This window comes from Kribbella steppae, assembly GCF_004342025.1.
GTDB classification, from domain to species: Bacteria; Actinomycetota; Actinomycetes; order Propionibacteriales; family Kribbellaceae; genus Kribbella; species Kribbella steppae.
Genome location: NZ_SLWN01000001.1, coordinates 1 through 115343 on the forward strand (window position 1 = coordinate 1; position 115343 = coordinate 115343).

Genomic DNA, 115343 nt, shown 5'->3' on the forward strand with positions numbered 1-115343 from the left:
CGCCCTCATCGCCCTCGCCATGCTCACCCTCGGCGGCTACCGACCACCCCTCCCCGGCCGAAACTGACCCACACATCAGACAGGAGAGCCGGTTAGCCCCCGAGGTTGTGGGTTGCCCACTGAGATTCCGAGTGGGCAACCCCCAACGTGAGTGGATAACCCCTGAGATTGGGGGTTGTGCGGCAGGGCCGCGGTGGGGGTGGGGTGGCTTAGGTGAGGTTGGTGATGGTGCGGACGGCGCCCTTGTCGGCGCTGGTGGCCATGGCGGCGTAGGCGCGGAGGGCTTGGGAGACCTTGCGGTCGCGGTTCTTCGGGGCGTAGACGCCGTTCAACTCGGCGCGGCGGGTCGAAAGCTCCTCGTCCGAGACCAGCAGCTCGATGGAGCGGTTGGGGATGTCGATGCGGATCTGGTCGCCGTCCCGGACCAGGGCGATGGTGCCGCCCGACGCGGCCTCCGGGGAGGCGTGACCGATGGACAGACCGGAGGTGCCGCCGGAGAAGCGGCCGTCGGTGACGAGCGCACAGACCTTGCCGAGGCCGCGGCCCTTCAGGAACGACGTCGGGTAGAGCATCTCCTGCATGCCGGGGCCGCCCTTCGGGCCCTCGTAGCGGATCACCACGACGTCACCCGGCTGGACCTGCTTGGCGAGGATCTTCTCGACCGCCTCGTCCTGCGACTCACACACCACCGCAGGACCCTGGAACGTCCAGATCGACTCGTCCACACCGGCCGTCTTCACTACACAGCCGTCGACGGCCAGGTTGCCTTTCAGCACCGCGAGTCCACCGTCAGCGGAGTACGCGTGCTCGAGGTCCCGGATGCATCCGCCGGCCGCGTCCGTGTCCAGCGTGTCCCACCGCTCCGACTGCGAGAACGCCGTCGCCGACCGCTTGCACCCCGGCGCCGCGTGCCACAGCTCGACGGCCTCCGGCGACGGCGATCCGCCGCGCAGGTCCCACGTCTTCAGCCACTCGTCGATCGAGTCGCTGTGCACGGTGTGCACGTTCTCGTTCAGCAGTCCGGCCCGGTGCAGCTCACCGAGGATCGCCGGGATGCCGCCGGCCCGGTGCACGTCCTCCATGTAGTACGTCCCGCCCGGTGCCACGTTCGGCGCGACCTTCGCCAGGCACGGCACCCGGCGCGACACCGCGTTGATGTCGTCCAGGTCGAAGTCGACCTCCGCCTCCTGCGCGGCCGCGAGCAGGTGCAGGATCGTGTTCGTCGACCCGCCCATCGCGATGTCCAGCGCCATCGCGTTCCCGAACGCCTCCCGGGACGCGACGGTGCGCGGCAACACGGTCTCGTCGTCCTGGTCGTAGTACCGCTTGGTGATCTGTACGACGGTCTCGCCGGCCTTCTCGTACAACGCCTTCCGCGCGGTGTGGGTCGCCAGCACCGAGCCGTTGCCCGGCAGCGACAGCCCGATCGCCTCGGTCAGGCAGTTCATCGAGTTCGCGGTGAACATGCCCGAACACGAACCGCAGGTGGGGCAGGCGTTCTCCTCGATCCGCAGGATGTCGGCGTCGGAGACGTTCTCGTTGACGGCCTCGGACATCGCGTCGATCAGGTCGAGTTTGCGCACCGTCCCGTCGACCAGCGTGGCCCGGCCGGCCTCCATCGGACCGCCGGAGACGAACACGGTCGGGATGTTCAGCCGGAGCGCGGCCATCAGCATGCCCGGGGTGATCTTGTCGCAGTTCGAGATGCACACCAGCGCGTCGGCGCAGTGCGCCTCGACCATGTACTCGACCGAGTCCGCGATCAGGTCCCGCGACGGCAGGCTGTAGAGCATCCCGCCGTGGCCCATCGCGATCCCGTCGTCGACGGCGATGGTGTTGAACTCACGGGCGATCCCGCCGGCCGCGTGGATCGCCTCGGACACGATCCGGCCGACCGGCGCGAGGTGGGTGTGGCCGGGGACGAACTCGGTGAAGCTGTTCGCCACCGCGATGATCGGCTTGCCGAAGTCCTCCCGGGCGACCCCGGAGGCCTGCATGAGCGCGCGGGCGCCCGCCATGTTGCGGCCGTGGGTGACGGTACGGGACCTCAGTGCAGGCACGACGACATCTCCTTGCGTTGGCCGGACGACTCATCTGCCTGACCACGCGGTGGGGTGGGGCAGATTTCAACATGGTGCCATGAGCGTCCAGATGGCGGTACGCCGGTCCCGCATCGCGGAGGAAGTGAAAGTGTCCACGGACAGACCTAGCCTGTGAACATGACGGGGTTCGAGTTCCACTCGCGGCGAGTGCACCCCGCTCTGCGCCCGTACGTCGCCGAGGTCACCGGCTACGCGTATCCCGGCGAACTGCCCGCACTGCACCGCGGCCTCCCCTCGCAGTACCTGACGCTCGTCATCACCCTCGACGAACCGCTCGGCCTCGCCTGGCCGGGCTCCCCCGTCAGGATGTTCGACACCGTCGTCGGCGGGCTGCACTCGACCGCCGTCCACATCAGCCAGTCGCCCAATCGGTCCGGGATCCAGCTCGCCCTCCGACCGGCCGCAGCGCGGGCTCTGCTCGGCCTGCCGCCCGGCGAGCTCGCGTCGATGGTGGTGGAGCTGGACGACATCCTCGGCAGCCCGGCGCACGTTGTCGGCGAGCGATTGCGGGAGGCGAGGACCTGGGTCGAGCGCTTCGACCTGGTCGAGAACCTGCTGCTCGAGCACTGGGCGGACGAGCCCGCGCCGGAGACGCGGGCCGAGCTCGGCTGGGCCTGGCGGCGACTCCGCGAGACGGCCGGGGCGGTCGGCGTCGAGGACCTGGCTTCAGAGGTCGGGTGGAGCCGACGGCATCTGACGGACCGATTCACCAATGAATACGGGCTGGGGCCGAAGGTGGCTGCCCGGGTGATGCGGTTCGAGCAGGCGGTCGGGCAGCTCCGGCGGTATCCGAAGCTCCGGCTGGCGGACCTGTCGGCCGAGCTCGGGTACGCCGACCAGGCCCATCTGACCCGGGAGTGGAACACGATCGCCGGCTGCTCGCCGCGACAGTGGCTGACCGAGGAGGTCCTCCCAAACGTTCAAGACGAGACGGTCGGTGCAGGCGCAGAGTCGGGGGTATGAATACGACAACAGAGAACAAGATCGTCGTCGGCGTCTGGCCGACACTGGTCTACCACGACGGCCACGCAGCCTTGAAGTTCCTCACCGAGGGACTCGGCTTCACTCAGGTCTGCCTGTACCCCGGCGAGACCGAAGGATCGATCGCGCACTCCGAGCTGGCCTGGCCGGCCGGTGGCGGCGTGATGGTGAGTTCGGTCGGGCGCCAGCAGGAGCCGGACGACTTCTCCTGGCTGGCCGATCATCCGCAGTCGGTCTATCTCGTCGTCGACGAGGACCCGGACCAACTGCTGTCGCGTGCGATCAGCGCCGGGGCGGTCGTCGTCCGCGGGCTACGGGACGAGGACTACGGATCGCGCGGTTTCACCGTGAAGGATCACGAGGGCAATCTGTGGAGTATCGGCACGTATCGCGGGGAGATCGTCGAGTAATCCACAGGTTCCAGCTCGGCACCCTTTGTCGTCTCGTGGATCTCACTAGAATCGCCGGGTGACCGAGACAGCCACAGTCCTGGACGAATCCGCCGGCGAAGCACTGCAGGTGCTCCGCCGGGTGTTCGGGTACGACGCCTTCCGCGGTCAGCAGGCCGACATCATCGACACCGTCGTCGCCGGTGGGGACGCGTTGGTGCTGATGCCGACCGGCGGCGGGAAGTCGTTGTGCTACCAGATCCCCGCCCTGGTCAGATCCGGCGTGGGGGTGGTGATCTCGCCGTTGATCGCGCTGATGCAGGACCAGGTGGACGCGCTCACCGCGCTCGGTGTGCGGGCCGGATTCCTCAACTCCACTCAGGATTTCGAGCAACGGCGAGAGGTCGAGCAGGCCTTCCTGGCCGGTGAGCTGGACCTGCTGTACCTGGCGCCCGAGCGGCTCCGGGTCGAGGCGACGGTGCGCTTGCTCGACCAGGGCAAGATCGCGCTGTTCGCGATCGACGAGGCGCACTGTGTGTCCCAGTGGGGCCACGACTTCCGGCCCGACTACCTGATGCTGTCGGAGTTGCACGAGCGCTGGCCCGACGTACCGCGGATCGCGCTCACCGCGACGGCGACCGAGGCGACGCACCAGGAGATCGCGACCCGGCTGAAGCTGGCCGACGCGAAGCATTTCGTGGCCAGCTTCGACCGGCCGAACATCCAGTACCGGATCGTCTCGAAGGACAGCCCGCAGCGGCAACTTCTCGATCTGCTCCGCACCGAGCACGCAGGCGACGCCGGCATCGTCTACTGCCTGTCCCGCAACAGTGTCGAGAAGACGGCCGAGTTCCTGACGAAGAACGGTATCGAGGCGTTGCCGTACCACGCGGGTCTGGACAACCGGACGCGCGCGGCCAACCAGGCCAGGTTCCTGCGCGAGGACGGCCTGGTCGTGGTCGCGACGATCGCGTTCGGTATGGGGATCGACAAACCTGATGTGCGCTTCGTCGCGCACCTCGATCTGCCGAAGTCGGTCGAGGGCTACTACCAGGAGACCGGGCGCGCCGGCCGGGACGGACTGCCGTCGACGGCGTGGCTCGCGTACGGGCTGCAGGACGTCGTACAGCAGCGGAAGATGATCGACACGTCCGAGGGTGATCTCTCCCATCGCCGCCGGTTGAGCGCGCATCTCGACGCGATGCTGGCGTTGTGCGAGACCGTGCAGTGCCGTCGGTCGCAATTGCTCGCGTACTTCGGTCAGCACGGGGACCCGTGTGCGAACTGCGACACCTGCCTGACGCCGCCGGAGTCGTGGGATGGGACGATCCCTGCGCAGAAGCTGCTGTCGACGGTCTATCGGTTGCAGCATGAGCGCGGTCAGAAGTTCGGCGCCGGTCAACTGATCGACATCCTGCTCGGCAAGGAGACGGAGAAGGTCAAGCAGTTCCGGCACGAGCAGCTGACCGTGTTCGGGATCGGCACGGAGCTGACGGATTCCGAGTGGCGCGGCGTGGTCCGGCAACTGCTCGCGCAGCGGTTGCTCACGGTCGAAGGCGACTACGGCACCCTCGTGCTCACCGAGGAGAGCGGCGAGGTGCTCAGCCGTCGGCGCGAGGTGATGATGCGCCGCGAGCCGGAGCGGGTCGGCCGCTCGTCGAGGTCGTCCGGCTCGAAGAAGAAGGCCGCTGCGGACCTCTCCCCCGAGGCCGCCCCGGTCTTCGAACGCCTGCGGACCTGGCGTGCCGGCGTCGCCAAGGAGCAGGGCGTTCCGGCCTACGTCATCTTCCACGACGCAACCCTCCGCCAGATCGCCACCGACCTCCCGAGCACACTCGCCGAGCTCGGCAAGATCAGCGGCGTCGGCGAGAACAAACTGGCCAAGTACGGCGAAAGCCTCCTGGAGGCACTCGTCGGCGAGTAGCACCACGGGTGGGGTGGTGGTGGTGGCGCTGGACGAGTTGCAGATCGACCAGGTTCCGGTCCTGTTCGGCCGCTACTGCGTCCACCGCTGATGCGTCGGACGACGCGAAGGGTCTGGGCTGTGCACCGGGCCTCGCCGGATGGGAAGTCTGGGCAAGAGGGCGGGGACACGGGCGGCGTAGTCGTCGTACGACGCTCCAAAGGTGTTGCGGAGGTCGCGCTCCTCGAACCTGATCCCAACGGCGATGTAGCCGGTCGCGGCGAGAGCGAAGAGAAGATGCGATGCGCCCATCCGTGGTGTCGCCCAGAAGGCCAGCACCAGCCCCGTCATCATCGGGTGCCGCACGACGGCGTAGAGACCGCCGACATAGAGGTCAGAGGTGAGACCGGGGTCTCGGGCGGCCGCCCATCCGGCCTGCCGCAGCCCAACGAGTTCGAGGTGATCCACCGCGAAGGTAGCGGTGATCGCCAGCACCCAGCCTGCAGCGAAGAGTGACCAGGCGATGACCGCGACCGGGCCCTCGACGTGCCAGATCTGCTCACCCCAGGGTTGCCAGAGCACCAGCAGGAGCGCGAGGCAGATGTCTGTGACGAGCACGTAGTAGGTACGTTCGAGCGCCGCCGGGATCCGCCGACTCAGCCATGACTTCACCTGACGACGCGCCATCACCGAGTGCTGGACGGCGAAGAACAGCAGGAGCGCCAGGTCGATGGCGACCGCGCGAGCGGTCGTCGTGCGGTCGGGTCCGTCGACGGTCCTGGGGACGACCACGCCGGCGAGGAAGGCGATCGTCCACACGGTGACAACGAAGAACCCCAGCCAGGCGGCGGCCGAGAGGAGGAGATGGGCAGGGCGTCGGGTCATGTCTCCATGCTGCGGGGGCGGCCGTCCCCGGCGCAGCCGTGGAACTACCTCACTTGTGGGGGTTTCGCGCGACGTACCAGGCTGCGACCTGGGAACGAGATCTGAACCCGAGCCGCAGCCGGATCCGCTCGAGGTGCGACTCGGCGGACCGTTCGGTGATGCCCAGGCGATCCGCCAACTGGCGGTTCGTGAGGCCTTCCGCCACGAGGGCCGCGACTTCTGTCTGGCGGACGGTGAGTCCCGTGGGAACGGTCCTTCGTAGTCGTGGCAGTCCGAGGAAGCGTCGCACCTGTTCGACCAGCGACTCCACATCCCCGATGGCAGGAAGGTGCGAGCGGCCCACGAGCTCCACGAGCTGGGCGCCCGGGATCGCGTCGGCGAGCACCCTGCTCTGCTCGAACGGAGCGGCTCGGTCTCCGCTCCGGTGCAGCACCAGCGTCGGCGCCTGCACCCGCGCGAGGCTCGGAAGCACGTCCAGGGCGTAAGCGAGACGCAACAAGGAGACCGCTGTCTCGGGCGAGGAGGCTGCGCGCTGGTAGCGGGCGAGCGCGTGGCGGGTGCCGGCATCAGCCTCGGGTGCGAAAAGATCGGTGAGCAGGTCTGATCCCAGACCCCAGTGAGAGGCAAGCAGGCCCAGCATGTGCCGCTTGCTGTCCTCGTCGCCGATCGCGTCACCGGTCGCCCAACCGCCGTAGAGCACCAGACGCGAAACCTTCTCCGGCTGATCGGCAGCCCACTGCGCGGCCACCGCCGCCCCAAGCGACCAGCCCAGGACGTCACAGCGGGTAATGCCGAGCGCATCGGTCACCGCGGCGATCGTGGCAAGCTCGAGCGCCATCGTGCGAGGGCCGTCGTAGGCGTCCGAGAGGCCACAACCAGGGCGGTCGTAGCGCACCAACGTGCGGCCCGACGACAGCGACTCGTGGAACATGCGCTCGGCGGGGATGGCCCATCCGAGCTCGAGATGACTGAGCCATCCCGGCGCAACCAGCAGGAACGGCCCGCTGCCTGTCAGGGCATAGGCCACCCGCCCGCCATCGGCCAAGTGCGCCATCCCCAGGCGCTGATCCTGCGCAACCACGACACCAGTGAACAGCAGTTGTGCGCGGATCGCGGCAGCTGAGCAGACGTGTGTCGATACCGTGGTCCCGCAGACGACCTCCGGAGAAGCGATGACTCATCCACCGTTGATCCTCACGGGTGGGCCCGCGGTAGGAAAGAGTGTGACAGCGCGTGCCCTGGCGGAAGGTCGCCCAAGGTGTGCCTTCATCGATGTGGATGACGTACGCCAGTTCGTCGTCACCGGCGCGGCCGCTCCGTGGGAGGGAAAGGAAGGCCGGGAACAGCAACGGCTCGGTGTGACAAACGCTTGCGGCCTCGCTCGCAATTTCCTGGCCATGGGCATTGAGGTCGTCGTCGCTGACGTGCTCACGCCAGAGACCTGCGACTTGTACAGGCGGGAGCTACCCGGGTGCCTGATCGTGCACATGACGCTCGGTTTGCCAGAGGCGATGCGGCGTGCGGCGTCCCGCAAGATCTGGCTGACTGACGATGAGTTCCGAATGCTCCACGAGGCGGACGCTGCGAACCCCCCGGACGCCGATCATCGCATCCAGGTGGACGCACTCAACGTGCAGAACCAGACCGAAAAGGTGGCAAGGCTCTGGGCAGAGGGTCGATGATCCGCCGAGGAAGCACCCGAGCTGGCGGACCAGCCGCGCACCGCACCCGGCCAACGCGAACACCAACACCGCAGCGATCCCCCACCTCGTCATCGCCACATGCTGCCATCGGGAAAGCCCCATCGGCGGTGCCCGATCGGGCAGATCAGGTCTGGGGTGTCCAGTCGACCGTGACGGCGAGCTCTGCGAAGTCGTAGATGAGGCGGGAACGGCGGGATGCCATCCAGGCCAGGCAGACCTTGTTGGCGGCGATGTCGGTCACCGGTACGGCGGCCACGTCAGGGCGTTGGTAGAAGGTTGCTACCGACAGCGGGATGATCGAGACGCCACTCCCGGCCGCGACGTGCTCCATCTTCTCCTCGACGCTGCGCATCTCCGGCACCGGCTTCGCCTGGCCGGTGCGCAGTTCCAGCGCGATGTCCCGCCACTCGGGTACGGCGTCCGGAGGCTGCAGCAGATGCTCGTCGGCGAGATCGGCGATGTCGATCTCCGGTTTGCCGGCCAGCCGGTGGTCGGACCGGAGCATCGCGACCCGCGGCTCCTCGAACAGCGGCCGGATGCTCAGCCCCTCCTGGACGATCGGCAGCCGGACGACGCTCACGTCGACCCGGCCGTCGTGCAGCACGTCCACCTGGTCGACCCAGGTCGTCCGGATCACCTCGACCTCGACGTCGGGATGGATTGCGCCGAACGCCCGGACAGCCGGAGTCACGGTGATCCCGGGCATGAAGCCGATGGTGAACGTCTTCGGCCCGCGGGCCGCCTGGACCACGCGCCGGCGCATCGCCTCGGCCGAGGCGAGCAGCGGCCGGGCGTCGTCGAGCAACTGGCGACCGGCCTCCGTCAGCTCGGTCGAACGCTTGGTGCGCGCGAACAGCTGGACCTTGAACTCGTCCTCCAGGGCGCGGATCTGCCGGGACAGCACGGGCTGGGCGATATGCAGGCGATCGGCGGCCCGGCCGAAGTGCAGTTCCTCGGCGACCGCGACGAAGTACCTGAGCTTGCGGAGGTCGACATCCATAATACCTTCAGAGTATTACAGACGCCCGAACAGGTCTTGGACCGCTGCGGTCGTGCAAGCGCAGTGTGGAGGAGAGATCCCAACCACGAAAGGCAGTTCCTCCATGACTCTGCAGGACCAGCGCGTTGTCATTCTCGGCGGTACGTCGGGGATCGGACTGGCGACCGCACAGCTCGCCGCCGATCAGGGCGCGACCGTTATCGTTGCCTCCAGCAACCCGGAGTCGGTGAAACGCGCACTCGAATCCCTGCCCTCGTCGGCGTCCGGCAAGGCACTCGACCTGACCGACGCCGAGGCGGTCACGGCCTTCTTCGATGGCCTCGAACCCTTCGACCATCTCGTCTTCACAGCCGGCGAATCGCTGACCTTGCTCGCGGTCGCGTCGATGGATCTGGCGCGGGCTCGTCAAGCCTTCGAGGTCAGGTACTTCGGCGCCCTCGGTGCGGTCAGTGCGGCGGCGTCCAAGATCCGTCCGGGTGGTTCCGTCGTACTGACGACCGGTGCGGCGGCCGATCGTCCCGGGCCGGGTTGGTCCGTCGCGGCCGGCATCTGCGGCGCGGTGGACTCCCTCGTCCGGGCGCTTGCTGTCGAACTCGCGCCAATCCGTGTCAACGCCGTCAAGCCCGGCATGGTTCGTACTCCCCTGTGGTCCGACCTGGCACCGGAGGCGCTGTACGAGGAGACGGCCAAGGTCCTGCCCGTGGGCCGGGTGGGCGAGCCGTCCGACATCGCGGCCGCCTATGTCTACCTGATGGACCAGGGCTACGCGACCGGCACCATCGTCAGCGTCGATGGCGGACACGTGCTGGTGTGAGCCTGGCAGAGTGGGGACCATGGCACGGATTCTGGTGACTGGGTCGGCTGACGGGCTTGGTCGGATGGTGGCGGGTGAGTTGATCGGCCAAGGGCACGAGGTTGTGCTGCACGCGCGCAACGAGCGGCGCGGTGACGATGCGCTGGGTGCGTTACCGAAGGCCGCGGGCGTGCTGGTCGGTGACCTCTCGAGCATTGCGGAGACACGTGACGTGGCTCGGCAGGCGAACGAGTCCGGGCGGTTCGACGTGGTAGTCCACAATGCCGCGGTCGGCTATCAGGAATCGCGGATCGAGACCGTCGACGGGCTGGAGCATGTGTTCGCGATCAACGCCCTGGCGCCGTACCTGCTGACCGCGTTGATCGAGCGACCGGAGCGGTTGGTGTACCTGAGCTCCGGCATGCACGAGAGCGGTGACGTCGTACTGGATGATCTCCAGTGGGTCCGGCGCCGGTGGAGCGGATCGCGGGCGTACTCGGACTCGAAGCTGCACGACGTGATCCTCGCGTTCGCGGTCGCGCGACTGTGGCCCGGCGTACTGTCGAACGCCGTCGACCCGGGCTGGGTGGCGACGAAGATGGGCGGCCGAGGTGCGCCCGGCGATCTCAACCAGGCGCACCTCACCCAGGTCTGGCTGGCCACGGCTCCGACCACGCCCAGCGGCGGGTACTACTACCACCTCCGCCCGCACGCGACCCACCCCGCGGCCTCGGACTCCGAGGTCCAGGGCGCATTTCTCGAGGTCTGCGGCTCGCTCACCGGGGTGCCGTTCCCCGGTTGATCATTCCTGGACGACGTACAGCGTGTTGCCGTCCTGGTCGCGGAAGGTGAACATCGGCGGGACGCCAGGCCAGGCGATCAGCTCGTCGGTGTCGACGCCCTCCGACTGCAGGTGCTTGTGCGCAGCGGTGGCATCGGGGGTGACGAGTCGTACTCCGGTGTCGGCCGGCTGGTCGTTCGCAGCGGGCGACAGCGCAAGGTTGGTCGGAGCGCCGGGCGGGGCGACCACGATCCACCGGCCGCCGATCTCGGGCAGCGGTGCGTCCATCAACAGCTCGAACCCCAGCGTCCCGGTATAGAACGCGACCGCCCGGTCCTGGTCGCCAACCGGTACGCCGATGGTCCGAATGTCGGTGAAGTGGTTCATCTCTACCTCCAGTGGTGGGTGCTTTCACTAGGAGGTAGAGACCACTCCCCCGATTTCGACATCCCACCCGCGACCGGCCCCCGGACAACCAGAAGCCCCGGACGGCCATGCAGCGGCTGTCCGGGGCTTCTTCGGCAGAACTACTACTTTGCGACGACTCGGAGGCCGAATTCGGCCTTGCCGTCGCCGGTGGAGCGGACGACGAAACCGCCGGAGCGCAGGGCCGCCAGGTCCTTGTCGGAGCTGAACTTCTTGCTCAGGGAGCCGGCTGCCTCGAAGTCGATGTAGCCGATCGTCACCGCGCCCTTGGTGTCGGGCAGGGCCTGCTTGAAGTTCTCGGTCCCGCCGAGGTTGCCGCCCTTCAGCACCTGCTCGGCGTACGACTGGTCGGTGGCGATCACCAGCGAGTCGTCGTCCTTGGCCCTCTCGATCGGGATGTTGGCCGACGACTCCTTGCGCAGCAGGGTGGTCAGCTTCTCCACGACGGGCTCGGCCTTGGCCGGGTCGGTCTCCATCCGGGCCGCGATCTTCGGGCCGTTGCCGGCGTCCTTGTCGATGGCGACGGCCAGGTTCTTGCCCAGCAGGCTCTTCAGGTCGTCGGGCAGGGTCAGCCCGGTCTCTTCCTTGAACTCCTCGGTCAGCTCCTGGATGTTGCTGTTCGAGGCCTTCTCGAGCTGCTTCCACATCGTGTCGATCAGGCTCTCGCCGCCGGACACCGCGATCGCACCGGCCGTCGTGTCGGGCAGCTGCCCGATCAGCTCACCGGCGTCGGCCCCGTCGACCTTGACGCTCTGGTCACCGTGGGCGATGCCCTTCAGCTCGACGTACGACGAGTCGAACCGCAGCGCGGCCGCCATCGTCGCGTCCGAGATGCCGGCCAACTGCTCCGACTGCACCTTGCCCGAGATGTCGGCGATGCCCTTCATGTCGGCCCAGACCGAGGCGAAACCCTGCTCGCCGAGGGCGTCCATGTCCGCGCTGAACTTTGCGTTCTTCTCCAGCGGGTTGTCCTTGCTGGTGGCAACGGCCTGGTCGACGGTCGCCTGGTCGTCGGCGAGCAGCACGTAACCGTTGCTGAACGCGCGACCGGGCTTCTTGTCCTCCTTGGCCATCAGCTTGTCGAGGCCCTTGGCGGCGTCGCCCTCGTTCTTCACCTCGACGGCGACCACCATGGTCGGCTCGTCCTTGCCGTCGGCGGCCGGCAGCACGGCCAGGCCGGCGCGTTCGCCGAGCCACGGCTTGATGTCCTGGTCGTAGTTCACGTCGGCCAGATCGTCACCGGCGTACTTCTTGATGCTCTCGAAGAGCTTCTGCCGCAGGTCGTCGTTCTCGCCGGTCAGGCCGAGGTTCTCCTTGACCGAGGGGAACTTGAGCATGAACCGGATCGCGGCGACCTTCTGGCCGGCCGACGGGTTCAGGTCGACGCGGGCGTAGGCGACCGCGTTCCCCGGCAGCACCGCGGCCGGCTGCTTGCCGCCGTTGAGCTTGCCGTAGGCAAAGATGCCGCCGCTGGCGACGACCAGCACCATGGCCAGCGCCGCGATCATCGGGATCAGCTTGCCGCGCTTCTTCTTCGGCTCCGGCTGCCACTGGTGCTGTCCCGGACCGAACCCGGGCCCCTGCGGCGGCTGTCCACCGACGTGCATCTGCTCGTACGACGCCTGCCCGCCGGGCTGGCCGTACTGCTGCGGGCCGGGCTGGCCCTGCTGACCGGGCTGCCCGTACGACGGTGCACCAGGCTGACCGTACTGCGGCCCACCCTGCTGGTACTGCGGCTGCTGCGGGCCAGGCCGACCGTACTGCCCAGGCTGCTGCTGTCCAGGCTGGCCGTACTGCGGCGGGCCAGGCTGTCCGTACTGCGGCTGCCCCTGGGGCGCCGGACCAGGACGGCCCTGCTGCGGGCGGTCCGCGGACCCCTGCTGCGGCCACGGGCCCTGCTGGTTGCCCTGGGCACTCATAGGCGGACGCTGTGCGCCCGGCCCCTGCTGGCCGCCGTACTGGTTCGGGTTGTTCTGCGGAGCGCCGGCACCCGGATACTGCGGGTTGGGCGGGGTGTTCTGGTCGGACATATGCTCCCTCACGTGGTCCAGTGGCCTCACCCACTGGCTGGGTCGTCTCTGGTGATCCCGACCCGACCAGACAGGCTAGTGCACCTGCGGCGAGGTCTCTGACGCGCCAGGTTGCGATGTGGTTGCAACCGGTTCGGAGCGCCAGGTGGCGGCGGCGATGATCGCAGCCGCCAGCGCCGCACCGACCAACCATGCCGCAGCAGGGGTCCACGTATGCAGTTCGAGCGGCGCCGCGACCAGATCTCCCGGCTTGGCCGCCTCCAGCCGGGGCTGGATCGGGTCATGGCCGAGCAGCATGCCGACGCCCCACGCGACGCCGGAGCCGAGCGCCGCGCCGAGCGCCACGATCGCGACCGACCACGGACCGTAGTTCCGTAGCCACCAGAACAGTGCACCGCCGAGCACGAGCGCGGTGATGAAGCCGATCGCGGTGAAGGTGCCGTCCGGCCCGAAGATCCGGGTCATCTGCTCTTCGCCCAGCGCGCCGCCGTTCTCGTCCACGGTGTACTGCGCCAGCGGCGAGAACTGCTGCCACGCCCATCCGGCCACCACGCCGGCGACCAGGAACACGATCGCGGTGACCGCGATCGCCTTCGCCCACGGCATCGCCGGCTCCGGCGGAGGCGGCGTACCGAACGGAACCCCCGACGGCGGGGGCAGGTACGGCGAAGGCTGGTCAGACTGAGGTTGCGTCACCTCGACAGTGTGCCGCACAGATTCCCCCAGGCCTCAACTGGCCAGGCAGGAAGGACCGAGCAGCGCCTTCAGGTCCGCCATCAGCGACGACGTCGGAGTGACCCGGAACCGGTCGCCGATCCGCATCACCGTCGTCTTCTGCCGGGCCTGCAAGCGCAGTTGCACCTCGGTCATCCCCGGATGCGACTGCAGCACGTCCCGCAGCTGCTCGACCAGTGGCGGCGTACAGCGGTTCACCGGCATCGTGATGACCACCGGTCCGCTCGGGCCCTCGGTCAGGTCCGGCACGATCACCTCGGAGCCGCTCAGCTCGAGCCGGTCCTCGCGCCGGCGGACCCGGCCCTTCATCAGGATGATCGCGTCGTTGCTCAGCAGGTGTGCGTGCAACTGGTACGCCGAGGAGAACATCATCACCTCGATCGAACCTTCCAGGTCCTCGATGGTGACGATCGCGTAGATGTCGCCGCGCTTGTTCACCTTCCGCTGCACCGCGGTGACCAGACCGCCGATGGTCACCTGGCTGCCGTCCGGCCGGTCCTCGTCGGCGAGCAGTTGACCGATCGTGCAGTCGCTGCCGTTGGTGAGCACGTGCTCGACACCGAACAGCGGGTGGTCGGAGACATAGAGCCCCAGCATGTCCCGCTCGTGCGCGAGTTTGGTCGCCTTGTCCCACTCCTCGATCTCCGGGACGGTGACGGTGAGCCGGCTGTTGCCCTCTCCCTCGTCCGCGTCGTCGTCGCCCATCGAGAAGAGGTCGAACTGGCCGTGCGCCTCGTTCCGCTTCAGGTCGATCGCCTCGTCGACGGCCTGCTCGTGCACCGCGACGACCGCGCGCCGGGCGTGGCTCATCGAGTCGAACGAACCGGCCTTGGCCAGCGACTCGATCACCCGCTTGTTGCAGACCGGCAGCGACACCTTGTCGATGAAGTCGACGAAGTCGGTGAACCGGCCCTTCTCCTCGCGGGCCGCGACGATCTCGGCCACCACGTTGACGCCGACGTTGCGGATCGCGGACAGGCCGAAACGGATGTCGGTGCCGACCGGGGTGAAGTTCGAGTCCGACTCGTTCACGTCCGGCGGCAGCACCTTGATGCCCATCCGGCGGCACTCGTTCAGGTAGATGGCCATCTTGTCCTTGTCGTCCTTCACCGACGTCAGGACGGCGGCCATGTACTCCGCCGGGTAGTTCGCCTTGAGGTACGCCGTCCAGTACGAGACCAGCCCGTACGCCGCCGAGTGCGCCTTGTTGAACGCGTAGTCGGAGAACGGGACCAGCACGTCCCAGAGCGCCTTGATCGACGCGTCGGAGAAGCCGTTCGCCTTCATCCCCTCGGAGAAGCCGACGTACTCCGCGTCCAGCACCTCGCGCTTCTTCTTGCCCATCGCGCGGCGGAGCAGATCCGCTTTGCCGAGCGTGTACCCGCCGAGCTGCTGCGCGATCGCCATCACCTGCTCCTGGTAGACGATCAGACCGTAGGTCGTCCCCAGGATCGGTTCGAGCGCGACCGCGAGCTCGTCGTGCGGGTAGCTGATCTCCTGCTGCTTGTTCTTGCGCAGGGCGTAGTTGGTGTGGCTGTTCGCACCCATCGGGCCGGGCCGGTAGAGCGCGCCGACGGCGGAGATGTCCTCGAAGTTGTCCGGCTTCATCAGCCGCAGCAGCGCCCGCATCGGGCCGCCGTCGAACTGGAACACGCCGAGGGTGTCACCGCGGCCGAGCAGCTCGAAGGTCGGGCCGTCGTCCAGGGACTTGGCCAGCTCGTCCAGGTCCAGCGTGATCCCGCGGCTGGCCTCGACGTTCTTGACCGCGTCGTCCATGATCGTCAGGTTGCGCAGGCCCAGGAAGTCCATCTTGACCAGGCCGAGCGTCTCGCAGCTCGGGTAGTCGAACTGGGTGATGACCTGGCCGTCCTGCTCGCGGCGCATGATCGGGATCAGCTCGATCAGCGGCTCGCTGGACATGATCACGCCGGCCGCGTGCACACCCCACTGACGCTTCAGGTTCTCCAGGCCGCGGGCGGTGTCGACGATCTTGCGGACGTCCTGGTCGGACTCGTACAGCTGCCGGAACTCGCCGGCCTCGGAGTACCGCTTGTGGCTGGAGTCGAAGATACCGGACAGCGGGATGTCCTTGCCCATCACCGACGGCGGCATCGCCTTGGTGATCCGGTCGCCCATCGCGAACGGGTAGTCCAGCACCCGGCCGGCGTCCTTGATCGCCTGCTTGGCCTTGATGGTGCCGTAGGTGACGATCATCGCGACCCGGTCGTCGCCGTACTTCTCGGTGACGTAGCGGATCACCTCGGGGCGGCGGCGGTCGTCGAAGTCGATGTCGAAGTCGGGCATCGACATACGTTCGGGGTTCAGGAACCGCTCGAAGATCAGACCGTGCTGGAGCGGGTCGAGGTCGGTGATCCGCATCGCGTACGCACACATCGAACCGGCACCGGAACCACGGCCCGGACCGACCCGGATGCCGTGCTCCTTGGCCCAGTTGATGAAGTCGGCGACGACGAGGAAGTAGCCGGCGTACCCCTTCGAGGTGATGACCTCGATCTCGTACTCGGCCTGCTTGCGGACCTGGTCCGGGATGCCTTCGGGGTACCGCTTGTGCAGGCCGGTCTCGACCTCGGCGACGAACCAGGACTCCTCGTTGTGACCGTCGGGGCAGGGGAACCGGGGCATGAACCGGCCCTCGCCCTCGGTGAAGCTGACATCGCACTGCTCGGCGATCAGCAGCGTGTTGTCACACGCCTCCGGCAGCTCCTTCCACACCTCGCGCATCTCGGCCGCGGTCTTGACGTAGAACTCGTTCGCGTCGAACTTGAACCGGTTCGGGTCGGACAGCGTCGAGCCGGACTGGACGCACAGCAGCGCGGCGTGCGCGGTGGAGTCCTCGGGCTTGGTGTAGTGCAGGTCGTTGGTGGCCACCAGCGGCAGGTCGAGCTCGCGGGCCAGCTTGAGCAGGTCCTTCTGGATGTTCCGCTCGATGCCGAGGCCGTGGTCCATCAGCTCGCAGTAGAAGTTCTCCTTGCCGAAGATGTCGCGGAACTCCGCGGCCGCCTCGACAGCCTCCTTGTACTGCCCGAGCCGCAGCCGGGTCTGCACCTCGCCGGACGGGCAGCCCGTGGTCGCGATCAGGCCCTGGCCGTAGGTGTTCAGCAGCTCGCGGTCCATCCGGGGCTTGAAGTAGTAGCCCTCGAGACTGGCCAGCGAGCTCATCTTGAACAGGTTGTGCATACCGGACGTGTTCTTGGCCAGCAGCGTCATGTGCGTGTAGGCACCGCTACCGGACACGTCGTCGCGGCCCGAGTTCGCATCGCCCCACTTGACCCGCTTCCGCTCGCTGCGGTGCGTGTGCGGGGTCAGGTACGCCTCGACGCCGATGATCGGCTTGACGTCGTACTTCTTCGCCGTCTTCCAGAACTCGTACGCCCCGAACACGTAGCCGTGGTCGGTGGTGGCGATCGCCGGCATGCCCATTTCCTGGGCTGTTTTGAACAACTCGTCGATCCGCGCGGCGCCGTCCAGCATGGAGTACTCGGTGTGCACGTGTAGATGCACGAAACTGTCGCTGGACGCCATGTCTGCGCAGACCTCCCAGGGCGTGAGTGTGGGTGACTGCAGCAGCCTAATCGGGCCCGCCGACAGTTCTTCACCGGCTCACCGGGAGCAGCCTCCGCTGCCCGATATCCGGGCGTGGACCGCACCAGAACAACACCAGTTCTCGCCATGCCCCGCCGGCCGCGGCAGCCCGCCGGCGGGGCAGGCGCTCCATCCTTCCCGGCCGGAGGGAGCGGTAAGGATGGAGCGGCCGACCTGGCGCCGAGCAGGGGACTCAGGACGCCAGGTCAGCCGGTCTAGGGGGTCGCCGGCATCAGCGGTCCCTCAGGTCGCGCGCCACGTCGCGCACCATCAGGATCGCGAGCACACCGGTGATGATCATGAGAATCCACATGCTCGTGATCACGCCTCGCCCTCCAGGAGGGTCCAGACGGCGCTGTTCGAGGGGAGCTTCTCGCCGGCCTCCGCGTCGCTGGCGAGGAGGAGGGTGCCATCGACCGGGTTGCAGACCGGTCGGGGCGAGCAGTTGACGGCACAGGCGAAGCCGTCGCCTCGGGTGAACGCCAGTACGCCGGGCTCCGTCGGCAGCCAGCGGAGTTCGCCGGAGCCGAGTACAGGGATCCGGTGCCGCAGCGACAGGGCCTCGCGGTAGAGGTGCAGCATCGAGTCGCCACTACCGAGCAGCAGGTCCGCCGCGTGATCCGCGAACCAGTCCGGCTGCGGTAGCCACGTCGTACCCGAGCCGCCGTCCGGTGAGAAGCCGAAGGAGTCGTGTTCTGCTCTCCACGGTAGTGGCACCCGACAACCGTCCCGGCCGCGCCGGACGCCGCCGGTGCGGTGGAACATCGGATCGGTCAGCAGGTGCTCCGGCAGGTCGGTCACCTCCGGCAGCCCCAGCTCCTCGCCTTGATAGAGGTACGCCGACCCCGGCAACGCCAGCATGAGCAGCGCAGCGGCACGCGCCCGGGCCACGCCGAGCTCGAGATCGCCGGGTCCGGCGCCCGGTGCTCCCCCGGCATACCTGGTGACGGACCGCGGCATGTCGTGGTTGTTCAGCACCCAGGCGACGGAAGATCCGGACCCGGCGATCGTCTCGAGGCCCCGGTCGATCACGTCGTACAGCGACCGGTCGTCCCACTCGGCGCGGAGGAACTCGAAGAAGAAGGTCTGGTGCAGCTCGTCCGGGCGCTGGTACCGCGCGAGCTGCTCGGTGTCGAGCAGGCCGACCTCGCCGACCAGGACCCGCTCCCGCCCGGTCCGCTGCGTGTACTCCTCCGCGATCGCTCGCCAGCTGCGCCACACCTCGTGCACCTCGGGTTGGTTCCAGGCGTGCGGGTTGATCGGGTCGCCGGTCAGCTCGTCGTGGTCGGCGTGCTCGTGGTCCGGCAGCCCCTCGGCCTTGTGCAACCCGTGCGCGACGTCGATCCGCAGCCCGTCCGCGCCGCGGTCGAACCAGAAGCGCAGTACCTCCTCGAAGGCCGCCGCGACGTCCCGGTGCCGCCAGTTGAAGTCAGGCTGCTCGGCCGCGAACGTGTGCAGGTACCACTGGCCGTCGGGCACCCTTTCCCACGCGGACCCGCCGAAGATCGACCGCCAGTTGTTCGGAGGCTGGTCACCATGACCGTCTGCGAAATGAAACCGGGCCCGCTCCGGACTCCCAGGGCCGGCCGCGAGCGCCGCGGTGAACCAGGGGTGCTCGATCGAGCAGTGGTTCGGTACGACGTCGACGATGACCCTGAGGTCGAGGCGGTGGGCGTCCCTGATCAGCCGGTCGAACGACTCGAGCGTCCCGTACTCCGGATGGACGCCGCGATAATCGGCGACGTCGTACCCGTGGTCGTGCTGGGGCGAGGGGTAGAACGGGTTGAGCCAGAGTGCGTCGACGCCGAGGCTGCGCAGGTACGGGAGCCGCTGCCGGACGCCGTCGAGGTCACCGATGCCGTCGCCGTCGGAGTCGGCGAAGCTCCGCACGTAGACCTGGTAGACGACCGCGCTCCGCCACCAATCGCGCGCGCTGCCCCGGAGCGGTAGGCAACTCGTTACGGGCATCGGGACCTCGCCAACAGGGGATAACGTTGTCACCAAGGATCCCCAGGCCGCCCGGCGAAGACATCGGGACGCCTACGTATTTCGGTACGGAGAATGCGTGGAAACGTTACCGCTCGGGGTGCTCGGCGACCCAGCGGGCGACCTGGGTGCGGGAGGAGAAGGCGAGCTTGCTGAGGATGTGCTCGACGTGGGTCTCGGCGGTGCGCTGGGAGATGACGAGGCGGGCGGCGATCTCCCGGTTGCTCAGGCCGTCGCCGATCAGGACCGCGATCTGGTGCTCGCGCCGGGTCAGCCGGCCCGCCATCCCCGGTTTCGCCGCCCGATCCCGCTCGGTCTCCTCCCCCAGCGCCAGCGTGACCGCCTGGTCGAAGGAGTACGCCGCCCCCGCCTGGAACGCCTCGTCGAACGCCGCGTCACCGATCGCGGCCCGGATCCGCTGCTCGGTCCGGTCGTCGAACTGGCTGTACGGCGTCGTCTCGTCGACATGCGCACCACTCGACCGCCAGACCGCCCGGGACGCGCCCATCAACCGCGCGGCCCGCTCGGTGGGCGCGTCCGATCCAGCACACCAGGACAGTGCCTGGACGCAGAAGGCGATCCCGGTGTGGTCGTTCATCGGCTGCCACAGCCGGATCGCCTCCCGGAAGGAGTGCGTCGCCGACTCGTACTGGTCGTGGTCGCGCCATCGGACGATGCCGACGGTCCACAGCGCGTAGGCCTTCGACGAGGCCGCGCCCCGGGAATCGGCCAGCTCGTACGCCTGCCGGCTGAACTCCTCGACCCGCGGATCGGTGAGGAAGAAGGTTGCCGCGGACAACAAGATCAGCGAGTCGAACTCGCCCAGCCGGTCCTGGACCGTGCGGTAGCCGGCCAGGCCGCGCTCCAGCCGGGCGACGGCTCCGGTGAGATCACCTTGGTAGATCAGCGCCTGGCCCTCCACCTCGGCGATCCGGGCCCGCAACTGCTCGTCGTCGTACCGCTCCGCGAGCTCCGCACACTCGGCCAGCAGCCGCGTCGACTGCTCGGACTCGCCCAGGAACATGGCGAGATAGGCGCCGGCCCAGATCCCCATCGCCCGGGTCGGCGTCTGCTCCGGCGCGGCGTCGATCGCCCGGCTGAGGTAGCGATGACCCTCGCGCAGGAAGCCGGCGAACCAGAAGTTCCAGATCGGCGCCGCGATCTCCAGCGCGGCCGCCCCCTCGCCCGGCTCGGCCAGGCAGAAGTCGAGGGCCTCCCGGAGATTCTCGTGTTCGCGCCGCAGCCGGATGTACCAGTCGGCCTGCCGCGGGCTGAAACTGTCCGCCTCCCACTGCGCGGCCAGCATCCGGTAGAAGTCGCGGTGCCGGACCCGGATCTCGCGGGTCCGGCCGGCCTCGGCCAGGCGCATCCCGCCGTACTGGCTGATCGTGGTGAGCATGTCGTACCAGGCGACGATCGAGTGGTCGGTGACGATCGTGCGGGTGATGATCGACTTGTTCACCAGCCCGGCGACGAGATCGAGCACCTCGTCGCGCGCGATGCCGTCGCCGGAGCAGACCTCCTCCGCGCCCTCGAGGTCGAAGCCGCCGGCGAACACCGACAGCCGTTCCCACAGCAGCCGCTCAGCCGGGGAACACAGGTCGTAGCTCCAGGTCACGGCGGCGTCCAGCGCCTGCTGCCTGGCTGGTCCGGCCTGCCGTCCGGTGGCCAGCAGCCGGAAGCGGTCCTCGAGCCGGTCGAGGATCTGCGCCAACGACAGCGTCCGCATCCAGACCGCCGCGAGTTCGAGCGCCAGCGGTACGCCGTCCAGCTGCCGGCACACCTCGATCACCTGAGCCCGGTTCCGCTCGTCGATCTCGAACTCGGGCAGCACGGCACGGACCCGATCGGTGAACAGCACCAACGACTCGTACTGATCGGCGTCGGCGGCCAGAGCTTCCATCGGCGGCGTGGACAGCGGGGGCACCGCGAGGACCTGCTCACCTTCCACACCCAGCACGTGCCGGCTGGTCGCCAGGATCCGGAGCTGTGGGGCGGCGGCCAGCAGCTTGCTCGCCAGTACGGCGCACGCCTCGGCGACCTGCTCACAGTTGTCCAGCACCAGCAGCAGGTGCTTGTCCTCGAGGTACTCGGCCAGGTCAGCGGTCGGGTTGGCAGACACCTGACTCAGCTCGAGTGCGCCGGCCAGGGTGTGCCCGAGCAGCGTCGGGTCGCGTAGTGCGGCCAGTTCCACGAACCACACCCCGTCGGCGAAGGTACGTCGTACCTCTCCTGCCATCCGCAACGCCAGGCGGGTCTTGCCGACTCCGCCGGTGCCGGTCAGGGTCAGCAGACGGCTGCTCGACAGCAACCGCCTCGTGTCTGCCAGCTCACGACGCCGCCCCACGAAACTCGTCAGCTCGGCCGGTAGCCGGCCGCGAGCCGTCGCCACTGGCTTCGACTCCGCCATGCCTCAGGGTAGGCCGGAAGTGCGCTGTTGAGACCGGCTCAGGGCGCACACTGAGGGAATGGTGCGGGTAGCGCTGATTGTCGTGTCGGTGGCCCTCCTGCTGCTGGCTGTGCTCTGGGGGTACCAGCGGCAGCTGATCTACCTGCCCGACACGACTGCGGTGAGTGCCAGTGCGGGGGCCCAGGACGTGGTGCTGGAGACGAGTGACGGCGTGAAGCTGGGTGCTTGGCTGCTGCGGCCCCGAGGGCCAGACCGCGGCGTCGCCGTACTCGTCGCCAATGGCAACGGTGGCAACCGGGCCGGACGGGCTCCACTCGCGCAGGCGCTGGCCGCTGAGGGCCTGACCGTGTTGCTGTTCGACTACCGCGGGTACGGCGGCAACGAGGGCAGTCCGAGTGAGCAAGGGCTGGCCCGGGATGTGCGTGCGGCACAGCGCTATCTGGTCGAGTCCGGCGTACCGCCTGAGCGGACCGTGTACTTCGGTGAGAGCCTCGGGGCTGCGGTGGTGACCGAGCTGACGACCTCGGTGGCGCCGGGTGGGCTGGTACTGCGGTCGCCGTTCGTCGACCTGGCGTCAGTGGGGCAGGTCCACTACCCGTTCTTGCCGGTCGGGCTGCTGCTTCGCGACAAGTTCCCACTGGCTGAGCAGCTGGCCGGCGTGAAGGCACCGGTTGCTGTGGTCTACGGCAGCGAAGACTCCGTCGTACCGCCTGAGCAGAGCCGTGAGGTGGCTGACGCGGCGCCGACGTTGAAGGACCTGGTGGAGATCCCGGGAGCCGACCACAACGATGCAGCGCTGGTCCATGGGCCAGAAGTGATCGCGGCCGTGGTCAGGCTCGCAGAGCAGCTCTAGACCAGCTCGCGGTGGTCCCCGTCGATGAGAAGGGCCTTGCCGTCGCGCATGGGCAGATACCGTACGCCGGTCCGGTCGTAGAGCTCGGCCACGTTGGCCACCAGCTCCGTCTCGGGGTGACCGGGTGAGTCGAGGTGCGGGACGATCGCGTGGTCGAGCACGCCGAGCCCGTCCCAGAGGAGCTCGCCGTCGACCGCGTCGGTGTCGTCACACAACTCGAGACCGCGCAGACTCGGTGCGAGGACACACGGTCCGGCGCTGTAACCGGCGTACACGATCTGCTCGGAGGTGATCAGCTCCGGCAGGATCTGGTCGGCTCCGCTCCGCGCCATCGCGGCACGCAGCACGAAGACGTTGCCACCGCGCACCCAGAGGCCGTCGTACTCCGTGAGCCGTGCCTTCAGCTCCTCGCCCGTGCAGGAACGCAGATCGAGCTCCGACGGGCGGAGGCCGAGGTCGGTCAGCCAGGCGACCTCCTCGGCGACCTTCTCCCGGCGTACGGCGGGATCCTCGGCGTCAATCGAGTTGCAGATGACGGCCACCCGAGCAGCCGGCGGAAGCAGTGCGACCAGGCGCTCGGGATGGTCGCCGAGGCGGAACGACGACAGGTAGAGCTTCACTGACTGTCGACCAGCCGATCGAGCGCGTGGTCGAGGTCGGCCGGGTACTGCGAGGTGAACTCGACGTACTCCCCGGAGCCCGGGTGGTCGAAGCCGAGCCGCATCGCGTGCAGCCACTGCCGGTTGAGCTGGAGCCGCTCGGCGAGGACCGGGTCGGCGCCGTAGGTGAGGTCGCCGCAGCACGGGTGGCCGATCGCTGCCATGTGGACGCGGATCTGGTGGGTGCGGCCGGTCTCGAGGGTGATCTCGAGCAGGGTCGCATACCGGAACGCCTCGAGCGTCTCGTAGTGGGTCACGCTCGGCTTGCCGCCCGCGACGACGCCGAACTTGTAGTCGTGGTGCGGGTGCCGGTCGATCGGCGCGTCCACGGTCCCGGTGAACGGGTCGGGGTGGCCCTGGACCAGCGCGTGGTAGATCTTCTTGACCGTCCGCTCCTTGAAGGCGCGCTTCAATACGGTGTACGCGTACTCCGTCTTGGCCACGACCATCAGCCCGGACGTGCCGACGTCGAGCCGGTGCACGATTCCCTTGCGCTCGGCGGCACCGCTGGTGGAGATGGTGAACCCGGCGCCGGCCAGGTGGCCGATCACGGTCGGGCCGGTCCATCCCGGAGACGGGTGCGCGGCCACACCGACCGGCTTGTCCACCACGATGATCTCGTCGTCGTCGTACACGATCCGGAGGTTCTCGACGGTCTCGGGGACGACGGTGACTTCGGCGGGCGGTGGTGGCAGTTCGACGTCCAGCAGCACACCGGCGGAGACGCGGGCCGACTTGGCGGCCGGGGCGCCGTCGACCTGGACCAGACCGGACTCGATCAGCTCGGCGGCCTTGGTCCTGGACACGCCGAACAGCCGGGACAGCGCCGCGTCGAGCCGCTCACCGGCCAGACCGTCCGGGACCATCACGGTCCGGGAGTCGCCCGTCACTTCTTCAGTTCCTTCGTCCCGTCGAGCCTGACCCCGCGCAGGGTCTGGATCACCAGCAGCACGGCGGCCGAGGTGACGGCCATGTCCGCGATGTTGAAGATCGCCCAGTGCGGCGTCTGCAGGAAGTCGATCACGTGCCCGTGGAACGGCGACGGCTCCCGGAAGATCCGGTCGATGATGTTGCCGACCGCGCCACCGAACAGTAATCCGAACGCGACCGCCCAGCCGATCGACCCGAGCTTGCGGGACAGGTAGGCGACGCCGAGCGCGACCGTGATCTGGATCGCGCTGATGTACGGCGTGTAGTCCGAACCGAGACTGAACGCGGCCCCGGAGTTCCGGATCAGGTTGAACTTCAGGAAGCTCCCGATCACGTTCACCGGCTCACCCGGCGTCAGATGCGCCAACGCCAGCGCCTTGGTCAGCTGATCCAGGAACAGGATCAGCAGCCCGACCGCGCCGAACAGGACCATCAACTTCCAGGACCGACGCCGGACCGGCGTGCTCTCACTGTCTGTCGGTACGGCGTCGCCCTCAGCAGCGTCCGGAGACGACGGAGAACCGGCCGACAGGGAGTCGGCCGGTTCCGTTGGCTCGGGGGGTGCGTCCCCTGCCTGGTGGGACGTGTCGGGGTCGCTCAGCGGCGTTCTTCGCGTTCTTTGCATGACACGCACAGTGTCGCACGCGGGAACGCCTGCAACCGACCCTTGCCGATCGCGTTGCCGCAGCTCTCGCAGATGCCGTAGGTGCCGTCCTCGATCCGGGACAGGGCCCGCTCGATCTGGTCCAGCATGTCGCGGGCGTTGTTCGCCAGCGACATCTCGTGGTCGCGCTCCAGCGTGGTCGAGCCGACATCGGCCTGGTCGTTGCCGGCACCGTCGCCACCGTCGCGGAGCAAGCCGACAATCTCCTGCTGGGCGTCGTGGATCTCCTTGTTCAGGTGCACCACGTCGGCCTCCAGCTCACCGCGGAGCTCGGTCAGCTCGGCGGCCGTCCACGGGGTCTCGCCGGATTTCACCGTGAGGGTCTCTGCCTTGTGCGCTGCGGACTTCGCCGGCGCCGTCGCCGGGGTCCTGTTCTCGTTCGTCTTCATGGCCACCCTCTTCGTCGGAGCTTGCTTGGCAGGGGTCTTCGCCGCTGTACTCTTGGCCGCTGTCGAGCCGGCAGACTTCTTGGCCGCCGTCTTCTTCGCGGGAGTCTTCTTGGCGGAGGTCTTCTTGGCCGGCGTGGTCTTCGCCGGTGCCTTGCGGGCCGCAGTCTTCTTGGTGGCCGGCTCGGCTGATTTCGCGGCGGTCTTCTTGGCCGCGGCAGTGCGTTGGGGGGCGGACTTCTTGGGAGCCGATGTAGCCATGGTCAGCTACCCCCTGCCTTCGTCGGAGACTGAAGCGGACTGGTCGCAAGACACTAGGCCACGTGCCGAGCACGTGCCAGTCCGACGCGCAGACCGTGGACATACGGTAGTCGAGTCTTCAAGCCCACTCGATGTTCCGCGCGTCACAGCAGTATTTCGGCGTCCCTCTGCGTTTTAGCCGAGCAGATGTTCGAGTCTCGGCCTGAGCACGTTCTCCTCCCCCTCCACCGCGACCAGTTTGTCCCTGCTGGTCGCTCCCCGTACCAACGTCACCGCGGAGCGACGTACGCCGAACGCCGCCGCCACCTCCTCGAGGACAGCCTTCGTCGCCTGCCCCTCAACCGCGCGGGCCGCCACCGACACCACCAGCGCCGGGCCGGACGGGCCGTCGTAGCGCCCGCCGACCGCGGTCCGGGAAGCACCCGGTTTGACCCGCAGCAGAATTCTCACGGCTGAATTCTCGCCTGACCACCCGTTTTTCCTGCCCCACCCCAGCGCCCCGGTCGTTTAACGATTCGTAGTTGCCTGGTACGAAGTCGTACACTGACAACCGCGATCCGCAAGGCAGTGATGGGGCGATCACCCCGGAGCCGCCGGAAGAACAGTCCGCAGGGACCTATTAGAACCGGCAGCGACGCGTTAAGGAAGTGGGTGGCCACAACTCTCGGTCACCAAGGAGGGTGGTACCGCGCGGCACCGGCGCAAACGCCGGCGCTTCGTCCCTCGTCAGCAGTCACACTGGCTCGACGAAGGACGACAGAGAGATGGCAACGACTCCGTGGCGGCAGGTCCCGGCGCAGGTGGATTTCCCCGCGCTCGAGCGCGAGGTGCTCGTCCACTGGGACCAGCACGACACCTTCGCCAAGAGCCTCGAGGTGTCCGCCGGCGGTGATCCGTGGACCTTCTTCGAGGGCCCGCCGACCGCGAACGGCATGCCCGGCACCCACCACATCGAGGCGCGCGTCTTCAAGGACGTCTTCCCGCGCTACCGGACAATGAAGGGCTTCTGGGTCGAGCGCAAGGCCGGCTGGGACTGCCACGGTCTGCCGGTCGAGGTCGCGGTCGAGAAGGAACTCGGGTTCAACGGTAAGAACGACATCGAGGCGTACGGGATCGCCGAGTTCAACGCCAAGTGCCGCGAGTCGGTGCTGCGCCACGTGGACGCGTTCAACGAGCTGACCGTCCGGATGGGCTACTGGGTCGACCTGGAGCAGCCCTACCGGACGATGGACCCGGAGTACGTGCAGTCCGTCTGGTGGTCGCTCAAGCAGATCCACGACAAGGGCCTCCTGGTCGAGGACTACCGCATCACGCCGTACTGCCCGCGCTGTGGCACCGGTCTGTCGGACCACGAGCTCGCGCAGGGCTACGAGACCGTCATCGACCCCTCGGTGTACGTCCGCTTCCCGCTAACCTCCGGTCCGCTCGCGGGTAAGGCATCACTGCTGGTCTGGACGACGACCCCGTGGACACTCGTTTCAAACACTGCAGTCGCAGTGCACCCCGACGTGCAGTACGTCGTCGCCACTGACGGCATCGAGTCGCTGGTGGTGGCGGAGCCGCTGCTGAGCACGCTGGGCGAGGACTGGACGGTCACCGGTCAGTACGGCGGCCGCGAGATGGAGCGGTGGACGTACCAGCGGCCGTTCGAGTTGGTGGAGTTCCCCGAGCCGGCGCACTACGTCGTACTGGCTGACTACGTCACCACCGAGGACGGCACCGGTCTGGTGCACCAGTCCCCCGCGTTCGGTGCCGACGACCTTGCGGTGTGCCGTGCGTACGGCCTGCCGGTGGTGAATCCGGTCGAGTCCGACGGTCACTTTGAGGCCGACGTACCGCTGGTTGGTGGGCAGTTCTTCAAGAAGGCCGACGAGACGCTGGTGAAGGACCTGCAGGAGCGCGGTGCGCTCTTCCGGCACGTCCCGTACGAGCACCCGTACCCGCACTGCTGGCGCTGCCACACCCCGGTCATGTACTACGCTCTCCCCTCCTGGTACATCCGCACCACGCAGGTGAAGGACGCGCTGCTCCGCGAGAACGAGAAGTCCAACTGGTACCCGGACTCGGTCAAGTGGGGCCGGTACGGCGACTGGCTGCGCAACAACATCGACTGGGCCGTCTCCCGGTCCCGCTACTGGGGTACGCCGCTGCCGATCTGGCGGTGCGAGGACGACCACCAGGTGTGCGTCGGCTCGTTGGCCGAGCTCGGCCAGCTGGCCGGCCGGGACCTGAACGCCACCGACCCGCACCGGCCGTACGTCGACGACATCACCTTCGACTGCCCGACCTGCGGTCACGAGGCCCGGCGCGTGCCTGAGGTGATCGACGCCTGGTACGACTCGGGCGCGATGCCGTTCGCCCAGTGGGGCTACCCGTGGGCCGAGGGGTCGACGGAGAAGTTCCAGCAGGCGTACCCGGCCGACTTCATCTCCGAGGCGATCGACCAGACCCGTGGCTGGTTCTACACGCTGATGGCGATCGGCACGCTGGTCTTCGACGAGTCGTCGTACCGCAATGTCGTCTGCCTCGGGCACATCATGGCCGAGGACGGCCGGAAGATGTCCAAGCACCTGGGCAACATCCTGGAGCCGATCCCGCTGATGGACGACCACAGCGCGGACGCGGTGCGCTGGTTCATGGCCGCCTCCGGGTCGCCGTGGAAGGCACGCGGCATCGGGCCGAACGTGCTGAACGAGATCGTCCGGAAGGTGCTGCTCACCTACTGGAACACGGTCGCGTTCCACGCCCTGTACGCGCGGCTGGCCGACTGGTCGCCGACCGCCGACGTACCGCCGGTGGCCGAGCGCTCGGTGCTGGACCGGTGGCTGGTCAGCGAGACTCACCGGCTGGTCCGGGACACCGACGAGGCCTACGCCGACTTCGACACCCAGCGGCTGGGTTCGCTGATCAACTCGTTCGTCGACGTGCTCTCCAACTGGTACGTCCGGCGTTCGCGTCGCCGCTTCTGGGCCGGTGACCCCGGTGCGCTCGCCACCCTGCACGAGACGCTCGACGTCCTCACCCGGGTGATGGCGCCGCTGATGCCGTTCGTGACCGAGCGGGTCTGGCAGGACGTGTTCCGTCCGGTCACGCCCGACCTGCCGGAGTCGGTGCACCTGACGAGCTTTCCGGCGTACGACGCGACGCTCATCGACGACAAGCTCGCGCAGCACGTGTCGATGGCTCGGCGTGTCGTCGAACTCGGCCGGTCCGCGCGAGCGGAGGCCAAGGTGCGGACGCGCCAGCCGCTGTCCCGTGCCCTGGTCGGATCGGCCGCGATCGCGGACCTGTCCGCCGAGCTGCTCCAGGAGATCGCCGATGAGCTGAACGTGGGCGCGGTCGAGCCGCTCTCCTCGGCCGGTGCCGACTTGGTCGAGTTCTCTGCCAAGGGCAACTTCCGCGAGCTCGGCAAACGGTTCGCCAAGCAGACCCCGGTGGTCGCTGCCGCGATCGCCGCCGCCGACGCTGCCGCCTTGGCCGCGGCGCTGAAGGAGTCCGGTACGGCGACAGTCGTGGTCGACGGCGAGAACGTCGAGGTCGGCGAGTCCGACGTACTGCTGTCCGAGCGGCCGCGCGAAGGCTGGTCCGTGGTGAACGAGCAGGGCGAGACCGTTGCCCTCGACCTCGAAGTCACCCCGGAGCTCAAGCAGGCCGGCCTGGCCCGCGAGGTGGTCCGGACGTTGCAGGAGGCCCGGAAGAACGCGGGTCTCGAGGTGTCGGACCGGATCAGGGTCTGGCTGACCTCCACCGACGCCGACCTGTCCGATGCCCTCGGCAAGCACGCCGACGAGATCGCCCGCGAGGTCCTCGCCGTCGAGCTCAGCCAGTCGGCCCCGTCGGAGTCCGCAGACGTTGCCACCGGCACCGAAGAGGACCTCCAACTCACCTACTGGCTCGCCAAAGCCTGACCACCCCACCCCGCCGCATTTGGCTGGCTGACCCACCAAATGAGGGGATTGCCACCCTGATTACGGGTGGCAAACCCCCAACCTCGTTGGCTGGCCAGCCAAATGTGGGCGGTCAGCCGAAGGTGGGCGGTCAGTGGGGCAGGTGGTCAGTGGGGTGGGTGGTCAGTGGGGTGGGTGGTCAGTGGGGTGGGTGGTCAGCGGGGTGGGCGGTCAGCGGGGTGGGCGGTCAGCGGGGTGGGCGGGCGGTGCGGGCTCGTAGGGCTGGGGCGGCGCCCAGGTGATTGATCGCGTCGACGAGCAGTAGGCGTGCTGCCTCGACGCGATCGGGGCCTAGCGCTTGACGGAGTTCTGAGTCGAGGGCCGCTCGGTGTCGCCGGGCGGCTCCGATCACGGCCTCTCCACGTGGCGACAGCACGACTCGGCGAGCGCGTGCGTCCGTGGGGTCCTGCGCTCGACTGAGGTAGCCGCGCTTCTCCAGGTCGGCGACCGACTTGGATGCGGCCTGCTGGGTCACGTTCATCCGCTCGGCCAATGTGCTGATCGTCACTGGTCCGCCGACCAGATGCTGGAACACCACCCCGTCGGCGAACCGCGTGTCGGTGAACCCCTCGGCGACGAGCCGGCGCTGGAGCTCGTCGGCCAGCGCCCAGCCGGTGAACAGCGAGGCCAGCGACAGGTCGGCTCCAGCCGGATCGAACTCCATACCGCCGAACTATACAACCGTGGTTGTGCATCAATTAACCTACAACCATGGTTGTGCAAAAAGAGTTTGTCGAACGAGCGCACCGGATCGTGTGGTGCACGGTAGCCACGGTCGGGCCGGACCACCGGCCGCGTACCCGAATCCTCCACCCGCTCTGGGAAGCGACCGACGAAGCCGGGAGCCCGGCGGTGGAGCCGGCCGGTGGGTTGGTCGGGTGGATCGTCACTCGGGTGACGCCGGTGAAGGTGCGGCATCTGGCGTACAGCCCGTATCTGAGCTGTAGCTATTGGGAGCCCGGCCACGAGGTCGCGGTGGCGGACTGCCGGGCGGAATGGGTCAGCGATACGGCGACCCGGCAACGAGTGTGGGAGTTGTACCGGGATGCCCCGGCCCCACTCGGCTATGACTTCTGGAGTGTGTTCCCCGATGGTCCGGCCCCCGGTCGCGGGGCCTCCCGGCCTGGACTGAGGAGCGCAGGGAGCGAAGCGACCGGAGCGACGAGGGAAGGCCGGGAGTCACAGCCCCGTGACCGCCGCGCCGGAGGCGCGGCATTCAACAGAGAATCACCCTCGCTGCTGCGGCTTACGCCGTACCGGCTGCGGCTCACCGACGTGGAAACGCTGAGCGGCCGGAAGGAACCTCTGGCCTGGCCCTGACCGTGACCCTGACACCGTGTCACCGAGTTGGGACCGTGTGTCAAAAGAGCCCGGACATGACGAAGAGGCGGTGCCGCCGGAAAGCACCGCCTCTTGTCTGAGGTTTTTAGACGCCGTGACCGTGAGCCTGGGCGCGTGCCTCCGGGCGGAAGCCGTTGCGCGGGCTGAGCGTGTCGTCGCCGTTGCCCAGCGCCTTGAGCTGCTCGGTGAAGTACGTCTTCAGCCGGCTGCGGTACTCGCGCTCGTAGGCGTGCAGGTCGTCGATCGTGCGCTCCAGCTGGCCCTTCTGCTTCTCGAGGGTGCCGAGCATCTGCGCCCGGCGCTCCGCGATCTCGCCGTCCAGCTTCTCGGCGCGGGCACGAGCTTCGCCGGTCATCCGGTCGGCCTTGCCGCGAGCCTCGTTCTCCAGCCGCTCGGCCTTGGCGCGGGCCTCGCCGATGATCTTGTCGGCGGTGTCCTTCGCCTCCTGGACCAGGTCGTCGGAGTGCTTGGTGGCCATCTCCAGCAGCCGCACAGCGGAGCTGGAGGCGTCGCCGACGGTTCCTGCCGCGGCAGCGGCCCCCGCGGCCACTACAGGCGCTGCGACAGGCGGCTTCTCCTCCGGCTTCTCGACCACGACCGGGGGCTTGGGCTGCTGCACGACGGGCGGCAGCGCGGCGGTCTGGTCGACCGGCCGCTCCTGACCAGCACCCGCGCGCTGAGCCGCGGCGAGCTTGGCCCGCAGCTCCTCGTTCTCGGCGAGAAGTCGCTCGAGCTCGGCTTCGACCTCGTCGAGGAAGGAGTCGACCTCAGTGACGTCGTAGCCCTCCCGTAGTCGGACGGGCGTGAACTGCTTCGAGCGGACGTCATCCGGCGTCAGCGGCATCTTTCACCTCGTTTGTCTGTGTCTTGGCGGAGTCCCCGTGGCCTTCACCTCGGCGACTCAGTAGATCACGTTATCGCTTCGTTGTGTTCTAACGGAATCCGGGCGGGCAATAACGGCCCACACCCGGCGGACGCCAGCAACGAAACGGCCCCGTTGTCGAGACTTTACCTACCCCGTCCCCGGCGTCCTCACCCTCCGACTCGGCGGGCGATTCACCGGTTCCGTACCACCTCCGGTGCGCTGGATCACAGTGAGCGGAGTGCGGTCGAGTTGATCGACATCGCCAGCGAGACGATGACGAACAGCATCAGCATGGACAGGTCGATCCGGATCCCACCGGCCCCGATCGGGGGCAGGATCCGCCGCAGCGGCCGCAGGAACGGATCGGTGACCGAGTAGATCAACTCGAAGAAGAGCAGCAGCGGCCCCTTCGGGTGCCACTGCGGCGCGAACATGACGATCAGACTGAGGACGAACCGCGCCACCAACATCAGGAAGAAGGCGAGCAGTACCCAGCTGAGAACCGTGAGGACGAGCGCTAGAGCAACCATGTCGTCAATGAGTGTAGAAGACCGGCGGTAACCATGGCGGACGCGAGGGCGTCAGCTCTGGTTGTAGAACCCGTCCGCGGCGATCTTCTCCTTCTCCTCGGCGGCCACCGTCACGTTCGGTGGGCAGACCAGGAACACCTTGGTGGTGATCCGCTCGATCGAACCACGGCAGCAGAAGATCAGCCCGGCGGCGAAGTCGACCAGCCGCTTGGCGTCGGAGTGGTCCATCTCGGTCAGGTTCATGATGACGGGCGTGCCGTCGCGGAAGTGCTCACCGATGACTCGCGCCTCGTTGTAGCTGCGCGGGTGCACGGTGGTGATGCGGGCCAACTCGGTTACCTCCGGGGACGGTGCGACACCACGTCGTTCTGGAAACTTGCTGACCGTCGCGCCCTGCTCCTCACGGGAGTCTCGGGGTTCGCGGCTCTCCCGGCCGGCGGGCACCGGCTCGGGCTCGTGGGACTCCCCGTCGACGGCTACGTCGTCGTACTCGTCGTAGTCGTCGTACTCGTCGTCGTACCGCGCGTTGTAGCGCTCCCCGTCCTCGACCAAGCCGAGGTACACACCCATCTTGCGCAGCGCGCCGCTCATGGCCCTCCAGCCCTTCGATTCCGGTTCGACGACAACGGTGAGCAGGAAGCAAAACCTGCTCGATGTCGACACTAACCGAGTGGAGGACGCGTACCGAGTAAGGCGCGCCCGAGCCGTACGTGTGTCGCTCCCTGCCTGATCGCGGCGTCCAGATCACCGGTCATCCCGGCCGAGATCCAGTCGGCGCCGGGGTGTTCGGAGCGTAGTCGGGAGGCTACTTCGTGCAGCCCGGCGAACGCTTCGTCGGGGTCCGAACCCAGCGGGGCGACCGCCATCACGCCACCCAGCTCCAGCCCGTCGGCCGCCGCCACTTCCCCGGCCAACTCCGGTACGGCGGAAGGCTCGACACCACCGCGGCCGGCACCGGTCGCGGCCTCCGCCGATCCGTACGACGCCAGGCTCACCTGCAGCAGACAGCGCACGGTCCGTTCTTCGGCGATCGCGGCCTTCGACAGCGCGGTCACCAGCGACGCGCGGTCCACCGAGTGCACGACCGACGCGTACCGGACCACCGAGCGTGCCTTCTTCGACTGGAGTTGGCCGACGAAGTGCCAGGTGGCGTCCGGGCAGTCCGGGGCCTTCGCCTTGAGCTCCTGCTCGCGGTTCTCGCCGACGTCGCGGACCCCGAGGGCTGTGAGCGCCCGTACATCGCTGACTGGGAAGGTTTTGGTGATCGCGACAAGGGTGACCTCGTCCGGAGCCCTCCCGGCCGCCTCACAGGCCTTCTCGATCCGTTCTCGCACCAGCCGCAGGTTCTCCCGCAGCTCGTCCACACGGGTCATGGGACCTCCCGGCCTGAACTGAGGAGTGCAGGGAGCCCGGTCATGGGGCCTCCCGGCCTGGACTGAGGAGTGCAGGGAGCGAAGCGACTGGAGTGACGAGGGAAGGCCGGGAGTTGAAGCCCCATGACCCGCCGCGCCGGAGGCGTGGCAATGTGCACAGCGACTGGAGTGACGAGGGAAGGCCGGGAGCAAGGCCCCATGACCACGCCGGCGCCGGAGGCCCGGCCAAAAGCACAGTCATCACGCGGCCGGCAGTTTGACGAGGCCGGCCAGCCGTCCGCTGACCGGACCTTCGCGCCGGTACGAGTACAGGTTCTCCGACTCGATCGTGCAGGCGGTCGCGTCGACCACCTCGACACCGAGCTCGGCCAGTTGTGCCCTGACCCCGGCGGCCACGTCGATGGACGGCGTACCCCAGCTCGTTTCCGCGTACGACGCCGGCACCCGCTCGGCCACCTCGGCCCGCATCTCGGCCGGCACCTCGTAACAGTTGCCGCACGCGGACGGCCCGAGGACGGCGGTGATCCGCGACGCACCGAGCTCGCGCATCGCCTCGACGGTCGCCGGTACGACGCCGACGTACATCCCCTTGCGGCCGGAGTGCGCCGCACCGATGACTCCGTCACCGGTGAGCAGCACCGGCAGGCAGTCGGCGGCGCGAACACACAGCACGACATCGTCGCGAGTGGTGACCAGCGCATCGGCGGTCGGCATCGGGCGGAGCGGAAGCTCATCACCCGGCCGGACGACGTGGACGTCACGGCCGTGCACCTGGCTGACCCGGACGATCGCCTCAGGCCGGACACCGAACTCGGCCGCCAGGCGACGGTAGTTCTCCACCACCGCGTCGGCATCGGCGCCGACCGCGCTGCCGAGGTTCAGTTCGCCGTACGGCGCGGTGCTCGCGCCGCCGAAGCGATCGGTGAAGGCGAAGCGGACACCGCGGAGAACCTCGTCATACCCGAACACGCCCAGAGCCTACCGGCCCGGACGCCGTGCCTCGTCAAGGAGTGTTGGTGCGGCTAGCGGTGGTCCAGTCGTTCGCTGGCAAGGCGGAGGAGGAGCGCGATGCGGAGCATCTCGCGACGACGACAACGCCGCCAGCGGGCGTCTGGGGCGCCGCTAGACGTGCCGAATGCTCCTTGACGAGGCACCTCTTACTTCAGGAAGTCCGGGATGTCGAGGTCCTCTTCCGGTTCGGGCTTGCGGGCCGGGCGGCTTGGACCGGGCTGCGACGTCCCTGGAGACGGCGTACCCGACGCACCGCTCGGGCCGTTCACCGGCCACGAGTGGCCCGAGGTCGGCGTGGCTGGGGTGTGCGGAGCGGGCTGCGGGGTCTGCGGCACGGTGCGCACCGGGTCGCCTGCCTGCGGGCGCGCCGAGTTCGTCGTACCGGCACCCGGACGACCCTCGGTCGAAGCCGGCACCGGGACCGTGTCGTCGGCGGGAGTCGGCGGAACCGGCGGCTGCCCGTTCGACGTGGTCTGCCCCGGCGTGCCCTGACCTGCGCCGGCCTGCCCCGCGGAGGCCTGGCCGGCCGGAGCCTGCCCGTTGGTCTGTCCGGTGGCCGGACCCGATGTCGCCTGACCGCTCGAGGTCGGCGCCGGGGTCTGACCAGTGGGCGGCTGCTGACCGGTGGTCGGCACTGCCGGAGGAGTCTGCGTGCCGGACTGCTGCGTCGGCGCCGAGTAGGAGCTCTCGGTGCTCGGCCGGGAGGTCGACTGCGGGCGGGCCGAGTTCATCGCCTGCTCGCGGCGCTTCGGCATCCCACCGTCGAACCCGGCCGCGATCACCGTGACCCGCACCTCGTCGCCGAGGGCGTCGTCGATGACCGCACCGAAGATGATGTTCGCGTCCGAGTGCGCGGACTCCGACACCAGTTGGGCCGCCTCGTTGATCTCGAACAGGCCCAGGTCGGAACCACCCGCGATCGACAGCAGCACACCGTGCGCACCCTCGATACTTGCCTCCAGCAACGGAGACGAGATGGCCGCCTCGGCCGCCGCCACCGCGCGGTCCTCACCGCGGGACGAGCCGATGCCCATCAGCGCGGAGCCCGCGTTCGACATGACCGCCTTGACGTCGGCGAAGTCCACGTTGATCAGACCGGGTGTGGTGATCAGATCGGTGATACCGGAGACACCCTGCAGCAGCACCTGGTCGGCCTGCTTGAACGCGTCCAGCACGGACACGGCGCGGTCGGAGATGGTCAGCAGTCGGTCGTTCGGAATGACGATCAGCGTGTCCACCTCCTCGCGGAGGGTGGCGATGCCGTCTTCAGCCTGGGTCGCGCGCCGCTTTCCTTCGAAGGAGAACGGCCGCGTGACGACACCTATGGTCAGAGCGCCGAGCGAGCGGGCGATCCGGGCCACCACCGGCGCGCCGCCGGTGCCGGTGCCGCCGCCCTCGCCGGCGGTCACGAAGACCATGTCGGCGCCCTTCAGCGCCTCCTCGATCTCCTCTGCGTGGTCCTCCGCGGCCTTCTGCCCGATCGCCGGGTTCGCCCCGGCGCCGAGGCCCCGGGTCTCTTCGCGGCCGATGTCGAGTTTGACGTCCGCGTCGCTCATCAACAGCGCTTGCGCGTCGGTGTTGATGGCGATGAACTCAACGCCCTTCAGACCGTGCTCGATCATCCGGTTGACGGCGTTCACGCCGCCTCCGCCGATGCCGACGACCTTGATGAGTGCTAGGTAGTTCTGCGGTGCCGCCACGTCCGCGCCTCTCGCCTCGTTCTGTTCCCGTTGTGGCCGGTTGGCCCCTGTTCCAGCGAAAAGTTCCAGCGAAAAGACTGAACCTCAAGTGGATGCTTAGACTTATGTCAACTTTAGATTACGCCGCACGGTACGGGACCGATTCGGGCAATGTCCACGCGCCTCGCCGCGCACTGCCGTGATGTGATCCGTCATCGCTTTTCCCCTTTGGTGACAGGAAGATCGGGCGCCGACACGTCGTACACGGTCGCCTTGCGCTTCATCAGTACGCTGAGTACCTCGGCCTTGCGCTCGCTGTCATCGGAACTGCCCCAAACGACCTTCACCCCAGACCCGAGGTTGAGGGTGATCGAGTCGGGCGACGCTGCCGAGATCGTGCTCACCTGTGCCCGCAGTGTGGACGGCAGCGCGGCCGATACCGTCACGATCGAACGGATCGTCACCTCGCGCCGGGTGCCGGTGACCTTCGCCTCCGGAAGTCCGGCCGGCCGGTTCGGCACCGTCTTGAACGCCGTACCGGTCGCGTCCACCAGCTCGAACCGCGTCCCGTCGGTGACGACCACCACCGGAACCCGTTCGGTGACGACGATCACGACCTTGTTCGGCCAGGCCCGGGTCACCTGCGCGTCGGCCACCGCCGGGATGGTCCGGACCCGTTCGGCGATCGCACCCAGGTCGACCTTCGCCAGTGGTGTACCCATCGGCGCCTCGGCCACGTTCTCGATCGTTGCCACCGGCACCGTATCTGCGCCGCTCACCCGGACGCCGTCGACCGCGAGGGCGGAGGAGAAGTAGAACAACCAGACGATCAGACCACCCAGCAACAGCAGGGCTCCACCGATCGCCCACGGCAACCAGCTTCGCCATCGCACCAGCCGCTGCCGGCGCGCAAACCGCTGTTGTGCCCGAGCCAGATCAGCGCTCTGGCTCATGCCAATGACCCCACTCGTGTCCCGTGCTGCTGTTTGCTTGAACGATGGCGACGTCCAGGTGCGTGCATCGCAAGGCGGAGAAGCGTCCTCGATGCGGGTTTCATCGTGGATGCTTCTCCAACGCGGCGAGGTGCGTGCCTGGGCGTCGCCAGCGTCAAGGAAACAGCAGCACGGGGCACGTATTTACTCCACCACAGGAGCGAGGGCCTCGGCTGCAGACTCGCGGGCGGCTGCGCGTTCGGCCAGCAAACCGACCACTTCCGGGCCGATCAACGTCACGTCGCCGGCTCCCAGCGTCACCACAAGGTCGCCGGGCTCGGCCAGATCGGTGACCACCTGCGGTACGGCGGACCACGACGGCTCGAACCGGACCTGCTCCGGCTTCAGCGGCACGTGATTCGCGATCAACGCACCGGTGACACCGGGCTCCGGGTCCTCGCGGGCCGCGAACACGTCCATCACGACGACCTCGTCGGCCAGGGCGAGCGCGTCGGAGAACTGGGTGGCGAAAATCCTGGTCCGGCTGAACAGATGCGGCTGGAAGCACGCGATCACGCGCCCCTCCCCCGCCACCTGTCGGGCCGCGGTCAGGTCGACGGCCAGCTCGGTGGGGTGGTGGGCGTACGAGTCGAACACCCGGACCCCGTCCTCGAGCCCCTTGAACTCGAACCGCCGGCCGGTCCCGGTGAACGACGCCAGCCCCTCGGCCAGATCGGCGGCGGAGAACCCGAGCCCCAGCCCGACCGTCAACGCGGCGGACGCGTTCAGCGCGTTGTGCTTACCCGCCTGCTGCAACTGAACCATCGGAAGCTTGCGGCCGCGGTACACCGGTACGAACGACTGCGTCGCCCCGGTCGCGGTGATCTCGGTGACCCGCATGTCCGCGTCACCCGATTCGCCGTACGTGCGTACGTCGATCCCGCGCGCGTGGGCGAACTCGGCCAGCTTCCGCGCACCGGCGTCGTCGTAGCAGATCACCATGAAGCCGCCCGGGATCACCCGGTCGCAGAACTGCTCGAAGGCGAGCCGGTAGCTGGCCTCGTCGCCGTAGTTGTCCAGGTGGTCCGGCTCGACCGATGTGACGATCGACACCTCGGGGCGGTAGGTCAGGAACGACTTGTCCGACTCGTCCGCCTCGGCGACGAACAGGTCGCCGGTGCCGTCGTGGGCGTTCGACCCGGACTCGTTCAGGTTGCCGCCGATCGCGTACGACGGATCGGCCGCGCAGTGCTGCAGCGCGACGGTGAGCATCGACGTGGTGGTCGTCTTGCCGTGCGTACCGGCGACCGCCAGCGTCCGGCGGCCGACCATCACCGAGGCGAGCGCGGCGGCGCGCGGCAGGATCGGGATCCCGGCGGCCCGGGCGGCGACCACCTCGGGGTTGGTCTCGCGGATCGCGGTGGAGACCACCACGGTGTCGGCGTAAGCGACGTGCTCGGCGGCGTGACCGACCCAGCAGGTGGCGCCGAGCGCACGCAGCGCCGACAGCACCCTGCCGTCCTTGGCGTCGGAACCGGACACCTCGATGCCACGAGACGCCATGATCCGGGCGATACCCGACATCCCGGCGCCGCCGATACCGACGAAGTGCACTCTCCCCAACTTCTCCGCGGGCAGGGTCGTGTCAGGAGCGGTGACGATCACGAAGCAGACCCCACCACATCCAGGATGATCCGCGCCAATCGCTCATCGGCATCGGTACGGATCAGGCCCTTCGCAGCTGTGGACATAGCTGTCAGACGCGCGCTGTCGAGCAGAAGTTGCGGAACAGTGGCACGAACCCACTCCGGTGTGACCGTCGCGTTGTCGACCAGCAGCCCGCCACCCGCATCGATCACAGGCTTGGCGTTCAAAGCTTGCTCACCGTTACCGTGCGGCAGCGGAACGTAGATGGCGGGCAGTCCGACACCCGACACCTCGGTGACCGTGTTCGCACCCGACCGGCACACAACCAGGTCGGCCGCCGCGTAGGCCAGATCCATCCGGTCGACGTACGACAGCACGACGTACGGCAGGGGCCCGGTGGACGGCACCTCGAGAGTGTTCTTCGGCCCGATCACATGCAGAACCTGGATGCCGGCCGCCTGCAGATCGGCCGCGGCACCCGCGACCGCCTCGTTCAGCCGCTGCGCGCCCTGCGAACCGCCGGTCACCAGCAGCGTCGGCGCGGCCGGGTCGAGTCCGAAGAACTGCCGCGCCTCGGCCCGCAGCGCGGCGCGGTCCAGCGTCGAGATGGCCCGCCGGATCGGCAGACCGACGTACGACGCGTGCGGCAGCTCCGTCCCGGGGAACGAGGTGGCCACGTTCTGCGTGCAGTAGCGCGCGGCGAACTTGTTCGCGATCCCCGGGACCGCGTTGCCCTCGTGGACCACGATCGGGGTCTTCCGCCGCCAGGCGGCGACGTACGCAGGGGTGGAGACATACCCGCCGAAGCCGACCAGGACGTCGGCCTTCGCGTCCTCGAGCACCTTCTTGGCGGCGCTCACCGAGGCGAGCATCTTGCCCGGTACGGCGAGCAGCGCCGGCGTCAGCCTGCGCGGCAGCGGCACCGGCGGGATCAGCTCGAGCCGGTAGCCCGCTTCCGGGACCACCCGGGTCTCCAGGCCGCGCTCGGTGCCGAGGGCGATGATCTCGACGGTCGGATCGATCCGGCGCAGCGCGTCGGCGGTGGCGATCAGGGGTGAGGTGTGGCCGGCGGATCCTCCACCGGCCAGAACGATGCTGGGCACAGCTTTCAACGCTCCCGCGTGTTCTCGTTAGGGCGTACGCCGCGACGGCAGCCACCCGAAACGTGGCCGCCTGGTCTCCTTCAAAGCGGCCTGCGCGCCGGGCTCGGCCTTCGCGAAGGACAGCAGCATGCCGATCGCGATCAGCGTCGGCAGCAGTGCGGAACCACCGTACGACAAAAGCGGGAGCGGAATCCCCACGATGGGTAGCAGTCCGATCACGGCACCCAGGTTGACCAGGGTCTGCGCCATGATCCAGATGGTGATCCCGGCCGCCGCGTAGCGGACGAACGGCTCGGTGTTCCGGGTCGCGATCCGCACCCCGGCGTAGGCCAGGGTGAGGAACAGGGCGAGAACGGTGAGGGACCCGACCAGGCCGAGTTCCTCGCCGATCACGGAGAAGATGAAGTCGGTGTGCGCCTCCGGCAGGTTGCCCCACTTCTGCCGGCTGTTGCCGATCCCGACGCCCCACCAGCCGCCGGTCGACAGGGCGTAGAACGAGTGGTACGCCTGCCAGCCGATCCCGGACGGGTCGTTGAACGGGTCCCAGAACGACGAGATCCGGTCCATCCGGTGCTTCGCGGTGATGACGAAGTACGACGCGATCGTGCCGACCACCACGATGGTCGCGACGAACAGCCGGGTCGGCGCGCCGACGATCCAGATCAGCCCGATCATCACCGCCATCAGGACCAGCGCCGTACCGAGGTCGCGCTGGCCGACGACCAGTGCGATCACCAGACCGCAGACCGGCACCATCGGCACCAGCAGGTGTTTCCACTGGGTGAGCAGCTTCTCCTTGCGCGCGTACAGATCCGCGCACCACATCACCAGCGCCAGCTTGGCGAACTCACTCGGCTGGATCTGCAGCGGACCGCCGAGGTTCAGCCAGTTGGTGTTGCCGTTCACGCCGACACCCAGACCGGGGATGTAGGTCAGCACGAGCAGGAACACCGAGCCGAGCAGGGCGACGTACGCGAGCATGCGGAAGTGCCGCGGTGTCATCCGGGACGCCACGTAGGCCATCGGCAGGCCGACGCCGACCCAGATCAGCTGGCGGACGAAGATCGTGTAGCTGTTCCCGTTCGCGCGCAGCGACAGCACACTCGATGCCGACAGCACCATCAGCAGCCCGAGCACCAGCAGCAGGCCGGTTGCACCGAGCAGGATGTGGTACGACGTCAGCGGCCGGTCGAGCACCTCGCGAATGGCGGCCACCCACGGCCGCTCCGAAGTGTTCCGGTCCTGCTTCTGATCCGGCTGATCAGCGATCGACGTCACGCGATCACCTCCGGATCAGTTGTCGCCCAGCCGACGCACGGCTTGGGCGAAGGCGTCCCCACGGGCTCCGTAGTTGGCGAACATGTCCCAGGAGGCGCAGCCGGGGGCGAGCAGCACGGTGTCTCCTGCCTGTGCAAGCTGCGCCGCCTCCCCCACCACGATCTCCATGGCTCCAGTGTCCGTTGCCTCGACAGTGATCGTCGGGACATCCGGTGCGTGTCGGGCAAGAGCTTCCGCGATGACGAGCTTGTCCTGGCCGAGCAGTACGACGGCCCGCAGCCGATCGCGCGCCGCGACCACCAGTTCGTCGAACATCGCACCCTTGGCCTGCCCGCCGGCGATCCACACCACGTGCTCGTAGGCGAGCAACGACGCCTGCGCCGCATGCGGGTTCGTTGCCTTCGAGTCGTCGACATAGTTGACCCCGGCAACTTCCGCGACGTGGGCGATCCGGTGCTTGTCCGGCCGGAATCCACGCAGCCCGTCCCGCACCGCAGTCGCCGGTACGCCGAACGCCCGGGCCAGCGCGGCAGCGGCCAACGCGTTTGCCACGTTGTGCGGCGCGGCCGGAGTGATGTCGTCCAGGGTCGCGAGCTCGAGCGCCGACGACGCACGCTGCTCGACGAACGCGCGATCGACGATCAGTTCGTCGACCAGGCCGAGCATCGAGATGTCCGGCGTACCGAGGGTGAAGCCGATCGCCCGGCAGCCCTCGATCACATCGGCGTCCACCACCAGCTGCTCGGTGGCCGGGTCGGCGACGTTGTAGACGCAGGCGACCTGACAGTTCTCGTAGATCCGGCCCTTGGCCTGCGCGTACGCGTCCAGCGAGCCGTGCCAGTCGACGTGGTCCGGCGCGATGTTCAGTACGGCGGCCGAGTGCGCGGACATCGACTGGGTGAAGTGCAGTTGGTAACTCGACAGCTCGACCGCGATCACGTCGTACGGCTCGGGGTCCATCACGGCTTCCAGCAACGGCAGCCCGACGTTGCCGGCAGCAACGGCCCGGTGACCGGCCGCGGTGAGGATCGCGGTCAGCATCTGCACTGTCGTGGTCTTGCCGTTGGTGCCGGTGATGCACAACCACGGCGCCGCGTTGGCCGGATCGCGCAGACGCCAGGCCAGCTCGATCTCACTCCAGATCGGTACTTCACGCTCGGCCGCCTGGGCCAGGAACGGTGCATGCGGAGGTACGCCGGGTGACGTCACGACGATGTCGACGTCCTTGGGGAGTTCCGCCGTACTGCCCGGACCGAGGGTGATGGCGGCGCCGAGGGTCTCGAGGATCTGCGCCTTCTCCCGCAGCACCTCGTTGTCCCGGTCGTCCAGTACGACGACGTGCTCGGCGCCGGCCTGGAGCAACGAGTCCGCGCACGCGTAGCCCGCCGTACCGAACCCGAGCACGACAAAGCGCGTCGTCGCCCAACCGTCATCAATGCGTGTTCGCAGTGTCACGGGGCCTCCCGGCCTGGACTGAGGAGCGCAGGGAGCGAAGCGACTGGAGCGACGAGGGAAGGCCGGGAGCCAGGGCCCCGTGACCCGCCGTGCCGGAGGCGCGGCCATTCAACACAGCTCATCCGGCTACCCATTCCGCATAGAAGATCCCGAGACCGATCACCACGCACAGGCCCTGGATGATCCAGAACCGGATCACCACGTTGACCTGTTCCCAGCCGAGCATCTCGAAGTGGTGCTGCAGCGGCGCCATCCGAAAGATCCGTCTGCCGATCCCGGTGGTGCGCTTGGTGACCTTGAAGTAGCTGACCTGCAGGATCACCGAGGCGGTGATGATGACGAACAGACCGCCGAGCAGCAGCACCAGCAACTCGGTCCGGGTCATCACCGCCATACCGGCCAGCGCACCGCCCAGCGACAGCGAGCCGGTGTCACCCATGAAGATCTTGGCCGGCGACGCGTTCCACCACAGGAAGCCGAACAGCGCGCCGGTCAACGCAGCCGCCACCACAGCGAGGTCGAGCGGATCACGCACCTCGTAGCATTTCGCGCCGACGCCCTGCGCGGTCGCGCAGCTCTGGTTGAACTGCCAGATGCAGATCAGCGTGTACGCGCCGAACACCATCATCGAGGCCCCCGTGGCCAGACCGTCCAGGCCGTCGGCGAGATTGACGCCGTTCGACATCCCGGCGATCAGCAGCAGGATCCAGATCACCACGAGGATCACCGGCAGCTCCAGCCAGCCGATGTCGCGGATGAACGAGATGAACGGCGACGCGGGCTTTTGTCCCCGCTCGTCGGGGAACTGCAGCGCGAGCACGGCGAACACCACCGCGACCATCGTCTGGCCGGCGAGTTTCGCCTTGCTGCGCAGGCCGAGGCTGCGTTGCCGGAAGATCTTGATGAAGTCGTCCAGGAAGCCGACCCCGCCCATCCCGGCGAACAGGAACAGCACCAGGAGCGCCGAGGCGCTCGGAGGGGACATCGTGAGCAGCTTCGCCGCGAAGTAGCCGATGATGGTCGCGATGATGAACACGGTGCCGCCCATCGTCGGCGTACCGCGCTTGGTGTGATGCGAGGTCGGGCCGTCGTCACGGATCTCCTGGCCGTACCCGCGCTTGGCCAGCAGGGTGATCGCCCACCGGGTGCCGATCAGGGTCAGCACCATCGCGACGGCACCGGCGAACAGGATCGAGATCACTGCGCGTCCTCCAGCAGTGTGTCGGCCAGGCTGCGCAGTTTCGCCGCCTTCGAGGACTTCACCAGTACGACGTCACCGGTCCGCAACTCGGATCGGAGCAGTTCCAGTGCTTCCGGGATCGTGTCGACGTAGGCCGACTCGTTCCCCCAGGAGCCTTCCAGCGACGCGCCGAGATGGATCGGCTTCGCGCCCGCACCGACCACGACCAGCCGGTTCACGTCCAGCCGGACCACGAGCCGGCCGATCGCATCGTGCTCGTCGGCGGAGGTGTCGCCGAGCTCGAGCATCTCGCCGAGCACCGCCCAGGTGCGCGCACCGCGGGCCCGGCCGATCGCGACCAGCGCCTTCAGTGCGGCGCGGACCGAGTCCGGGTTGGCGTTGAACGCGTCGTTGATCACCGTCACGCCGTCCGCGCGCTCGGTGACCTCCATCCGCGCCGCCGACACCCTGGTGGCCGCGTTCAGTCCGGCGGCGATCTGCTCCGGGGTCACGCCGACGGCGTACGCCACGGTGGCCGCGGCGAGCGCGTTCGACACGTAGTGCTCACCGACGAACTGCAGCTGGACGTCCCCGCTGAAGTCGCCGAGGTGCAGCGCGAACGCGGGTCGTCCTTCGCCGTCGAGTTTGACGCCTTCCGCGCGGACGTCGGCTTCTGGTGCTTCACCGAAGGTGACGACCTTCTCCTGCGTCCGGCTCCGCATCCCGGCGACGCGATGGTCGTCGGCGTTGAGTACGGCGGTCCCGCCCGGGCCGATGGCCTCGATCAGCTCACCCTTGGCCACCGCGATGTTGTCCTGGCTGCCGAACTCACCGATGTGCGAGGTGCCGACGTTCAGCACCATTCCGACAGTGGGCGGCGTGATGCCGCACAGGTAGGTGATGTCGCCGAGGTGCCGCGCGCCCATCTCCGCGATCAGGAACTTGGTCGTCGGCGTCGCATGCAGCGCGGTGAGCGGGTGGCCGATCTCGTTGTTGAACGAACCCTCCGGCGACACCGTCTCGCCGTACGGGCGGATCAGCTGCGCGATCAGGTCTTTCGTACTGGTCTTGCCTGACGAGCCGGTCAGGGCGATCACGGTCAGGTCCGGCAACCGGCCGACGACGAGCCGGGCCAGCGCACCGAGCGCGGCCTGCGGGTCGGCGACGACGATGCAGGGGCTGCCCTCGATCGGCCTGGTGGTGAGCGACGCCGTCACGCCCTGTTGGCTCGCGACGCCGACGTAGTCGTGCCCGTCGACGCGCTCGCCGGGCAGGGCGACGAACAGCCCACCCGGTAGGGCGGCTCGCGAGTCGATCACCACCGCGCCGTCCACGACAGCCGATGGGTCGACGCCCACCAGCTCGCCGTTGACGGCGTCAGCGATCTCGCCGCAACTGACAGGGATCACCGCTCTGCCTCCAGCAACTCACGCACGGTTTCGCGATCGTCGAACGGGTGGATCACACCGCCGACGTCCTGACCTGTCTCATGGCCCTTCCCCAGTACGACGACGGTGTCCCCAGGGCCGGCCAGCTCGATCGCGCCGGCGATCGCCTGCCGCCGGTCGCCGATCTCGTGCAGGTCGGCACTCGGCACCGCTGTCCGGGCACCTTCGAGCGCAGCGGCCCGGATCGCCGCCGGGTCCTCGCTGCGCGGGTTGTCGTCGGTGATGATCACGACGTCCGCCGTCCGCGCGGCCGCGGCTCCCATCGCCGGGCGCTTGCCCGCGTCACGGTCGCCGCCACAGCCCACGACGGCGTACAAGCGGCCCTTCGTCGCACCGCGCGCGGCCTGCAGCGCGAGCTCGACGGCGTCCGGCGTGTGCGCGTAGTCGACGATCACCGCCAGGCCGTCCTCACGGGTGAACGTCTCCATCCGGCCCGGTACGGCGGCCGTCCGCAGCCCGGCCGCGATCTCCTCGGCCGGTACGCCGACCTGCCGCAGCATCACGGTCGCGAGCAGCGCGTTGGCGACGTTGAAGTCACCAGGCAACCCGATCTCGACGGTCAGCGTCTCGCCCGGCCCCTGGATGTCGAAGACAGTGGTGCCGTGCTCCGACTGGTGCCGGTTAGCCACTGTCCAGTCGGCCTCACCCGTTGTGGACACAGTCACCAGTGGTACGACGGTCTGCGCGGCCAGCCGGCGGCCGTAATCGTCGTCGATCATCACCACCGCCACATCACACCGCTCCGGGGTGAACAGCGAGGCCTTCGCCGCGAAGTACTCCTCGAACGTGTTGTGGAAGTCCAGGTGATCCTGGGTCAGGTTGGTGAACCCGGCGACCGCGAACCGGGCGCCGTCCACCCGCCCCTGCGCCAGCGCATGGCTCGACACCTCCATCGAGCACCACCCGACCGCCTGCTCCCGCATCACCGCGAACAGCGCGTGCAGGTCGGTGGCCTCCGGAGTGGTCCGGACGCTCTTCACCACCTCGTCGCCGATCCGGGTCTGGATCGTCCCGATCAGGGCGGCCGGTCCGAGCCGGCGCAGTACTGCGTCCAGCAGGAAACTGGTCGTGGTCTTGCCGTTGGTACCGGTCACGCCGAGTAGATGTAGTCCCTTGGTCGGCTCACCGTAGATCCGGGCCGCGACCGCACCGAGCACGTCCCGCGGCCGGTCGACCACCAGCACGGGCAGACCGGTCTCCCTGGCCCGCTCCTCACCGGTGGGATCGGTCAGTACGGCGGCAGCCCCGGCCTGCTCCGCGGTGGCGACGAACGCGGCGCCGTGCGTGACGGCTCCGGGCAGAGCGGCGTACAGATCACCTGGAAGGACTGACCGCGAGTCGAGCGAGACACCGGTGATCTCCACGGTGCTGCTGGTGGGGATCCGCGCATGAGCAGTCCTGGCGACCTCGACGAGGCTGACCGGCACGACATGCCGCGGCCTGATCGCTGCGACGGCTCCGCCTGCGGCGGTAGGGGTGGACACGGGCCCTGAGGCTACCGCTCCGGGCACCGTGACTCCTACCTGACCCTTCGTCACCAGGTGATCGGTACGTCGGGCTGCTTCGCTCCCGTCGGCGGGACGACATACTTCTGCAGCGCGTAGCTCATCACGTCTCGGAACACCGGTCCTCCCTGGAAACCACCACCCCGAGCACCCGTCGGGTCGTGCAGTACGACGTACGTCACGAACCGTGGGTTGTCGGCCGGGGCGAATCCGGCAAAAGAAGTCGCCCACTTGCCGTAGCGGCCGGTCTTCGGGTCGACCTGCTGCGCGGTTCCGGTCTTGCCGGCCACCAGGTAGCCGTCGATCGCCGCCTGCGGCGCGGTGCCGTTCTTCGCGGTCACCGCCTCCATCATCGTGGCGACCTCCTTGGCGGCCTTCTCGCTCACCACCCGGCGCGGAGCCGCGGCCTGGTTCGGGGTGACCGTGCCGTTGGCGTCGACGTAGTTGCGGACCAGCTTCGGCGGCATGTAGACGCCGCCGTTGGCGACCGCGTTCACCGCGGCGGTCATCTGTACGGCGTTCACCGACAGCCCCTGACCGAACGCGACGTTCGACCGGGTCAGCTCGGGCCACTCGTCACCGGGCTGCATCAGGCCCTTGCTCTCGCCCGGGAAGTTCAGTCCGGTGGGCTCACCGAAGCCGAAGTCGTGCAGGTACTTCACGAACTGCGGGATCCGCATCTGCTGCGCGGCGATGATCGTCCCGACGTTCGACGACTTGGCGATCACCCCGGCGATGGTGAGGTTGAGCGTGCCGTGCGACCAGTGGTCCTTGATCGTCCGGCGCTGGACCTCGATGCTGCCCGGCACTCGGATCTTCGTGTTCAGGTCGATCAGCCCGGCGTCGGCGAGCGCAGCCATCGTGACCACCTTCTGCACACTGCCCGGCTCGTAGGTGCGCTCCAGCGCGGGGTTGTTCAGGTCGCTGGACTTGAACTTCTTGTTCGGGTCGAAGGTCGGGTAGTTCGCCATCGCCATGATCTCGCCGGACTTCACGTCCATCGTGATCACCGTGCCGGAGCTGGCCTTGTACTGCTTCACCGCCTGCTCGATCCGCTTCTCCGCGAACCACTGCAGGTCCGCGTCCAGGGTCAGCTGCGCGGTCAGGCCGGGCTTGGGCTCCTCGACCGTGTGGTTCGCGTTCGGGATCTTGTTGCCCTTGGTGTCGACCTCGTACATCGCCTTGCCGTCCTGGCCGGACAGCGTGTCGTTCATGCCGTACTCGAGCCCGGACAGCCCCTTGCCGTCGGCACCGACCACGCCGACCACGTTGGCCGCGATGGTGCCGTTCGGGTGGCTGCGGATCGGGTCGTCCTCGGTGTAGATCCCGGCCAGCAGTGGCGCCTGCTGATCCTTCGGTACGCCCTGGTTCTGCTGGGCGATCTGCGAGTTCTTCGCCTTCAGCTCGGCCTCGATGTCGTTCCAGGTCTGTGGGCTGACCTGGCGGGCGAGGTAGGCGAACCGGCCCTTGCCGGTCATCGCGGCGAGCAGTTTCGCGGACGTCGTACTGGTCAGCTTCGGCGCCAGGATCGTCGCGAGCTGCTGGGCGACCGGCTTGGTCTGGGTCGGGTCTGCGGTGATCGCGACCGCGTCCTCGGACACGCTCAGCGGTACGCCGTTGCGGTCCACGATCGCGCCACGCGACGCGTGCAGGTCGAACGGCTTGGTGTTCTCCTTGGTGGCCGCGAGGGCGTAACTGTCCGGGTCCACGCCCTGCAGCAGCACCAGCCGGCCGGCGAACAGCGACAGCACGAACGCCATCACCCCGAACGTCACCCGCAGCCGCAACGTCGGCCGTCCGAGCTTGAGGGTGCGCGGCGGCTTCCTCTTCTTGGGCCGAGGAGGTCGCCTGTTCTGCGGCCGCTTCTTGGCCGGGCTCTTCTTACTGGGCGCCTTCTTACTGGGCGCCTTCTTGGCCGGACCCTTCCGCGCTGTGCCGTCCGCGCTCGTACGGCGAGGTGCCGGACGCTGACCGGCCGCCGCCTTCCGCGGCCGAACCGCACCTGCGCTCTCAGCCCGCGCAGTCGCTCCCCGGCTGGCCGCAGCCTTTCGCGGTGCAGGCCGCTTGCCACCGCTGGCCTGCTTACGCGGCGCCGCCGCACGCTTGGACCCCTCAGCCGCCTGCTTACGTCGCCCGGACCCTTCGCCGGCCGCCTGCTTGCGCGACGCAGCTGGGCGCCCTCGGCCGGAGCCGGGCTGGGTGCGGCCCTCGCCACCTACTTCCGGCCGGCGCGAAGCGCCGGCTGCCTCCTCCTGAGCCTTGCGCAAGAGACGCTCTCGGGTGGACTCGGGACGCTGTGGGGTGGTGCGGCTGCTGTCTGTAGCGGACGAACGACGAGGCTGAGCCTTGCGGGCCGGATTACTCCGGCCCGATTCACCACGCTTGCGTGGCGGCTCGCTGCCCCGTCGGTCCGTCATCCGATCATCCCCCGGTGGTCGTGGTGCCCGTGGTCGTGGTGGCGGGCGGCTTGTTGCCCGTCGCCGTACCAGTGCGTGCGGTGGTGCCTGTCGGCGGCTTGGTGCCGGTCGTGGGTGGCTTCACCGTGGCCGCCGGCGGCTTCACGGTGCTGGCCGGTGGCTTCACCGTGGTCGCCGGCGGCTTCGGCTTGACCGTGACCACCGGCGGCTTGGCCGCGACACCGGTCGGCGTGCCCGGGCCGAACATCGCCGTACCCGTGCCGGCCTTGCCCTCCTCCGGCACGCCCAGCACCTTGCCGTCGGACATCCGCAGGAAGACCGGGTTCGGGTTCGGCACCATGCCCATCCGCAGTGCCCGGTCGGCCAGGTTCTGCGGCGACTCGAGCGTGCGGACCTGCTTCTCCAGTTGCTCCTGCTGATCCCGCAGCCCATCGGCCTGCTTGTTCAGCGCGGTGACCTGGAACGTGCCGCCCTGCAGCTCCGTGTTGAGCAGCAGCAAGCCGACCAGGCCGGCCGCCAGCAGCGACACCACGAAGATGACGAACGGCATCCGCGGCGGCCGGAACGGCGCGCCGTAGACGACCCGCAGCTTCGGCTCCGACCGCTTCGCCGGCGCCGGTGTGACCCGGGCCTTGGACGGACTGAACACAGTGCTCATCAGGCCACCAATCCCTTCGTCCGGACCCGCTCGGCCGCCCGCACGCGAGCGGAGGCGGCCCGCGGGTTCGCCGCGACCTCCTCCTCGGTCGGCCGCTCGGCACCGCGGGTCAGTAGCTTGAGGTACGGCTCGTGCCCGGCCGGAATCACCGGCAGGTCGTCCGGTACGTCGGACTTGGTGCCGGCCGCCAACGTCTGCTTGGTGATCCGGTCCTCCAGCGACTGGTAGCTCATCACCACGATCCGGCCGTGCAGCGCCAGCGCCTCGATCGCGGCCGGCAGCGCCCGGCGCAGCACCTCGAGCTCGCCGTTCACCTCGATCCGCAGCGCCTGGAACGTCCGCTTGGCCGGGTGTCCCCCGGTCCGGCGGGCGGCCTGCGGGATCGCGTTCCGAACCAGCTCGGACAGCCGCGCACTGGTGGTGAACGGCTCGGTCTCGCGCTCACGCACGATCCGGTCCGCGATCCGCCGGGCGAACTTCTCCTCGCCGTACTGGAACAGGATCCGGGCCAGGTCGGCCGCGCTGTAGGTATTCACGATGTCCGCGGCCGTGGTCGGGCCGGTGCTGTCCATCCGCATGTCGAGCGGCGCGTCCTGCGCGTAGGCGAAACCGCGCTCGGCCTCGTCCAGCTGCATCGAGGAGACGCCCAGGTCGAACAGGATCCCGTCGATCTCGGGAACGTCGAGGTCCGCCAGCACCTGCGGCAGTTCGTCGTACACGGCGTGCACGAAAGTGGTGCGCTCCTGGTACGGCGCCAGCCGGTCACCGGCCAGTCGCAGCGCTTCGGGGTCACGGTCGAGGCCGATCAGCCGGGCCTCGGGGAACTCACGCAGGAACGCCTCGGAATGACCACCGAGACCGAGGGTCGCGTCGACGAGAACTGCGCCGGGGTGCGCGAGTGCGGGAGCCAGCAGCGCGACCACGCGCTCCAGCATCACCGGCACATGCCGCTCCGCAGCGTTCATCCTCGACCCTTCCCGTCGCCGCGGGAGCGACCCTGCCCCCGCAGGTTCTCTGTGTGGTGCGTCCTGCCTTTCCGGCCTGCTCGGTGTGAGCCCGCCTGTGCGGTGAGGCGCCGTCCGGATGTCGCGGATCCGGTCCGGCTGTTCGCCGTACTGCGTCCTGCCTGTGCTGCTCTGGGGCGGGGTCGAGCCGGATGGCCGGCTGCGGATGGAGTCGGGTGGAGCTGAGTGGTGAAGCCCTCTGGAGACATCACCGTCCGGTCAGATCACGGGTACGCCTTCCGGGGAAGTACCTCGCTGCCTTGGCGCCGGGGAAGTGGCGTCAACACCTGAGGTCGGAAGTCGGACCCGTGATCTCACCGGACGGCCGGTGCGCTCGCGGTGCCGTTACTGCTCCCACTGTTCAACTCAGAAGATGCCGGGCAGTACCTCCTCGGACAGGTCGGCGAATGCCTGCTCCTGCTCCGCGGAGTACCTGTTCCAGTTCTCCGTGTTCCAGATCTCCACCCTGTTCATCGCCCCGATGACGACACAGTCGCGATCCAGTCCCGCGTAATCGCGCAGCATCGGCGGGATGGTGACCCGGCCCTGCTTGTCCGGCACCTCGTTGGAGGCTCCGGCGAACAACATCCGTAGGTAGTCCCGCGCACCTTTGTTGGTGATCGGCGCCTGCTTCAACTGCTCGGTCAGCTGGACGAACTCGCGCTCGGGCCACACGGACAGCGACCGCTCCTGTCCACGCGTGATCACCAGGCCCTCAGCCAGTTCGTCCCGGAACTTCGCCGGTAGGAACAGCCGTCCCTTGTCGTCGAGCTTGGGGAAGTGAGTTCCGAGGAACACGCTCCACCTCCCCGTTGCGGACTCTCCGTCTCAGGCGAGCTGTTTCCACCACTTGGGTTCCACTGCGCTCCACCTTACTCCACTTTCCACCACCGTCAACCAACTTCCGCCCCATTTCCCCCACGCGCCGCCCGATTCCCGCCCGGCCCGCCGCGTGTCGCCCGTCGCTCAGCCGGCCTGAATCAGCGCTCAGCACCCGGCTTTCGCTCCACTCCCCTCCACCCGGCCGTCCTCCACTTCACTCCCCGGCCTTTCCTCCACTTCGCTCCACCGGCCTTTCCTCCACTTCGCTCCCCCGGCCTTTCGTCCACTTCGTTCCCCGACCTTCCTTGCACTTCGCTCCACCCGGATTCGGCCAGGTCGAGGCCGAACCTTCCGGGCGTCCGGGCCGTCGTACGCCCGGCACAATGTTTTTCTCACCCGTACGCTTGGGGGGACGACTTTCCGACCCACGCCGGTGAGGGCCTGTGCCGATGAACACCGAAACGCCAGGTAACGAAACTTCCGCTGCTCTAGGCCGGGCCCCTACAGCGGGTGAGAATGTGTCGGCCGTCAACGAATGGGGAGGACACAGGGTGAGCACCACCGCGACCAGCTCGGCGCTGGCAGGAGCCGGGGACTTCGACGAGCTGTCCGAGGTGGCGGGCCGGGTCCGCCGGGCGATGGAGCAGGTGATCGAAGGCAAACCCGACGTGGTCGAGGTCGCCATCACGGTCCTGCTGGCCGAGGGACACCTGCTGATCGAGGACGTGCCCGGCGTCGGTAAGACAATGCTGGCCAAGGCACTGGCCAAGTCGATCGACTGCACCGTGCGCCGGATCCAGTTCACGCCGGACCTGCTGCCGTCGGACATCACCGGCGTCTCGGTCTTCAACCAGGAGATCCGCGACTTCGAGTTCAAGCCGGGCGCGGTGTTCGCGAACATCGTGGTCGGCGACGAGATCAACCGCGCCTCGCCGAAGACCCAGGCCGCGCTGCTGGAGTCGATGGAGGAACGCCAGGTCACCGTCGACACCACGACGTACCAGCTCGAGGCGCCGTTCATGGTCATCGCGACCCAGAACCCGATCGAGATGGAAGGCACCTATCCCCTTCCCGAGGCGCAGCGCGACCGGTTCATGGCCCGCGTCTCGATGGGCTACCCGGAGCCGGCCGCCGAGCTGCGGATGCTCGACGGTCACGCCGCCGACGACCCACTGCTCACCCTGCAGCCGGTCACCGACGGTCAGCAGATCCTCCGGCTGGTGAAGACAGTGCAGTCCGTGCACGTGTCGGATTCGGTCAAGGAGTACGCCGTCGCGCTCGTCGGAGCGACCCGCCGGGCGCAGGAGCTCCGGCTGGGCGCGAGCCCGCGGTCGACCCTGCATCTGATCCGCGCCGCCCGTGCGGCCGCGGCTCTGGACGCTCGGGAGTTCGTCCTGCCGGACGACCTCCAGGAGCTCGCCGTACCGGTGCTGGCGCACCGTGTACTCCCTGCGGCTGAGGCGCATCTCGGTGGGCGCGGTGCAGCCGACATCATCTCCGGGCTGGTGGCCACCGTGCCGCTTCCCCGCACACGTCGGGACTGAGTCATGCGGCAGGCACTGCGGGGGCTGACCACGAGAGGACGTGCCTTCGTCGCGGCAGGTATCACTGCGTCGCTGTGCGCGCTCCTGCTCGGGCAGAAGGACCTGCTGCGCGTCGGCATCCTCCTGGTCGCCCTGCCGGTCGTTGCTGCGCTCGTCGTCGGACGGACCCGGCTGCGGCTCCAGGTACGGCGCAACCTGACACCGGCTCAGGTGCCGGTCGGCGCGCAGGCGACGGTGGAGCTTGCCCTGAGCAACCAGGGCCGGATGCCCGCCGGTCTGCTGCTGCTCGAGGACCGTATTCCTTATGTACTGGGGCACCGGCCCCGGTTCGTCGTCGACCGGGTCAGCCCGAACTGGCGTCGTACGGTCAGCTACCCGGTCAAGAGCGACGTACGCGGACTGTTTCAGGTCGGGCCGTTGATGCTCACCGTGGCCGACCCGTTCGGCCTGGTGGAGACCAGCCGCACGTTCACCCGCAGCCAGCAACTGCTGGTGACGCCGCGGGTCTGCCGGCTGCCCGAGATCCGGCTGGGTGCGGACCGGGCCGGCTCGGGTGAGAACCGGCCGCGGGCGATCGCATCGGCCGGCGAGGAGGACGCGACGGTCCGCGAGTACCGCGACGGCGACGACCTGCGCCGGGTGCACTGGCGGTCGACCGCACGACGCGGCGAGCTGATGGTGCGGCGGGAGGAGCAGCCCTGGCAGAGCAGGTGCTCGATGTTCCTGGACGCGCGGACCACCTCGCACCACGGCCACGGACCTTCGTCCAGCCTCGAGTGGGCCGTCAGTGCGGCCGCCTCGATCGGCACGGATCGGATCCGCCGCGGCTACGCGACCACCCTGCTGGGCGGGCCGACCACGCTGACGGCGATCAACCACCGTACGTCGGCCGCCGTCCATCAACCGCTCACCCCACAGCAGTTGCTGACCGAGTGCGCGACCGTCGAGGAGCACAAGTACGCCGAGATCAGCCCGCTGCTGACCGTCGACCGGCACACGCAGGAGCCGAGCCTGGTGATCGCGATCGTCGGCGCCTTGAGCTCGGACGACATCACCGCACTGAACCGCTGGCGGACCAGTCAGGCGATCGGCGTCGCGGTGGTGCTCGACGCGGCCAGCTGGGCGGTCGGCGCCGAGACGACCGAGAAGGCGGCCCGGCTGACCGCCGCCGCGGACGCCACCGAGAACGAACTGCGCCGCAACGGCTGGCGAGTCGCCAGGGTCCGGCGCGGTGACCACCTACCCACCGTGTGGTCCGCCCTAGGACTCCGAAGCGGGAGGATCGCATGACCGGTCACGCAAGGATCTCCCTCGCTGCTTGGGGCGCGACCATACTGGGGGCGCTCGTGCTCACCCCGGTGTTCTCCGGGCCGTTCCTGTTCATCAGCGCGTTCTTGTGCGGTGCGGTCACCGGGATCGGGATCCTGCTGCAGAACCTGCGGGCTCCGCGGATCGTCGTACCGTTCGTCCAGCTGCTGGTGCTGGTGGAACTGATCTCGCTCTTCTTCCTGCGCGAGACGCTGAAGTTCGGGCTGATCCCGGTGAAGGGGACCGCGCTGGAGTTCAACCAGCAGATGGTCAACGCGATGGACTCGATCAATCGCTTCAGCGCGCCGCTGCCGCCGGACTCGCACCTGACGCTGTTCGCCGCCTCGGTGATCGCCGCGACCGGGTTGCTGATCCACGTCATCGCCGTACAGCTTCATCAGGCCGCGTGGTCCGGGTTGCTGCTGCTGATCATGTACACGGTGCCTGCCGCGACCGTGCACGGCGGCCTGCCGGCGTTGCTGTTCGTCCCGCCGGCGCTCGGATACATCGTGCTGCTGTCGGCCGAGGGTCGCAGTCGGCTCAGTCGCTGGGGCCGTCGTATCTCGGGTGTGTCCCACCTGGATGCCGCCGAACCAGTAGAGGCGTCCGCGCTCGGCCAGGCGGGCCGCCGGATCGGTCTGACCGTCGTGGCGCTGGCCGCGCTGCTGCCCGCGCTGCTGCCGACGCTGCCGGAAGGTGTCATCGGCAACGGTCTGGCCGGCAGCGGACCCGGTACCGGGATCGGCGCGTCGATCTCGTCGACGGACCCGATGCTGGACATGGGCAAGAACCTGAACCGGGGCGACAACGTGGTCGCGCTCACCTACAAAGGCGGCCCTTCGGGCGGTACCTACCTGCGGCTCACCGCGCTCGACTTCTTCGACGGCGACACCTGGCGGATCGCGCCGCGGCAGGCCGGCCGCAAGATCAGCGGCGACCTGACCCCGCCGCCCGGGTACAACGGCGACCTGAGCAAGGTCCCGCAGTCCAAGCTGGAGATCGACGTCAGCCGGAGCTTCCGCTCCCAGTTCGCCCCGGTCCCCTACCCGGTGCGTTCGATCTCGCTCAAGCGGGACTGGCGGTACGACGCCGGCGCGCTGGACGTGGTCTCGTCGAACGGGCAGGTGGTCGCCGGCAAGAACTACGATCTGACCTCCTACGACCTGCAGCCGACGCCGCAGCAACTGCACGACGCCACCGGCTCGGGTGAGCCGGACCAGTACACCAGCCGGGTCCCCAGGACCCCGGACTCCATCAAGGAACTGGCCCGGACGCTCACGAAAGATGCCAATGGCAACCAGTTCGAGGCGGCCGTGCTGCTGCAGAACTGGTTCCGTAGCGGCGGTGGCTTCACCTACAGCACCGCGAACCAGCGCGGCAGCGGAATGCGCGCCTTGCGCGAGTTCCTGCTGGTGAACAAGACCGGGTACTGCGAGCAGTTCGCCACCGGGATGGCGCTGATGGCCCGTATCGTCGGCATCCCGTCCCGGGTCGGCATCGGATTCCTGCCCGGTCAGGCCGGCAAGGACGGCGAGTACACCGTGCGGATGCACGACATGCACGCCTGGCCGGAGCTGTACTTCCAGGGCATCGGCTGGATCCGGTTCGAGCCGACGCCGGCCGCCCGGGTGGCGCTCACGCCGGACTGGACCGTCGCCGCGGCCCCGGAGACCAGCCCGACGACGGCACCGAGCACGGCGCCGACCGCGCCAGGGGCGAGCGAGGACCCGGGCATCGAGAAGCCGAACGCCGACCCCGACCTGCCGAGCGACAGCGGTGTGACGATCGTTGACGGCGGCAACTGGTTCACCAACGGCGGCGGCCGGACCATCGCCATCGTCGCCGGTGTGATCGTGCTGCTCTGCATCCCGTGGCTGATCCGCAGCCTGACCCGGCGTCGCCGGTTCGCCAAACCGCCTGGCCGACTGGGCGCCGAAGGCCTGTGGGCGGAGGTCCGCGACACGTCCCGCGACCTGGGACTGGACTGGTCCGAGATCGCCACGCCACGCCAGGCCGGCGACTGGCTCGTCACCAAACTGCCCGCCGAGGCCCATCCGCAGGCACTGCGCCTCGCTCGCGGCATCGAGGCGCTGCGGTACGCCGGTGACGTGGACCTGGCCCTGGACCTGCGGGCCGAGGCAGCCGCCGTACGCCAGGCCCTCTGGTCACAGGCACCGCGACGCCGTCGCTGGCGGGCACGGCTGCTGCCACCGTCGTGGCGCTGGTACCTCAACCGAGGCAGCACAGAGGCCTCCGACCTCCTCGACGAGTTCGACCTCCTACTGGCCCGCCTCCGCTCCCTGGCCCTGCGCCGCCGCCACGCCAACTGATACCGAGGCCGCCTGATGCCGAGGCCGCGCAGCTCCCGAGCTGCGCGGCCGACTCATGCCCGCGGCACTGCACCCCCAGCCGCCGCACCCAACCCGCACCCACCAACGACGGCAGCGGCAGCGGCACCTGAACACCCCAAGAACAAAGCCCGAACAAACAACCACACCCGCGCCCCCAAGGGCACGGGTGTGGTTTGTCGGCCGGCTGCGCGCTCAGGCGCTGCGTCCTACCGTCAGAGGTCTTCGTCGCGGCGTCGCCGCCAGCGATCCTCCATCCGCTCCATGAAGCTGCCGGACGAGTCGTGCTTGGTCCGGTGCCTCTTGGTCGGCGGCGGAGGCGGCGGAATGTCGTCGGCGTCCCCCGCGTTACTGATGCGCTTCATGCTCAGCGCAGCGATGTACAGACAGGCGACCATCATCACGAAGCCGATGACTCCGATGATGGTGTTGGGGATGATCGCGCCGGCCATCAGGACAACTATGCCCAGCACGAATCCAACGCCGGCAAGCACTGCCCGGCGCTTGTAATACAAGCGCACATTTGTCCCTCGCATGGCGGAGACGAACTTCGGGTCTTCCGCAGCAAGGGCGCGTTCGAGCTGCTCGAACTGGCGCTGCTCTTCTTCCGAGAGGGGCACCGTCGATCCCTCCATGGTGAGCGCGATCTCGATAGGCCGACTCCAGTCTAGGCCGACCGTGCCTCACACGAAACCCTGACCGGCTGTCCAGCGCGTCACGGTCCGGCAACTGCCCCCATCACACTCTGCTCAAACCCGCCAAACCCGGCGTGTCGCGCCCCGTCCGACCGGCGGTAACGCGTGACCCACGGCGATCCGCTCCCCTGACCGGTCTATGCCATCTCGGCCATCATGACCTGCACTCTCCGAACAGCCCTGCCTTGGTCACGACCTCATCACCCTCTGTCGCCCCGAGGCCGTGTGACCCATGGCACACCCAGAGCGAACCGGCTGAGCGATCAGCGGGTGGCGAGGATGTGGAGCTGAGTGGCCAGGGCCCGGAACGCGGGGTGCTGGCTGGCGGCCCGCTCGAGCTCGGCCAGGGACTCGGCGGCGCCTGGTTCGGCGTCGACGAACGCGGACGGAACAAGGTCTGCGAACGTACGGACGCCATGCACGGTGTGAACCGTGAAGCCGGCGTCGGCCAACTGCGCGGTGATACTCGCCTCGTCGTAGCGCCGCGGCATCGGATCCGTCGCACCCCAGCGCCCGTCCGGATCCTGCAACGCGACCCGCGCCTCAGCCAGGTGACCCGCGAGCGCACGCGCCAGGACCACAGCGTTGCGCTGGGCAACGAGAAGGCTGAGTACGCCGCCTTCCCGCAGTACCGACGCCATCGCCTGCAACGCCTGCACCGGGTCGTCGACGACCTCGAGCACGCCATGGCACAGTACGGCGTCCGCACTCGACTCGCCCGCGAGGCCGGGGAGCTCGGCCGCGTCACCCTGCACACCGCGGATCAGTGCGCTCACACCTTCGTCACTCGCCCGCCGCTCGAGCGAGGCCAGTGCGTCGGGACTCGGATCCACGACGGTCACCCGATGCCCCTCGACGGCCAGCGGCACCGCGAACCCGCCGGTACCACCACCCAGGTCGACGATGTCCAACCCCGGATCGCCCTGCGCCCGCCCCGCCAACGCGACCCGCAGAGCCTCGGCCACCAGCGCCGTCCGCACCGAACGCCGCCGCCGATCGACCATCGTCATGACCCTCCTCAAACCATCAACCCCCACCGCGCCACACCCTACTTCCCCACCACCCCACCCCACCCACGCCGCCCCACCCACGCCGCTCCAGCCATGCCGCCCCAGCCACCGCGTGGTCCGACCCGGCTGAGGCGGCCGTAAGCGGGCGTTAAGTCGTGGAGTCTGTCAATGCACGAACGGAGGGCGCATCGTGCGAAGGAAGGGGAAGAACCACCCACCAAGGAGGGGCATCATGACTGTCTACAGCAAGTCGTTCGACGAGCCGGACGAGCAACGTTCACCGGACAAGACGAGGGTCGATGTGGTCAAGCTGCCGGGCGCCAGCGTCGCCCGGATCACCTTCCAGCCCGGCTGGCGTTGGTCGGAGTGCATCCGTCCCGTCGTCGGCGGCGAGTCCTGCCAGGTCCGGCACGTGGGAACCCTCGTCTCCGGCGAGATGGAGATCGTCCACGACGACGGCACCAAGGCACGCATGGTCCCAGGCATCGCCTATGTGATCGAACCAGGCCACGACGCCTGGGTGGTCGGGGACGAGCCCGCGGTCGGCCTGGAGTTCGAGTCGCTGGCCGCCGAGACGTACGCCAAGAGCTGACCCAAGCGCTGACCCCGCCGAGGGCTACCGCGCCCGGGGGCGGGCGTCGCGGCCGCCGCTCGCCCCGGCCGACCGCGACACCAGCCTGCCCGCGTCAGGAGCTCGCGCTCGCATACGAACGTTGGCCCCGGCGCCAGAGCATCCGGACGAGCGACACCGCGACCACCGACAGCGCGATCCCGCCGGCGACCGGCATCCAGCCGACGTCGCCAGCCAGCGCCTGGACCGGGAACGTCGTCGCGAACGCCACAGGGAACGCGAACGTCAGGAACGTCCGCACCGCCACCGGGAAGAACACCAGCGGATACCGGCCCGCTTCGACCAGGTTGAGGTAGATGGCCCCGATCGGGTTCACCGACTGCAGCCAGAACGCGAGGAACGACATCGCACTCCACACGGTCGCGAGCAGCACCACCCCGCAGGCCGCAAGCACGAGCGCCTGCAGGATCTGCGGCACCGTCGGGGCGGCACCCGACTGCACGAGCCCGAGCACCAGGACGACGATCCCGCTCATGACGTTGCTGAGCTCCGCGACGTTGATCCACCGCAACGTCAGGTAGAACTGGCTCGACACCGGCCGCAGCAGCACGCCATCGAGCTCGCCCTCGGTGATGTAGACCGTCATCCGGTCCAGGTTCGGCGCGATGAACGCCGCGATCAGGCCGGTGACGATCTGGTACGCCCCGACGAGCGTGATCACCTCGGCCCGTGACCAGCCGTGCACCTCCTGGGTGAAGCCGAACAACAGCAGGATCGGCACGATGCCGAGCCCGAGCTGGACGAGGCCGACGAGCAACGTGGTGACGAAGTGCGCGCGGTAGTGCGTCTCGCGGACCACCGCCTGCGCGAGGAACCGCCGCCACAGCCGCAGGTGGCGCACCTGCTTGTGCAGCCAGTTGCGGTCGAGCGGTTGCCGGTCCTCGGCGTACGTACGGAGCTCAGCTGTGTCGTTTGTTCGCTCGCTCATGCGCCCACCGCCGAGTACGCGCGGATCCCGGCCGCCCAGACGAGCCGCGCGAGTGCTCCGAACACGAGCACGTACGCCGTCTGCAGACCCAGGCCCACGAGTAGGTCGTGGCCGGACAGGTTGCCGGCGACGATCTCGACCGGGAACGACACCGTGAACCTGAACGGCTGGTTGTCGATGAACCCGCGCGACCAGTCCGGCATCAGCGCGAGCGGCACGACCGCACCGGACAACACGCTCGCGATGATCAGCCGGGCCTGCGCCAGCGCGGACACGTCGTCCATCCAGAACGCGATCGACGCGATCAGGATGTCGATCGTGAACACCAGGATCGCGCCGAGCACGAGGCTGACCGCGAACACCGCCCAGCGGCCCGGGCCCGCCGGGATGGTCATCGAATCGCGGAAGATCCACCACAGCACGCCGATCATCGGCACCAGCGCGAACAGCTTGAGGAACTTCTCCGACAGATTGTTCGCCACGAAGCCCAGCAGCAACGACGCCGGACGCACCATCCAGCTGGAGAGTTTGCCGAGCCGGATGTCGTTCGCCAGGAAGCCGGTCAGCCACGACGACGTGGCCATCGTGACGAAGCTGAGCAGCACGAAGTACGTGGTGACGTACTGCTCGTCGATCGGGAGTTGCGCCCCGTTCGCGATCGCGGTGCGCCAGATCAGCAGCGAGATGATCGGCACGCAGATATTGGCCGCCATGAAGATGATCCACGCGCCGCGGTAGATGGACTGCTGGGCGATCTCGGCTGCGGTCATCCGGCGCAGCACCCGGAGGTTGCGCACGACGGTGTTCACGACGCGTCCCCCGGCATGCTGCGGCGCAGGAAGAGGTCGCGCATGATCTCCTCGATGTCGGCGTCCGCGACGTCGAGGTCGACCAGCGGACCGATCCGCGTCAGCTGCTCGAGCACCTCGCCGGCCCGCTCGCGGTCCACTTCCAGCTTGATCCTCTGGCCGGAGCTGTCGACCGCCGTCACACCCTCGACACCGTCGAGGTGGCTGCTGTCGACGTTCGTCGCGTACGTCGCCTGGACGAGTTTGCGCGGGCGAGCGGTGTGCACGAGCTCGTCGAGGCCCCCGTCGTACTGCAGGCGTCCGTGGTCGATGATCATGACTCGGGAGCAGAGCGCCTCGATGTCGTCCATGTCGTGGCTGGTGACGAGGATCGTGGTGCCGCGGCGCTGGTTGACCTCGGCGAGGAACGTCCGCACCCGCGCCTTCGCGACCACGTCGAGGCCGATCGTCGGCTCGTCGAGGAACAGGATCTCCGGACCGTGCACGAGGGCCGCCATCAGCTCGAGCTTCATCCGCTCACCGAGAGAGACCTTGCGCACCTGGACGTTCAGCAGGTCCTGGACGTCGAGCAGTTCGGCGAGCTCGGCGACGTTGCGGTCGAACTCCTGCGTGCTGAGACCGTACATTTCCTTGTGCAGCAGGAGACTCTCCATCGCGGGGACGTCCCACCAGAGCATGGTCTTCTGCCCCATCACGAGCGCGATCCGCCGCAGATAGTCGTGTTTGCGGCCCGACGGGGTGAAACCGAGGACCTCCAGTTCCCCGGACGTGACGTACAGCAGGCCGGACAGCATCTTCAGCGTGGTGGTCTTGCCGGCGCCGTTCGGGCCGAGCAGCCCGACGACCTCACCACGGTTGATGCTGAACGTGATGCTGTCGACGGCGAGCCTGGTCTCGTACGTACGCCGGACGAGGCTTTTGATCGCGCCGCCGAGACCGGCCTGCTGCTTGTGGAAGGTGTAGGTCTTGGTGAGATCGGTCGCCGCGATCACCGGCGGCTGATCCGAGGGGACATCAAGGGATGCGTGCGTCACGGTTGAGCACCGCTTTCGAGAGTCGGTGGTGAGATCGGACCGGGCAGCGTCAGCGCAGAGCGCATGAGCGTCCGACACCGTCGAGCTGGATCGGCCGGGCGACCGTGCGGTCCGTCCCGGCTGCGCGATCTCGCAAACCCTCAACCATCGATCGCGCTGGCTGACGCTAGATCAACCCCGTCCGCTATCTCGACGAGATGCAGGCATCTCTCCCTCTGGTCCTTCCGACATACGGCTGCCAGTCGAAACGCTATGCCAGCCTGGAAAGCGATGTCCACCTAGTTTCGCTGCCGCCCGACGGTGGCGGATCGAGTAGTTGACCGCGATCAGGAGGCGGTGCGACCGACGACGTACAGGCGCTGGGTCGTCTCCTGCCTGGCGGTGATGGGACCGCGGAGATACCACTCGACGTCGACGAGGCCGGCCGCCTCGACCACCCCGACCACGTACGCGGGGTCGTGCAGCACGAAGTCGAGGTCGACCTCGTGGCCGAAGAACTCCTCGACGTGGCGGACCTCGGCTCCGGCGTGCAGGCCGAGGACGAGCCAGCCGCCGGGATCGAGCGGGCGCACCAGGGCCGCGACAGCGTCGGGAAGCTCAGAGGGAGCCAGGTGGATCAGCGAGTACCACGCCAGGACAGCCGCCCAACCGGGGCTTGTCGGCGGGCGGCCAAGCCGCCGCAGGTCGCCGACCTGGAAGTTCCGGTCAGGGAAGCGCCGCCGGGCCTCATCCACCATCGCGGGCGACAAGTCGATCCCGGTGGCGTCGGCGTCATGATCGGCGAGGTACGCGGTGACGTGTCCCGGGCCCGAGCCGACCTCGACCACCGGGAGTCCGGCGGCGTGGGCGATCACCCGGTCCAGCAGCCAGGTTTCGAACGGCAGCTTGTTCAGCTCGTCCAGAAGCTCGTCGGCGTAACTGGTGGCGACAGCGTCGTACGACGACCGCACCCGAGCGTCGCGCGCATCCGCCCCGTCGGCGAGCACCGCGTCCCTGTCGACCGCCTCGGCGGCGATCGGCGCGGCCAGCTCCGGCAACGGCCCCAGCAGATGGATCCAACGGTGGTCTTGCTGGCCGGGGCGCCGTTCGAGCTCACGGACCAATGGCTCGGGACGCCCCGCCATCCGGCGCAGGCATGCCTCGACCTCGGCCCGGTCGGCGAACCCGTGCAGTCGCTCGGTGCGGGTACGCAGTTCACCGGGCGCCTGCTCACCCCGGAGGAGCAACACCGTGAGGAGCGCGCGCTCGTCGGCCTCGAGCTCGAGCCGCTCGTCGAGGGTCTGGTGGTATTTCAGCGTCCGCCGGCCTGTGTCGACCCACACGATCCGCACCAGCCCGCGATCCTTGAGGGACCGTGCGATCCGCTCCACCGTCCCCTGGTCGTAGTCGACGACCGGTTCCCGGTTGCTCGTCTGGTTGCAGGCCGTCCGCAGTGCGTTGGCGGTCAGCGGGTACGACGCCGGCACCGTCGTCTGCTTCTCCATCAGGCTGCCGAGGACACGCTGGTCCTCAGCGTCAAGAACAGGAAGTTCACTCACGCCCCCGACCCTAAAGCCCCATGGGGCTTTTACCTGCGGGGCGGCCTGGAGGTGTGGCTAGCCGGGTTGGTACGTCTCGGGGTCGATCAGTTCGATGGGCTCGAAGCCGGCGCCGTTACATCTGTCGCAGATGAAGTCGCGCCAGCTGCCGGCGCCCGTGCACTTGCTACACAAGCCGTCGTGCCACGAGTCGCCGTCCAGCGACTGGTGCGGTCGTGGGTAGTGGGCGTCGGCGAGATAGCACTCCACCCCGGTGACGGCGTGGACGCGACCACACAGGTCCTTCCCGACCCCTCTGCGTAGCTGGCTCAAACGTCATATCTCCCGAGTCGGCTGCCGTGGCCCACCTACTGAAGGCGCACGGCCGTCAGCAGGTGGGTGGTCAGCTGGCTTGCATCCAGGGTTGGGTCAGGACGGATTGGGGGTCGGTGGTGGCCGTGAGGGCTGGGGTGTTGGAGAGGCGGAGACTGGTCTCGACCAGGTCGTAGAAGGTTTCCACGGCACGGACGAGGTCGTCGGCCTCACGGGTGCTGACGGCGCGTTCCAGGCCTGCTTCGGCGGCGGCGCGCTGGGCGGCGCCGGCGGCGAAGAAGGTGGCCCATTCGCCGAACTCGGGCGCTACCTCCGCCAGCAGGACCCAGGCATTGCGCTGGACCCGGCGGCGGGTGCCGGAGCGGACCGGGCGGGCCCGGACGGCGAGGACCGCGGCCGCGACTCGGAGGGCCGCGACGTGGGCGCTCGAGTAGCGGATCAGGTGATCGCTCGTCTCCACCGCTTCGGCCAGTGCGGCTCGTGCGCGGGACAGTTCGCGGCTGGCCGCGCCGGCGGCTGCCGGGGATACCGGTGAAACGGTCATCGGTCCGTCACCCTTTCCAGTTGCCAGCGGCCGGAGTCGGGGTCGTGCGCGAGATCGAACAGCTCACGCCGACCGTGCCGACCGCACCCCGCCTCTACTCGGTGGACCGCACGCCGCGGTCCCCAGTCCGCATCCAGTACGCCGACCGCCGCCGGACTCTCCGAGATCCCCGCGGTGTCGTCGGCGATGGCGCTCCCGGCGGGAGCGAGGGCGGTGGTGCTCCCGCCGGGAGAGTGCGCGGCAACGCAGTCGGTGCGAGAGCGGGGGCTCGCCGGCGCTGCCACGCCGTTCAGGTGGGCACCGGCGCGGGTTCGCGCCGGGCCGGGGCGGCCGTCGTACGTGGCGCCGAGGCCGGCGCCGATGATGCCGCGTTCCCACCAGGCGGCGGTCTCGGTCCATTGGGCCTGGACGGAGCAGACGCGCCAGAGTCGGCCGCGCCAGAGGAACTGCTCTGGGGTCTCGACGCCGTCCACGACATCCGAACGCACCTCGACGGCCTCGTCGAACTCCCACATGCTCCATCGCCTCCTGTGTACGAACGACTTTCCTTGATCGAGGACAAGCCCTTGATCAAGGACTAGCCCTTGATCAAGGACTGGCTCCTGACCGACGGCTGGTCCCGGGGCCCGGCGGGCGGGCACGAGGTGGGGGTCGAGGTCCACCTCGGTGCCCGATCCGCCGGGACCACCGGTTTCCGATGCGGCCGCAACTCCGCACCGGAGCCGTCCAGCTGCCCGGATCACCCCTGGCCGGCCTCCCGACGACGCCGGGTCGGAGGTAATCGAACATCTGTTCGAACACGAACAGCGTATCGTCGCCCGCCGACAAACGTCAACGGGCCGTAAGGCCGGCGCGCCCCCACGCGCCCGATCCACCGTCCAGACTGAGAAGGAGACAAGCGCCGTACGACGCAGGAGAACGGAAGGGGCGACGATGCCGAGGCTGACAACCCGGTGGCGGGCAGCACTGATCGCCGCGGCGGCAGTGGCCGTCGTGGTCACCGCGGTCGCGTTGCCGCTCTTCCAGCCGTGGCGGCTCTTCACCGACAAGGTCGTCGACGAAGCGCTGCCCGGTGCCGTTCCGATCTCCACACAGTCATCGTCGACGACGCCACCGACAGTTTCGGAGAAGCCTTCGACCGGCCCCGAGGTTTCGACCGCGCCCCCCGAGGTTCTGCTGACCGGGAAGCTGATCACGCATGAACACGCCACCGAAGGCACCGTCGCCGTCCTCAGACTCGCCGACGGCTCCCGCGTACTCCGCCTGGAGAACCTGGACACCTCCGACGGCCCCGACCTCAAGGTCTGGCTCAGCGACGCCGCGGTGGTGCCCGGCCGCCCGGGCTGGCACGTGTTCGACGACGGGAGGTACCGCAATCTGGGCAGCCTGAAGGGCAACCACGGCAACCAGAACTACGCCATCCCGAGCACCGTGAAGCTCGACGACTTCCGCAGCGTCGCGATCTGGTGCGACCGCTTCAACGTGTCCTTCGGCGCGGCCGAACTCAAAGCCGCCTGAGAATCCGGGTGACAGGCCGCCTAAGCTGCCGAAGGTGAGCAATCATCCCAATGTGCAACGGGTGGCCGACGCGCTCCAGGCGGCCGGGGCCACCGGTGAGATCGTGATCCTGGACGAGGCGGTTCCGACCGCGGCGGCCGCGGCGGCGGAACTCGGCTGCGAGGTCGGCGCGATCGCGAACAGCCTGGTCTTCGACGGTGACGGCGCCCCGGTGCTGATCCTGACCTCGGGCGCGCACCGGGTCGACACCGCGAAGGTCGCCGCCGAGCTCGGCATCACCAAGCTGCGCCGCGCCACCCCGGATTTCGTCAAGGAGCACACCGGTCAGTCGATCGGCGGCGTCGCCCCGGTCGGACACCCGCACCAGGTGGCGACGTACGTCGACACCGCCCTCGAGCAGTACGACGTCGTCTGGGCGGCCGCCGGGATCCCGCACTCGGTCTTCCCCACCACATACGCCGAGCTCCTCGAGCTGACCAACGGCACCCCCATCACTGTCAACTAGTCGCCCGCCCCGTCAACTAGTTGCCAGTAGCAAACGACGAAGCCGTCCAGCACCAAGGCTGGACGGCTTCGTCGACGAACGAGACCTAGATCGCAGGCCTCAGATCCACATCGGCGGCGCGGACGTAAGCCATCCGGTGGCCGAACCAGATCTGGTAGTAGCGGTCGTTGCCAAGCACCTGGACCTTGTCGGTCGGCGGCTGCCCGGCGAATGTCACCGCACGGTAGTAGTCGGTCTCGATGGACGGGTCACCGACCGGGTAGGCCTGACCCGCGAGGATCGAGTACTGCAACGGCGTGACGACCTGGTACGGGATGCCCTCCGGGTACGCCGCCTGCTCCGGGTAAGCCCGGCCGTACACCGGCACCGACGCCTTACCCGCCTTCGGCTTCACCACGAGGCCCGGCTTGGAGAACGCGTCCGGAGCCGACGCAGGGCTCTTGAACCAAGCCAGTGCGCCCAGGTACCAGACGGCAACCCAGTCACCCTGTCGCTGCGCCACGACGTACTGCGAACCGGCGGCAGCGCGTGCACCGATGTCTGACACCTGAGTCGTGCTGTTCGAACCGTCAGGGCGCAGTCCGATGTCCTTGACCAGCGAAGCCGCGTCGTCCGGCGCCTGACGCAGGTAGACGAAGTTGGTGCCCTGCGGCGTGCAGGTGGTGCCGGCACCGGTGCAGTTGGTCAGCGCCTGCACGTTGTCGTCGAAGCCGGGCTTGATGGTGACGATCGAGCCCGCCTTCACCGGGAACACCGACTTGCCCCAGATCGGCGCGCCGAGCAGGTCGAAGTAGTGCTCCCAGTCCCAGTACGGTCCCGGGTCCCAGTGCATGCCGCGGACCGTGCTCGGGATCGTCCCGGGCACCTGGTCGTGGCCGATGATGTGCGCCCGGTCGAGCGGGATGTCGTTCTTGGCGGCCAGGTAGCGCACCAGCTTGGCCGAGTTGCGGTAGAGCGACTCGGTGTACCAGGTCGCACCCTGGGCCGCGAAGCCCTCGTGCTCGATGCCGATGCTGTGCATGTTCACGTACCAGTTGCCGGCGTGCCAGGCGACGTCGTTGGCCTTGACGTGCTGCCACGTGTGGCCGTCGGACGAGCGCATCGTGTACTGCCAGCTCACGTACGTCGGGTCCTGCACCAGGTTGAGAACGCCCTGCCAGCCGCCCTCGGTGTCGTGAACGATGATGTAGTCGATCTTGCCGGTCTTCGGCCGGTTCGCCAGGTCGTGGTTGCCGTAGTCGCCACCACCCAGGTCCTGGTACGGCGCGGGCAGCCATTCACAGCCGAGCGACGTCGGGCACTCCACACCGGAGTTGTCGGCCGCAACACCAGCCGGCAGCGACAGCTTGCTCACCTGGGACTTGTCCGGTGCCACCGCAACGGCAGGCATCACGATCTGCTGGCCGGTGTTCGTCGTACGGGCCGCACCGCGGGCCATGATCGAGTAGACGTCGTCAGCAAAGCCCGACGCGGCCACCCGATCCGAAGCTCCGGCGTACGACGCCACTGCGCCGTACCACTGGGCTGCCGAGGTGTCAGCGCCGACCGGGAGCCCGAGAGAGCGCTGGTACGACGCCAGCAGCGCAGCACCACCCTCGATATTCGCGGCGGTCTCATTGCGCAGGGCAACCGGGTCCAGCCCGGTCAGCTCGGAGGCCTTGTAGAGAGTCCGCAGCGAGCTGGTCTTGGCGACCTTGCGCTTGCCGGAGAGGTCCACGACCGCGGTGGGGTCGACAGCGGTGAGGTGCATCGGGCCGTAGCCGCCGTCGGTGCTGGACGCACCCCGGTGGTCGTCCCAGCGGGTCTCGGCGTACGACACGGCCAGCAGCACGGACTCCGGTACGCCGTACTTCGCGGCCACCGCGCTGAACGCGGAAGCGGCCATGGCAGTCGGCCCGGGGGTCGACGCAGCAGCAGGTGGACCGCCTGACGACGACACGCCGGTCACCGTGATGGCCAGCGCTACCGCAGTCAATGCGGCGAGAATCTTCGGACGACGACGCATGTTGTTTCTCCTGAACCGACGGCGGGGATGCCCGTCACACAGACTGGCAGCCTGATCACTGTGAGTCGAGGAGACCCGGAAGTCAACGGTTAACCAAAACTCGCCGTCAGAGGTTCGATACTGACTACACGGGGTCGTCGCACGGGGTGGCGACCGAGGGTTACGGAGCAGGACACATGGAAGCGTTGCCGTTGGCGTTCACGTCGGGCTGGGCGAGTGGCATCAACGCCTACGCCTGCGTGCTGATCCTCGGTCTGCTCGGCCGGTTCGCCGGGGCCGACGACGTACCGACGGCGCTGACCAGTAACGGCGTACTGATCGCAGCGGGTGTTCTGTTCGCCTTCGAGTTCGTCGCCGACAAGATCCCGTACATCGACTCGGCCTGGGACGCGATCTCCACGGTGATCCGGCCGACCGTCGGTGCGATCATCGCCGTACTGCTGTCCGGCGAGGCGAGCACGCTGCAGCAGGCCGTGATCGTCACCACCGGCGGACTGGTCGCACTGCTCTCGCACGCGGTGAAGTCGAGTCTGCGGCTCGCGATCAACACCTCCCCCGAGCCGGTCACCAACATCGCCGCGTCGTCCGGTGAGGACATCGCCGTCGTGAGTGTGATCTCGCTGGCCGCGTTCCACCCGGAGGTCGCACTCGTGATCGCCGGGATTCTGCTCGTGCTCGGCCTGATCGGGGTGTACGTCGCCCTCAAGTTCATCAAGCGTGGTTACGCCAGGTTCAAAGCCTGGCGGGAGAAACGCAGTGCCCCGGCAGCCGGAAGTAGTGCTGTCTGATGGCTCGTGTGATCGTCGTCGGGGCCGGGCTCGCCGGTCTCGCCAGTGCCGTCCGGCTGGCCAAGCTCGGCCACCAGGTCACCATCTGCGAGCGAGACGAGCGCCTGGGCGGGGTCCTGGGCCGAATCGAGGCAGACGGGTTCAGTTGGGACGCAGGAGCGGCCAGTACGACGCTCCCGGCCGCACTGCGGGACCTGTTCCGCAAAAGTGGTCGCCCGATCGAGAGCCTGGTCCAACTGGAGCCGGTGACCGAGCCGCGGCGGCACATGTTCGCTGATGGCTCCGTGCTCGACCTGCCGATCACCGACCGCGGTGAGCAACTGCAAGCGTGGTCAGACCTGGCCGGCGAGAAGACGGCCCAACAGTGGGTCTCTCTGGTCGACGGGTACGGCGAGACCTGGCAGGTACTGCGCAAGACGTCGCTGGAGCCGCCGCTCAAGGACAAGCTCCCATTGGGAGCAGTCCGGACGCTCAAGCCGTGGCAATCGCTGGAGCGGGTCGCACAACGCCAACTGGATGACGACAGGGCTCGTGCGGTACTGCGGCACTACGCAGCCCAAGGTGGATCGGACGCGAAGCTCACACCCGGGTACGTCGGTGTCTGGTCGTACCTGGAGCGCACCTTCGGCCGCTGGACGATCGACGGTGGTTTCGGCGCCCTCGCGGATGCTCTCGCGCAACGGGCGAGTGAGCGGAAGGTCGACGTACGGACTGGGGCCGAGGTGGTCGCTGTCACCACGTCTGACGGCGGTGTGACCGGCGTACGGCTCGCTGACGGGACTGAGCTGCCGGCGGACATCGTGGTGAGCGACATCGACCCGCGTGAGCTCTACGGGCAGCTGGTGGATGACCCGGCGGCCAAGAAGGTGCGCAAGCAGATAGAGGCGACACACCAGGCCCAGGCGGCGTACGTCGTACACCTGGGACTGCAGGAGCCGCTGCCGACCTTGCCGTTCGAGACTGTGCTGCACGGCACGCCGACTGTCGTCGTACGAGCGGGCGGGCAGGCACCGGCTGGGCACCAGGCCTGGTCGGTGCTGGTGCATGGCTATCCGACTGACGACGTACTGGACCTGCTGGTGGCGCGTGGCCTGCACATCCGGGACAAGGTGGTGTCGCGACAGACGTCACCGTCCTGGTGGGCCGGTGTGGCGTGGGAGGGCTACCGGACGGCCCGCCGGCGTGCTGCCAACGTCTCCCCCATCAAGGGCCTGTACTGCGTCGGTGCGGGTGCTCACCCGGGCTCCGGCGTACCGGCCACGACTCTCGGCGCGGCGATCGTGGCGGACGCGGTCGGGAAGGCCTGAGACCGGGTGGGGTCGCGCTACCCGGCGCACGTAGGATTGAGCGTTCATGTGTTTCGTGTCGGGTGAGGTGCCCGGCAGTAGAGAGGACCTCGGTGGATCAATCCCCCACGTCGGCCGATCACGAGAACGTCGAGCGCGCTGAACTGGCGGCAGAGCAGGAGCACGTCGATCGGGTCTACGACCGGGTCGCGGAAGCCGCCCGATCAGCGTCTCGGATCGCGGTCGAAGGGCACCAACGCGGACAGGCGCAGAACGTCGGCCGGGTCCGCGAGGAGGAGCAGACCGGTCTGTACGAGCGGGACGTGCTGGTGTTCGCGGCGGCCCGGCGGATCGCCGAGCTGGACGCCGAGCACGAGGGCCTCGTCTTCGGCCGGCTCGACGCCGACAAGGGCGACGACCAGCCCGCCGTCGAGAGCGCTGCCGGCCTCGACAAGCTGTACGTCGGCCGGATCGGTGTCCGCGACGCGGAGTACGAACCGCTCGTGATCGACTGGCGCGCCCCGGCCGCAGAGCCGTTCTACCGCGCCACCGCGACCGACCGGCTGAAGGTCGTACGACGTCGCGTGCTGCGGAACAAGGGCCCGCGGATCGTCGGGCTCGAGGACGACCTGCTGGCGCCGGAACGCGCGCCCGAGGACCTGCCGGTGATGGGTGAGGGCGCACTGATGGCCTCCCTGTCGCGGGCCCGCGGTCACACGATGCGTGACATCGTCGCCACCATCCAGGCCGAGCAGGACAAGGCGATCCGGGCTCCTGCCCGTGGTGTGACCGTCATCGGCGGTGGACCCGGTACCGGCAAGACAGTGGTCGCTCTGCACCGTGCGGCGTACCTGCTCTACAGCGACCGCAGGCGGTTCGAGCGCGGCGGCGTACTGGTCGTCGGACCGTCCGCTGCGTTCATGGCCTACATCGAGCGAGTGCTGCCGAGCCTGGGCGAGAACACCGTCTCCCTGCGAGCTGTCGGCGAGCTGGTGGACGGCATCAAGGCCACTGCGGTCGACGAGGCCGATGTGGCCGCTATCAAGGGCTCACTGCGAATGCGCGGCGTGCTGTCGCGCGCTGCCCGTGACCGCGTCCCCAACGCACCCACAACGCTGAGGGTCTTCCTCGGCGGCGGCACTGTCGAGCTGGACGCGAACCAGTTGGACAACGTACGGCGGAACGCGCTGCGCCGGACGCCACGCAACAGAGCCGGAGCTGAGGCCCGCAAGGGTCTGGTGGCCGCACTGTGGCAGCGGTTCCCCGATGACCTGCGCACTGGCCTGTACGGCGACCGGGAGTCGTTCGGCGACCAGGTGACCGAAACACCCGCGTTCCGGACGTTCTTCAGCCAGTGGTGGCCAGTAGTGACGCCCGAGGCGGCACTGCGTTGGCTCGGCGACCCAAGACGGTTGCAGCGGTGGGCCCGCAACGAGCTGACCCCTGCAGAGGTCGACACACTCGCTGCAGGCATCCGTGGCACCAGTGAGTTCACCATCGCCGACGTAGCCCTGCTGGACGAGCTCAGCACGTTGCTGGGTCGCGCACCCGTCTCGGAGACCAAGGACGAGGAGTTCGACTGGCTGGAGGGTCTGTCGGACGGCGTCAACGAGGTGCTCACCACGTCGGAGCGTCGCGCCCGGGTGGCTGCCGCCAGAGAGGCTGAAGAACTGGAGGAGTACGCGCACGTCCTGGTGGACGAAGCCCAGGACCTCTCCCCCATGCAGTGGCGGATGGTGACCCGGCGTGGGCCGCAGGCGAGCTGGACGATCGTCGGCGACCCGGCGCAGAGCTCGTGGCCGGACCCGGACGAGGCCCGCGCGGCGATGGACTCGATGCTGTCGCACCTGCAGCGGCACACGTTCCGGCTGTCCACCAACTACCGGAACTCGGCCGAGATCTACGCCTTCGCGGGTGAAGTGATCCGGCGGACTCTGCCCGACGCGGATCTGCCTGACGCAGTCCGTCGTACCGGCGTAGGGCCCGAGCACCGGATCGTCGACGACGGCAAGATCGCCGAGGCCGCGGGTGACACCGCGGTCGAGCTGCTCCAGCTGGTCGAGGGCACGGTCGGCGTGATCGTGCCGCCGAAGCTGCGACCGGCCGTCGACCCGGTGCTCGCCGAGCTGGGCGACCCACGCGTGGTGGCGGTGAGCCCACTGGAATCGAAGGGCCTCGAGTACGACGCGGTGGTCGTCGTCGAACCGGACCGGATCGTCAGCGACACCCTGGGCGGCGTACGAGCCCTGTACGTCGTCCTGACCCGAGCGACTCAGCGCCTCGTCACCATCAACAGCACCACGAACTGGCTGCCTTAGCCGCGCGGTACGACGAACGAGACCAGGTCGGCGTCGTCGGCGGACAGGTCGGACCAGCGGCAGGTGAGGTGGAGGACGGTCAGGCCGGACGTCGGGTACTTCCGGGTGAGTTCGACGCGCTCGGGGCTGGTGCCGTCGAGGGCCAGCTCGTCGGCCAGCCACGGTACGCCCGGCGCGTGGCCGACCAGGATCACGGTGCGGGCCTCGGACGGTGCTTCGCGGATGACGTCGAGGAGCTCGACCGTGTCGGCGCTGTAGATCCGCCGGTCGTACCAGACGTCGGCTGCGGACGCGCCGGCCTCGGCGGCGAACTGCCAGGTCTCGCGGGTGCGCTGCGACGGCGAGCACAGGACCAGGTCTGCCTCGATGCCCTGGGCAACGAGGTAGCGGCCGGCCGCGAGCGCGTCGGCCCGGCCGCGGTCGGCCAGCGGGCGCTCCAGATCCGGCATCGACTCGGGCGGCACCGCCTTCGAGTGCCGGAACAGGACGAGTGTGCGGTCGATCAGCAGATCCGACGGGTCAGCCATCAGGTCAGGATACGACCGTGGACCTCAGGTTGAGGAATACCTGACGGGTCGCGGTGGACCTGTTCAGCGTGATGAAGTGGATGCCGGGCGCGCCCCCGGCAAGCAGCTGTTCGCACAGCTCGGTGGCGATCTCGATGCCGACGGCCCGGACCGCACCCGGGTCGTCCTCGACCGCGAGCAACCGGTCGGTGACCGCGGCCGGCAGCGCCATCCCGGTCAGCTCCGCCATCCGCTGGATCTGCTTGATGTTGGTGACCGGCATGACGCCCGGCAGCACCGGGATGTCGCAGCCCAGGGCGGTCGCGCGCTCGACCAGCCGGAAGTAGTCGTCGGCACCGAAGAACATCTGCGTGATCGCGTAGTCCGCGCCGGCGGCAGCCTTCGCGGCGAGCACCTGCGCGTCCGCCTCCAGCGACGTCGCCTCCGGATGCTTGTCCGGGAACGCCGCCACGCCGACACAGAAGTCACCGAGCGAACGGATCAGCTCGACCAACTCGATCGCGTGGTTCATGCCTTCCGGGTGCGCGACCCACGGCTGGTTCGGACCACCCGGCGGGTCGCCGCGCAGCGCCAGCATGTTCCGTACGCCGGCTCCGGCGTACGCACCGATCACCGACCGCAACTCGTCCCGCGAGTGGGCCACACAGGTCAGGTGACCGAGCGGAGTCAGCGAGGTGTCCTGCGCGACCCGCTCGGTGACCCGGATCGTGCCGTCCCGGGTGGTGCCGCCGGCGCCGTACGTGATCGAGACGAAGGTCGGCCGCAGCTGCTCGATCTCGCGGATCGACCGCCAGAGCACCTCCTCGGCCTCGGGGGTCTTCGGTGGGAAGAACTCGAACGAGAAGGAACGGGCACCGGACGCCAGCAGCTCGCGGATCGTCGGCGTACCGCCGGGCAGCGTCGAAGGAAGACCGTTCGCCATGGCGACAGGTTACCCGCGGTGTCCACTGTCCCGCTCCTACCGACTACGCTCCGAGACGTGTATGGCGATGTGGACATCCCGGCCGAGGTACAGCGCGCGTTGACCGGTTTCCTCGACCTGCAGCAGCAGCGGCTGGAGGCGATCGGGCCGGAGCTGACCGAGCAGGTGCAGGCCGCCCGGGACGCGACCAGCGGCGGCAAGCGGCTGCGGCCGTCCTTCTGCTACTGGGGTTTCCGGGCCGCGGGCGGCCAGGTAACCCCAGGAGCACCGTCGGCGCAGCCGATCCTGACCGCCGCGGCCAGCCTGGAGATGCTGCACGTCAGCGCGCTGGTGCACGACGACGTGATGGATTCTTCCGACGTACGACGGGGTGCGCCGGCCGCGCATCGGCGCTTCGAGGCGCTGCAGCGGGCCCGATCGGAGGCGTCCGGGGTCGGCGGCGATCCGGTCGGCTTCGGTATCGGCGCGGCCATCCTGCTCGGCGATCTGTGCCTGATCTGGGCGGACGAGATGCTGCACACGTCCGGCTTCGACGCGGCCGCGCTGGCCCGGGCCTCCCGGTTCTTCGACGCCGTACGGGTCGAGGTGACGGCCGGGCAGTACCTCGACCTGGTCGCGCAGGCCAGTGGGGTCTCCGACATGGACCAGGCGTTGCGGGTACTGCGGTACAAGTCGGCGACGTACACGGTCGAGCGGCCGCTGCACATCGGCGCGGCGTTGGCTGGTGGGGATCAGCGGTTGGTCGAGGCGTTGTCGGCGTACGGGCAGCCCGTGGGTGAGGCGTTCCAGCTGCGCGACGACCTGCTCGGGGTGTTCGGCGATCCGGCACTGACCGGGAAGCCGGCCGGTGACGACCTGCGCGAGGGCAAGCGGACAGTGCTGGTCGCGTACGCGGTCGACCACGCGTCGGAGGTGCAGCTGGCCGAGTTCGACCGGCTGTTCGGGCGGCCGGACCTGGACGACGACGAGATCCAGTTGCTGCGCGAGATCCTGCAGGACTCGCGTGCCGTGCAGGCCTGCGAAGACCTGATCACCGAGCGGACCGAGGACGCCCTCGATGCCCTCGACAGCGCTCCCCTGGCCGACGACACCGCCCGCAAAGCCCTGGCCGACCTGGCGATCGCCGCGACGTCTCGCCAGCTCTAGAGAGCGGTCCGCCAGCTTTAGGAAGCGGCCCGCCGGCTCTAGGGAGCGGCCATCATGTCGATCAGGCGCAGGAGCTCCGCGGTCGGGGCCAGGTCGCCGAGGATGATCACCTTGAGTACGGCGCGATCCTCGTCGTACACGGTCTCGACCCGGAGCCGGCCGATCCCGCTCTGATTGAGCGAGCCCATCACGTGCGTGCTGATCCGGTCCGCGCCGGCCCGGTCGATCGCGTCGATGTGCACGATGCTCGACGCCTCCACGTGCCGGGACTGCTCGTCGGCCTCGAGAGCGGCGGCACTGGTACCGGTGAACGCCTCGAGATCCTCGCGCGCGATCCGGTACTGCTTCCCGATCCGGACGGCCTTCAGCCGGCCGTCGCGCACATAGTTCCGGATCGTCCGGACATGCAGGCCGAGCCGGCTCGCCACCTGCTCGACCGAGTACAGCTCCTGGGGCATCCGCATCCTTCGTCGTCGTGGGTCTCTAGGCTACGGCAGGTTCCTTAGAATTCCCTATAGTTAGCCAGATAGGGCTGTTTGAGGTACTTTTAAGCACATGATCTTCCGCTCCGACGCGAGCCGGCGCGTCCTGCACGAGCGCTATCGCGAGCTGCTCGCAACCTGGCCGATGCCGAGCGAACAGCGTCTGGTGCCGACCCGCGAGGGCGACACGTTCGTGGTGAGCTGCGGTCCTGCCGACGCGCCGCCGCTCGTCCTGCTGCACGGCTCGGCGAGTACGACGCTCGAGTGGATCGGCGATGTGGTCGCGTGGGCCGAGCACTTCCGCGTGCACGCCGTGGACCTGCTGGGCGAGCCCGGCCTGAGCGCGGAAGTACGACCCGCCCTGGACGCGTACGTCGACTGGCTGGACGACGTACTGGATGGTCTGGATGTCCGCGAACCCGTGTCGATAGTGGCTTCGTCGCTCGGCGGGTGGTTCGCCCTCGACTACGCGATCCGGAGGTCGGACCGGGTGCTGAAGCTGGCGCTGCTGACGCCGAGCGGGATCGGGCGGCAGAAGTCGCTGATCTTCCTGCCTGCCGTGTTCCTGCTGCCGTTCGGGCGGTGGGGAATCCTGCAGACGATGCGGCTGGTCGCGGGCCCGTTGCCGTCCGGGGACGCCACGGAGTACGGCCGGTTCGCCCTGATGGTGCACGAGCACTTCCGCCCGCGGCGGGTGTCGCTGCCGATCTTCACCGACGAGCAACTGGAGAAGCTCGACCTGCTCGTGATCGCCGGCGGGCGGGACCGGATGCTCGATTCGCAGGAGACGAAACGACGGTTGCCGGAGGCGACTGTCTTGTTGCCGGACGCCGGACATGTGTTGCCGGCCCAGACCGAGAGGGTGCTGACGTGGTTGAGGAGCTAGGCGGGGTTCGGGTGTTCGTGAGTGACGCCCGGGTGGCCGACGAACGCGACGCCGTCCAGCTCATGGCGCAGGCGCACTACGAGCACGACGCCGAGTGGGTCGCCTTGACGGCCGAGGGCCTCGGTGACGAGTTCTTCGAGTTGCGGACGGGTCGAGCGGGGGCGATTGCGCAGAAGTTCGTGAACTACCGGATGGGGTTGGTCGTGGTCGGCGACATCTCGGACAAACTGGCCGCCAGCAAGCCGCTGCGCGACTGGGTGCGGGAGAGCAACCTGGGCCGGTCGGTGTGGTTCGTGGATGAGTTGTCCGAGCTGGCCGAGCGGCTGGGCAAGTAATCGGCGCTACGGGCCGAGCAACGGCAGCGACCTGAGCAGGTCCGGGGTCTGATCCTGCTCGAGTTGGATCAGGACCCGGAGCTGGCCGGAGGCCGTGGTGTCCTCGGCGAAGATCTGCAACGCGACGTCGACGGTGTCGTGGTCGTGCTCGAGCAGGTGATGGAGACCTGTCCAGAGGACGATCTCGGGTTCGCCGGTGGAGCGGTCGCTCAGCGAGTCGGCCAATGCGTCCCAGTTGCGCCCGAACCATCGCGGCAGGTCGAACGCGGTCGCACACAGGTCCAGGAAGGCGGACTTGTCGTGGATCTCGCTGGTGTCGAGCAGGACGAAGTCCCAGCCGGCTCCGGCGACGTCACGTCGTACCTGCTCCGCTCCCGCGTCGGACTGCCACCGGTAGATGCCGGGTCGCAGACCCTTGGTCAGCAGCGGGCGCAGGTCAGTCATCCGTCGGTCCCCCCGTCCGCCGCGATCCGGCGGAACGACTTGTAGTGATCGTCGGTGTAATAACGCTCGCCGGTCTTCCCGGTCACGATCCGGCGGGCGCCACGATCGCTCTCCCCCGGCGTCTTCACGGTGTACTCGCGGTAGTAGCCGCGGTCCTGCTTCGGCAGGATCTTCTCGAAGTTCCCGAACACCGCGCCGTCCCGGCTGTACGGGAACGGCCCACCCTGGTCGATCAGCGTCAACGTGTCCCGCGCCTCGGCCGGTAGGTCCGCGGTCGCGACGAGGGTCAGGCTGCTGTCCGTGCTGCTGGTCGCGGCCGGCTTGGCGGCGGCGCACCCGAACAGCGAGGCCGCGAGCGTGATCACCAGCATGGCGATCACCACCACGGCGACGATCCGGGCGGCCTTGGGGTTGTTGATCACCCTGCACCCCGCAACCGCCGGCTGAACTCGGCCGCCGCGGCAGCCGGGTCGTCCGCGTCGGTGATCGCGCGTACGACGACCACGCGGGTGGCACCGGCTTCGATGACCTGGTCGAGCCGGCCGAGATCGATACCGCCGATCGCGAACCACGGCTTCGCCTGCGGACGGCTGGCGGCGTACGAGACCAGCTCCAGACCGGCGGCCTGGCGGCCTGGCTTGGTCGGGGTCTCCCAGGTCGGCCCGACGCAGAAGTAGTCGGAGCCCTGCTCGGCGACGACTGCGTTCACCTGACTGAACGTGTGGGTGGAGCGTCCGATGATCGGCTGCGGGCCGACGACGGCCCGTGCAGCGTGCACAGGGAGGTCACGCTGGCCCAGATGCAGCACGTGCGCTCCTGCGGCGAAGGCGATGTCCGCGCGGTCGTTGACCGCCAGGAGCTTGCCGTGCCGCTTGCAGGCCTCTGCGAAGACCTCCAGCGCGGCCAGCTCGTCCGCCGCCTCCATCTCCTTCTGGCGCAGCTGCACGATGTCCACGCCACCGCCGAGCGCGGCGTCCAGGAACTGTTCGAGGTCGCCCTGCTTCTCACGCGCGTCCGTGCAGAGATAGAGCCGGGCGTCTTCGAGTCGGTCGGTGTGGTCAGTCACACCGCACAGCCTGCCATGTTGGGGCCGTCGTAGGGTTGTGGCATGCCTGTACTGATTGCCGCGCCGCTGCGCGGCGGGTCATGGGGCTTTGACTCATGACCGGGCTCACATCCGATGTGGTGGTGGTCGGGGCCGGGCTCATCGGTCTCGCCACTGCGTGGCGGCTGGCTGCAGACGGTATCCAGGTGACGGTATGTGATCCGACACCCGGCACCCAGACATCCGCCGTCGCCGCCGGCATGCTGGCCCCGGTCACCGAGGTCGAGTACGGCGAGGACGACCTGCTCGCTCTCAACCTGGCCAGTGTGGCCGCCTGGCCTGCCTTTGCCGAGGAACTTCAAGCGGCGACAGGCCTTTCGGCCGGTCTGCACCAGACAGGGACGTTGTCGGTCGCGTACGACGTCGACGACGCGGCAGCACTCCGGCGACTGGCCGACTACCAGCGACGGCTCGGCCTCGAGGTCGAAGAGCTGTCCGGTCGCGATGCACGCAAGCGCGAGCCTCTCCTGGCTGCCGGCGTCTCCGGTGGTGTCTGGGTCCCTGGCGACCACTCAGTCGACAACAGGCAGGCAGTAGCCGCGCTCCTCCGCGCAATCGAGGTCTCAGGCGTCACTCTGCTCAGACAGCGCGTGTCCCACGTCCTCACAGCTGGTACGACGGCTGTCGGCGTACAACTGGACAACGGGGACACCGTGCACGCTGGACACGTGATTGCGGCGGCAGGGCCGTGGTCTGGGCAGCTGGACGGCGTACCGCATGAGCTGCGACCACCTGTGCGTCCGGTGAAGGGTGAGGTGCTGCGGCTGCGGGTGCCTGAGGCCTATCGGCCCGCGCTGACTCACACGGTGCGAGCGACCGCGCGGGGCTTCTCCGTCTACCTCGTACCGCGGCCGGGTGGTGAGCTCGTGGTGGGTGCGACCAGCTCAGAGCTCGGCTACGACACGCGTGTGCTCGCAGGCGGTGTGTTCTCGTTGCTGCGGGATGCGCGGACCGTCCTGCCGATCACGGACGAGCTGGAGCTGGTGGAGGCGATTGCCGGGTTGCGGCCTGCCACGCCGGACAACGCACCGGTCCTGGGACCGTCTGGTCTCGACGGGCTGCTCTGGGCGACCGGGCACTACCGCAACGGCGTACTGCTCACTCCGATCACCGCGCAGATCATCGCGGACACTGTGCGCACCGGCGTCGTACCAGAGCTTGGAAAGCCGTTCCTGGCCAGCAGGTTCGGGGCGCCTAAGGTGGCCACGTGAACGTGCTCGTCAACGGCACTGCCGAACAGTTGGACGCGGGTACGACGGTCGCCGACGTCGTCGACCGCTGGGCGCGCAGCCCGATCGGAGTGGCCGTGGCGGTGAACGAGGCAGTGGTGACCAAGGCCGACTGGTCCGGTACGGCGCTGTCCGACGGCGACCGGGTGGAGATCCTCACCGCAGTTCAAGGGGGTTGAGCATGAGCGACGACACACTCCTGATCGCTGGACGGGAGCTGACGTCCCGCCTGGTGATGGGGACTGGTGGTGCGCCGAGTCTTGAGGTGCTGGAAGAGGCACTGGTCGCATCCGGGACACAGCTGACCACGGTCGCCCTGCGCCGGCTCGACCCAAGCCAGCAGGGGTCCGTGCTCGACGTACTGCGCAAGCACGACATCGCCGTACTCCCTAACACTGCCGGGTGCTTCACGGCCGGTGAGGCGGTACTGACGGCTCGGCTGGCCCGGGAAGCGTTGCAGACCGACCTGATCAAGCTGGAGGTCGTTGCCGACGACCACACCTTGCTGCCCGATCCGGTCGAGCTGCTGGACGCTGCTGAGCAGTTGGTGGCGGACGGGTTCCAGGTGCTCGCGTACACGAACGACGACCCGATCCTGGCCCGTCGGCTGGCCCAGGCCGGGTGTGCGGCGGTGATGCCGCTCGGCTCCCCGATCGGCTCGGGCCTGGGCATCCGCAACCCCCACAACATCAGCATGATCGTCGACGAGCTCGACGTACCCGTCGTACTGGATGCCGGCATCGGTACGGCGAGTGACGCCGCGCTGGCGATGGAGCTGGGGTGCGACGCGGTACTGCTGGCGACCGCGGTCACCCGGGCCGAGCACCCGGCGTTGATGGCCGCCGCGATGCGCGACGCAGTCGTTGCCGGACGCAACGCCCGGCGGGCCGGCCGGATCCCGAAGCGCTACCACGCGGCGAATCCCTCGTCCCCGCTGGACGGCCGCGCCGCACTGTAGCCCGTCGGTTGCTTTGAGCAATCAATGCTTGTGAACTACACGCATGTAGTTCAGGCTTAAATTGTAAACATTGGATTACAGGCGTAACAAGGACCCCATTCGCCCCTGTTGTCACATCCGTATCAGCACTTACGGTCAAGTGACGTTCACACGGGGAGATGGAACTATGCGTAACGTCGTACGTGTACTGACCGGCATGGCCGTGCCGTTGCTGACCGCAGGAGTGATCACCGCCGGTTCACCGGGTTTCGGCTCGTACAAGGTGAAGGACGGCGACACGCTCAGCCACATCGCGAGCCGCTACGGCACCACGGTGAAGAACCTGGTCGCGCTGAACAGCCTGCCCGGCAACGGCAACGCGATCTATGCCGGTGAGGTGCTCAAGATCCCCGGCAAGGGCGGCACCACCACCGCCAAGCAGGCGACCAAGCGCTCACAGCTCGGCCGGATCACCTATATCGTCAAACCTGGTGACACCGTCTCCAAGATCGCCAAGCGCTACAGGTGCTCCCAGGCGAATCTGCTGGCCGCCAACGGTCTGCGGGCCAGCAGCCACATCTACGCCGGCAAACCGCTGCAGATCCCGGTCAAGATCCGCCCGAAGGCCAAACCGCCGGCCAAGAAGAAGAACAACAGCTTCGCCGGCCGCACCTACCCCGACCACGTCGTCGCGAAGGCCGACCGCAACCGCGCGATCCTGAAGAACCGCAAGCTGCCGACCCGGGCCCAGATGCGCGCGCTCATCGTCAGCACCTCCAAGCGGTACGGCGTCGACCCGGAGTTGGCCCTCGCGATCAGCTGGCAGGAGTCGGGCTGGAAGCAACGGGTGGTCTCCCCCGCCAACGCGGTCGGTGCGATGCAGGTGATCCCGTCGACCGGCAGGTTCGCCTCCTCGATCGTCGGGCGTGACCTGGACCTGCTCCGCCCGCAGGACAACGTCACCGCCGGAGTGGTGCTGCTGGACCGGCTCACCGGCGCCGCGCGACTGGATATCGCCGTTGCCGGGTACTACCAGGGCCTCGGCGGGGTGAAGCGGAACGGGATGTACGCGGACACGAAGCTGTATGTGAAGAACGTGCTCCGGATCAAGGCACAGCTGGAGCGGGGCTGGGACCCACTGCGGTGAGGTAGAACCCACTGCGGTGAGCCTGGCACGGTCACGCTGAGCCCTTATCTACACTCTCAGAGCAGGACGGCTTCGAGAGGCGGCTCACCGCAAGTGACGGACGACGTGGACACGCAGGTCAGCGACCGCCTCGTCGGGCGAGTGCTCGACGGACGGTATCGCGTGGGCGCGCGCGTCGCCAAGGGTGGGATGGCGACTGTCTACAAGGCTCTCGACATGCGGCTGGACCGGGTGATCGCGCTCAAAGTCATGCACGACGGGCTCGGCGACGACGCCCAGTTCGCCCGCCGGTTCGTGGCCGAGGCCCGGGCCGCCGCCCGGCTCTCGCATCCGAACGTGGTCGCCGTCTTCGACCAGGGTGACGACGACGGGACGCTGTTCCTGGCGATGGAGTACGTGCCCGGCCGGACACTGCGGGACGTGATCCGGGAGCAGGCGCCGCTCTCCCCCGCTCGAGCGCTCGACCTGCTGACACCGATCCTGTCCGCCCTCTCCGCGGCACACGACGCGGGCATCGTCCACCGCGACATCAAGCCGGAGAACGTCCTGATCTCCGACAACGGGGCGGTAAAGGTCGCGGACTTCGGTCTGGCCCGGGCGGTCAGTACCACCGGCAACACCGCAACCCAGGGCCTGCTGATGGGCACGGTGTCCTATCTGGCGCCGGAGCTCGTCACTGACGGTAGTGCGGACGCCCGGTCGGACGTGTACTCCTCGGGCATCCTGCTGTACGAGATGCTCACCGGCAACAAGCCCCACTCCGGTGACACCCCGATCCAGGTCGCGTACGCGCACGTGCACGCCGACGTACCGGCGCCGTCGCTGGAGGTGCCGAGCATCCCGCCTTACGTCGATGCACTCGTGCAGCGCGCGACTGCGCGGGAGAGGGACCTGCGGCCGGCTGACGCGCGAGTGCTGAGCCGTCAGGTACGGCGGGTGCGCAGTGCGCTCGAGGAAGGGCTGCCGGACGACCCGGAGCTCACCGGCGACCTCACCATCCCGATCCAGCAGATCCGCCAGGACAGCGGGTACGACGACGGCTACACGCGCGGCGCTCCCGACGACGATGGGCAGGTCCTGCGCCACGACACGATCGTCGTACCCGTGGAGCACGGACGCCCCACGGGAGCACCGAGGGTTCAAGCGCCTCCACAGCGCAAGGGCCGTGGGCTGATCGCACTGATCGCGATCCTGGCAGCGGCGATCGGCGTCGGTACGGCGGCCTGGTACTACGGCATCCACCGCTACACCACCACGCCGAGCCTGGTGAACATGGCTCCGGCGGTGGCTGCGGCCGAGGCCGAGAAGCTGGGGCTGCGGACCACCCTGGCGAACCAGGACTTCTCCGAGGACGTGCCAACGGGTGAGGTGATGGCGACCGACCCTGGCGCCGGAGACCGGATCCGGAAGAACGGTGAGATCGGTCTCACCGTCTCCAAGGGACCGGAGCGGTACCGCGTGCCACAGCTCGCCGGACTGGAGTTCGAGGCGGCAAAGCGGGCGCTGGACCCGGTCAAGCTCATCACCGGGCAGGTCAACGAGCAGTACAACGAGACGGTGCCGAGCGGGCGGGTGATCGCATTCAGCCCGAAGTTCGACACGGTCGTGAAGCCGGGCAGTGCGGTCAACTTCGCGGTCAGCAAGGGGAAGAAGCCGATCACGGTCCCGGACCAGACCGGGAAGTCGTACCGGGACGCGAACAAGGCCCTGCGCAAACTCGGCTTCGTGGTCGGACGCACCGACCAGTACGACGAGAAGGTCGCCGAGGGCAAGGTGATCAGCCAGACTCCCAACAGCGGCACGCTGTTCGCCAAGGACAAGGTCCAGCTGGTGGTCTCGAAGGGCCCGCCGCTGGTGGAGGTCCCGAACGTGAAGCGCAAGAACCTCGCCGACGCGCAGAAGATCCTCACCGAGGCCGGTTTCACCGTGAAGGTGGAGAAGGCACCGTTCAACCTCGGCCTGAACATCGTCGCGGCGCAGAATCCGGGCGCCGGGAAGAAGGTCAAACCCGGCAGCGAGGTCGTCATCACCGTGCTCTGACACGTTGTGGCGCCTGCCGGATGCCCGCGCTGCAACGCGGCGCTCGTGTGGGCAGATGGACTGCCGATCCGATGGGTCTGCCCTGCCGGCCATGAATGACGAAGCCCCCGAGCCATAGCAGTGACTCGGGGGCCTTTGTCGTGATCAGAAGGTGGCCTCGACGGTCACCTTGTCGTACTTCTTGGTGAAGGTGCCGTCCGGGATGCAGTTCATCGCCTCGACCTGGCCGGGCTCCAGATCCCCGGTGTTGCACATGACGTTGGCGAGCACCTCGTCGCCCTTCAGGAACTTGATGTGCACGAACATCGTGCTGCTCTTGTCGTCGGTGTTCTTCGCCTTCCCGACGATCGTCATCGAGTCGTACGAGTCCTTGGTCTTCCACCCCGCCTGGACCGTGTGCGACCCGAGCTTGAAGGCGACACCGACCTTGATCGCGCACGGCTTCGTGCGGTCGTCCTGGTCCTCGCAGGCCACACCCGAGGTGGCCGGCGGCGCGACTGGCTCGACAGGCACGACGACCTTCGGTGTCGTCGGCCTGGCCACGGGCTTCGAGCTCGGCGCAGCCTTCGGTGCGGCGGTCGTCGGCGTGGTCTCGGCCTGAGCCCCGGTGTCCTCGGGCGTCGTTCCGCCCCCTAGCGAACCGAGTATCCCGATGAGCACGAGCCCACCGAAGATCGAGCCGACGATGATCAGCGCCGTCTTCGTGGTGTTCTTCTTCGGCGGCTGCATTTGGACATGCGGCGGCTGCGGATACTGCTGAGACATGTGATTCCCCCGTTGATGATGGGCCACCCCCGGCCCAGGCGGCCATCATGTCCCACTTGTTACTCTCCGTCCAGGCTCAGGCACGACGGCGGTCCAGTCCGAGGATGCGAGCCGGGCGCCGGGAAGAAGGTCAAACCCGGGAGCGAGGGCGTCATCACCGTGCTCTGACACGTTTTGGCGCCTGCCGAAGCCGTCTGGTTAGCTGTGCCGCGTGAATCACCCGCGTCTTGCCGTTCTGGCCCTACTCGCGGTCGCAGCGGCCTGGGGATCCACGTTCTTCCTGACCAAGGATCTGCTCACCAGGATGGACGTCGCCGACTACCTGGCGTTGCGCTTCCTGATCGCCTCGCTCGCGCTGATCCTGGTCCACCCGCCGGCGATCGGCCGGCTGAGCCGCCTCGACCGCGGCCGGGCCGTTGCCCTCGGCATCACCTACGGCATCGCCCAGCTGGTCCAGACCGAGGGCCTGCGGCACACCTCAGCGAGCGTGTCCGGTTTCGTCACCGGCATGTACGTCGTCTTCACCCCGCTGCTGGCCGCGGTCATCCTGCGGCACAAGATCGGCCGGTGGGCCTGGGTCGCCGTGATTCTGGCCACTGTCGGCCTCGGCGTGCTGTCCCTGCGGGGCCTGAGCATGGGGACCGGCGAACTGCTCACGCTCGCCTCGGCCGGTCTGTACGCGTTGCACATCATCGGTCTCGGCGCCTGGTCCACCCCGCAGAACGCCTTCGGACTCTCGGCGCTGCAGATGGTCGTGATCACCTGCGTCTGCGGGATCGGCGCGCTCCCCGGCGGCTTCGCCGTCCCGAGTTCGGGCGGCGACTGGGTCAGCGTCTTCTACATGGCGCTCGTCGCCGGTGCGCTGGCGCTGATCGTCCAGACCTGGGCGCAGGCGCACCTCGCCCCGACCCGCGCGGCGATCGCGATGACGATGGAGCCGGTGTTCGCGTCCTCGTTCGCGGTCATGTTCGGTTCGGAGAGCGTGACATGGCGGATGCTGGTGGGTGGAGCCTTGGTGTTGTCCGCCATGTTCTTGGTGGAGCTCGCACCACGGCGCAAGTTCGAGGCCGAGGTGCAACATCTGGCCCAGTAGATCGGCCCAGTAGATCGGCCCATAGATCGGCGCAGTAGATCGGCCAGTGGATCGGCGCGGTAGGAGGATCGATGCGGGACGGCAGTGGACGGCGGGACCGGTGGTTCCCGGCCGTCGTCATCGTCGTCCTGCTGGCGTTCCTGGCCGCGGGAACGGCGAACAACCTCGCCCGCAACCCCCAACCACAGCTGGTCGCCGAGGGCATCCCGGGCCGAAAGATGCCAGCAGCAACCTTCGACGGCCCGTACGGCGACCTGATCCGGCACGCGATCGCCGACCTCGACGCCCTCACGCTTCCCAACGGCGCCACACTGGCCGGCTGGGACGGCCCGTGGCGGTTCGTCTGGCCGCGGGATGCGTCGTTCGTCGCGGCGGCGTACTGCTCGATCGGCCAGGATGCCGCCGCCGGCCGGGTGCTGGATTTCCTCAACGGCATCAGGCCTTCGACCGGCCGTTGGGAGGCCCGGTACGCCGACAGCGGCGAGGCGATCCGGGACGGCCGTGAACCCCAGCTGGACGGCTCCGGATGGGTGCTCTGGGCAACGTGGTTCTGCCGGACGGGCAGCAGGTACTGGGATCTGGTCCGCGAATCCGCCGACCAGATCGTGGCCGAGCTCGGTCCGGATGGTCTGCCCGCGCCGTCACCGGACTACTGGGAACGCCCGGAGTCCGAGCTGACTCTCGGCACCGTCGCCCCGCTGCTCACCGGGCTCCGCGCCGCGGTCGGTATCGCCGATGATCTGGGGCATCCGGACGAGGCCGCGCGCTGGAACGAGGCTTTGGACAAGTTGACCAAGGCAACGGACCGGCATTTCGGGCCGGACTATCCGCGGACCGCTGCGCGAGCGGTCAGCCACCTGGAACCTGGGCTCGACCCGATCGGACTGGGTGGCGGCGCCGATGCGATCGTCACCGTCCTCGGTCCACCCTTCGCGCCGGCCCGGGACGTCGTCACCACGGCCATCGACCGCGCTCGCGGCGTACTCACGCAGCCGAACGGCGGAGTCACCCCGGGTGAGGACTGGCGGACCGACGGCGTCTCGTGGACACCGCAGACTGCGATGTTCGCGTTGAGCGCTGCCGCCCGCGGCGATCGCGCGACCGCCGGTGAACTGCTGACCTGGCTGGACCACTACCGCACCAGCAGCGGAGCCCTGCCGGAAAAGGTCAATCGCGATCTGCGGCCGGCCGGCGAGGCTCCCCTGGGCTGGACCTCAGCCCTGGTCGTCCTCGCCGCCGGCGCTCTCGAGAAGCCCTTACCGATCCCCTAGCAGATCTCCATCGCGTCGTGCGTCGGCACATCCGGCCTCGTCGTACTGGTCTTGGTCGAGTAGAAGTACGCGGTCGACGCGATGTCGTCCTGCAGCGGGAGGTACCGGCCGCCGGACCGCCAGCCGAGAGCCTGGACGTCGACGCGGAGCTTCTCCCGGAACCGGATCGGGTCGGGCAGGTGGAAGCGGTACATACCGAACCGCTGCTGGCTCGCGTACTGCCCGTCCGGCCGGATCACCTGCGGCATCCCGAGGTACGGCGTACTGAACTCGGTGTAACCGCCGAGGTGGGGCACGTCGAAGTTCCACGCACCGCCGAAATAGTCCTCGGTCCCGGTGCCACAGATGGTCGGGAACTCCTCGTCGCTGTCGACGTAGAACTTCACCTCGCCCTCACCCCACCAGCCGCTGCTGTTCACACCCCACGCGACGTACGTGCCGACGAAGTGGCCAGGCCCCTGGACGCCATCCAGCAGCGTGTGCACGGTCTTGGACGGTAACGGGTTGCTCCGTCGCCACTGCGCGTGCAGGTACGCCGACCCCTCGGGTACGGCGCCCAGCCAGTAGTCGACCTGGAAGTACACGACCACCGGCTCGTCGTGGGTGTTCTCCAGCGTCAGCGTGGCCTGCGACTGGAACGGCATCTCCCAGTAGCTGTTGAAACCGCCGTTCGGGTTCACCGCCACCGGCAGCGAGTTGACCTGGGCGAACTTGCCCCAGCCGGAGCAGAAGAAGTCGCCAACCGGCGTCTCGATCGCGGGCGCCTCGTCGCCGTCCCAGTGGCCACGCAGGATCAGCCGCCGCCAGTTGTCGACGTGCGTGGTGAGCCAGATGTGCGTGATGCAGCCTGACCCGGCGATATCCGCCAGGGTCGCGGTCTCCCCCGGGCCGATCTCGATCGACGGCGACACCTTCCAGCCCTGGCCGAGGTCCCGGGCCGCCTTCGCCCCGGTCCCCTCGGTCCGACGCCCGCCCTGACCAGGCTCACCGGTGGGGTTCTCCGCACTGATGGAGCGCGTCTCGACATCGACGATCGCGCTGATTCCGGACAGCTTCCCAAGAGTCATACCCGCGACCCTAGGCCGCGACCGGGTCGATGAGAAATCGATTGCCCAGCAACTGGACTCAGCAGATCGCGCCTGAGCGTCGTCTGTAGTGGTGTAGGCCGACTGAAGTCCTGTGGGCCGACCGAACGAACCGGGAGGGGACGTGACGTTCGACGAGTGGACCCGCTCGGGTCTGCCGCAGCTGCTCCGGTTCGCCACGGCGCTGTGCGGATCCGGGCACCTGGCCGACGACGTCGTTCAGGACGTCGCGATCAAGGCGCACCGGAACTGGGACCGGATCAGTGCGGTCGGCAGCCCGGACGCGTACCTGCGGCGGATGGTCGTGAACGAGTACCTCTCCTGGCGACGCAAATGGTCCCGCTACGTGCCGCGAGCCGAGATCATGCCGGCCGAGCACACCGCCGACCCCGCCGATCAGGCCGCTGACCGGGACGAACTGATCACCGAACTGGCCAAGCTCCCCCGGCGCCAGCGAGCCGTCCTGGTGCTGCGGTACTACGGCGGCCAGACCGACAACGAGATCGCCGAGACCCTCGGCTGCTCACCCGGCACCGTCCGCGCCCACGCATCCCGCGCCCTCGCCACCCTGCGAATCGAGCTCAAAGACCCTTCCCCGACCTCGGAAGTGAACCACCATGCGTACTGAGGAAGACCTCCGCGCCGCCTTCGACCACCTCGGCCGCACGGCTCCGGCGCCCGACGACCTGCTCGCGAAACTCGACACCCTGCGGCCGGTACGACGCCGTCGTCGTACGCCGCTCGTGGTCGCCACAGCGGTGGCCACCGCAACGGCCGCGATCGCCGGACCGCTCGTCGTGAACCACCTGAACGACCGAGCGAACACGACCGGTCAGGAGCGGCGGAACCTCGCCTGGACGCCATGGGTCGACCTGCCGGTACCGAAGGGGATGAAGCTGAATCCGCGCGTGTACACGGCGAATCGCCAGGACTACGAACTGATCGGGTTCACCGGCAAGCCCTGGATCACCGCATGCCTGCTCACCGTCCATCGCAACGGCGACTTCGACCCGGCGAAGATCCCGGCAGGCAGTCCTCGCGTCGACCTCAACGGCCGGCCGGGCCGCGTCGTCCACTCGACGCCGAGCCGGCCATTCAACCCGGCACCTCGCGGGTACCTCGGAGTCATCCAGGGCAACCCGCTGCAGACGATTGCCTGGCAACCGGGCGACGGCCTGTGGGCGCTGCTGACCTGCAGTTCGCAGCGCGAACTCGGCACCCTGAAAGCGCCGCAGCTCGACGCTCCCTACCAGGCGAACGTGCCGCTGGCGGTGACCATCGCGAAGTCGGTCTCACCGGGGACACGGACCCTCGGATCGCCGGTCAAGGTCGGCCACCTCCCCGAAGGTCTGCGACCCGATCGCGTCACCTATCGCAGCCCGACGGGTGAGGCCGAGGGCTTCGGGCAGAACTTCGTCATCGACCTCAGCGACGGGAATCCGGCGACCGGCTTCCGGCCGCGCGACCTCGATGCCTCCGCCAAGGACGACCGTCCCTACGAGCCCCGGCCCGGGGACGACCTGCGGATCAGGTTCACCACCGACAAGTTCTGGAACCAGATGTCGCGGTTCCCCCAGCCCCGGCCCGACCTGACCATCAACGGCATGAAGGCCTGGTACGTCGCCGACCTGGTCTTCGGTGAGCCGATCGGCAAGCCGAAACCGGCCAAGACCGCGATCAGGATGGAAGGCGACGGGGTCGCCGTCGTCATCCAGGGCCTCAGCGCCACGCCGGACCTCGACGAGCTCCGGAAGGTCGCCGAGACGCTGCGACTGGCCGGGAACCCGCACGACCCGAACACCTGGTTCGACGCCGCGGTGGCGATTCCCTAGACGGTGTATATGCCGATTGGGTTATATTGCCGGTATGGACAGTCGGCGCGGGAGTGTGTTCGGAACCGAGGACGGGCGGGTGGCGATCCGGTTCGTGCGGCTGGTGCCGCATCCGCCGGAGCAGGTGTGGCGGGCGATCACGGATCCGGCCCAGCTGGCGGAGTGGTTCCCGGCGGTGGTCGAGCTGGACCGGCCGGCCGGGAGCGAGCTGTTCTTCGGGGTGACCGAGCAGCAGCGGCAGCGGTTCGGGATGGCCGACGACCCGGCGGGCACCCCGAACGGCCGGATGCTGCGGAACGAGCCGCCGTCGGTGCTCGAGTACGAGTGGGCCGGCGAGATCCTGACCTGGAAGATCACCGGTACGGCGGGGGGCAGCCGGCTCGTGTTCACCAACGTGCTGACCGATCCGGAAGCCGGTGCGCCTGCGGCCGCTGGCTGGGAGGCCGGGCTCGAGGTCGTCGAGGCCCAACTCGACGGCAAGCCCGTCACTTGGAACCCTCTCGACCGCGCCGAGGAGCTCGCCGCCCTCTACACCGGCTGACCGGCGCTCCGCCGTACTCGCAGCAGCTGGGCAGTGGGCACGGCCTGGTCGGGATGCGACTTTGTGCACCGCTCGAGCATTCTCCGGCGGGTTACGTGCTCGAGCCGTGCACAAAGTCGTGGTCTGGCACGCGTCGGTGGGCGATCAGCAGGCGCGGACCTTGGCTTCGAAGCCGTTGGTGAAAGAGACGCAGGCCCAGGGGCGGCCCTGGGCCGGCTTGGCCCGGACGATCAGCGGGAAGTCGTCGCCGCCGCGGATCTCGGACTTCGGTCCGGTCGGCAGCGAGCCGACGGCGCCGCCACGGGCCTCGGTGGCTTCCCGGACATCCTGGACGGTGACGGCGCTGCGTACGTCCTTCGTGGCGGCGTTGCTGGCATCGGTCGCAACGGCCAGGGCGAAGTCGATCTCCGGCGGAGTGGACCAGGTGGTCTGGGTGACCGGGAAGACGAACCCGAACATGAGCAGGCCGATCGCTGTGACAATCTGACGCAGGCGACGGGTCTGGTCGGTGACGAGCAGGGCGGCACAGCAGAGCGCGAGGATCAGGGTGATGCCGCGCAGGATCCAGTGCCGGTCGAGCCGGCTGTCCACCGCCAAGCCCGCGGCGAGGGCGATGACGATGCAGACGACGGCGGCGGCGAGCGCCCGGATCCGGGGAGACACGGATTGCATGGCGCAGACGATAGACGTACGTCGGGGCGAGTGCGGGCGCCGGGCGCAGGAGCCGAATGTCGGGGCGGGTGCGGGGCGCCGAAGGTCGGGGCGGGTGCGGGTACCGGGCGCAGGAGCCGTTCGTCGCAGCGCAGGGGCCGCTCAGCGCTCGACGCGCCGGTCAGGATCCTGCGACCACGACGGTGCTGGCAGATTCGGACAGGTCCCACCCGCCCCCGAGGGATTGGACCGACCGTGGACCACACCGACATCGAAACGCCTGGTTCGTGGAGCATCTCGAGGCGTCGCGCTCTCCAACTCAGTGGCGGGGTCGCCGCAGCCGGAGCACTGCAGGCCGGCGCGACCTCGGCCACCGCCGCCACAACCCAGGCAGCCGCCACGACGACGTCGTCGACGAACCAGGCCGTCCTGACCGAGGGCACCAACGTCATGGTCGCCGTCTCGCCCGACGGGAAGTGGCTCGCCTTCGATCTGGTCACCGCGATCTGGGTGACACCGGCCGCCGGTGGCGTGTCCCGGCGGCTGACCGACGACCTGCAGGACGCGACCCGGCCGCGCTGGTCGCCGGACGGCCGGACGCTGGTCTTTCAGTCGTACCGTGACGGCAACTTCCACCTCTGGTCGATCGAGGCCGACGGCACAGGTCTCCGCCAGTTGACCACCGGCCGCTACGACCATCGCGAGCCGCACTTCACCCCCGACAGCCGGTACGTCGTCTTCTCCTCAGACCGCGGCGACAACGGCAGCTACGGCATCCACCGACTCGAGCTCAGCACCGGCGCGATCGTCGCCGTGACCAACGACGCAGCCGAAGAGGCCGAACCGACCGTCTCCGCCGACGGCACCAAGCTCGCCTTCACTGTCGACGCCGCGTCGATCGTCGAGGTCAACCTCACGACCGGCGAACGCACAACGGTCGTGCCCGCGCAGACCGGCAGCACCGTCTACGGTCCTGCCTACTCCCCAGCCGGGCAACTTGCCTATGTGCGGCTCGGCGGTCCGGTCTGCGATCTGGTTGTCGACAATCAGAAAGTCACCAGTGGCAAGGATGTGTTCGCCGTACCACCGTCTTGGGCGTCGGCGAGCGAGCTCTTCTACACCGCCGACGGGCACGTCGTCCGTCATCAGGTCGGCGGCGCGCACACCGTCGTACCGTTCGCCGCGACTGTGCCGGTGACGTCGAAGCGGCCGCGGCCGAAGGTGCCGGACCTCGAGTCGACCGCCCGACGGCCGGTGCACGGAATTGCCAGCCCGACCGTGTCCCCGGACGGACGGTGGGTCGCGTTCCGGGCCCTGAACGCGTTGTGGCTGGCGGCAACAAGTGGCCGCGGGCAACCACGACAGCTGGTTGCCGACGGCTACTTCAACTCCGATCCGGACTTCTCGCCGGACGGGACGAAGCTGCTCTACGCAAGCGATCGGGACGGGACCGCGGATCTCTGGCTGCACGACCTGAAGACCGGGGTCGACAGCAAGCTCTCCTCGTTGCCCGGGGCACAGACCGCGCCACGCTTCTCCCCGGACGGGAAGCAGGTCGCGTACCAGGACCAGGACGGCATCGCCTGGGTGCTCGACCTCACCTCCGGTCAGGTCCGCCAGCTGACACCGACCCTGTTCCAGCCCGGCCGGGTCAGCTGGTCGCGGGACGGGAAGACGCTCGTGCTCGCCGCGGTCAAGCCGTTCTCCAAGCGGTTCCGGGAGGGCACCAGCCAATTGCTGTACGTCGACGTCGCCACCGCAGCGCTGGAGTACGTCGAGCCGATGCCGTTCCGATCACTCGCCACCCGAGGTGACGACGGGCCGATCTTCTCCCCCGACGGCAACTGGCTCGCCTTCGTCGTCGAGAGTCTTCTGTACGTCGCCCCGGTCGATCAACGCGGCCGCTTCACCAGTGAGCCTCGGGCCGTGACGAGCGAGGTGACCGACTCACCGGTCTGGCAGGACAGCAAGACCCTGCTCTACCTCAACAACGGCCGGCTGCGCCGAACGACAGTCAGTGGTTCCCGTCCGCAGACGGTCAAACTCGACCTGCACTGGCGCCGCGCGACCGTGAACCAGCACGTCACGATCCACGCCGGCGCATTGTGGGACGGCCGCGCGACCACGCTGCGCCGCGACGTGGACGTCGTACTGGATGGGTCGCGGATCGCCGCCGTACGGCCGCATCAGGGACGGGCGGACATCGACGCGTCGGCGCTGACCGTGATGCCTGGGTTGATCGATGCGCACAACCATTGGCATCTGCGTGGCCGGGCCTGGGGTGCGCGGCAGGGCAATCTGTGGTTGTCGTACGGGATCACCACCACGCGGTCGCCGGGCGATCCGGTGTACCAGATGCAGGAGACGCGGGAGGCGCTCGCGCACGGGTCGCTCCTCGGGCCGCGGTACTTCGCGACCGGCGAGGCGATCGACGGTTCGCGGGTCTACTACAACTTCATGCGGCCGACACTCTCGTTGCGCCAACTGGGTCTGGAGATCGACCGGGTCGAGGGGCTCGCGTACGACCTCGTGAAGACGTATGTGAGGTTGCCGATCGAGTACCAGCGGCGCGCGATCGCCGCCGTACATCGTCTTGGGCTGCAGTTGTCGTCGCACTACCTCTACCCGGCCGAGCACCTCGGCATGGACGGGATGGAGCACACCGGCGCGACGAACCGGCTCGGGTACTCGCACACGGTCAGCCGGCTCGGACGGGCGTACGCCGATGTGATCACGCTGTTCACCAAGGCCGGACTGTCCGTCACGCCGACCCTGTTCAACTCGACGATGGCGCATGTCGACGATCCGTCGCTGCTCACCGACCGGCGGACGACGACGCTCTTCCCGTCCTGGGAGTACGCCGCCTTGCAGACCGAGGTGAATACGGCAGCGGGACCGGCGGGCGTGACGACGCGGGAGTTGCTCCGCGGCAACGTCGACATGGTGCTGCGGATCCACCGCGGTGGCGGCTTCGTCATCTCCGGCACGGACACCCCGTTGGACAACATCGCGATCTCCCTGCACGCCAACCTGCGATCGATGGTGGCCGGCGGCTTCACACCGTACGAGGCACTCACGACGGCGACCCGGAACCCGGCGCGTTGGCTCAACCTCGAGGACAAGCTTGGCGTCATCAAGCCCGGCGCGCAGGCTGACCTGTCCTTCGTCACCGGCGATCCACTCGCCGACATCCGGGCGGCCGCCGCGGTCGACCGGTTGATGGTCGCGGGCAAGCTGCACACGGTCGACGACCTCCTCACGCCGTACGCCGGTACTGCGCTGACGGCGGCAGCCCTGACACCACCGGCCGACGCGCCGAGGCCACTCAGTCGCGAGCAGGCGCACTCACACGACAGCACGTACTGGTGGCACGAGCCGGAGTGGCTGCACCGGGTGTGCTGCGAGGGTTGATGACCCCTTGAGAACTGTCAGAAGGTGGTCGTGAGGTCCTGCGTCCGACCGGTCTCGGAGGCTCGGTACGCGGACTCGATGATGTCGATCACGTGGCGCGCGTGTTCGGCGGTGACGATCGAGGGCTTGCCTTCGCGGACCCAGTCGACCAACTGCATGACGTCCTCGTACACGTGCTGTTCCTCGATCTCGCGGTGCACGCCGGTCACGTGCGGAAGCAGTGCCTGGTTGCCTGGCCCACGAGGCGAGAGTTCGGCGGGGTTGCGGTTGGGGAAGTCGAACGGCTCGCCGTTGAGCAGCAGCCCGTCGATCGTCCCCGCCGTTCCGTAGTAGGCACCGCCGAAGCCGCCCCGCATCCCCCCTGCGGCGGTTCCGGTCGCGACGCAGAACAGGTTGTCGCCGAAGTCGATCAGCACGATGGTGTTGTCGTCGGCGTCCGTCTGGACCTCGACGCCTCCGCTTGTGCGCACGGGAACTCGTACGCCGGACATCGCCGTCACTCGCTTGGCCGGACCGAGGATCCCAGTCACGGCGTGCAGCGCGTACACCGTCATGTCGTACATCGGTCCGCCCCCGGGCTTGCGGAAGTACCACGACGGATCGATGTTCGTCAGTACGTCGCTGCCGCCGCGAACAGACTCGTCCTCGTGATAGGTGCCGAACGCCGCGCCACAGCTCACCCAGGAGAGCGTGCCGATGGCGCCCTCGGCGATGAGCTCGCGGGTCCGGACGTGATGCGGGCGCAGCATCTCCCCCGGCGAGGCGACCATCCGCAGGTCGTTGGCGGCTGCGAGGTCGATGAGTTCGGTCGCCTCGGCGACCGTGATCGTCATGGTCTTGTTGAAGTGCACGTGCTTACCGGCCTGCAAGGCAAGCTTGCCCTGCTCGTAGTGCAACCCGATCGGAGAAGCGATCGTGACGGCATCGACATCGCCACGCGCCAACAGGTCCTCGTACTCCGTGAATCCCTGCTCGACCCCGAACTTCTCGGCCGCCGCGTCCGCCCGCCCCGGCACCGGATCACACACCGCAGCAAGCTTCACTTGCCCCGCAAGATCCGCCTGCCCCAAATGCGGAAGGAGCCCTCGCACCGAAATGCTCCCCGCCCCAACAACACCCATCCGCACCGTATCCGCCATACAACCGATCCTCCCACGTCGCGCCACGCCCAACTCCCCCGTCGCCGCGCTACGCCCCGCTCCCACCCACCCCCCGGCCTATCGCCGGACTCTCGGAGCATGTGGGTCCATACGTGCCACCACCTGGATCAGAGAATGTCGACGATCTCGCTGGCGGTGAACTCGTAGCGTGGCTCACTCACGCGGTAACCAGGTCACGAGCGGGAACAAAGATGTTGACCCGCGCCAGGTAGTCCGGAGTCTCTTCGATGATCTCCTCGCGCTCCATGAACGGATGCTTGGGGATCCATGGATCCGGGAGCGCCTTGTTCCTGGTCCAATCGGGAGGATCCTCGCCCGCCGCCTCGAACTCGTGGGCGGTCAGTACGGCGAGGAGCGTGTCAAAGCCTGTCTGACCAGTCGTGGCAGGCGCTGCTTCCCAGGCGGCGTCGGAGCCATCCTCGCGGGTCAACATGAGGCGCAGGTGGTCGCGGCCCTGAAGGAGCATCTTCCAGGCCCAATCCTCGTCGGCTGCCTCGCGGATGGCTGCGGCTGTAGCCGGGGCGCTCATGAGGCGACGCCCGCGGGGCGTAGCGGGCGCGGGAGGAGCGGAGCCCCGGAGCGGCTGCGTCGCACGCGTGGGTCGGCTGCAGTACTAGAACGGGAGTTTGGGTTGGGGTGGGGCGTGGGTTGGGTCTACGCCGTCGAAGAGGCTGCTGACCGATTCGCCGCCGTGGATGCGCTTGATGGCCTCGGCGAACAGGCCTGCGACCGTGCTCACCTGGAGCTCGGGGAAGCCGTCCGGGCGCGGCACGGTGTCGGTGCTGATTACCTCGGTGATGGACGGGTGCGACCGCAGCCGCTCGACCGCCTTCCCGGCGAACAGGCCGTGCGTGCAGGCGACGGCGGCCTGCGTGCAGCCGAGGTCCTTGAGCCGGTCGAGCAACTCGATGATCGAGCCGCCGGTGGCGATCTCGTCGTCGAGGATGATCGCCCGCTTGCCGGCCACGTCGCCGACGATCGCGTCGATCACCACGCGGTCGTCGGCCAGCCGCTGCTTGCTGCCCGCAGCGACCGGCAGACCGAGCAGTCGGGCGAACTGGGTCGCCGTCTTCGCGTTGCCCAGGTCCGGGCTGACCACGACCGTGTCGCTGAGGTCCCGGCTGCGGAAGTGGTCCGCGAGGACGCCGATCGCGGTCAGGTGGTCGACCGGGACGGAGAAGAAGCCGTGCACCTGTGGTGCGTGCAGGGCCATGGTGAGGACGCGGTCGACGCCGGCTGTCACCAGCAGGTCCGCGACCAGGCGGCCGCCGATCGAGATCCGGGAGGCGTCCTTCTTGTCCGACCGCGCGTACGCGTAGTGCGGCATCACGGCGGTGATCTGCTGCGCCGAGGCGCCGCGCGCGGCGTCGATCATCAGCAGCAGCTCCATCAGGTGCTCCTGCGTCGGCGGCACCAGCGGTTGCACGATGTAAACGTCCCGCTGCCGGCAGTTCTCCTGGAGTTGCACCTGCAGGCAATCATTGCTGAAACGATGGATTTCGACTGGCGAGAGCGCTACGCCGAGATCAGCACAGATCCGCTCCGCCAAACCAGTGTGGGCACTTCCGCTGAACACGACGATCTCTCGCACGGCTCTCCCCGAAACGCTGCGAACCCCGACACCCGCACCATATCTCGCCGGACCACGGACCCGCGTCAGCGCCTGTGGATAGTCGAATGGTGAGCAGTGCGTCAGGCGGCCAGGAGGCGGGCGAGCGATTGCGCGGCGGTGCGGCAGTCGTCTGTGGATGCGTCCAGGTGAGTGACAAGCCGTAGTTGCGTCGGGCCAACGCCGCCGACGAGCACACCAGCCGCTCGAGCGGCCTCGACGACCTCAGGCACCGACTTGCCGGTCGCGGCCAGGTCAGCGACGACGATGTTGGTCTCGACCTGGTCCGGCTTGACCGAGCCGGGCGCGGCGTCGGCCAGCACCTCGGCGATCAGCCGCGCATTCGCGTGATCCTCGGCAAGCCGCTCGACGTTGTGCTCCAGCGCATACAACCCGGCCGCAGCCAGTACGCCGGCCTGCCGCCAGCCCGCACCGAGACGCTTCCGCCACACCCGGGCTTCTCGAATCAGCTCGGTCGACCCGACCAGCACCGACCCGACCGGCGCGCCCAGCCCCTTCGACAGGCACACGCTGGCAGCGGTCGCACGGGACGCGTACGACGCCAGCGGCACGCCAGACGCCACGGACGCGTTCCACAACCGCGCGCCGTCGAGGTGTAGCGGCAGGCCGCGGGCGTCGAGTTCGTCGGCCAGAGCGTCGTACGCGTGCTGGATCGAGCCGCCGCCGAAGTTGTGGGTGTTCTCGACCGAGACGGCCGCCGTACTGACGAAGTACCGGCCGAGATCCGCGGAAATCAGCGCGCGGATCTGCTCCAGGTCGATCTGGCCGGCCGGAGCGCTCCAGGTGCGGGTGGTGATGCCGCTCACGGCCGCATGCGCGCCGAGCTCGGCCCGGGCGATGTGCGCGCTCGCCTCGCAGAGCACCTCGGAGCCCGGCGCCACGAGGGCCCGGACGCCGAGGATGTTCGCGAGCGAGCCGCTGACCGTGAACAGCCCGGCCTCGTGACCGAGCAGGCCCGCCACGGTCTCCTCGAGCCGGTTGATCGTCGGGTCCTCGCCGTACACGTCGTCGCCGACGGGTGCCGACGTCATCGCGGCCAGCATCCCGGCCGACGGCCGGGTCACCGTGTCGGACCGGAGATCGATCACGCCGCGCCCCGGATCACGCCGAGCCCTCTGATCACACCGAGCCCTCTGGTCACGCCCGGGCGCCGCGGAGACGCTCGGCGACCAGGAAGGCGAGCTCGAGCGACTGGTGCCGGTTCAGCCGCGGGTCGCAGGCGGTCTCGTAGCGGTTGACCAGGTCCTCCGCGACCAACTCCTCACCGCCGCCCAGGCACTCGGTCACGTCGTCGCCGGTCAGCTCGATGTGCATACCGCCCGGCCAGGTCCCGACCTGCTCGTGCGCGTCGAAGAAGCCCTGCACCTCGTGCATGACGTCCTCGAAGTTGCGGGTCTTGTACCCGTTCGGCGTCTCGTAGGTGTTGCCGTGCATCGGGTCGCACACCCAGGCGATCGGCGAACCGTGGTCGCGGACCGCCTCCAGCAGCGGCGGCAGCGCCTCGCGGATCTTGGCCGCGCCCATCCGGGTGATGAAGGTCAGCCGGCCCTCGATCCCCTTCGGGTTCAGCTTGTCGATCAGGGCGCGGATGTAGTCCGGCGTCGTGGTCGGGCCGATCTTCACCCCGAGCGGGTTGGTCAGCGACGCCAGGAACTCGACGTGCGCGCCGTCGAGCTGGCGGGTCCGCTCCCCCACCCAGAGCAGGTGGCCGGAGACGTCGTACGGCTGCTCGGTGCGGGAGTCGATCCGGGTCAGGGCGTGCTCGTACTCCAGGATCAGCGCTTCGTGCGACGCGTAGAAGTCGACCGTCTTGAACTCGTCCGAGGTGGCGCCGCAGGCCCGCATGAAGGCGAGGGCGCGCTCGATCTCGGAGGCGAGCCGCTCGTACTTCTGCCCGACCGGGGACGACTTCACGAAGTCGGTGTTCCAGGCGTGCACCTGGTGCAGGTCGGCGTACCCACCGGTGGTGAACGCGCGGGTCAGGTTGAGCGTCGCCGCGGCCGCGTTGTAGACGCCGCGCAGCCGCTGCGGGTCCGGGATCCGCGCCTCGGCGGTGAACTCCAGCCCGTTGACCGCGTCACCCCGGTACGTCGGCAGCGTGACACCGTTGCGCGTCTCCTCACCGGAGCTGCGCGGCTTGGCGTACTGACCGGCGATCCGGCCCACCTTCACCACCGGCACGCTCGCGGCGTACTGGAGTACGACGGCCATCTGCAGCAGCACCCGCAGCTTGGCCCGGATGTTCTCCGCGGTGACCCCTTCGAAGGTCTCCGCGCAGTCGCCGCCCTGGAGGATGAACGCCTCGCCGCGCGCGACCTCACCGATCTTCGTGGTCAGGTCGTCGCACTCACCGGCGAACACCAGCGGCGGCAGCTTCCGCAGCTCGGCGATCACCTGGTCCAGCGGCGCGGACTCCGGCCACTCGGGCTGCTGCAGCGGCTTCAGCGCCCGCAGCTCGTCCAGGCTCGGAACTCCGGGCACTTCCCCCGCACTCAACGTCGCGAATTGCATGGCCCCAACTTTAGGGCAGGCCGGAGAACCGGTGGTGATCGTCTCAGGTCAGCGAGGCGAGATCCGGCGGTACGTCGACCGCGTGCTCGCGCAGCACCGCCAGCGGAATGGTGTCCAGTGACCGTGCGTGCGTCGATGCCAGTACGACGGGAGCCGCCGCGCCGTCGTGGTAGGCCTGCAGCCAGCGGACCGCGACCACGCACCAGCGATCGCCCGGCTTCAGCCCGGCGAACATCAGCTCCGGCCTCGGGGTGACCAGGTCGTTCCCGACCGACACCTGGTGGGCGAGGAACTCAGCCGTCATCACCGCGCAGACCGTGTGGCTGCCGAGGTCCTCCGGGCCGCTCGTGCAGCAGCCGTCGCGGTAGAAGCCGGTGACCGGGTCGGTCCCGCATTCCTCCAGTGGTTCGCCCAGCACATTCAGGTCGCTGTCCATGCGGACCATCCTCACCCGCGGCGAGGGGCTCGGGCGTCAGCTGGCCTTGGTGTCGCCGAGGCGAACGTGCTCGTCGATCGACTCGCCGGCCTTGATCAGCTCCTTGGCCTTGTCGGCGTACATGTCGACGTACTCCTGGCCGGACAGCTCCATCATCGCGTACATGATCTCGTCGGTGACCGAGCGGAGCACGAACCGGTCCCGCTCCATCCCCTCGTAGCGGGAGAAGTCCAGCGGCTTGCCGATCGCGACGCCGGGGCGGATCAGCCGCGGCAGCCGGCGGCCCTTCTCCCGGTAGAACCACTTCGGCCAGAGCTGGCCGGGCGGCTGCAGCTTCTCGGTGTCGATCATCGCGACCGGGATGACCGGCACACCGGCCACGATCGCCATCCGGGCCACACCGGTCTTGCCCTTGTAGAGCCGGCCGTCGGGCGAGCGGGTGCCCTCGGGGTAGATCCCGAACAGCTCACCCTTCTTCAGGATCTCCAGCCCGGTGTTCAGCGCGGCCAGCGAGGCGCGCCCGCCGGACCGGTCGATCGGGATCTGGCCGACGGACCGGAAGAAGGTCGCCACCAGCTTTCCCTTGAGCCCGGGCGCGGTGAAGTACTCCGATTTCGCCGGGAAGACGATCTGCCGCGGTACGGCGACCGGCAGGAAGATCGAGTCGCTGAAGGCCAGGTGGTTGCTGACCAGCAGCGCCGGGCCGGTGCTGGGGATGTTCTCCAGCCCGGTCACCTTCGGACGGAACAGCAGCTTCACCAGTGGTGCGACGAGGAACCGTCTGAGGAACAGGTACAGCATCGCCTTACCTCCGTCACTCGTCCGTCACGCCACTCACCGGGTCACTTGCCGGCACAGCTCACCCTCACCAGTGTCCGCCGGTAGCGGCGGTCGCGACAGCTCTGACGCCCACCGTCGGCAGGACCCTACGTTCCAGCTTCCTCCTCAAGCAATGTCACTTCCAGGAATCTAGGCGTTGCTCACTGTGTTGTCACCTGGATGCAGACTGGATGCAGACTGGATGCAGCCCAGATGCGACCATTGGCCTGCGGTCAGGCTGGTGTGCGCCTGACCGCCTGTGAGGACCGTGACCGGCGAGGAGTCGACCGTGCCAGTGCAAGGCCATGCTGAGGAGTTCCGCAGCCCTGGATCCGGGGAGAACGCCGCTGTCGGGGTCCTGCTCAGCCACGGCTTCACCGGTTCGCCGAAGTCGATGCGCCCGTTCGCGGAGCACCTGGCCGCCGAGGGGTACGGCGTCGCCGTACCGCGACTGCCCGGGCACGGCACGTCCTGGCAGGAGATGAACAAGACCGGCTGGCCGGACTGGTACGCCGTGCTGGACAACGAGCTGGAGCGGTTGCGCAAGGAGCACGATCAGGTGTTCCTGGTCGGGCTGTCGATGGGCGGCTGCCTGGTGCTGCGGCTGGCCGAGGCGCAGGGCGCGGACGTTTCCGGTCTGGTCCTGATCAACCCGTCGGTGCGGACCGACGACAAGCGCTTGGTCGTGCTGCCGGTGCTGTCTCGACTGGTTCCGTCGTTCCCCGGGATCTCGAACGACATCAAGAAGCCGGGGGTCGACGAGGGCGCGTACGACCGGATGCCGCTGCGGGCGCTGCACTCGCTGTCGCAGTTGTGGCAACTCACGCGGGACGATCTGGCCAAGGTCACACAGCCGGTGCTGATGTTCCGCAGTACTGTCGATCACGTGGTGGAGCCGAGTTCGGGGCGCGCGATACTGTCCTCGATCTCGTCCCGCGACGTGACCGAGACCCTGCTCGAGGACAGCTATCACGTGGCAACTCTGGACAACGACGCACCGCGCATCTTCGCGGACTCCGCAGCCTTCATCCGGCGCCTGAGCCCGATCGGAGAGCAGGGCGCCGATGCGTGACAACGGCCTGACCGCCGCCGAGTACACCTCCGTGGGCGGTATCGACCCCCTGATCGCCGAATCCGTCCTGTCCGCCCTCGCCGAAGCCGGTATCGCGGCGTACTGCGGCACGCCCGAGGAGTCCCGTACGCCGGATGCCGCCGAAGCCGAGGCCCGTACGCCGGAACAGACGGACAACGGCACCGAGGCGGAGGCAGCCGAGAAGCCCGAAGCACCGGCCAAGGCTGAGGAGCCGGCCCGGGTGCCGACGGGGTTCGAGGAGATCTTCGTGGATGCGGAGGCGGTGGACCGGGCTCGGCCGGTGATCGAGCGGAGTACCGAGGACGCCGAGTGGAAGTCGCTGGTCGAGCAGTTCAACGCGCCGTCCGCGCCCGGGCACGACGGCGGGGAGACCCCGGTGCCGCGGTGGCCGGCCAGTGAGGACGTCGACGAGAAGTACGAGCCGCTGATCGACGTACCGGCCGGGCTGATCGTCGGCGACGACGACGAGGACGAAGAGAAGGACAAGCCGCCGGCGAAGCGTGCCGACGACCCCCACGACCACTTCGTCCCGCCGGAGCCGCCGCGCGGCCCACGGCTGGACTGGATCAGCCGGATCGCCTGGCTCGGCCTGATCGGTGGCCCGCTGCTGTTGATCCTCGCGGCGGTGCTCGACTTCGGCACCGGCCGGATCACCACCCTCGCGGTGGTCGGCTTCATCGGCGGCTTCCTCACCCTGGTGATCCGGATGAAGGACCGGCTGCCGCCCGACGACACCCCGGACGATGGCGCCGTGGTCTAGCTCACCCGGATCGCCGTACCGGAGTGTGGTCCGGGTGAAGCACTTGTCACATCGGCACGCTACAGTGCGGATCGTCGGACAATCCGACGAATGCCGAGGGAGGTACACCCGTGCAGGTCACCGAGACCGTCGAGATCACCGGCCACCTGATGGACTCCGGGCTGCTGTCCCGGGTGCTGGACGACATCCGCGGGTACGGCGGTGAGTACACGCTGGACAGGTTCGACCTCGGCTACGACAAGGACGACCCGTCCACCGTCCGGATGACGGTCGGCGCGGACGACGAGGAGTCCCTGCAGCGGCTGCTGATGCGGATCCAGACCAAGGGCGCGAACCTGGTCGACCCCGGCACGCCGGAGATCACCGAGGTGTCCACCGACGGCGTGTTCCCGGACGGCTTCTACTCGACCACGAACCTGCCGACCAGCGTCCGGCTCGGCGGCCACTGGGTCGCCGTACAGAACCCGGAGATGGACTGCGGTCTGCTGGTCGAAGGTGAGAGCGTCCGGACGATCCCGATGTCCGAGGTACTCGCCGGGATGCGGATCATCACCAGCGCGCAGGGCGTCAAGGTCACGCCCCCGATCGCGGTGAACACCGAGGAGGGGTTCGGCTTCATGGAGTCCGACGTCTCCAGCGAGAAGCCGCAGCGGGTGCTGGTCAAGCAGGTCGCCGACGGGATGCGCGAGGCGAAGGCGAACGGTCAGAAGGTGCTCTGGGTCGGCGGCCCGGGCATCGTCCACACCGGCGCCGCGCCGGCCATGGTGGCGCTGGTCGAGGCCGGCTTCGTCGACGTCCTGTTCGCCGGAAACGCACTGGCCACCCACGACATCGAGTCGTCGCTCTACGGTACGTCGCTCGGCGTCGACCTGGCCCGTGGCCGCGGCGTGGAGCACGGCCACGAGCACCACATCCGGGCGATCAACACGATCCGCAAGGCGGGCTCGATCGCGGCCGCGGTGGAGCAGGGAGTGCTCACCTCGGGGGTGATGCACGCGCTGGTGAAGAAGGGCAACAAGTTCGTCCTGGTCGGGTCGGTGCGCGACGACGGGCCGCTGCCGGACGTCTACACCGACGTTCTCGAAGGCCAGCGGGCGATGCGGGCCGAGCTACCCGGTGTCGGCTACTGCCTGATGGCCGCGACCATGCTTCACTCCGTTGCTACCGGCAACATCCTGCCGGCCTCCATCCCGCTCACCTGCGTCGACATCAACCCGGCCACGGTGACCAAGCTGGCCGACCGCGGCTCGTCCCAGGCCCGCGGCATCGTCACCGATGTCGGCCTCTTCATCGAGCACCTGGCCCGCGAGCTCTCCCCCGACTACGACGCCAAGAAGTAGGGCACCCGTCCCGGCGCCGCCTCGCCGTCCCGGGTGTCACCGAGGCGTCGTCAGGCCGGAACCCGTTTGCCAGCCGGCCGGTGCGCGGGTGACGCTGGTGTCTCCGCCCCAACGGACAGGAGACACCGCGGTGACGCAGAGCTTCGAGTTGTTCCTGCGCCAGTTCGAGGAGGCCAACACGGCCTTCGTCAACGGGGACGCGTCGTTGTGGATGCCGCTGGTGTCACGCAGCGAGCAGACGTCGATCTTCGGCGGCTTCGGCGGCCAGGAGGTCGGCTGGTCCCAGGTCGGGCCGCGCTACGAGTGGGCGGCGGCGCAGTTCCGCCCGAGTGACGCGAAGGTCGAGTTCGAGTATCTGGAGAAGCATGTCAGCTCGGATACGGCGTACTACGTCGCGATCGAGCGCTGCACGGTGAGGTACGTGCACCGGCCCGAGGCGCTGCCGCACGTGCTGCGGGCGACGATGATCTTCCGCCAGGAGGACGACGGCTGGAAGATCGTCCACCGGCACGCGGATCCCCTCGGTCCGACCGCTCCGCCACCGGAAGCCTGACGCTGCAGCCTGTGCGGTTGATTGGTCTTGTGCGGCTGGTTACAGCAAGCGAGGCCGAAGTGGGTGTTGGATGTGCACATGACCGAACTGGTGCACCTCGGGGTTGCCGACGGCGTGGCGACGATCACGCTGGACTCGCCGCACAACAAGAACGCGCTCTCGCAGCAGTTGACCGGTGAGCTGCTCGAACAGCTGGAGGCGGCCGGCGCGGACGACGCCGTACGGGTGATTCTGATCCGGTCGGCGCTGGATGTGTTCTGCTCCGGTGCCGACCTGTCCGAGGCGACCACGGTCGGCATGGGTGTCGGCGCGCAGCGGATGGTCGACGTCCAGCGGGCGATCGTCGCCAACCCGAAGCCGGTCGTCGCGCGCGTCGCCGGACCGGTGCGGGCCGGCGGGATCGGGATCGTCGCCGCGTCCGACATCAGCGTCGCGGCAGCCAGCTCGACGTTCGCGCTCACCGAGGTGCGGCTGGGTCTCGCGGCAGCGACCATCTCGTTGACCGTCATCCCGCGGCTCTCCGACCGAGCCGCCGCTTACACCTTCCTCACCGGCAACGCGTTCGACGGGCTGGAGGCGTCCCTCCTGGGGTTGGTCACCCTCACCGTCCCCGACGACGACCTGGACTCCGCGGTCCTGACCATGCTGGAGTCGCTGCTGAAGGGCGTCCCCCAGGGCCTGCACGAAACCAAGAAACTCCTCAACCGCGAGCTCCTCGCCGATATCGATGCCCGCGGCAAGGACCTCGCCGAGCTATCGGCCGGCCTCTTCGGCTCCCCCACCGCCCAGGAAGCTATGCGCGCCTTCCTCAACCGCCGCAAGAGCTAATTCGTTTGCCGGTCGGCTCGCGCGCTGGTGGACTGGCCGGATGCGGCGGATCACCGACGAGCAGCGCGCGCAGTTCCGGGAGCAGGGGTACGTCGTTGTCCCCGGCGTACTGACGGACGCGCAGCTTGCGGCCGCTCGTCGTACCGTCGCGGCGATGCTCGAGGAGGAGCCGCCGACGGATGTGGGTTTTCACTTCCTCTGGCCCAGGTTCAACGGTGGGCACGAGTTGCTCGATCTCTATCGCGAGGTTGGGCTGGGTGAGCTTGCGGGACAACTGATCCGTCCTGATCTGTCCATCGAGGAGCCAGACTTCGCGCAGGTCGCCACGACGATTCCGCCCTGGCCGCACCGCCCAGGCGGCCCGCACGTCGACGGGCTGACGCCTCTCGCAGCGGACGGCGTGCCAGGCACCTTCACGATGCTGGCCGGGCTCTGGCTCACCGACCACGAACAGCTCGACCGCGGCAATCTCTACGTCTGGCCTGGGACGCACCTCGGCCTCGGCGCCTACCTCGCCGAACACGGCGCCGACGCCCTCACCGACCTTGACGCGATGAATCCAGGCCCTTACCCGAAGATCGACCTCGGCTCCCCGCTCCAGGTGTCCGGCCCGGCCGGAGGTGTTCTCTTCGCGCACTATCTTCTCGGCCACAACATCGGTGGACACTCCGGCACCGCCGACGACGACCGCCGCGAAACCATCTACTACCGCCTGCACGCCAACGGCCACCGAGGCCGCTGGCGTGAGGTGGTGACTAGTCCGCTTCTGGAGTTCAGGAGCTGAAGGCCGGGCTTTGCTCGTCGATGACGAAGGCGTTCGGGACGGTGGCCGGGCGGCGCCGGCGGCCCAGGAGCATGCGGGGCATGAGGCGTGGTGAGAAGAGAGCCTGGGGTTCGTCGACCATGTTGAGTACGCGAAGGAACGCGGCGCTCACGATCGGGTCGTCGGAAACGGCTGCGAGGACGCGGTCCAGGTACTTGTTGACGAGCTTGTCCATCCGGGTCTGGCTCGCACCGATGGTCGTCGGGTACCGCAGGTCCGAACCGGTGGACAGCATCCACGGCCCCTTGACCCGCGCGGCGATGGCACGCTGCGCTCCCTGAAGCGCCCGGGACAGGTCGGCCTGGGAGCGTCGGCACGAACCCGCCTGGCCGGTCCTGGTCAACGAGGTCAACCGCTTCCTCAGCGAGTCCCTGGCCTGATCCCGTTCAGGGTCACCACACCGACGACGGCCAGGATGGCGATACCGACCAGGGCAAGCACGGAGGTGAGTGGGCTGAGGTCGAGTGGGCCGCGGCCGTCGTACGTCTGCACGAGCGTTGAAGCGATCAGTACGGCGTACCCGACTGCACCGAGGGCGACGATCTTGACGCGGCGGCGCTCGGTGGACCTGGCGACCAGCAGCAGGATCGCCAACGCGGGCAGGACCTGGACGGCGTGCAACGTGACGGCATGCGGCACCTTCAGGGCGCCGGCTGCGCCGAACGTGTTGCCGCCCTCGGCGATCATCTGCGCACCCACCGCCTGACTGACCAGCATCAGCAGCAGCCCCAGGCGAATCGCCAAGGCGAGTGACGGCGGCGCGTCCATCCGGAAGAACGACCGGACGGTCACGTAGACCGTCAGGACCGCCAGCAACATCACCAGCATGCCCATGAACGAGAAGACCGATGAGTCGAACTGCGTCGTCTCGTTGAAGTGGGAGGCGACGCCGCGCCAGGTCTGCATCGAGATCAGGAACACCTCGGCCAGCGACGCCACGGCGAACAGTCCGACGACGATCCAGCCGGTCAGTCGCCTGGCCCGCAGGAAGGGCATCAGCCAGGCGATCGTCACCAGGGTGATGCCGAACGACAGACCGAACACGATCGGCTTGCGCCACGACAGCGGTCCTCCCCACGGTCCGCCGTCGACCAGATAGACGACCAGGTGGAAGAGTCCGCTGAGCGCCAGCAGCGCCCCGCAGACGTAAGCGAAACGCTGGTACGACGCGGTCGGCGTGAACCTGGCCACCTCCGCCACCGCGGCCGGCAGGCTCTTTCCTGATTCGCTGGTTGCCTGGACGGCCTCTTCGCCGGGCTCGTTCTGAATGATGCGTGTCTTCATCGCTGCCCCCCTCGGACACCTTCAACGCTGGCAGCCGGGGAGGTGGACGGTAAGGCGGCTGACTGGCCGTTCAGGGGTTCGGTTTTCTGGTCGGCGCGCGTAGCTTGAGCAAGGGGGCTCGATGGCGACAAGACCCGCGCTGGTGCTGACGACCGCCGCTCTGCTGGTCGGAGTCGGTACGGCGGTCGCGCTCGCCGCGGCCGGTGACGTCGACCCGGTCCACGCGTTTCTGATCCTGTGGATCGCGACGTCGTACGCCTGTGGCGGACTCATCGCCTGGGCCCGTCGTCCGGCGAATCGGTTCGGGCCGCTGATGATCGCGACCGGCTTCGCGACCCTGGCGACTGCACTGAACTGGGCGGATGCCGCACTCCCCCACACCATCGGGCAGGCCCTGGACCTGGTGCCGCTGGTCATGGTCGTGCACGTCAGCCTGGCGTTTCCGGGCGGTCACCTGCGGCACGGGTACGAGCGGGTGCTGATCGGAACCGGGTACGCCTTCGCGCTTGGCGTCCAGCTGGTGGTGATGATGCTCGGTGGTCCGGGCGGCAGTCATTTGTTGACAATCGCCGACGTACCGGAGGTGGCCGACCCGCTGCACATGATCGAGCTGCTCGTGATCAGCGGCGTTGCACTCACCGGTGCCGGGTTGCTCGTCGCGCGGCGACGGACGGACGGCCGGCCGCTGCGCCGATCGCTCGCTCTACTCATCGACGCCCTCGTTCTCGGCCTGCTGATGATCGCGGTCCTGCTCATCGTCGGTGTGTTCGAAGGCCCGGGTTTCCCGGCGATCCGGGACGTCAGCCTCGCCTTGATCGGTCTTGCGCCGATCGCGTATCTCGGTGGTCTGCTGCGGGCCCGGCTCGCCCGTACGGCGGTCGGCGACCTGGTGCTCGCCTTGCGCGGCGATCCGATCGACTTGCGCGCTCCGTTGGCGCAAGCGTTGCGGGATCCGTCGGTGGACCTGGTCTATTGGCTGCCGCAGTTCGGCTGCTGGGCGGACCAGGACGGTCGGCCGGTAGAGCTGCCTGCGGATCCGGTTCGGGTGACGATGATCGATCAGGACGGGAAGCGGGTCGCGGCACTCCTGCACGACCCGGCTCTGCACGAGGAGCCTGATCTGCTCGACGCGGTCAGCGCCGCCGCGTCGATCGCCCTCGAGACCGGTCGGCTACAGGCAGAGTTGCGGGCGAATGTCATCGAACTGCGCGGTTCCCGGGCCCGGGTGCTCGAGGCCGGCCACCAGGAGCGCCGGCGGCTGGAGCGGGACCTGCACGACGGAGCCCAGCAGCGACTCGTCTCGCTCTCGCTCGATCTCGGCGTACTCGAGACCAGGCTGGGTTCGGACCCGGAGGCGAAGGCTCTGCTGATCGAGGCGCGTAGGGAGATCTCGACCTCACTCGATGAGCTCCGCGACATCGCGCGCGGCCTCTATCCGGCTGTTCTCACCGCGCACGGGCTCGCGGTCGCCTTGGAATCCGTGGTTGCTCGCGCGCCGGTGCCGGTCACCTTGACGGTCGCGCTGGACGACCGCCTGGCCGAAGCGGTCGAGGTCGCGGCGTACTACGTGGTGAGCGAGAGCCTGACCAACATCGGCAAGCACGCCCACGCACGCACGGCCGGCGTGGACGTGCGCCGGGTCGACGGTCTGCTCGTAGTCGAGGTCGTCGACGACGGTATCGGCGGCGCCGACACCGAGAAGGGCACCGGACTCCGCGGCTTGGCCGACCGGGTCGAGTCACTCGGCGGGCGGTTGCGGATCTGGACCCCACGCGGTGGCGGCACTCGACTGAGGGCGGAACTGCCGTGCGAGTAGCGATCACCGAAGACAGCGTGCTGCTGCGCGAAGGTCTCGCCCGTTTGCTCAGCGAGGCCGGGTTCGACGTCGTGGCCAGCTGTGGCGACGCAGACGAACTTCGCGCGGTGCTCAAAGTTCAATTGCCCGATGTTGCGATTGTCGACATTCGACTGCCGCCGACTCACACCGATGAGGGTCTCCAGGCAGCGGTCGAGATCCGGGCCGAGCACCCCGAGGTCGCCGTACTCGTGCTGTCCCAGTACGTCGAACCAGCCCTCGCGATGAAGCTGCTCGCCAACTCGGCCGATGGCGTTGGCTATCTGCTGAAGGACCGGATCAGCGACGTCCCCGATTTCCTGGCCTCGGTACGACGGGTGGCCGCGGGCGGATCGGCGATCGACCCGACCATCGTCTCCACGCTGTTGTCACGGCGTCGTACCGACGATCCGCTGGACCAACTGACTCCGCGCGAACGCGAGGTCCTCCGGCTGATGGCCGCCGGCAACTCCAACCAGGGCATCGCCGATCAACTGGTCATCACGGTCCGCGCGGTGGAGAAGTACGTCTCCAGCATCTTCGCCAAACTCGGCCTCCCCTCCACGGGAAGCGAATCCCGCCGCGTGTTGGCCGTCCTCCTCTTCCTCCGCAGCTGACGCCGCCGTTGCGCCGCTGCCCTGGCCCGTTGCGCCGCTAACCCAACTCGGCGCAGATGTCGTGCCCGATAGTCCCGCTCATGGAGTCGATCGTGTTCTCCGGAGTGAAGACCCAGCGGCCGCGCGTCATTGGGTTCGATGCGGTGAGTGGTGGGGCCGCGGTCGGTTACTTCGCGTAGAGGGCGTCGATGTCGGACTGGTGGTTGCGGGTGACGATGTGGCGGCGGAGGGAGAGTTTGAGGGAGAGCTCGTCGGACTCCTGGGTCCAGTCGTTGGGGAGGATGGTGAACTTCTTGATCCCCTCGGCCTTGGAGACGGCGTCATTGGCCTCGTCGACGGCCGTCTGGACCTCGGCGATCAGGTCGGCGTCGTCCACCAGGGACGGTACGTCGGTGGGCTTGCCGCGCTCGGTGGCCCAGCCGACGATCGTCTCGGGGTCGATGGTGACGAGGGCGGCGATGAACGGCTTGCCGTCGCCGACGACCATGCACTGACTGACCAGCGGGTGCAGGCGGATCCGGTCCTCCAGGACGGCGGGCGCGACGTTCTTGCCGGCAGCGGTGACCAGGATCTCCTTCTTCCGCCCGGTGATCCGGATGAACCCGTCGACGTCGAACTCGCCCAGGTCGCCGGTGTGGAACCAGCCGTCGGCATCGATCGCCGCAGCCGTCGCGTCGTCGTTCTTCCAGTAGCCCTGCATCACCTGGCCGCCCTTGAAGAGCAGCTCACCGTCGTCCGCGACACCGACCGTCACACCAGGAAGCGGCCGGCCCACGGTGCCGATGCGGATGTCGTCGGGCAGGTTCACCGCGACCGCGGCGGTGGTCTCGGTCAGGCCGTAGCCCTCCAGCACCGGTACGCCGATGCCGCGGAAGAAGTGGCCGAGCCGGTCACCGAGTGGCGCGCCGCCGGACACGGCGTACTGGACCTGGCCGCCGAGGACGGCGCGCAGCTTGCCGTACACCAGCCGGTCGAACAGCGCGTGCTTGGCCTTCAGTCCGAACGACGCGCCGCCCTTGTCCTGCGCCTGCGAGTGCGCGATCGCGGTCTCCGCTGCGGCGTCGAAGATCTTGCCCTTGCCGTCCGCGTGCGCCTTCTGGCTGGCCGAGTTGAACACCTTCTCGAACACCCGCGGCACGCTCAGGATGAAGGTCGGCTTGAACGAACCGAGGTCGTCGACCAGGTTCTTCATGTCCGAGCTGTGGCCGACCTTGACCCGCATCATCACGCAGCCGACCTGGATGATCCGGGCGAACACGTGCGCCAGCGGCAGGAACAGCAGCGTGCTGGCGCCGTTGACGTCGAACAGGTCGTCCAGCACCTTCACCGCCGGGTCGAGCTCGGCGATGAAGTTGGCGTGGCTGATCTTGCAGCCCTTCGGCCGGCCCGTCGTACCGGAGGTGTAGATCAGCGTCGCGAGGTCGCCGGACTCGACCGCCGTACGGCGCTTGTCGAACTCGGCGTCGGAGATCTGCTGGCCGAGCACGGTCAGCTCCTCGACCGCGCCGGCCTCGATCTGCCAGACCTCCTGCAGCCCCGCCGCGTCAGCCCGGGCGGACTCGACCACGGCGCCGTGCGCGGGGCTCTCGACCACGGCGGCGACCGCCTCGGAGTCGGTCAGGATCCACTGGATCTGGGATGCGGACGAGGTCTCGAAGATCGGCACGGTGACCGCGCCGATGCTCCAGATCGCGTAGTCGACCAAGGTCCACTCGTACCGCGTCGAGCTGAGCAGGGCGACCCGGTCGCCGTGCTTGACCCCGGCCGCGATCAGGCCCTTCGCGACGCCGGTGACCTGACGGGCGAACTCGGCAGCGCTCACGTCCAGCCAGCCGCCCTCGGCTCTGCGGCTGAACACGGCGGTGTCAGGATGAGAGGACGCGTTCGCCCAGACGGGGTCGCTCAGACTCCCGGTGGGCGCTTCGGTCACAGCAGGAACGGTGTACTCACGCATCCGCGTCGTCTCCTCAGTCGGTCACGAATTGTCGACTCCGGCGCACGCTACAGTCACCTACCCACAAGTAGCCAGGTTCATGTGACTCAAGGAACAGGTGCCCTGTAGCAATGCCCACGCTCGACATCAGTTGCGACGACCTGGTCGTTGCTGATCCAGCCTACGTCGCCGAGCGGCTCGGTTCGGACACCCTCTGGCGCGAGTGGTGGCCGGACCTGACCCTCATCCCGTCCGAGCGGCGCGGCCTGGAGGGCGTCCGCTGGGCCGTCACCGGTGCGGCGATCGGTACGGCGGAATGGTGGCTGGAACCGGTCCGCGACGGGGTGGTGGTGCACTGGTATCTACGGGTCGATCCGGCGGAGCCGGTCCGCGGCCGGGCGCTGGCCAGGCTGCGGGAGAGGTACGTCGCGCAGTACCGGAAGCAGCTGTGGCGGTTCAAGGACGAGGCCGAGGCGGGCCGCGCCGCGGGCGAGCGCCGTACCGGATCCGAACCCACGATAGTCTCCGGGGAGGGAACCGCCCCGCAGCGGTCCCGGCAGAAGTCACAGCACGTCCCGGCCCGGCAGCAAAGAGGTGAATCGATGGCGGAACAGACCACCTCGAGCATCGTGGTGAACGCGACCCCGAAAGAAATCATGACCGTGATCGCGGACTTCGCGGCGTATCCGGAATGGGCCGACTCGATGCGGGAGACCGAGGTGCTGTCCACCGACGAGGCGGGCCGGCCGAAGCAGGTCCGGTTCAAGGTCGATGCCGGGGCGATCTCGGACGAGTACACCCTGGACTACACCTGGTCCCGCAACGAGGTGACCTGGACGCTGGTGCAGGCCAAGATGGTGAAGGGGATGGACGGCGCCTATGTGTTGCGCGACCTGGGCGCGGAGGGGACCGAGGTGACGTACCGGCTGGCCGTGGACGTGGCGATCCCGATGATCGGGATGCTCAAGCGCAAAGCGGAGAAGGTCATCATCGACACGGCCCTGAAGGGGCTCAAGAAGCGCGTCGAGTCCTGATCCAGTGACTCGGGTTCTGCTCTACACAGGTAAGGGCGGCGTAGGCAAGACGACCTCCGCCGCGGGGACCGCCACGCTCGCCGCGTTGCGCGGGCTGCGCACGCTGGTGCTGTCGACCGATGCCGCGCATTCGCTGTCGGACGCGTTCGACTCCGAGGTCGGCGGTGAGCCGACCGAGATCGACGATCTGCTGTTCGTTCAGCAGATCGACGCGCAGCGCCGGTTCGAGCGGTCCTGGGGTGACATCCAGGCGTATCTGCGGTCGGTGCTGCAGATGGTCGGGGTGGATCCGATCGAGGCCGAGGAACTGACCGTGCTGCCGGGTGCCGAGGAGGTGCTCGCGCTGCTCGAGGTGCGCGACCACGTCCGATCCGGGCGCTGGGACGTGATCGTGGTGGACTGCGCGCCGACGGCGGAGACGCTGCGACTGCTCGCGCTGCCCGACGCGCTGAACTGGTACATGGACCGCATCTTCAACGCCGAACGCAAGGTGATGCGGACCTTCAGGCCGTTCCTCAGCCATTCGACGGGCATCCCGATGCCTGACGACACAGTCTTCGACGCGCTGCGCCGGCTGCAGAGCGACCTGTCCGACATCCGCACCCTGCTGGCCGGGCCGGACGCCTCGGTGCGGCTGGTGCTGACGCCGGAGGCGGTGGTCGTGGCCGAGGCGCGACGGTCGCTGACCCGGCTCTCGCTGTACGGGTATCGCGTGGACGGCGTGGTGGCGAACCGGGTGTTCCCGGCTGCTGGTGCGGACACCTGGCGTCGTCAGTGGGTCGCTGCCCAGCGCGGGATCCTCGAAGAGGTCGCCGACTCGTTCCGGCCGCTGCCGATCTGGGAATCGCCGTACCGGGTCTGTGAGCCGGTCGGCGTCGAGGAGCTGGCCGCTTTCGCCGTCGAGATGTACGGCGGTGACGACCCGTTCGCCCGTGCGACGGACGAGACGTCGCTGTGGGTGGACCGGCACATCGACACCGACGGGCGCACGTACACGCTGACCATGCCGTTGCCGTTGGCATCCGCGAGTGAGCTGGAGCTGGCGCGGCACGGGGACGAACTGATCATCACGGTTGGGTCCTACCGCCGCGTGCTGCCGTTGCCGGCCGCGCTGGCGCGCGGAGTCGTCGCGGGTGCGCGGCTGGACGACGGGCGACTGCAGGTGCGGTTCGCGCCGCGGGAGTCGGCTCGCCCGGTCACATCCGACCTACCCAGCGGGACTGGGCCGTTGGAGTCCGCGCAGGAGCTAGCGCAGGGGCTGACAGCTGAATACCACGCGCAGCGACTCGAGCGTGAAGCCGCCATCGGGGAGGGCCGTTGACCAAGGAGCCGATCGGTTCCGTCGCCGAGGAAGCCGCGAAGCTGTTCGCTGTCCTCCAGCAGGCCGCGCATACGCAAACGCCGCCGACCGCGGACGCCCGTACGACGTCGGCCGCGGACGCCCGTACGACGTCCTCGGACGACGTCGGGCTGGACGACGTACACGAGGACGTGCCGGGGCCGGACGACGCACATGAGCACGGGATCGGGCGCGGGCCAGAGTGTCAGTGGTGTCCGGTGTGCCAGCTGATCAACAAGGTGCGGCACACCAGCCCGGAGACGATTGAGCAGCTGTCGTCGGCCGCGGCACATGTGCTCGGGTCGGTGCGCTCGTTGCTGGAGGCAGCGGCGGAGGCTGCCCGGCAGGCGCGGGAGGACGCAGAGTCGCGTTCCCCGGAACGCGCAGCCCAGCAGGAGGAGCCGACCCGGTCCCGGGTGGACCGGATCGACGTGAGTGAGGACCCCGAACCATGGGACTGACCATCGGCATCGATGTCGGCGGGACCAAGATCGCAGCCGGTGTCGTCGACGCGAACGGAGCGATCGGCGCCCGGACACAGCGCGACACCCCGGCCGAGTCGGTCGACGAGACCGCCGCGGCGATCTGCGACGCGGCGGCCGAACTGATCGCCGGAGACGCCGTGGAGGCGGTCGGAATCGGCGCTGCCGGGTTCGTCTCGTCGGACCGGTCGACGGTGCTGTTCGCGCCGAACCTCGCCTGGC

The 115343-nt window shown here is 68.5% G+C and carries 106 protein-coding genes (1 of these 106 running past the window's edge); 44 read left to right on the forward strand and 62 right to left on the reverse strand.

Features of this window, described 5'->3' with window-relative positions; genetic code table 11:
* Positions 1–209: 209 nt before the first annotated feature.
* Entirely contained in the window at positions 210–2060 is a 1851-nt protein-coding gene (ilvD, locus tag EV652_RS00005; protein WP_132206862.1) for a dihydroxy-acid dehydratase, read from the reverse strand.
* A 159-nt stretch (positions 2061–2219) separates the two neighbouring features.
* Between ilvD and EV652_RS00010 the strand changes: the two genes are divergently transcribed.
* The 3 genes from EV652_RS00010 to recQ are packed head-to-tail and all read left to right on the forward strand — an operon-like array spanning position 2220 to position 5396.
* Positions 2220–3065: a helix-turn-helix domain-containing protein gene (locus EV652_RS00010; RefSeq protein WP_132206863.1), complete on the forward strand. Its 846-nt coding sequence runs from the start codon at positions 2220–2222 to the stop codon at positions 3063–3065.
* Positions 3062–3493 (forward strand): VOC family protein, encoded by a 432-nt coding sequence (locus tag EV652_RS00015; protein ID WP_132206864.1) that lies wholly within the window; start codon positions 3062–3064, stop codon positions 3491–3493. Before EV652_RS00010 ends, EV652_RS00015 begins: the two co-directional genes overlap by 4 nt.
* A gap of 58 nt (positions 3494–3551) precedes the next feature.
* A complete protein-coding gene (gene recQ / locus EV652_RS00020; protein ID WP_199237930.1) occupies positions 3552–5396 on the forward strand; it encodes a DNA helicase RecQ in 1845 nt (614 codons plus the stop codon).
* 72 nt (positions 5397–5468) lie between these two features.
* Here the strand turns inward: recQ and EV652_RS00025 are convergent, their stop codons facing one another.
* Together EV652_RS00025 and EV652_RS00030 are read right to left on the reverse strand one after the other, a co-directional pair.
* Positions 5469–6260 (reverse strand): methyltransferase family protein, encoded by a 792-nt coding sequence (locus EV652_RS00025; protein ID WP_132206865.1) that lies wholly within the window; start codon positions 6258–6260, stop codon positions 5469–5471.
* A gap of 49 nt (positions 6261–6309) precedes the next feature.
* Positions 6310–7341, reverse strand: a complete 1032-nt coding sequence (locus EV652_RS00030; protein WP_242001460.1) for an alpha/beta fold hydrolase — start codon at positions 7339–7341, stop codon at positions 6310–6312.
* Between the two features lie 142 nt (positions 7342–7483).
* On the opposite strand from EV652_RS00030, the gene EV652_RS00035 reads away from it, so the two are divergent.
* The gene (locus EV652_RS00035) at positions 7484–7942 is read left to right on the forward strand and encodes a hypothetical protein (RefSeq protein WP_158441055.1); all 459 of its coding nucleotides are present in this window, start codon (positions 7484–7486) and stop codon (positions 7940–7942) included.
* A gap of 145 nt (positions 7943–8087) precedes the next feature.
* On the opposite strand, the gene EV652_RS00040 is transcribed toward EV652_RS00035, so the two are convergent.
* Positions 8088–8963, reverse strand: coding sequence for a LysR family transcriptional regulator (locus tag EV652_RS00040; RefSeq protein ID WP_132206867.1), 876 nt, complete (start codon positions 8961–8963; stop codon positions 8088–8090).
* Positions 8964–9066: 103 nt separating this feature from the next.
* Between EV652_RS00040 and EV652_RS00045 the strand changes: the two genes are divergently transcribed.
* Both EV652_RS00045 and EV652_RS00050 read left to right on the forward strand, forming a co-directional pair.
* Positions 9067–9777, forward strand: a complete 711-nt coding sequence (locus tag EV652_RS00045; RefSeq protein ID WP_132206868.1) for an SDR family oxidoreductase — start codon at positions 9067–9069, stop codon at positions 9775–9777.
* Between the two features lie 19 nt (positions 9778–9796).
* Positions 9797–10558 (forward strand): SDR family NAD(P)-dependent oxidoreductase, encoded by a 762-nt coding sequence (locus tag EV652_RS00050; RefSeq protein ID WP_132206869.1) that lies wholly within the window; start codon positions 9797–9799, stop codon positions 10556–10558.
* On the opposite strand, the gene EV652_RS00055 is transcribed toward EV652_RS00050, so the two are convergent.
* The 6 genes from EV652_RS00055 to EV652_RS00080 all read right to left on the reverse strand — a co-directional run bounded on the left by EV652_RS00055 (position 10559) and on the right by EV652_RS00080 (position 21727).
* Positions 10559–10924 carry a VOC family protein gene (locus EV652_RS00055; protein WP_132206870.1) on the reverse strand — a complete coding sequence of 122 codons (366 nt, stop codon included), beginning with the start codon at positions 10922–10924 and terminating at the stop codon, positions 10559–10561.
* 143 nt (positions 10925–11067) lie between these two features.
* On the reverse strand, positions 11068–12993 hold the full coding sequence (locus EV652_RS00060; protein WP_132206871.1) for a DUF3352 domain-containing protein: 1926 nt from the start codon (positions 12991–12993) through the stop codon (positions 11068–11070).
* A gap of 75 nt (positions 12994–13068) precedes the next feature.
* A complete protein-coding gene (locus EV652_RS00065) occupies positions 13069–13689 on the reverse strand; it encodes a hypothetical protein (protein WP_242001461.1) in 621 nt (206 codons plus the stop codon).
* A gap of 33 nt (positions 13690–13722) precedes the next feature.
* Positions 13723–17271 carry a DNA polymerase III subunit alpha gene (gene dnaE / locus EV652_RS00070; protein WP_132206872.1) on the reverse strand — a complete coding sequence of 1183 codons (3549 nt, stop codon included), beginning with the start codon at positions 17269–17271 and terminating at the stop codon, positions 13723–13725.
* Positions 17272–17652: 381 nt separating this feature from the next.
* Positions 17653–19299, reverse strand: coding sequence for a glycoside hydrolase family 13 protein (locus tag EV652_RS00075; protein WP_132206873.1), 1647 nt, complete (start codon positions 19297–19299; stop codon positions 17653–17655).
* Between the two features lie 106 nt (positions 19300–19405).
* Positions 19406–21727 (reverse strand): ATP-binding protein, encoded by a 2322-nt coding sequence (locus EV652_RS00080; protein ID WP_132206874.1) that lies wholly within the window; start codon positions 21725–21727, stop codon positions 19406–19408.
* Between the two features lie 58 nt (positions 21728–21785).
* Here EV652_RS00080 and EV652_RS00085 point away from each other — a divergent pair, with 58 nt between their 5' ends.
* Positions 21786–22580, forward strand: coding sequence for an alpha/beta hydrolase (locus tag EV652_RS00085; RefSeq protein ID WP_132206875.1), 795 nt, complete (start codon positions 21786–21788; stop codon positions 22578–22580).
* Here the strand turns inward: EV652_RS00085 and EV652_RS00090 are convergent.
* From EV652_RS00090 to EV652_RS00110, 5 genes are all read right to left on the reverse strand, one after another.
* Positions 22577–23200 carry a Type 1 glutamine amidotransferase-like domain-containing protein gene (locus EV652_RS00090; protein ID WP_132206876.1) on the reverse strand — a complete coding sequence of 208 codons (624 nt, stop codon included), beginning with the start codon at positions 23198–23200 and terminating at the stop codon, positions 22577–22579. The genes EV652_RS00085 and EV652_RS00090 overlap by 4 nt on opposite strands.
* Complete coding sequence (locus EV652_RS00095) at positions 23197–24105, reverse strand: RluA family pseudouridine synthase (protein WP_132207678.1); 909 nt, start codon at positions 24103–24105, stop codon at positions 23197–23199. The genes EV652_RS00090 and EV652_RS00095 overlap by 4 nt, the downstream gene beginning before the upstream one ends.
* A 20-nt stretch (positions 24106–24125) precedes the next feature.
* On the reverse strand, positions 24126–24794 hold the full coding sequence (gene lspA, locus EV652_RS00100) for a signal peptidase II (RefSeq protein WP_199237931.1): 669 nt from the start codon (positions 24792–24794) through the stop codon (positions 24126–24128).
* Positions 24767–25480: a TraR/DksA family transcriptional regulator gene (locus tag EV652_RS46080; RefSeq protein ID WP_132206877.1), complete on the reverse strand. Its 714-nt coding sequence runs from the start codon at positions 25478–25480 to the stop codon at positions 24767–24769. The genes lspA and EV652_RS46080 overlap by 28 nt, the downstream gene beginning before the upstream one ends.
* Positions 25481–25654: 174 nt before the next feature.
* Complete coding sequence (locus EV652_RS00110; protein ID WP_132206878.1) at positions 25655–25930, reverse strand: DUF167 domain-containing protein; 276 nt, start codon at positions 25928–25930, stop codon at positions 25655–25657.
* A gap of 314 nt (positions 25931–26244) precedes the next feature.
* Here EV652_RS00110 and ileS point away from each other — a divergent pair, with 314 nt between their 5' ends.
* Positions 26245–29388 carry an isoleucine--tRNA ligase gene (ileS, locus tag EV652_RS00115; RefSeq protein ID WP_132206879.1) on the forward strand — a complete coding sequence of 1048 codons (3144 nt, stop codon included), beginning with the start codon at positions 26245–26247 and terminating at the stop codon, positions 29386–29388.
* 226 nt (positions 29389–29614) lie between these two features.
* On the opposite strand, the gene EV652_RS00120 is transcribed toward ileS, so the two are convergent.
* Positions 29615–30091 carry a MarR family winged helix-turn-helix transcriptional regulator gene (locus tag EV652_RS00120; protein ID WP_132206880.1) on the reverse strand — a complete coding sequence of 159 codons (477 nt, stop codon included), beginning with the start codon at positions 30089–30091 and terminating at the stop codon, positions 29615–29617.
* A gap of 47 nt (positions 30092–30138) precedes the next feature.
* Between EV652_RS00120 and EV652_RS00125 the strand changes: the two genes are divergently transcribed.
* Positions 30139–30747, forward strand: coding sequence for a pyridoxamine 5'-phosphate oxidase family protein (locus tag EV652_RS00125; RefSeq protein ID WP_199237932.1), 609 nt, complete (start codon positions 30139–30141; stop codon positions 30745–30747).
* 106 nt (positions 30748–30853) lie between these two features.
* On the opposite strand, the gene EV652_RS00130 is transcribed toward EV652_RS00125, so the two are convergent.
* From EV652_RS00130 to mraZ, 18 genes are all read right to left on the reverse strand, one after another.
* Positions 30854–31612, reverse strand: coding sequence for a DivIVA domain-containing protein (locus tag EV652_RS00130; protein ID WP_132206881.1), 759 nt, complete (start codon positions 31610–31612; stop codon positions 30854–30856).
* Between the two features lie 245 nt (positions 31613–31857).
* Entirely contained in the window at positions 31858–32163 is a 306-nt protein-coding gene (locus EV652_RS00135) for a YggT family protein (RefSeq protein ID WP_132206882.1), read from the reverse strand.
* A 51-nt stretch (positions 32164–32214) separates the two neighbouring features.
* On the reverse strand, positions 32215–32754 hold the full coding sequence (locus EV652_RS00140) for a cell division protein SepF (protein ID WP_132206883.1): 540 nt from the start codon (positions 32752–32754) through the stop codon (positions 32215–32217).
* Positions 32755–32825: 71 nt separating this feature from the next.
* Positions 32826–33536, reverse strand: a complete 711-nt coding sequence (locus EV652_RS00145) for a YggS family pyridoxal phosphate-dependent enzyme (RefSeq protein ID WP_132206884.1) — start codon at positions 33534–33536, stop codon at positions 32826–32828.
* 240 nt (positions 33537–33776) lie between these two features.
* Positions 33777–34505, reverse strand: a complete 729-nt coding sequence (pgeF, locus tag EV652_RS00150) for a peptidoglycan editing factor PgeF (protein ID WP_132206885.1) — start codon at positions 34503–34505, stop codon at positions 33777–33779.
* A 188-nt stretch (positions 34506–34693) separates the two neighbouring features.
* Positions 34694–36247: a cell division protein FtsZ gene (gene ftsZ, locus EV652_RS46355; protein ID WP_132206886.1), complete on the reverse strand. Its 1554-nt coding sequence runs from the start codon at positions 36245–36247 to the stop codon at positions 34694–34696.
* Between the two features lie 191 nt (positions 36248–36438).
* Positions 36439–37179 (reverse strand): cell division protein FtsQ/DivIB, encoded by a 741-nt coding sequence (locus EV652_RS00160; RefSeq protein ID WP_132206887.1) that lies wholly within the window; start codon positions 37177–37179, stop codon positions 36439–36441.
* Between the two features lie 183 nt (positions 37180–37362).
* On the reverse strand, positions 37363–38823 hold the full coding sequence (gene murC, locus EV652_RS00165) for a UDP-N-acetylmuramate--L-alanine ligase (protein WP_132206888.1): 1461 nt from the start codon (positions 38821–38823) through the stop codon (positions 37363–37365).
* Positions 38820–39908, reverse strand: coding sequence for an undecaprenyldiphospho-muramoylpentapeptide beta-N-acetylglucosaminyltransferase (gene murG / locus EV652_RS00170; RefSeq protein ID WP_132206889.1), 1089 nt, complete (start codon positions 39906–39908; stop codon positions 38820–38822). The genes murC and murG overlap by 4 nt, the downstream gene beginning before the upstream one ends.
* A gap of 27 nt (positions 39909–39935) precedes the next feature.
* Positions 39936–41186 carry a putative lipid II flippase FtsW gene (ftsW, locus tag EV652_RS00175; protein WP_132206890.1) on the reverse strand — a complete coding sequence of 417 codons (1251 nt, stop codon included), beginning with the start codon at positions 41184–41186 and terminating at the stop codon, positions 39936–39938.
* 15 nt (positions 41187–41201) lie between these two features.
* Positions 41202–42641, reverse strand: coding sequence for a UDP-N-acetylmuramoyl-L-alanine--D-glutamate ligase (murD, locus tag EV652_RS00180; protein WP_132206891.1), 1440 nt, complete (start codon positions 42639–42641; stop codon positions 41202–41204).
* A gap of 118 nt (positions 42642–42759) precedes the next feature.
* Positions 42760–43842, reverse strand: a complete 1083-nt coding sequence (gene mraY / locus EV652_RS00185; RefSeq protein WP_132206892.1) for a phospho-N-acetylmuramoyl-pentapeptide-transferase — start codon at positions 43840–43842, stop codon at positions 42760–42762.
* Positions 43839–45230 (reverse strand): UDP-N-acetylmuramoyl-tripeptide--D-alanyl-D-alanine ligase, encoded by a 1392-nt coding sequence (locus EV652_RS00190; RefSeq protein WP_132206893.1) that lies wholly within the window; start codon positions 45228–45230, stop codon positions 43839–43841. The genes mraY and EV652_RS00190 overlap by 4 nt, the downstream gene beginning before the upstream one ends.
* Positions 45227–46753, reverse strand: coding sequence for a UDP-N-acetylmuramoyl-L-alanyl-D-glutamate--2,6-diaminopimelate ligase (locus EV652_RS00195; RefSeq protein WP_132206894.1), 1527 nt, complete (start codon positions 46751–46753; stop codon positions 45227–45229). The genes EV652_RS00190 and EV652_RS00195 overlap by 4 nt, the downstream gene beginning before the upstream one ends.
* 50 nt (positions 46754–46803) lie before the next feature.
* Complete coding sequence (locus tag EV652_RS00200; RefSeq protein WP_242001462.1) at positions 46804–49041, reverse strand: peptidoglycan D,D-transpeptidase FtsI family protein; 2238 nt, start codon at positions 49039–49041, stop codon at positions 46804–46806.
* A gap of 154 nt (positions 49042–49195) precedes the next feature.
* Positions 49196–49849, reverse strand: a complete 654-nt coding sequence (gene ftsL / locus EV652_RS00205) for a cell division protein FtsL (protein ID WP_132206896.1) — start codon at positions 49847–49849, stop codon at positions 49196–49198.
* Positions 49849–50814 carry a 16S rRNA (cytosine(1402)-N(4))-methyltransferase RsmH gene (gene rsmH / locus EV652_RS00210; protein ID WP_132206897.1) on the reverse strand — a complete coding sequence of 322 codons (966 nt, stop codon included), beginning with the start codon at positions 50812–50814 and terminating at the stop codon, positions 49849–49851. Before rsmH ends, ftsL begins: the two co-directional genes overlap by 1 nt.
* A gap of 405 nt (positions 50815–51219) precedes the next feature.
* Positions 51220–51651 carry a division/cell wall cluster transcriptional repressor MraZ gene (gene mraZ, locus EV652_RS00215; RefSeq protein ID WP_132206898.1) on the reverse strand — a complete coding sequence of 144 codons (432 nt, stop codon included), beginning with the start codon at positions 51649–51651 and terminating at the stop codon, positions 51220–51222.
* A gap of 629 nt (positions 51652–52280) precedes the next feature.
* On the opposite strand from mraZ, the gene EV652_RS00220 reads away from it, so the two are divergent.
* From EV652_RS00220 to EV652_RS00230, 3 genes are read left to right on the forward strand one after another with little or no spacing between them, the layout of a single operon-like run.
* Positions 52281–53219, forward strand: a complete 939-nt coding sequence (locus tag EV652_RS00220) for an AAA family ATPase (RefSeq protein WP_439649035.1) — start codon at positions 52281–52283, stop codon at positions 53217–53219.
* 3 nt (positions 53220–53222) lie between these two features.
* Positions 53223–54509, forward strand: a complete 1287-nt coding sequence (locus tag EV652_RS00225; RefSeq protein ID WP_132206899.1) for a DUF58 domain-containing protein — start codon at positions 53223–53225, stop codon at positions 54507–54509.
* Complete coding sequence (locus EV652_RS00230) at positions 54506–56857, forward strand: transglutaminaseTgpA domain-containing protein (protein WP_132206900.1); 2352 nt, start codon at positions 54506–54508, stop codon at positions 56855–56857. The genes EV652_RS00225 and EV652_RS00230 overlap by 4 nt, the downstream gene beginning before the upstream one ends.
* A 233-nt stretch (positions 56858–57090) precedes the next feature.
* On the opposite strand, the gene EV652_RS00235 is transcribed toward EV652_RS00230, so the two are convergent.
* Together EV652_RS00235 and EV652_RS00240 are read right to left on the reverse strand one after the other, a co-directional pair.
* Positions 57091–57495: an SCO2097 family morphological protein gene (locus EV652_RS00235; protein ID WP_242001463.1), complete on the reverse strand. Its 405-nt coding sequence runs from the start codon at positions 57493–57495 to the stop codon at positions 57091–57093.
* A 338-nt stretch (positions 57496–57833) separates the two neighbouring features.
* On the reverse strand, positions 57834–58580 hold the full coding sequence (locus tag EV652_RS00240; protein ID WP_132206901.1) for a methyltransferase domain-containing protein: 747 nt from the start codon (positions 58578–58580) through the stop codon (positions 57834–57836).
* A gap of 232 nt (positions 58581–58812) precedes the next feature.
* On the opposite strand from EV652_RS00240, the gene EV652_RS00245 reads away from it, so the two are divergent.
* A complete protein-coding gene (locus EV652_RS00245) occupies positions 58813–59172 on the forward strand; it encodes a cupin domain-containing protein (protein WP_132206902.1) in 360 nt (119 codons plus the stop codon).
* Positions 59173–59266: 94 nt separating this feature from the next.
* Here EV652_RS00245 and EV652_RS00250 read toward each other — a convergent pair whose 3' ends face one another.
* The 6 genes from EV652_RS00250 to EV652_RS00275 form a co-directional block, all read right to left on the reverse strand.
* Positions 59267–60139 (reverse strand): ABC transporter permease, encoded by an 873-nt coding sequence (locus EV652_RS00250; RefSeq protein WP_132206903.1) that lies wholly within the window; start codon positions 60137–60139, stop codon positions 59267–59269.
* On the reverse strand, positions 60136–60948 hold the full coding sequence (locus EV652_RS00255; protein WP_132206904.1) for an ABC transporter permease: 813 nt from the start codon (positions 60946–60948) through the stop codon (positions 60136–60138). The genes EV652_RS00250 and EV652_RS00255 overlap by 4 nt, the downstream gene beginning before the upstream one ends.
* The gene (locus EV652_RS00260; protein ID WP_132206905.1) at positions 60945–61982 is read right to left on the reverse strand and encodes an ABC transporter ATP-binding protein; all 1038 of its coding nucleotides are present in this window, start codon (positions 61980–61982) and stop codon (positions 60945–60947) included. The genes EV652_RS00255 and EV652_RS00260 overlap by 4 nt, the downstream gene beginning before the upstream one ends.
* A 326-nt stretch (positions 61983–62308) precedes the next feature.
* Positions 62309–63520, reverse strand: coding sequence for a DUF480 domain-containing protein (locus EV652_RS00265; protein WP_132206906.1), 1212 nt, complete (start codon positions 63518–63520; stop codon positions 62309–62311).
* A gap of 382 nt (positions 63521–63902) precedes the next feature.
* On the reverse strand, positions 63903–64376 hold the full coding sequence (locus EV652_RS00270) for an SAV_6107 family HEPN domain-containing protein (RefSeq protein ID WP_132206907.1): 474 nt from the start codon (positions 64374–64376) through the stop codon (positions 63903–63905).
* A complete protein-coding gene (locus EV652_RS00275) occupies positions 64373–64891 on the reverse strand; it encodes a DUF6504 family protein (protein WP_132206908.1) in 519 nt (172 codons plus the stop codon). Before EV652_RS00275 ends, EV652_RS00270 begins: the two co-directional genes overlap by 4 nt.
* Positions 64892–65309: 418 nt before the next feature.
* Between EV652_RS00275 and EV652_RS00280 the strand changes: the two genes are divergently transcribed.
* Positions 65310–65894 (forward strand): DM13 domain-containing protein, encoded by a 585-nt coding sequence (locus tag EV652_RS00280; protein WP_132206909.1) that lies wholly within the window; start codon positions 65310–65312, stop codon positions 65892–65894.
* 34 nt (positions 65895–65928) lie between these two features.
* Positions 65929–66399: a YbaK/EbsC family protein gene (locus EV652_RS00285; protein WP_132206910.1), complete on the forward strand. Its 471-nt coding sequence runs from the start codon at positions 65929–65931 to the stop codon at positions 66397–66399.
* A gap of 85 nt (positions 66400–66484) precedes the next feature.
* On the opposite strand, the gene EV652_RS00290 is transcribed toward EV652_RS00285, so the two are convergent.
* Complete coding sequence (locus tag EV652_RS00290; protein WP_132206911.1) at positions 66485–68404, reverse strand: N-acetylmuramoyl-L-alanine amidase; 1920 nt, start codon at positions 68402–68404, stop codon at positions 66485–66487.
* A gap of 176 nt (positions 68405–68580) precedes the next feature.
* Between EV652_RS00290 and EV652_RS00295 the strand changes: the two genes are divergently transcribed.
* The 3 genes from EV652_RS00295 to EV652_RS00305 all read left to right on the forward strand — a co-directional run bounded on the left by EV652_RS00295 (position 68581) and on the right by EV652_RS00305 (position 72796).
* Positions 68581–69192, forward strand: coding sequence for a DUF4126 domain-containing protein (locus tag EV652_RS00295; RefSeq protein WP_132206912.1), 612 nt, complete (start codon positions 68581–68583; stop codon positions 69190–69192).
* Positions 69192–70499: a phytoene desaturase family protein gene (locus tag EV652_RS00300; RefSeq protein WP_132206913.1), complete on the forward strand. Its 1308-nt coding sequence runs from the start codon at positions 69192–69194 to the stop codon at positions 70497–70499. Before EV652_RS00295 ends, EV652_RS00300 begins: the two co-directional genes overlap by 1 nt.
* A gap of 92 nt (positions 70500–70591) precedes the next feature.
* Positions 70592–72796: a HelD family protein gene (locus EV652_RS00305; RefSeq protein WP_132206914.1), complete on the forward strand. Its 2205-nt coding sequence runs from the start codon at positions 70592–70594 to the stop codon at positions 72794–72796.
* Here the strand turns inward: EV652_RS00305 and EV652_RS00310 are convergent.
* Both EV652_RS00310 and metF read right to left on the reverse strand, forming a co-directional pair.
* On the reverse strand, positions 72793–73323 hold the full coding sequence (locus tag EV652_RS00310; RefSeq protein ID WP_132206915.1) for a SixA phosphatase family protein: 531 nt from the start codon (positions 73321–73323) through the stop codon (positions 72793–72795). The genes EV652_RS00305 and EV652_RS00310 overlap by 4 nt on opposite strands.
* Before the next feature lie 4 nt (positions 73324–73327).
* The gene (gene metF / locus EV652_RS00315) at positions 73328–74245 is read right to left on the reverse strand and encodes a methylenetetrahydrofolate reductase [NAD(P)H] (RefSeq protein WP_132206916.1); all 918 of its coding nucleotides are present in this window, start codon (positions 74243–74245) and stop codon (positions 73328–73330) included.
* Between the two features lie 57 nt (positions 74246–74302).
* On the opposite strand from metF, the gene EV652_RS00320 reads away from it, so the two are divergent.
* The gene (locus EV652_RS00320) at positions 74303–75391 is read left to right on the forward strand and encodes a polyprenyl synthetase family protein (protein WP_132206917.1); all 1089 of its coding nucleotides are present in this window, start codon (positions 74303–74305) and stop codon (positions 75389–75391) included.
* Between the two features lie 38 nt (positions 75392–75429).
* Here the strand turns inward: EV652_RS00320 and EV652_RS00325 are convergent, their stop codons facing one another.
* Positions 75430–75849 carry a helix-turn-helix domain-containing protein gene (locus EV652_RS00325; RefSeq protein ID WP_132206918.1) on the reverse strand — a complete coding sequence of 140 codons (420 nt, stop codon included), beginning with the start codon at positions 75847–75849 and terminating at the stop codon, positions 75430–75432.
* A 97-nt stretch (positions 75850–75946) separates the two neighbouring features.
* On the opposite strand from EV652_RS00325, the gene EV652_RS00330 reads away from it, so the two are divergent.
* A complete protein-coding gene (locus EV652_RS00330; RefSeq protein ID WP_132206919.1) occupies positions 75947–76759 on the forward strand; it encodes an alpha/beta fold hydrolase in 813 nt (270 codons plus the stop codon).
* Positions 76744–77094: a DUF4180 domain-containing protein gene (locus tag EV652_RS00335; protein ID WP_242001464.1), complete on the forward strand. Its 351-nt coding sequence runs from the start codon at positions 76744–76746 to the stop codon at positions 77092–77094. Before EV652_RS00330 ends, EV652_RS00335 begins: the two co-directional genes overlap by 16 nt.
* Before the next feature lie 6 nt (positions 77095–77100).
* On the opposite strand, the gene EV652_RS00340 is transcribed toward EV652_RS00335, so the two are convergent.
* The 3 genes from EV652_RS00340 to thiE are packed head-to-tail and all read right to left on the reverse strand — an operon-like array spanning position 77101 to position 78604.
* Positions 77101–77538, reverse strand: coding sequence for a barstar family protein (locus tag EV652_RS00340; RefSeq protein WP_132206920.1), 438 nt, complete (start codon positions 77536–77538; stop codon positions 77101–77103).
* On the reverse strand, positions 77535–77960 hold the full coding sequence (locus EV652_RS00345) for a guanyl-specific ribonuclease (protein WP_199237935.1): 426 nt from the start codon (positions 77958–77960) through the stop codon (positions 77535–77537). Before EV652_RS00345 ends, EV652_RS00340 begins: the two co-directional genes overlap by 4 nt.
* Positions 77957–78604, reverse strand: coding sequence for a thiamine phosphate synthase (thiE, locus tag EV652_RS00350; RefSeq protein WP_132206921.1), 648 nt, complete (start codon positions 78602–78604; stop codon positions 77957–77959). The genes EV652_RS00345 and thiE overlap by 4 nt, the downstream gene beginning before the upstream one ends.
* Before the next feature lie 95 nt (positions 78605–78699).
* Between thiE and thiO the strand changes: the two genes are divergently transcribed.
* From thiO to pknB, 5 genes are all read left to right on the forward strand, one after another.
* Complete coding sequence (gene thiO, locus EV652_RS00355; RefSeq protein ID WP_132206922.1) at positions 78700–79854, forward strand: glycine oxidase ThiO; 1155 nt, start codon at positions 78700–78702, stop codon at positions 79852–79854.
* Entirely contained in the window at positions 79851–80051 is a 201-nt protein-coding gene (gene thiS, locus EV652_RS00360) for a sulfur carrier protein ThiS (RefSeq protein WP_132206923.1), read from the forward strand. The genes thiO and thiS overlap by 4 nt, the downstream gene beginning before the upstream one ends.
* A 2-nt stretch (positions 80052–80053) precedes the next feature.
* Entirely contained in the window at positions 80054–80830 is a 777-nt protein-coding gene (locus EV652_RS00365) for a thiazole synthase (RefSeq protein WP_132206924.1), read from the forward strand.
* 166 nt (positions 80831–80996) lie between these two features.
* On the forward strand, positions 80997–81956 hold the full coding sequence (locus EV652_RS00370; RefSeq protein ID WP_132206925.1) for a lytic transglycosylase domain-containing protein: 960 nt from the start codon (positions 80997–80999) through the stop codon (positions 81954–81956).
* Between the two features lie 93 nt (positions 81957–82049).
* A complete protein-coding gene (gene pknB, locus EV652_RS00375; RefSeq protein ID WP_132206926.1) occupies positions 82050–83996 on the forward strand; it encodes a Stk1 family PASTA domain-containing Ser/Thr kinase in 1947 nt (648 codons plus the stop codon).
* A gap of 144 nt (positions 83997–84140) precedes the next feature.
* On the opposite strand, the gene EV652_RS00380 is transcribed toward pknB, so the two are convergent.
* Complete coding sequence (locus EV652_RS00380) at positions 84141–84761, reverse strand: hypothetical protein (protein WP_132206927.1); 621 nt, start codon at positions 84759–84761, stop codon at positions 84141–84143.
* Positions 84762–84972: 211 nt separating this feature from the next.
* Between EV652_RS00380 and EV652_RS00385 the strand changes: the two genes are divergently transcribed.
* A complete protein-coding gene (locus EV652_RS00385; RefSeq protein WP_132206928.1) occupies positions 84973–85854 on the forward strand; it encodes a DMT family transporter in 882 nt (293 codons plus the stop codon).
* A gap of 71 nt (positions 85855–85925) precedes the next feature.
* Positions 85926–87125, forward strand: coding sequence for a glycoside hydrolase family 15 protein (locus EV652_RS00390; RefSeq protein ID WP_132206929.1), 1200 nt, complete (start codon positions 85926–85928; stop codon positions 87123–87125).
* On the opposite strand, the gene EV652_RS00395 is transcribed toward EV652_RS00390, so the two are convergent.
* Positions 87122–88192 (reverse strand): glycoside hydrolase family 172 protein, encoded by a 1071-nt coding sequence (locus EV652_RS00395; protein ID WP_132206930.1) that lies wholly within the window; start codon positions 88190–88192, stop codon positions 87122–87124. The two genes, EV652_RS00390 and EV652_RS00395, sit on opposite strands and share 4 nt — an antisense overlap.
* Positions 88193–88334: 142 nt before the next feature.
* Here EV652_RS00395 and EV652_RS00400 point away from each other — a divergent pair, with 142 nt between their 5' ends.
* From EV652_RS00400 to EV652_RS00410, 3 genes are read left to right on the forward strand one after another with little or no spacing between them, the layout of a single operon-like run.
* Entirely contained in the window at positions 88335–88838 is a 504-nt protein-coding gene (locus EV652_RS00400) for a SigE family RNA polymerase sigma factor (protein ID WP_132206931.1), read from the forward strand.
* Entirely contained in the window at positions 88828–90042 is a 1215-nt protein-coding gene (locus EV652_RS00405) for a hypothetical protein (protein WP_132206932.1), read from the forward strand. Before EV652_RS00400 ends, EV652_RS00405 begins: the two co-directional genes overlap by 11 nt.
* 34 nt (positions 90043–90076) lie before the next feature.
* On the forward strand, positions 90077–90583 hold the full coding sequence (locus EV652_RS00410; RefSeq protein ID WP_132206933.1) for an SRPBCC family protein: 507 nt from the start codon (positions 90077–90079) through the stop codon (positions 90581–90583).
* A gap of 144 nt (positions 90584–90727) precedes the next feature.
* On the opposite strand, the gene EV652_RS00415 is transcribed toward EV652_RS00410, so the two are convergent.
* Complete coding sequence (locus EV652_RS00415; protein ID WP_132206934.1) at positions 90728–91255, reverse strand: hypothetical protein; 528 nt, start codon at positions 91253–91255, stop codon at positions 90728–90730.
* Between the two features lie 234 nt (positions 91256–91489).
* Here EV652_RS00415 and EV652_RS00420 point away from each other — a divergent pair, with 234 nt between their 5' ends.
* Complete coding sequence (locus EV652_RS00420; protein ID WP_132206935.1) at positions 91490–94645, forward strand: DPP IV N-terminal domain-containing protein; 3156 nt, start codon at positions 91490–91492, stop codon at positions 94643–94645.
* Positions 94646–94662: 17 nt separating this feature from the next.
* Here EV652_RS00420 and EV652_RS00425 read toward each other — a convergent pair whose 3' ends face one another.
* The 7 genes from EV652_RS00425 to EV652_RS00455 all read right to left on the reverse strand — a co-directional run bounded on the left by EV652_RS00425 (position 94663) and on the right by EV652_RS00455 (position 101183).
* Positions 94663–95784, reverse strand: coding sequence for a Gfo/Idh/MocA family protein (locus EV652_RS00425; protein WP_132206936.1), 1122 nt, complete (start codon positions 95782–95784; stop codon positions 94663–94665).
* A 178-nt stretch (positions 95785–95962) separates the two neighbouring features.
* Positions 95963–96334 (reverse strand): hypothetical protein, encoded by a 372-nt coding sequence (locus tag EV652_RS00430; RefSeq protein WP_199237936.1) that lies wholly within the window; start codon positions 96332–96334, stop codon positions 95963–95965.
* A gap of 84 nt (positions 96335–96418) precedes the next feature.
* Positions 96419–97396: a ribose-phosphate diphosphokinase gene (locus tag EV652_RS00435; protein WP_132206937.1), complete on the reverse strand. Its 978-nt coding sequence runs from the start codon at positions 97394–97396 to the stop codon at positions 96419–96421.
* 101 nt (positions 97397–97497) lie between these two features.
* Positions 97498–98523, reverse strand: coding sequence for a threonine aldolase family protein (locus EV652_RS00440; RefSeq protein ID WP_132206938.1), 1026 nt, complete (start codon positions 98521–98523; stop codon positions 97498–97500).
* A gap of 49 nt (positions 98524–98572) precedes the next feature.
* A complete protein-coding gene (locus EV652_RS00445; RefSeq protein ID WP_242001465.1) occupies positions 98573–99946 on the reverse strand; it encodes a class II 3-deoxy-7-phosphoheptulonate synthase in 1374 nt (457 codons plus the stop codon).
* Positions 99947–99989: 43 nt separating this feature from the next.
* Positions 99990–100382 carry a DUF2237 family protein gene (locus EV652_RS00450; RefSeq protein ID WP_132206939.1) on the reverse strand — a complete coding sequence of 131 codons (393 nt, stop codon included), beginning with the start codon at positions 100380–100382 and terminating at the stop codon, positions 99990–99992.
* A 36-nt stretch (positions 100383–100418) separates the two neighbouring features.
* Positions 100419–101183 (reverse strand): lysophospholipid acyltransferase family protein, encoded by a 765-nt coding sequence (locus EV652_RS00455; RefSeq protein WP_132206940.1) that lies wholly within the window; start codon positions 101181–101183, stop codon positions 100419–100421.
* 307 nt (positions 101184–101490) lie between these two features.
* On the opposite strand from EV652_RS00455, the gene EV652_RS00460 reads away from it, so the two are divergent.
* From EV652_RS00460 to EV652_RS00485, 6 genes are all read left to right on the forward strand, one after another.
* Entirely contained in the window at positions 101491–102273 is a 783-nt protein-coding gene (locus EV652_RS00460) for an alpha/beta hydrolase (RefSeq protein WP_242001466.1), read from the forward strand.
* Positions 102266–103054 (forward strand): hypothetical protein, encoded by a 789-nt coding sequence (locus tag EV652_RS00465; protein ID WP_132206941.1) that lies wholly within the window; start codon positions 102266–102268, stop codon positions 103052–103054. Before EV652_RS00460 ends, EV652_RS00465 begins: the two co-directional genes overlap by 8 nt.
* 110 nt (positions 103055–103164) lie before the next feature.
* Complete coding sequence (locus EV652_RS00470) at positions 103165–104394, forward strand: ornithine cyclodeaminase, nickel-pincer nucleotide-dependent (protein WP_132206942.1); 1230 nt, start codon at positions 103165–103167, stop codon at positions 104392–104394.
* 130 nt (positions 104395–104524) lie between these two features.
* Positions 104525–104947: a YybH family protein gene (locus EV652_RS00475; protein ID WP_158441056.1), complete on the forward strand. Its 423-nt coding sequence runs from the start codon at positions 104525–104527 to the stop codon at positions 104945–104947.
* A 78-nt stretch (positions 104948–105025) separates the two neighbouring features.
* The gene (locus tag EV652_RS00480) at positions 105026–105775 is read left to right on the forward strand and encodes an enoyl-CoA hydratase-related protein (RefSeq protein WP_132206944.1); all 750 of its coding nucleotides are present in this window, start codon (positions 105026–105028) and stop codon (positions 105773–105775) included.
* A gap of 40 nt (positions 105776–105815) precedes the next feature.
* On the forward strand, positions 105816–106559 hold the full coding sequence (locus EV652_RS00485; RefSeq protein WP_158441057.1) for a phytanoyl-CoA dioxygenase family protein: 744 nt from the start codon (positions 105816–105818) through the stop codon (positions 106557–106559).
* On the opposite strand, the gene EV652_RS00490 is transcribed toward EV652_RS00485, so the two are convergent.
* Both EV652_RS00490 and EV652_RS00495 read right to left on the reverse strand, forming a co-directional pair.
* Entirely contained in the window at positions 106549–106950 is a 402-nt protein-coding gene (locus EV652_RS00490; protein WP_158441058.1) for a hypothetical protein, read from the reverse strand. The genes EV652_RS00485 and EV652_RS00490 overlap by 11 nt on opposite strands.
* A gap of 8 nt (positions 106951–106958) precedes the next feature.
* Positions 106959–107882: a hypothetical protein gene (locus tag EV652_RS00495; RefSeq protein ID WP_132206947.1), complete on the reverse strand. Its 924-nt coding sequence runs from the start codon at positions 107880–107882 to the stop codon at positions 106959–106961.
* 121 nt (positions 107883–108003) lie between these two features.
* Between EV652_RS00495 and EV652_RS00500 the strand changes: the two genes are divergently transcribed.
* Together EV652_RS00500 and EV652_RS00505 are read left to right on the forward strand one after the other, a co-directional pair.
* Entirely contained in the window at positions 108004–109698 is a 1695-nt protein-coding gene (locus tag EV652_RS00500) for a sensor histidine kinase (protein WP_132206948.1), read from the forward strand.
* A complete protein-coding gene (locus EV652_RS00505; RefSeq protein WP_132206949.1) occupies positions 109689–110333 on the forward strand; it encodes a response regulator transcription factor in 645 nt (214 codons plus the stop codon). Before EV652_RS00500 ends, EV652_RS00505 begins: the two co-directional genes overlap by 10 nt.
* A gap of 166 nt (positions 110334–110499) precedes the next feature.
* Here the strand turns inward: EV652_RS00505 and EV652_RS00510 are convergent, their stop codons facing one another.
* The gene (locus EV652_RS00510; protein WP_132206950.1) at positions 110500–112287 is read right to left on the reverse strand and encodes an AMP-dependent synthetase/ligase; all 1788 of its coding nucleotides are present in this window, start codon (positions 112285–112287) and stop codon (positions 110500–110502) included.
* Between the two features lie 110 nt (positions 112288–112397).
* On the opposite strand from EV652_RS00510, the gene EV652_RS46085 reads away from it, so the two are divergent.
* The 4 genes in view from EV652_RS46085 to EV652_RS00530 are tightly spaced (at most 4 nt apart) and all read left to right on the forward strand, a layout consistent with a single transcriptional unit that may run on beyond the window.
* On the forward strand, positions 112398–113300 hold the full coding sequence (locus tag EV652_RS46085; RefSeq protein WP_132206951.1) for an SRPBCC family protein: 903 nt from the start codon (positions 112398–112400) through the stop codon (positions 113298–113300).
* Between the two features lie 4 nt (positions 113301–113304).
* On the forward strand, positions 113305–114621 hold the full coding sequence (locus EV652_RS00520) for an ArsA family ATPase (RefSeq protein WP_132206952.1): 1317 nt from the start codon (positions 113305–113307) through the stop codon (positions 114619–114621).
* A complete protein-coding gene (locus EV652_RS00525) occupies positions 114618–115100 on the forward strand; it encodes a hypothetical protein (RefSeq protein ID WP_132206953.1) in 483 nt (160 codons plus the stop codon). The genes EV652_RS00520 and EV652_RS00525 overlap by 4 nt, the downstream gene beginning before the upstream one ends.
* Positions 115091–115343, forward strand: partial view of an ROK family glucokinase gene (locus EV652_RS00530; RefSeq protein ID WP_132206954.1) — the 5' end (the start) only. Its footprint extends 713 nt past the window's final position; 253 of the gene's 966 nt are visible here — the first part of the coding sequence; its start codon is at positions 115091–115093; the stop codon falls past the right edge of the window. The genes EV652_RS00525 and EV652_RS00530 overlap by 10 nt, the downstream gene beginning before the upstream one ends.

Bases quoted from the DNA above. Each gene is read 5' to 3' on its own strand.
- EV652_RS00010 (WP_132206863.1), top strand. From the start codon at position 2,220: ATGACGGGGTTCGAGTTCCACTCGCGGCGAGTGCACCCCGCTCTGCGC.
- EV652_RS00015 (WP_132206864.1), top strand. From the start codon at position 3,062: ATGAATACGACAACAGAGAACAAGATCGTCGTCGGCGTCTGGCCGACA.
- EV652_RS00025 (WP_132206865.1), bottom strand. From the start codon at position 6,260: ATGACCCGACGCCCTGCCCATCTCCTCCTCTCGGCCGCCGCCTGGCTG.
- EV652_RS00040 (WP_132206867.1), bottom strand. From the start codon at position 8,963: ATGGATGTCGACCTCCGCAAGCTCAGGTACTTCGTCGCGGTCGCCGAG.
- EV652_RS00045 (WP_132206868.1), top strand. From the start codon at position 9,067: ATGACTCTGCAGGACCAGCGCGTTGTCATTCTCGGCGGTACGTCGGGG.
- EV652_RS00050 (WP_132206869.1), top strand. From the start codon at position 9,797: ATGGCACGGATTCTGGTGACTGGGTCGGCTGACGGGCTTGGTCGGATG.
- EV652_RS00055 (WP_132206870.1), bottom strand. From the start codon at position 10,924: ATGAACCACTTCACCGACATTCGGACCATCGGCGTACCGGTTGGCGAC.
- EV652_RS00060 (WP_132206871.1), bottom strand. From the start codon at position 12,993: ATGTCCGACCAGAACACCCCGCCCAACCCGCAGTATCCGGGTGCCGGC.
- dnaE (WP_132206872.1), bottom strand. From the start codon at position 17,271: ATGGCGTCCAGCGACAGTTTCGTGCATCTACACGTGCACACCGAGTAC.
- EV652_RS00075 (WP_132206873.1), bottom strand. From the start codon at position 19,299: ATGCCCGTAACGAGTTGCCTACCGCTCCGGGGCAGCGCGCGCGATTGG.
- EV652_RS00080 (WP_132206874.1), bottom strand. From the start codon at position 21,727: ATGGCGGAGTCGAAGCCAGTGGCGACGGCTCGCGGCCGGCTACCGGCC.
- EV652_RS00085 (WP_132206875.1), top strand. From the start codon at position 21,786: ATGGTGCGGGTAGCGCTGATTGTCGTGTCGGTGGCCCTCCTGCTGCTG.
- EV652_RS00095 (WP_132207678.1), bottom strand. From the start codon at position 24,105: ATGGTCCCGGACGGTCTGGCCGGTGAGCGGCTCGACGCGGCGCTGTCC.
- lspA (WP_199237931.1), bottom strand. From the start codon at position 24,794: ATGCAAAGAACGCGAAGAACGCCGCTGAGCGACCCCGACACGTCCCAC.
- EV652_RS46080 (WP_132206877.1), bottom strand. From the start codon at position 25,480: ATGGCTACATCGGCTCCCAAGAAGTCCGCCCCCCAACGCACTGCCGCG.
- ileS (WP_132206879.1), top strand. From the start codon at position 26,245: ATGGCAACGACTCCGTGGCGGCAGGTCCCGGCGCAGGTGGATTTCCCC.
- EV652_RS00120 (WP_132206880.1), bottom strand. From the start codon at position 30,091: ATGGAGTTCGATCCGGCTGGAGCCGACCTGTCGCTGGCCTCGCTGTTC.
- EV652_RS00125 (WP_199237932.1), top strand. From the start codon at position 30,139: ATGGTTGTGCAAAAAGAGTTTGTCGAACGAGCGCACCGGATCGTGTGG.
- EV652_RS00130 (WP_132206881.1), bottom strand. From the start codon at position 31,612: ATGCCGCTGACGCCGGATGACGTCCGCTCGAAGCAGTTCACGCCCGTC.
- EV652_RS00135 (WP_132206882.1), bottom strand. From the start codon at position 32,163: ATGGTTGCTCTAGCGCTCGTCCTCACGGTTCTCAGCTGGGTACTGCTC.
- EV652_RS00140 (WP_132206883.1), bottom strand. From the start codon at position 32,754: ATGAGCGGCGCGCTGCGCAAGATGGGTGTGTACCTCGGCTTGGTCGAG.
- EV652_RS00145 (WP_132206884.1), bottom strand. From the start codon at position 33,536: ATGACCCGTGTGGACGAGCTGCGGGAGAACCTGCGGCTGGTGCGAGAA.
- EV652_RS00160 (WP_132206887.1), bottom strand. From the start codon at position 37,179: ATGAGCCAGAGCGCTGATCTGGCTCGGGCACAACAGCGGTTTGCGCGC.
- ftsL (WP_132206896.1), bottom strand. From the start codon at position 49,849: ATGAGCACTGTGTTCAGTCCGTCCAAGGCCCGGGTCACACCGGCGCCG.
- rsmH (WP_132206897.1), bottom strand. From the start codon at position 50,814: ATGAACGCTGCGGAGCGGCATGTGCCGGTGATGCTGGAGCGCGTGGTC.
- EV652_RS00225 (WP_132206899.1), top strand. From the start codon at position 53,223: ATGCGGCAGGCACTGCGGGGGCTGACCACGAGAGGACGTGCCTTCGTC.
- EV652_RS00230 (WP_132206900.1), top strand. From the start codon at position 54,506: ATGACCGGTCACGCAAGGATCTCCCTCGCTGCTTGGGGCGCGACCATA.
- EV652_RS00240 (WP_132206901.1), bottom strand. From the start codon at position 58,580: ATGACGATGGTCGATCGGCGGCGGCGTTCGGTGCGGACGGCGCTGGTG.
- EV652_RS00245 (WP_132206902.1), top strand. From the start codon at position 58,813: ATGACTGTCTACAGCAAGTCGTTCGACGAGCCGGACGAGCAACGTTCA.
- EV652_RS00250 (WP_132206903.1), bottom strand. From the start codon at position 60,139: ATGAGCGAGCGAACAAACGACACAGCTGAGCTCCGTACGTACGCCGAG.
- EV652_RS00270 (WP_132206907.1), bottom strand. From the start codon at position 64,376: ATGACCGTTTCACCGGTATCCCCGGCAGCCGCCGGCGCGGCCAGCCGC.
- EV652_RS00275 (WP_132206908.1), bottom strand. From the start codon at position 64,891: ATGTGGGAGTTCGACGAGGCCGTCGAGGTGCGTTCGGATGTCGTGGAC.
- EV652_RS00280 (WP_132206909.1), top strand. From the start codon at position 65,310: ATGCCGAGGCTGACAACCCGGTGGCGGGCAGCACTGATCGCCGCGGCG.
- EV652_RS00290 (WP_132206911.1), bottom strand. From the start codon at position 68,404: ATGCGTCGTCGTCCGAAGATTCTCGCCGCATTGACTGCGGTAGCGCTG.
- EV652_RS00295 (WP_132206912.1), top strand. From the start codon at position 68,581: ATGGAAGCGTTGCCGTTGGCGTTCACGTCGGGCTGGGCGAGTGGCATC.
- EV652_RS00300 (WP_132206913.1), top strand. From the start codon at position 69,192: ATGGCTCGTGTGATCGTCGTCGGGGCCGGGCTCGCCGGTCTCGCCAGT.
- EV652_RS00310 (WP_132206915.1), bottom strand. From the start codon at position 73,323: ATGGCTGACCCGTCGGATCTGCTGATCGACCGCACACTCGTCCTGTTC.
- metF (WP_132206916.1), bottom strand. From the start codon at position 74,245: ATGGCGAACGGTCTTCCTTCGACGCTGCCCGGCGGTACGCCGACGATC.
- EV652_RS00325 (WP_132206918.1), bottom strand. From the start codon at position 75,849: ATGCCCCAGGAGCTGTACTCGGTCGAGCAGGTGGCGAGCCGGCTCGGC.
- EV652_RS00330 (WP_132206919.1), top strand. From the start codon at position 75,947: ATGATCTTCCGCTCCGACGCGAGCCGGCGCGTCCTGCACGAGCGCTAT.
- EV652_RS00340 (WP_132206920.1), bottom strand. From the start codon at position 77,538: ATGACTGACCTGCGCCCGCTGCTGACCAAGGGTCTGCGACCCGGCATC.
- thiO (WP_132206922.1), top strand. From the start codon at position 78,700: ATGACCGGGCTCACATCCGATGTGGTGGTGGTCGGGGCCGGGCTCATC.
- EV652_RS00365 (WP_132206924.1), top strand. From the start codon at position 80,054: ATGAGCGACGACACACTCCTGATCGCTGGACGGGAGCTGACGTCCCGC.
- EV652_RS00370 (WP_132206925.1), top strand. From the start codon at position 80,997: ATGCGTAACGTCGTACGTGTACTGACCGGCATGGCCGTGCCGTTGCTG.
- EV652_RS00380 (WP_132206927.1), bottom strand. From the start codon at position 84,761: ATGTCTCAGCAGTATCCGCAGCCGCCGCATGTCCAAATGCAGCCGCCG.
- EV652_RS00390 (WP_132206929.1), top strand. From the start codon at position 85,926: ATGCGGGACGGCAGTGGACGGCGGGACCGGTGGTTCCCGGCCGTCGTC.
- EV652_RS00395 (WP_132206930.1), bottom strand. From the start codon at position 88,192: ATGACTCTTGGGAAGCTGTCCGGAATCAGCGCGATCGTCGATGTCGAG.
- EV652_RS00405 (WP_132206932.1), top strand. From the start codon at position 88,828: ATGCGTACTGAGGAAGACCTCCGCGCCGCCTTCGACCACCTCGGCCGC.
- EV652_RS00410 (WP_132206933.1), top strand. From the start codon at position 90,077: ATGGACAGTCGGCGCGGGAGTGTGTTCGGAACCGAGGACGGGCGGGTG.
- EV652_RS00415 (WP_132206934.1), bottom strand. From the start codon at position 91,255: ATGCAATCCGTGTCTCCCCGGATCCGGGCGCTCGCCGCCGCCGTCGTC.
- EV652_RS00425 (WP_132206936.1), bottom strand. From the start codon at position 95,784: ATGGCGGATACGGTGCGGATGGGTGTTGTTGGGGCGGGGAGCATTTCG.
- EV652_RS00430 (WP_199237936.1), bottom strand. From the start codon at position 96,334: ATGAGCGCCCCGGCTACAGCCGCAGCCATCCGCGAGGCAGCCGACGAG.
- EV652_RS00445 (WP_242001465.1), bottom strand. From the start codon at position 99,946: ATGCAATTCGCGACGTTGAGTGCGGGGGAAGTGCCCGGAGTTCCGAGC.
- EV652_RS00450 (WP_132206939.1), bottom strand. From the start codon at position 100,382: ATGGACAGCGACCTGAATGTGCTGGGCGAACCACTGGAGGAATGCGGG.
- EV652_RS00455 (WP_132206940.1), bottom strand. From the start codon at position 101,183: ATGCTGTACCTGTTCCTCAGACGGTTCCTCGTCGCACCACTGGTGAAG.
- EV652_RS00465 (WP_132206941.1), top strand. From the start codon at position 102,266: ATGCGTGACAACGGCCTGACCGCCGCCGAGTACACCTCCGTGGGCGGT.
- EV652_RS00480 (WP_132206944.1), top strand. From the start codon at position 105,026: ATGACCGAACTGGTGCACCTCGGGGTTGCCGACGGCGTGGCGACGATC.
- EV652_RS00485 (WP_158441057.1), top strand. From the start codon at position 105,816: ATGCGGCGGATCACCGACGAGCAGCGCGCGCAGTTCCGGGAGCAGGGG.
- EV652_RS00495 (WP_132206947.1), bottom strand. From the start codon at position 107,882: ATGAAGACACGCATCATTCAGAACGAGCCCGGCGAAGAGGCCGTCCAG.
- EV652_RS00500 (WP_132206948.1), top strand. From the start codon at position 108,004: ATGGCGACAAGACCCGCGCTGGTGCTGACGACCGCCGCTCTGCTGGTC.
- EV652_RS00510 (WP_132206950.1), bottom strand. From the start codon at position 112,287: ATGCGTGAGTACACCGTTCCTGCTGTGACCGAAGCGCCCACCGGGAGT.
- EV652_RS46085 (WP_132206951.1), top strand. From the start codon at position 112,398: ATGCCCACGCTCGACATCAGTTGCGACGACCTGGTCGTTGCTGATCCA.